Here is a 115,343-nt window from a genome sequence, read left to right as displayed (position 1 = left end):
ATCAGATCGAAGGGATCAAAGAGACGACCGATTTTTACCATATCAAGCGTCACTACTACTACAGCCACACTGGTATCAACCCGACTCAAGTGGTGCCTAAAGGGCCAGATCTGGATTTAGACTCACCTCACGGACGTGGTCTCTAAGCCGCGACAATTAAATTTCTTCCTGACTGTTTTGCTTTGTAGAGTGCTTTATCAGTTCTCTGCAAAGCATCATCAAGTTGTTCAGTCATTCCCAGGGATGAGAGTTCAATCAATCCACCGCTGATGGTGACCTTGATGTGGTGATTGCCTTTAGATATAGCCATTTCAGCAATCGACTCTTTTAGCTCATCAGCTTTCGTTGTCGCATCCTCAAAGTTCTCAGCTTCAAAGATGACACAAAACTCCTCACCGCCAATTCGATAAACCTTACCGCTTGGTAAGACTCGTTGTGTTTCAGACACCACTTCTTTTAGAACCTGGTCACCAATACTGTGTCCGTAGGTATCATTGACCGTTTTAAACCAATCTAAGTCGAAATGCAGTAAGTAGTCAGCTGGGCTGTGATGTAGTGTGTTCAAAGCATCTTGTTGTAGGGCCAGCCGATTGAACGCACTGGTTAGGGCATCAGTTCGCGCCAGTTGTTCAAGTCGTTCTTTCACACCAATACGCACTGACTCATGATTGAATGAGATGAGCCAAATCATCGAATATGGGATAACGAAGTTTACGAATGCAAAAGGGTAAACGCCTTCGCTGAATAGGTTAGGGAAGTAAAACAATGCGGTCGCCCCTAGCATCGCGAAAGTGAACAGCGAGCCAATGAATCGGTTAAACAGTAGTTGGTACAGTGGAGGCAGGACAAAGACCCACATGATGATAGCAGCTTGTGGTTTCGCGTTCGCAAATCCATAGATCAGACCTCCAGTAATCACAGTTGCTAACAACAGAGGTTGCCAAGAAAGTGAAAAGCCACGTTTAGTCTCGTAATAGACGTGGAAAAGGATCAGTGAGATAAGCACTTCCAGACTGCCGAGAGCATAATCTTTACTCAAAAAGAAATTTGAAGAAGCAACGACCAACACAAAAAGGGCGAGTGCGATACTCACACTTTTTAATACATGATCACGTATTGCTGACTCTTTGGTAAATTCAATCGACATGTGTCACTTTCACCTTCTAAACCTATTATTTGGTATGCTATACAATAATAAGACATAAAAAAAGCCCACGCAATTGCATGGGCTTTAACACTCTTAAAGTCCCTTAGGACATGAAAAGGTAATTAGTTAATTACTTTTTCTTCAGCTTGAGCTGCTTGGTCTGCTTGGATAGCCGTTAGAGCTACTGTGTAAACGATGTCGTCTACTAGAGCGCCACGAGACAAGTCATTTACTGGCTTGCGCATACCTTGAAGCATTGGACCGATAGATACTAGGTCCGCTGAACGCTGTACAGCTTTGTAAGTCGTGTTACCAGTGTTTAGGTCTGGGAATACGAATACAGTCGCTTTACCTGCTACTGGAGAGTTTGGTGCTTTAGAAGCAGCAACGTTTTCCATGATAGCCGCGTCGTACTGTAGAGGGCCGTCGATCACTAGATCTGGACGTTTCTCTTGAGCAATCTTAGTTGCTTCACGTACTTTATCTACGTCTGCACCCTTACCAGATTCACCAGTAGAGTAAGAGATCATAGCAACGCGTGGGTCGATACCGAATGCCGCAGCAGAATCTGCAGATTGAATAGCGATTTCAGCAAGCTGTTCAGCTGTTGGATCTGGGTTGATCGCACAGTCACCGTATACAAGAACTTGATCAGGCAGAAGCATGAAGAAGATTGAAGATACGATAGAAGCATCAGGAGCAGTCTTGATGATCTGGAACGGAGGAACGATAGTGTTCGCCGTTGTGTGAACAGCGCCAGAAACTAGGCCGTCAACTTCACCAGCTTCAAGCATCATAGTGCCTAGGAATACTGAATCTTCTAGCTTCTCACGAGCTACAACTTCAGTCATACCTTTAGCGCCACGAAGTTCAACTAGACGAGCTACGTAGTTTTCGCGAACTGATGCAGAATCGATGATCTCAACGCCAGCGCCAAGCTCAACACCTTGCTGTGCAGCAACACGACGGATTTCTTCTGGGTTACCTAGAAGTACACAAGTCGCGATACCGCGCTCAGCACAGATAGCCGCAGCTTTAACTGTACGTGGCTCATCACCTTCAGGAAGAACGATGCGCTTAGCCGCTTTACGAGCGAATTCAGTTAGCTGGTAACGGAATGCTGGTGGGCTTAGACGACGGATGCCTTGAGTGCCTTCAGATAGAGAGTCAATCCAAGGGCCATCGATGTGGCTTGCAACGTGATCGTTAACGAATTCAATACGCTCTTTATCGTCTGCAGGAACTTCTAGGTTGAAGCTCTGTAGGTTTAGAGACGTCTGCCAAGTGTTACCTTGCGCCTTGAAGATCGGTAGACCTGAAGCGAATGCTGGTGCACATAGGTTAGCAATGCTTTCTGGGATGTCGTAACCGCCAGTAAGCAGGATTGCGCCAATCTCAACGCCGTTTTTCGCAGCAAGAGCAGCAGCAACGATAACGTCAGGACGGTCTGCAGAAGTTACTAGCAGTGAACCTGGCTTAAAGTGCTCAATCATGTGCGGTAGAGAACGTGCACAGAAAGTGATGCTCTTAATACGACGAGTCGCGATTTCACCTTCGTTGATGATTTCAGCGTTAAGGTGCTTAGCCATATCAACCGCACGAGTTGCGATTAGGTCGATGCTCCATGGCACACAGCCAAGAACACGGATAGGGCTAGAGTTGAAGATTTGCATTACTTCAAGGTTCGCTTGCTGAGCTGTATCTGCATCGTCGAAGATTTCAGATAGGTCAGGGCGAGTACGGCCAGCTTCATCAACAGGAGCGTTAAGCTTGTTGATGATTACGCCTTTGATGTTCTTGTTCTTAGTACCTCCGAAGTTAGAACATGCTACTTCGATACGCTCTTTAAGTTGCGTAGGGTTGTCAGTACCAGGAGTCGCAACGAATACGATCTCCGCGCCAAGTGTTTTCGCGATTTCCGCGTTTACTTGGTTAGCAAATGGGTGCTTACGAGTAGGTACTAGACCTTCGATTAGCGTTACTTCTGCGTCTTTGTTGATCTTGTTGTATTGCTCAACAACAGACTCAAGAAGTACGTCCATTTTTTCGCTACCGATCAAAGCTTCAGCTTTAGTCATTGCGATTGGCTCACCAATCTTAATGTCGCTGTTTACGCTGATAATAGTAGACGTTAGATCTGGTTGATCACCACCGCTGCGAGGCTGAGCGATTGGCTTGTAGAAAGAAACACTTACGCCCTTACGCTCCATAGCGCGAAGAACACCCATGCTAACACTAGTAAGACCAACACCAGCGCTTGTAGGGATAAGCATAATAGTACGTGACATTGACGAACACCTTTGACTATTGGAAATAAAAAAAGCTCAACTGCTATTCCCACCGATATTTAAATTGGGGTAGGAATAGAAGTTGAGCCCCATTTTCTTGATATGAAAAACTGACTAGCTTCGAGTGAAGCTAGTCAGGAAAATCAATTAAAGACCTGCTAGTTTCGCAGTGTCTTCAGCAATTACTAGCTCTTCGTTAGTAGAGATAACCATTGCTGGGATACGGCTGTTAGCTGTAGTGATAGTACCTTCGCCGCCGAAACGAGCTTTAAGGTTAGCTTCACCGTCAACTTCGATGCCGAAGATGCCTAGGCGGTTAAGAACCATTTCACGGATTGGGCCAGAGTTCTCGCCGATGCCGCCAGTGAAAGTGATTGCGTCTAGACGACCTTCTAGAGTTGCAGTGTAACCAGCTACGTACTTAGCTAGACGGTGACAGAACACGTCCATTGCACGAGTTGCTTCTTCTTTCTCACCGTAGTTGTCTTCAACGAAACGACAGTCAGAAGTCACTTCAGTTAGACCAGCAAGACCAGACTCTTTAGTTAGCATGTTGTTGATTTCTTCAACAGAGTAACCAAGAGCGTCGTGTAGGTGGAAGATGATCGCAGGATCTAGGTCACCACAACGAGTACCCATTACAAGACCTTCAAGAGGAGTAAGACCCATAGAAGTATCTACAGATTGACCGTTCTTGATAGCACATACAGAAGCGCCGTTACCTAGGTGACAGTTGATGATGTTAACTTCTTCAACTGGCTTGTTTAGTAGGCCTGCAACTTCACGAGTGATGAATAGGTGAGAAGTACCGTGCATGCCGTAACGACGGATGCCGTGCTCTTTGTACAGGTTGTACGGTAGAGCGTATAGGTAAGACTCAGAAGGCATTGTTTGGTGGAACGCAGTGTCAAATACAGCAACGTTTTTAAGGCCTGGGAAGTTCTGTTGAGCCGCTTCGATACCGATAAGGTGAGCTGGGTTGTGAAGAGGTGCGAAAGTTGCAGCGTCTTGAATACCCTTAAGTACTTCATCAGTGATAAGTGCAGAAGAAGTGAACTGCTCGCCACCGTGTACGATACGGTGACCGATAGCGCCAAGGTTAGCTTTAAGCTCAGGCTTAGAAGCAAGAATAGTTTCTACCATGAAAGATAGTGCTTCTACGTGAGCTGCGCCCGCGCCTAGTTGTGCTTCGTGCTTGCCATCAAGTTTCCACTTCATACGAGCTTCTGGAAGACCCAGACACTCAGCAAGACCAGTTAGGTGCTCAGCACCTGTTTCTGCATCAACCACAGCGAATTTAAGAGAAGAACTACCACAGTTTAAAACTAAAACTAGCTTAGACATTAATGACTACCTGTTAATTTTTCTGATCGAAATCAGTTAAGGATGAAAATTAATCTCAAGAATAGACGAAGCACGGTAGCTTGCGTACTAACCTTGGTCAAAAAAACGTTAATTTCCGTATAAAGTGAAAGCGCACTTTTTCAAAAAAAGAGCCTTGTGCATTCCTTGCAGAAGTCTTCTCAAAGTTGCTTAAATTGTAAATAAGGGCAACAATGAGATTGAGGTCTGCAAATAATAGCGATATTGTGCAAATATAACAAAAAAATTTGAAAGAATATTATTTTTCGTCAAATTTTTGTGTTTTTAGTTGATGATTTCAACTTTTTTTTAATGGGAGACTCATATGAGCAATAGAGTTGGTTTAGCTAGCAGTTTAAAAGATGGCCAAAAGTACATGGATCTCTGGCCTGTTCGAAAAGAGTTAAACGCTATTTTCCCTGAGCAACGCATCATTAAAGCGACGCGCTTTGGTGTAAAGGTGATGCCCGCGATAGCTGCTATCAGCGTTCTTACGCAAATGGTCTTTAATAATTACCAAGCGATGCCACAAGCTGTGGTTATGGCTTTGTTTGCGATTAGTTTGCCACTTCAAGGCATGTGGTGGTTAGGTAACCGCTCAAATACACAACTTCCGCCTGCGTTAGTGTCGTGGTACCGCGAACTGCACGAGAAGATCACTGAAACGGGTTTTGCGTTAGAGCCAATGAAGCCACGCCCTCGTTATAAGGAGTTGGCGATCATTCTGAATCGTGCATTCCGTCAGTTAGACAAATCTTCAATGGAACGTTGGTTCTAAGAAAACCTCACTTCTCCCTATCGTCTGAGAACGGCTACACATAGCAGATAGCATGTTCTCAGATTCGTTCCTCGTGACACTTTTCGTTCATCTTACCCTTCGTTGTTTGTCTCACCTATCTCTTGTTATTCACTTCGTTTCTTACCTATGGATTCAACCCAACCAGCCTTTTGACGCATAATTCGAGCTTTGTTGTGTTTTTGTTAAATATCACTTCAAGTTATCAAAAGTTACTGGTAATAATATCAATAGTGAATTTAATGTTGTGTTCTCTCTAGATCGAGCAATAACAACGAGCGCTTGATGAAGGGAGTATTGATGGGGTCTGTAAGAAAAGTATTAACGGCAGCGTTGAGCAGTTGCCTGTTGTTATGGGCTAGTGGTGTGGCAGCAAATATTGCCAAGGTATCGGTGTCACAAGTTGTAGATCATCCAGATCTAAATGCAACACGCTTAGGGCTTCTTGAAGGATTGAGAGCTAAAGGCTATGAACCCGGAAAGAACTTAGAGTTTTCCTATGAAATGGCGGATGGGAATCCAGCGCAAGCTGCCAAAATTGCCAGAGAGCTCGTTAGTGAAAATCCCCATGTATTGGTAGGTATCGCAACACCGACCTCACAAGCCTTAGTGTCGGCGACTCGCTCGATTCCTATCGTGTTTACCGCGGTTACGGATCCTATCGGCGCTAGGCTCGTTAAACAATTAGAAAAGCCGGGGCGTAATGTCACGGGGCTTTCTGACTTATCTCCGATCACTCAGCATGTGTCATTAATCAAAGAACTGCTCCCTGAAGCTAATTCAATCGGTGTTGTTTACAACCCAGCAGAGGCAAATGCAGTTGCCTTGGTTGGACTGTTAAAGAAAGCGACGCGAGACTTTGGTTTTACTCTTTATACAGAAAGAGCACTCACCATTGATGATGTGGAATCAAAAGCAGAATCAGTGGCAAAGAAATCGGATGTTATCTACGCCTTAACGGACAATACTGTTGCAAGCGGCATGGAAGGTCTTATCAACGCGGCTAACCAAGCTGATACACCCGTCGTCGCAGGCGCTACATCTTATGTAGGAAAAGGCGCTATTGCAGGTTTGGGTTTAGATTATTATGACGTTGGGGTACAAACTGCGGATTATGTAGCGGCTATTCTCAATGGACAAAAGCCTGGAAAATTGAGCGTTAAAACCGCACAAAGCTCACAACTGGTGGTGAATTTGGAAGCTGCTCGTGAGTTAGGTGTGACATTGCCTCAATCAGTGATCGACCGCGCGGTAGTCAGTCGTTAATAGGTCGACTTCAAACGCGATCTAGGTTTGGTAACAGGCCTATTCATTTGATCATTTTGAGAGAAATCGTCTTACTGAAAACAAAGTGGGTCTACAAAGCGTGATCTACTTTGACTGACGATATTTTTCTGATTGTCGCCAACAAATAATTTCATATCTTAAGCAAATTAAACATTGCTCGAGAACCACTATGAAGCCATTTATCTTTCATGCGCAAACCCCCGACTACTTCCACGAAAAAGACGGCATTCTGACCGTTAAATTAATGACTGACCGCAGTGATTGGAATAGGGTTCTGTTGAGGCATGAACCGGATAACGAAGAGTATCTGCTTGATATGATCAAAGTTGGTACTGAAGGTCGTTTGATGGTGTGGCAAGTCTCTTTTCCAGTTAATTCAGACAGAGACATTACTCATTATGTATTCAAGTTAGTCGACTCATCAGGACAGCACTGGCTTGATGCTAGGGGGGTACATAGTCGCGTTCCAAGCCGTGAGTTTCATTTCAAGTTTAATGCCCATCATCGCCCACCATCATGGGTCTCGGAGCAGGTCTTCTATCAAATCTTCCCTGAACGTTTTTGCAATGGTAACCCGAGTATCAGTGTTAAAGCAGGGGAATATCGCTTAAAAGAAAACACATTAGATGTCGTTGTTAAAGAGTGGGGCGATTCTGTTGAAGGGCACAATGGAACCGGTGCTGCTGAGTTTTTTGGTGGCGACTTGGCGGGTATTCGTAACAAGCTAGACTACTTACAAGATCTAGGTATTACCGCTTTGTACCTAAACCCGATCTTTCAATCACCGAGCAATCACAAATACGACACGACCGATTACTACAAAGTCGACCCACACTTTGGCACGAATGAAGAGTTCGCGACGCTCTCTAGCAATATTCATGCTCGTGATATGAAAATTGTCTTAGATGCCGTGTTCAACCATACATCGGTCGAGCACCCATGGTTTGATAAGCTAAAAAACAACATTTCAAGTTCAAGTTCAAATCTGAACTCAGATAAAGGAGCTTATGGTCATTCTGATTCTCCTTATCATGACTACTATTTTTTCGAGCCAAGTGATTCGAAGAAATACGTAGGATGGAAAGGGATCTCATCGCTCCCTGTTTTAAATTTCTCTAACGAAGCAGTTCGAGATCATATCTACCAATCCGAAGAGTCAGTGATCAAACATTGGCTGAAAGCGCCTTACCATATAGATGGTTGGCGTTTCGATGTGATCCATATGCTAGGGGAAGGTGAGGGCGCCTATAACAATGCACATTATGTAAAGGCATTCCGTGACTCAGCTAAGGATGAGAACTCAGAGGCTTATATCTTGGGAGAGCATTTCTTTGAGGCCAGCCAATGGTTACAGGGAGAGCAAGAAGACGGGTCAATGAACTACTATGGTTTTGCCCATCCGGTCCGCGCGTTATTGGCAAAACAAGATATCGCTTATGAGCCAATCAATATTGATATGTTCGCTTTCTCCGATTGGTTAGCAGAAGCAAGAGCTATGGTGCCATGGCTGAATCAGTTATCGCAGTTGAATCAATTGGATAGTCACGATACAGCACGGTTCTTGACGCTTCTCAATGGCGACGAAGCGAAGCAAAAATTGGCTCTGACTCTATTATTCACTTACGTTGGGACGCCGTGTTTGTACTACGGAACCGAGGTGGGCTTAGAAGGTGGTCAAGACCCGGATAATCGCAGATGTTTCCCGTGGGGAGCAGAGCAAACCTCCGATTGGTTCTCATGTCATCAAGCGTTGATAAGTTTGCGAACAGAACGCAGAAGCTTACAAAGTGGTGCTTACTTAGAGTTGTATTGTGATGCTGAAACCTTAGTGTTTGCACGTTGTCTTGGAAGGGAAAAGACCTTAGTTGTACTAAACTTGTCTAACAAAGCAAAGTCGCTAGCTTTACCTGTATGGATGCTTGGACAAGAGCAAGGTGAGCTGGTCGCTTTGCTTGGTCGAATAGAACGTGTTTTGATCTGTAACGGTACCGCAGATATTGTTATTCCAGCGATGCAGTCGATGATTTTTGATGTAGCAATAAACTGGATTAAATCACTCAGGGCTAACCTTGCTTAGTCTGGGCTAGTTTTTAAAGCTTTAAGTGAATGGTAGAGATCGATTCATATCAATTTACACTCTTTTACCTCGTGGGATATGACAATTAATGTAATAATATTAATGGGGTAAATGAAAATAGCTGAGCACTAAGAGCACATTATATGAAAATAAACAGGCACTTTAGCCTTCGCTTTGTCTTTGGATTCCCTGCCGTGATCGCCATAATGTTGCTAGGTCTAATTGGTAAGAATCATTTTGATGCGGTAAAAAAAGATATCAACGTTGAGTTTCATCGCATCGAAGAGATGTTCACACGAACGACGAAGGTGGTTACTGCTTTAGATTACAGCTTCTCAAACTACTACAAATCCGGAAATCCACTTTTTCTCGACCATAATAAGCAGGTAGTTAATGGCCTATGTAACATTTGGCCTATCGACGTCCTGCTTCTCGCAGATGGTAAAACCGGTGATATCCCTTCAGTTGACATCGACTATATGCTGGTTGGTGAAGAGTCGTTGTGCTCTGAAAGCAGCGATAGCTATAAAGGTGCATCAGAGAAGATCGCTTTAGCTCCTATCCTTTCATTTCTATCTCAACTTGATGAATATCATGACGGCGTGCATTTTATTGATACGAGTGGCTATGTGATCTCTTCGCCGGAAGATTTTGCCAAAGGGCTGAGTAAAGAGCTGCTCTCGACTATAAAGAGTCGTCCTTATTGGCAGAAAACGGCCAACAATCCGGATCAACTCACCCTTTCTGGGCCTGGTTTTCGTTTTGATTCCCTTGACCGTATTATCAGCATGACGATTCCCGTGTTTCACAAAGGTGTTCACCAAGGGATGCTGTCGGTGGATATTAATGCTGACAGGTTGCTCGCGAACTCCAATGAGCATCTGGCTGGTCGGGTAGATATTATCGACACTACTTTGGTTAGCCCCATTGATTCGGCTTTTTTTTATCACGAGATACAGCTAGAAGGTGTCGCATCCCATCATGCAATGTACTACGAGTTGAGTATTGCCAAAGAGATTGAGCACTTTCTCGTGTATGAGAAAGACAGCCTTATCGTTGCTATCATTGTCTATCTTTTCTCTGTAACGATCTTTTTCTATGTAAATTCGACGATTGAACGAGGTTACTTCAAAGAGCTCGCTGCGAAAGACCCAATGACTGGGCTGTTAAACCGACGTGGTTTAGAAGCATTTTGGCGAAGAGTAGACCACGATCAATTGTTTGCCTTAACGGTATTTGATATCGATGATTTCAAGTCAATCAATGATACTTATGGCCATGACAAAGGTGATGATGTGATTCGTTATATGTCGCGGCAGATCAGTAACAGTGTTCGAAGCAGCGATGTGGCCGCAAGGTTTGGTGGGGAAGAGTTTGTCGTTTACATGAAAGGTGATGACCGTGAAACTCTGATGAGAACACTAGAGCGCGTGAAAAAAGCAATCAGTGCTAAATCAGTCGATATTGTTCCGAATGGGTTCACAGTGTCTGGCGGTGTCTGCATAGTAGAAAAAGAGCAAGGTAAGCTCAACTTTGAAGAGATATTTAAGTACGCCGATGAAAAGCTTTACGTGGCTAAGACGACGGGTAAAGACCGTCTCGAATTTTAACCAAGTTAATTAATCGGCGTATTGTTAGATGTAGGGAGCAGCCAGCTTGTTCGAAGATTCAAACAGGTTGGCAGTACTGCTCTTGATAACGTTTAATCTGCTCGACAATCGGAGCCGCTTTTTTATAGGTTCTGATCTCACGAAACAGTTCTTCAGCTTCCGGGTACTCTTTGCGTAGATACACAAACCACTGTTTTACGCGATTTGGATAATACAGACCTTTATCACCCTCAATTTCAAACTCAGAGTAACGTAGCAGCAGGGCAATCACTTGTTGCCAAGGCATTGGCTGGTGGTTGTGTTTAACGACGTTACCAAGGTTTGGAACATTGAATGCACCACGACAGACCATCAATGAATCGATACCTGTGGTTTTGATGCAATCTTGACCATCTTGGTAATTCCAGATCTCACCATTCGCAATCAACGGCAGAGAGGTTTTCTGACGGATCTGATTGATGTAATCCCACTTGATTTCACTGGCCTTGTAACCACCAGTTTTGGTTCTTGCATGCACGGTCAGTTCGTCGGCTTTTGCTTGTTCAATAGCATCGACAATCTCAAAGCACTCATCTGGGTGTTCCCAACCTAGGCGAATCTTCGCGGAAACAGGGATATGTGCAGGCACCGCTTCTCGAGTTGCTTTGACTACTTGGTAGATAAGTTCTGGCTCTTTCAATAGAGACGCACCACCGTTACTCTTGTTTACCGCTTTTGCTGGGCAACCAAAATTAAGGTCGATGCCTTTTGCGCCAAGGCTTGCTGCTTGGATAGCGTTTTCTGCCATCCATTTTGGGTGTTGTCCAAGCAGTTGAACGTGAACAGGAACACCGGCCATGGTTTGAGAGCCTTGGTGGAGTTCTGGACACAAGCGATGGAATACATGCGGTGGCAGTAATTGATCCGTAACGCGAACAAATTCAGTGACACAGAGGTCGTAATCATTGATCTCTGTAAGAATTTCACGCATGAGGTGGTCTAGAACGCCCTCCATCGGGCCAAGTATTACTCGCATTCTGATTTACCGAAACATCTCTGTCCTGAAATTAAGAGGCGTGATTGTACGGTGTGCTTACAGGATTGTCACTATGAGTGTGGAGTGCCACCTTAATGATGCTTTCGTCTCTTAATAGCGACATCTTAGCGGGGATAACGTTATAATATCGAAAATGCCCAAATATCCAGAGCTTTCATGACATATCAATTATTAAGCCTACCAGAATCTATTTCAGACATTACGCCGCAGTTTATCGAAGGTGCAATTCTTGCGTCTAACTTAGCGACAAAGCCACTCGATCCTGAAGAATGGGTTGCCATCGTAGCTCCTGAAGCGGGCAAAGAGCTTGTAACATTAGTGACGGAACAGATTAACCGACAGCACAACCTAATTCAGCGAAGTGAATACTTACTGACTGATGTGTTTGCAGAAGGTGACTTCAATGAGCAGTTCGCAGATTTTGCGGAAGGTTTTATGATGGTTTGGCCGACAGTGGAAGAGCAGTGGCAAAGCATTACGGTTGCGGATGGCACTCTGCGCATGCTGCAAGCTCTGCTGACTACATTAATGTTAGCGATTGATGAAGAGCAAACTCAACAACAAATGGTTGCGGCTGGGCTTCAAAACCCACCATCGCTTGCCGATTTAGTGGGTCAGGTCGATCTGATGATCTCAGAGGTGGCAATGGCAGCTGATGAGGCGATGCTAGGTAATAAATCGCAAAGCGTGAATCCATTTAAAGATATCGGCCGCAACGATGCTTGCCCATGTGAAAGTGGTAAAAAGTTCAAGCAATGCTGTGGTAAAAACAGCTAATCGCAGTTTGTTGATGAACATTATTTGAGTCAGTAGCAGACTCTCTTTATATGTTCAAAAGCTTAAGTAATAAAAAAGTCGACCTCGTGGTCGACTTTTTTGTTGTCCAAATTTGAACGGTTTACTATTAGTCGTTTTTCGACTTAACAAATTGAGAAATAACCACGATACCGAAGGCAACCAAGTTACCTGCAAAGATAATGACTAGCCACTGAGGCATAGAAAGGTCGAAGAACTGCCACACAACCTTGCTGCAGTCTCCGTAAGCTTCAAACATCCAAGGTGCCCATTGGTTTAAAGGCGCCCAGCTAGGGAAGGTTACGAATAAGTCGCAGGTTGCGAAAGGAGACGGATTGAACTGGTAATCGACGTGCTCTAAAGCAAGCATTAAACCTTTGTATGCGCCAAACCCCCACCCAGCAAGGCCTAACCAACGTGATATTGGGTTCTTCGGGGCAACAGAACCAATCATGGCGGCAACACCGATAGCGAGCATAGCAACGCGCTCATAGATACACATCACGCAAGGGCCAAGCATCATCACGTGTTGGAAGAAGAGAGCGCACGCTTCAAAAAAGACAATAAAAGCCAGCAGTAAAAGCCAAGATAAACGTCTCTTAGAGAAGTCTTTGATCATTGCTAAAAAGTTCACGAATTGAATCCTGTCTATAAAATAAAAAAGCCCTGATTACTCAGAGCTTTTTATCTTGGATAAGTTTCCTAATCAACTAATATTTTTGATTAGTGAGTTACACATTTTACGGTTTGCGACACAGTGTTTAGCTTAGTGACCGCCAGAGATAACCGGAGCAACAGCTTCACCAGTACGCTGAATGATCCACCCTGCATCATAGAACCATGCTGTCATCGGTTCTACGAAGAACACGATACCTGCAAGGCCAACCAGTGCTAACACGATGGTGTATGGCAGAGCCATGATAACCATGCGGCCGTAAGACAGTCGAATTAACGGAGCAAGAGCTGATGTTAATAGGAATAGGAATGCAGCTTGGCCGTTTGGCGTAGCAACAGAAGGTAGGTTAGTACCTGTGTTGATAGCAACAGCAAGTAGGTCGAATTGGTCACGAGTGATGATGCCTTCGACTAATGCAGTTTTCACTTCGTTGATGTAAACCGTACCGACGAATACGTTATCTGAAACCATCGATAGAATACCGTTGGCAACATAGAAGAGAGCGAGTTGTGCGCCTTTATCTTCAACGTGAAGTACAGAATCGATTACTGGCTTAAATAGAGCTTGGTCGATGATTACAGCAACAACGGCGAAGAAAACGGCAAGAAGTGCTGTAAATGGTAGCGCTTCTTCAAAGGCTTTACCCATAGAGTGCTCTTCAATAACACCCGTAAATGCTGTTGCTAAGATGATCACAGAAAGACCAATCAAACCTACTTCGGCAACGTGAAGTGCAAGGCCTACAATAAGCCAAACTGCGATTGCACTTTGAACCCATAGTTTTGCGACGTCTTGCTTGGTACGGTTTGCACGTTCTTTGTTGTCAAACTCAACTAAGATTTGGCGAACATTCGTTGGTAGTTCTGAACCGTAACCAAATACTTTGAATTTTTCTACTAGCGCACAAGTCACAATACCGCAGATGAAAACTGGTAGCGTTATTGGCAGCATACGGATGATAAATTCACCGAATTCCCAACCCGCTTGTTTAGCAATTACCAAGTTTTGTGGTTCACCTACCATGGTCATTACACCACCCAATGCTGTACCAACACCGGCATGCATAAGCAGTGAGCGTAGGAAAGCACGGTAGTTTTCTAGGTCATCACGAGTTAGCTCAGAGATCTCTTCATCATGTGTGTGATCGTGCGAAGACGTTGTGCCTTTACCCGATGCAACCTTGTGATAAATTGAGTAGAAGCCAACCGCAACACTAATAACTACGGCGATTACTGTTAGTGCATCTAGGAATGCTGATAAGAAAGCGGCAGCAACACAGAAGGCAACGGAAAGTAAAATTTTAGATTGGATGCCAAGCAAGATCTTCGTGAAAATGAACAAAAGCAGTTCTTTCATGAAGTAAATGCCGGCAACCATGAATACGAGCAAGAGTAATACAGGAAGGTTTGCTTGCAGCTCGTGATAAACCATTTCTGGTTTGGTCATGCCAATGGCGACTGCTTGAATAGCTAAGAGGCCACCCGGTTGAAGTGGGTAGCATTTGAGAGCCATAGCTAGAGTGAAAATAAACTCAACCACCAATAGCCAGCCCGCAACAAATGGGTCAACTAGGAAGAAAACAAACGGGTTGATGATTAAAAAGGAAATGATGGCAAGTTTATACCAATCAGGAGCTTTACCAAGGAAGTTCTTGATAAAAGCGTTTCCGAGAGACATCGGCATGTTAATACTCTTTTATGTTGATTATGAATAGACAAGCAATACAACATTTTGAGAATCGAGCTATAGAAATTGTTAAAAACTATAACTAACAGTGACTTAGAAAAACTACATTCCATGTAATGTTCTGTGGTCTTGCCAAGTCACTCCCTTAGAGACTCAAGCACTGCTTATTTTTGAGCGCAACTCTACTCTTAGATAACATTTAGTCAACAGGAAAAGCCCTGTAGCACTAAAAATACCTCTTTTTTGTTGAGAAACGCGATCAAAGTAGCGGAAGCATACCACTTAAAATGTGATAAAAACCGACTAGAATCAATATTTCAGCGAAATGATTGAAATTTACAGAATAAAGACGGTTTATATATGATTATTACAACTTAATATTGCAATTTAATGGCTTTAAAATTATGACCAATCTCATTGATTTTAAAGAAAATTTGTTGTGTTAATAATTTGTTGAAATAGAAATTTATAGTCGCTTGCTTTCTAAACCTAAGGTGCAAACGCGTGCTGAACTTTAGAGTTTTAACTCTATTGATGTTTTGAGTGAGTAAAATTTTTGAGGGTGTTTCCGCTAGGTGTTAACTAGTGGTATGATGAGTAAATTAGAACAGAATAATTAAATTGGATTGAAGTGTAGATGGTCATTAAGGCGAAGAGCCCGGCAGGATTTGCAGAAAAGTATATCATTGAAAGTATTTGGAATGGCCGTTTCCCTCCAGGTTCTATCTTGCCAGCAGAGCGTGAGCTTTCTGAGCTAATTGGTGTTACACGTACTACGCTTCGTGAAGTACTTCAACGTCTTGCTCGTGATGGTTGGTTGACAATCCAACACGGCAAGCCAACAAAAGTTAACCAGTTTATGGAGACATCAGGTCTTCATATCCTTGATACGCTAATGACGTTGGACGTTGATAACGCAAGCAAGATGGTAGAAGACTTACTTGCTGCTCGTACTAATATCAGCCCGATCTTTATGCGTTATGCATTCAAAGCAAACAAAGAAGCTTCAGAGCGTACTATTAGTAACGTGATTGAATCTTGTGAAGCGCTACTTGCGGCACCTACATGGGATGAGTTCTTAGAATCATCGCCATACGCTGACAAGATCAAGCAAGCAGTAAAAGAAGATTCAGAGAAAGACGAAGCGAAACGTCAGACGATCTTAATCGCGAAGACTTTCAACTTCTATGATTACATGCTTTTCCAACGTTTAGCATTCCATTCAGGTAACCAAATTTATGGCCTGATCTTCAACGGTGTACGTAAACTGTATGACCGTATTGGTAGCTACTACTTCTCTAACCCAGAAGCACGACGTTTAGCGATGGATTTCTATAAAGAGTTGTTTGTTATCTGTGAGAGCGGCCAACGTGAGAACTTGCCATTGGTGATCCGTAACTATGGTATCGCAAGCGCGCAGGTTTGGAACGAAATGAAAACAACGTTGCCAACGAACTTTACTGAAGACGATAGCTAATCTTTTGGGCTAACTAAATAGCGTTAAAGAAAGAACAAAAAAAGCGGCGAGATAATTCAATTATCTCGCCGCTTTTTATTTATTAAGAATCTGGCTAGTTTACCAGTAGGTTGTTTTTAACCTGCAAACTCTTCTGAGTCAGGGCGGTTAGTAAACTGAACGCCATTTAGGAAGTCGCAAAGCAATTGGTCTTCACACACTTTGTAGTTTTTGTTCTCTGGCTTACGGAAGTAGGCACCAATCTCGTATTTACTTAGACTTACGCCAACCACTTCTAATACATTGAGCACGTCTTCTGCTTTCATGTTCAACGCAATACGTAGCTTCATGAAAATCATGTTGTTGGTAAGTGCAACTTCAGGCTTTGGCTGAGCCCCTTCTTTTTTACCGCGCTTAAGGTTGATGAAACCATTTAGGAATACCGCTAACTCTTTGTCTTTCATTTTAGAGCATGACTTATCGTTATCCGCTTTTAGCCAGTTAATCACTTGGTCGTGGGCAACAGTCACATCCGCTTGCTCGATAGCTTTGATGATTTGTGCGTTCTTAAGGTTTAGTGCGTGTTGAATACGACGCAAAATTTCGTTGTTAGTCACAGAGGTGTCCTAAAAGGTTTAGAGAGTAAAGAGGCTTCAAACGGCGTATTGCTGCCGATAACCTTGTCATACTTTACTTAGCATAGTTGACGGCGACTCTAACAGAGAACGCCGATTTTCGGTAGATATAAAAAATCCCCGATGCTATTAACTCTTTCAAGTTAAGTTACATCAGGGATTTCGCAGTGAATGCTTTATCTGACAGACGCCAGAATTACATTACACGCATACCAGGTTGAGCACCTTCGTGTGGCTCAAGGATCCATAGGTCGCTGCCGCCAGGGCCCGCTGCTAGGATCATGCCTTCAGACATACCAAACTTCATCTTACGAGGTTTTAGGTTTGCAACCATAACAGTTAGCTTGCCTTCTAGCTCTTCAGGTTTGTATGCTGATTTGATGCCAGAGAATACTTGGCGAGTCTCACCACCGATGTCCAGTTGGAACTTCAGTAGCTTGTTCGCTTTTGGCACTTCTTCACAAGAGATGATACGAGCAATACGCATATCAACCGCTGCGAACGCGTCAAATTCAATCTCTTCAGCGATTGGTTCTTTGTCTAGCTCTGTTTGGCTTGCTTTTTCTTTCTCAGCTTCCGCTTTCTCTTTAGCTGCCATTTCTGCTGCTGCATCTTCTTTAGAAGACTCTATAATCGCTTCCACTTTCTTAGGATCAATGCGGCTAAATAGCGCTTTGAACTTAGTGATTTCGTGATCAGTTAGCGGAGTAGCAACACCTTCCCACGTTAGCTCTTCGTTTAGGAAAGCTTCAGTGCGAGCCGCAAGCTCAGGCATCACTGGTTTCAGATAAGTCATTAGTACGCGGAATAGGTTGATACCAACAGAAGATACTTCTTGAAGCTCTTTCTCTTTACCTTCTTCTTTTGCAAGAACCCAAGGTGCTTTCTCATCGATGTACTGGTTAGCTTTGTCTGCTAGTGCAGTAATTTCACGGATAGCACGGCTGAATTCACGAGTTTCGTATAGCTCACCGATACGCTCTGCAGCAGCAACGAATTCGTTGTATAGCTCTGGTTCTGCAAATTCAGCGGCTAGCTTGCCTTCGAAGCGCTTAGTGATGAAGCCAGCGTTACGAGAAGCTAGGTTAACAATCTTGTTTACTACGTCAGCATTTACACGTTGAGTGAAGTCTTCAAGGTTAAGGTCAAGGTCATCGATACGGCTGTTTAGTTTCGCAGCGTAGTAGTAACGTAGACATTCAGGGTCTAGGTGATTTAGGTACGTACTTGCTTTAATGAAAGTACCTTTAGACTTAGACATCTTCGCGCCGTTTACAGTCACGTAGCCGTGTACGAATACGTTGTTTGGCTTACGGAAACCAGAACCTTCTAGCATTGCAGGCCAGAATAGACTGTGGAAGTAAACGATGTCTTTACCGATGAAGTGGTAAAGCTCAGCGGTGCTGTCTTTCTTCCAGTACTCGTTAAAGTCTAGATCGTCGCGCTTGTCACATAGGTTCTTGAATGAGCCCATGTAGCCGATTGGTGCATCTAGCCATACGTAGAAGAACTTGTCTTTTTCGCCTGGGATCTCGAAGCCAAAGTATGGTGCATCACGAGAGATGTCCCACTGTTGTAGACCAGACTCGAACCACTCTTGCATTTTGTTTGCTGTTTCAGCTTGCAGTGAGCCAGAACGTGTCCACTCTTTTAGCATGCTTTCAAACTGAGGTAGGTCGAAGAAGAAGTGCTCAGAGTCTTTCATTACTGGAGTTGCGCCAGAAACTGCTGACTTAGGATCGATTAGCTCAGTTGGGCTGTATGTCTCACCACAGTTATCACAGTTATCACCGTACTGGTCTTCTGACTTACACTTAGGGCAAGTACCTTTTACGAAACGGTCTGGTAAGAACATCTCTTTCTCAGGGTCGAAAAGCTGAGAAATAGTACGGCTAGAAATGAAACCGTTCTTTTTAAGTTCTAGGTAGATGTGAGAAGCCAGTTCACGGTTCTCGTCGCTGTGTGTGCTGTGGTAGTTATCAAAGCTGATATCAAAGCCAGCGAAGTCTTTTTGGTGCTCTTCACTAACAGCAGCGATCATCTCTTCTGGCGTGATACCCATCTGTTGAGCTTTAAGCATAATTGGCGTGCCGTGAGCATCGTCAGCACAGATGAAGTTTACAGTGTTGCCACGCAGACGCTGGTATCGAACCCAGATATCAGCTTGGATATGCTCAAGCATATGGCCAAGGTGAATAGAGCCGTTAGCGTACGGAAGCGCACAAGTTACCAAAAGTTGTCTTGGATCAGTTGCCATACTTAATAATTCGCTTTTTTGATAGGTATAAATTTGATTGGTAATACTACTTTATAACGTGTGATACGCCAAGGTATCAGACAAAGGATTCCCCTAGTTTTTTAGGGGTTCAGTCTTCATCTCGTGGGTGATAGCATAAATAAAAAAAGGAGCCCCAATGCGTAACTTTACTTCGAAGCAAGATTTCTGTTCATGGTTGAATGAGTTTGAGTCACCAATCCTCATCCCAGAGTGGGCGCTACACCAAAACATTGTCTCAGTTGATCCTCGTGGATCGTTTGTTATTACTTTGCCTTTCGCAGCGAATCAGCTTGCTGTTGACCTAGAAAATTGGATTAACGCTCAGATTGAACAAAAGCTTGTGAGTGCTTTTCAATTTGAAGTGAAGGTCAAGCCATCGGCTCTTGAAACGACGGTATCAACGCCACTTAAAGGCGTGAAGAATATTATTGCTGTCACTTCTGCCAAGGGCGGGGTGGGCAAATCAACGACTTCAGTTAACCTTGCGCTGGCTTTATCTAAGTCAGGTTCAAAAGTCGGTTTATTGGATGCGGACATCTACGGCCCATCGGTTCCCATGATGCTAGGACAGTTAGATGCGAAGCCAGAAGTGCAAAACAATAAGTGGATGATGCCAATCGAAGCGCACGGCATTTTCACGCACTCTATTGGTTACCTTGTTTCGAAAGATGATGCTGCAATTTGGCGTGGCCCAATGGCGGCCAAGGCTTTAGGTCAGCTTGTTAACGAAACCGTATGGCCAGAGTTGGATTACCTAGTTATCGACATGCCACCGGGCACGGGTGATATTCAGTTAACTCTATCTCAGCAAATTCCAGTAACAGGCGCGGTAGTGGTGACTACACCTCAAGATTTAGCATTAGCAGACGCACGTAAAGGTGTCGCGATGTTTGATAAAGTGAGCGTGCCAGTTGCGGGCTTAGTTGAAAACATGAGCTACCATATCTGTAGTCACTGTGGTGAGAAAGAGCATATCTTTGGTGCGGGTGGTGCAGAAGCGATGTCAGAAGAGTTTTACCTCGATATCTTAGCGCAAATTCCACTACACATTGATGTTCGTGAAGACATCGATGCTGGTTGCCCGACAGTCGTTCGTCGACCAGATAGCGAACATACTCGTCACTATTTAGAGCTTGCAGAGAATGTGGCTGCGAAAATGTTCTGGACGGGTAAAGCAAGGCCGGAAGCGATTAACTTCTCAATGGTTGAATAGCGAACCTATAGTTGAATAACGCAAGTTAATCACAAAGTCGTTTAAATATTGTTTGGATTAGATAAACAGCGGTGGATTTAAATCAATATCCATTGGGCTTGTGCAAATAGTTGTAGGCAAGTTATTTGAAAGCAAACGATTGTCTTAAGTAAATGTATTGAGATCATCAATTTGACTGCAATTAGCTAAAATGGCGACTAGAATCTATGTGCTTTAGCCCCTATAATCAGGCGGTTTATCTATTCCCACCACCAAACCATATCGGGTGCAAAATAATGTCTGATAATAATCAATGTGTCATCGTAGGTATCGCTGGCGCTTCAGCTTCAGGAAAAAGTCTGATTGCTAGTACGATTTATAATGAGCTGCGCGAAAAAGTAGGCGACCATCAAATTGGTGTTATCACGGAAGATTGCTATTACAGCGACCAAAGCCACTTGAGTATGGAAGAGCGAGTTAAAACTAACTACGATCACCCAAATGCACTAGATCATGACCTTTTATGTGAACATCTACAGCAGCTAATGAGTGGCAATGCCGTAGAAGTTCCTGAATACAGCTACACAGAGCACACACGTACTTCTGAAACGACTACACTTACTCCTAAGAAAGTGATCATTTTAGAAGGTATTCTGCTTCTTACAGACCCGCGTCTTCGTAAACTAATGCACGCAAGTGTGTTTATGGATACACCGTTAGACATCTGTCTACTACGCCGTGTTAAGCGTGATGTGGAAGAGCGTGGTCGTACAATGGACACTGTACTTAAGCAATACCAAGAAACTGTACGTCCAATGTTCATGCAGTTTATCGAGCCTTCAAAACAACATGCAGACATCATCGTTCCTCGTGGTGGTAAAAACCGTATTGCGATTGATGTGCTAAAAGCGCACATTGCGAAGTTGTTGAAGTCTTAATCGAATAAAAATTTCCCTAAGTGACTCACTTAGCTTTATTTTTTACCGAATCAGTGGCACTTTTATAGTGCCACTTTCTTTTGGAATCTAAGCAAGGAATATGCGGATGAAGAAACTACTCATTTTCATAGCTGTACCAGTGTTTGTTGTTATTGCAGCAGTTCTGGCACTAGTGCTGTTAGTGAATCCCAACCAATTTAAGCCATTAATTGTCGAACAAGCCCAGAAACACACAGGCCTAGAGCTAGTGATTGAGGGCGATATCAGCTGGCAATTCTTCCCATCTATTGGCTTTGAACTTGGTCAAACTGAATTACGTAACCCAGAAGGGTTCACCCAACCGAACCTATTCAAGGTTGATACCGTTGGTGTTGATGTATCGGTTACTCCGCTATTTAGCAACCAACTAGAGATCGGCAACATCACTCTAGACGGTGCAGAGTTCTATTTAGAAACGCTTAAAGATGGCCGTAAGAACATCGATGCGTTAACACAAGCGTCAGCGCCTCAAGAGTCTGAGACTGCTGCTGCAGACACAAACCCTGAATCAGCTCCAGCACCTCAAGAACAAAGCGCGACGGAAGCATCTGGTTGGACGATTAACCTTGCAGGTGTCACTGTATCAAACGCACTGTTTGAAATGGACGACAAGCAAGCGGGTTCATTCACTAAGTTGTACGATGTGTCTTTGAACTTATCTGAGTTCGCTGTGGATACATGGACAACGGCAACCTTCGCTGCTTATGGTGAAAACAATCAACAGAAATTCTCTGCAAACGGCAGTGCTGAATTTAAACTCGCGGAAGGTTTCGCAAGTTACGCTCTACGCAATATTGACCTCAATGCGAAATTCAATGATCCAGCAACGTCGATTGACTCTGCGAAGATTGGCCTGGATACGTTTGAGTTCGATAAGGTAAACCAACTGACTTACGCAGTGGTAGGTAAAGCCGCGGGTCTTGACCTAGACCTGAAAGGTGGCGGTGAGTTAACTGTCGATAGCGCGATTTCAAAAGTGACACTGAACAAGCTAACGCTAGACTCAACATTCAAAGGTGACACGCTTCCGCAATCACCAATGAAAGTGGATATGTTGTCTGATTTGAGCTTTGACCTAACTAAGAGCCACTTGAGCTTCGTGTTAGAGAAGCTACAAGCAAACTCTATCGCGCTAGATGGTAAAGCCGATGTCACCCTGTCTGAAATTCCAAAGGTTCGTTTCTCTCTTCATAGCCCGAACATCGACCTTGATGAGTTCTTAGGTCTAGGTAACACAACAGAAACGGCGAGCACGTCTCCTTCTGAGTCTGCTGGTGGTTCAGCGTCAAACTCAGGTAGCTCTGCACCTGCGAAAGAAGTAGAACCTGATCTGTCGGCACTGAAAACGTTAGACGTTAAAGGTGATATCACGATTGATAAGTTCAAGGCGAGCAATGCGAAAATGCAGAATGTTAAAACAGCATTCTCGGTTAACCGCGGTATCGCAGAACTTACCTCATTCACATCGAACCTTTACCAAGGCTCTATTTCTGCGACAGCTAAGTTAGATGCACGTAAAACACCAGCAACTTACACAGCTAAGAAGAAAATCAAAGGTGTGAAAGTTCAGCCGTTACTGGTTGATGTTGCAGACAACGATATGCTGGAAGGCACCGGTAATATCGATGTTAACGTGAAAGGTAAGAGCCTGACTCCGACGGGTATTAAGAAGAACCTAGTTGGTACTATCGCGATTAACTTTGAAGATGGTGCGGTTAACGGTATCAACGTTGCGCAATTGATTCGTGAGAATTACGCGAAGATCAAAGGCGAGAAAGTTGAAAGCACAAATGAAGCTCAAAAAACAGACTTCAGTGCAATGAAAGCGACGCTGAAGGTCGACAAAGGTTGGGTTTCAACCAACGATTTGTCGGCACAGTCGCCACTATTGCGTGTTACTGGCCAAGGTAAAGCGAACTTCATTAATGAAACCGTAGATTTCCTAGTAAGAACGTCGATTGTTGGTTCGTTAGAAGGCCAGGGCGGTAAGAGCATTGATGACCTGAAAGACGTGACGATCCCAATTAAGATTACTGGTCAGTGGGCTGAACCAAAATTCGCGCTTGTCTTTGATGATGTGTTGAAACAGAAAGCACAGAAAGAAATTGATCGTGGTTTAGAAAAGCTAGACGAAAAGTACGGTGACAAGATCAAAGATGAGAAAACAAGAGACGCAGTAAACGGCTTACTAAAAGGTTTGTTTAACTAATCTTCATCTCATTTAAAAATGAATAAAGCGCCATTCCTGTTGTAGGAATGGCGCTTTTTATTTTGGCTTCGATAATACCTGGGAGATTCCCTATGACATTTGTATTTCGTTCTAGGGAATAACGATAGGCCGTCGTCGTTTGTTCAAGAGCGTAACGGCCTCATGGTCGTCACCCTCGAGAGGGAAGAATGACCGAGTCGGGGTCTCTGGTTAAATGCGATTACCAGTCAACGCCTTGTAGCGCTTTAACACCAGATTCAAAAGCGTGTTTCACGTTACGAACTTCAGATACGGTATCTGCCATCTCAGTAAGGGTACGGTGCGCGCCACGGCCTGTAATGATTACAGACTGCATCTTCGGACGGTTATTCAACGCCTCAACCACTTCATCGAGTTCGATGTAACCGTAGCTCACCATGTAAGTCAGTTCATCAAACAGAATCACGTCAATCGACTCGTCAGCCAGCATGCGTTGACACTCTTTCCATACACGTTGTGCAGCTTCAATATCTTGCGCTTTGTTCTGAGTTTCCCAAGTAAAGCCTGTGCCCATGACTTGGAACTCGACGTCGAGCTTTTGCAGAACGTTCTTTTCGCCGTTATCCCAAGTGCCTTTAACAAACTGAGCAACGGCACATTTCTTACCGTGACCCACAGCGCGAGTAATGGTGCCGAAACCTGATGTTGATTTACCTTTACCGTTCCCCGTGATCACCAATAGTAGGCCTTTAACTTCTTGTGCTGCGGCCACACGTGCATCGACTTGTTCTTTTACTTTCTGTTGTCTTGCTTTATGACGTTGTTCTTTGTTGTCTTCGGTCGACATAACAAATCCTTTTCAGTTGTGATTGCGCCTATCATAGCCTAACTTAACGATAGCAAAAACCATCGGAAGAACAGGTGATTACGGATGAAAAAGATACTCGTGGTTTGCATGGGGAATATTTGTCGCTCGCCAACAGGTGAGGCGGTACTCAGAAAGAAATCGCAACAGCTGGATATTGATGTTGTTGTCGACTCTGCAGGGACGATTGGCTTCCATCAAGGAAACCCACCGGATTCGCGCTCAAAGGCGGCAGGCGAGAAGCGAGGCTACAGTTTCAAGGGAATTACTTCTCGTAAAGTGGTCGCGAATGACTTCGAAGAGTTTGACCTGATACTCGCGGCAGATAAGGCGAATTTAGAAGACTTAATGAGTCAGTGCCCTGCGCACCTGCAATACAAGCTTGCGTTATTTTTGAGTTTCGGAGAATTGGACTATCAAGAGGTTCCGGATCCATATTATGGAGAGGGTGATGGATTTGAGCTGGTCTTGGACTTAATCGAAGAGTCAAGCGAAGCGATATTGAGGTCTATTTGACATCGAATCTATGTTTAGTGTTCAGTGCTTTGCTGGCTAGTGACTAAAGATGACGTATAAAAAAGGCCGACATTTAATGTAGGCCTTTTAAATCTAGCTTTAAGCTCTGACTAAGATTACTTAGACATTACTTTGTAGATTGGGTCTTCTGCTACGTTCGCTTCAACTAAGCTACCAGCTTTGTGCAGCATAGCAACACAGTCTTGGCTTAGGTGGCGAAGGTGAAGCGTTTTACCTAGTGCTGCGTAACGCTCTGCAATGGTATCAATCGCTTCAATAGCTGAGTGGTCAGTAACACGTGAGTTTGCGAAATCAACGATAACATCTTGTGGATCGTTGTATGCGTCAAACAACTCTAGGAAGTTAGCCGTTGAACCAAAGAAGATCGGGCCGTTAACTTTGTACTCTTTAGAGCCTTTTTCGTTTACTGATGTGTCTGCGTAGATATGCTTAGCATGTTGCCATGCAAACATCAGTGCAGATGCAATTACACCCACAAATACAGCAACCGCTAGGTCAGTCATTACAGTTACAACGGTAACAAGAACGATAACGAAGAAGTCTTGCTTAGGTACGCGACGTGCAAGCTTGAAGGTTGCCCATTCGAATGTACCAATTACAACCATGAACATTACACCCACTAGCGCTGCTAGAGGAATCATTTCGATAAGTGCAGAGCCGAATAGAATGAACATCAGTAGTGCAACGGCAGCAACGATACCAGAAAGACGACCACGACCACCTGAGTTTACGTTGATCATCGATTGACCGATCATCGCACAACCACCCATCGCACCAAATACTGAACACGTCACGTTCGCCATACCTTGACCAACACATTCACGGTTAGATTGACCACGAGTGTTTGTCATTTCGTCTAGTACGGTTAGCGTCAGTAGTGATTCGATTAGACCAATCGCTGCCAGAATCACTGCGTAAGGCAGGATGATGTATAGCGTTTCTAGGCTAAACGGTACTGCTGGAATAGAGAATGTTGGTAGAGAGCCCGCTAGTGTTGCTGCTTCGTCACCAGACATGGTGCGTAAGAAATCAACAACAGTACGAGTTTCTAGATCAAGGCCAACAACCAAAGCCGTTACCGTAACAATAGCAACCAATGACGATGGTACTGCTGTTGTTAGCTTAGGTAGGAAGTGGATGATAGCCATAGTCAATGCTACAAGACCTAACATCAGTGTCATTTGACCACTTGGTAACCAAGTTAGTGCACCTGTTACGTCTGGTGCCTTAAATTGTCCAAGCTGCGCTAAGAAGATAACGATTGCTAAACCGTTCACGAAACCAATCATTACTGGGTGCGGAACGATACGGATGAATTTACCTAGCTTAAATACACCCGCTGCAATTTGCAGAAGGCCGGCTAGCATAACTGCCGCAAATAGGTATTGAACGCCATGGGTTGCTACTAGGCTCACCATTACAACAGCCATTGCGCCAGTTGCACCAGAAATCATACCTGGACGACCGCCGAAGACAGAAGTAATTAAACCTACGATGAATGCTGCGTACAGACCAACCATTGGGTCAACGCCTGCAACAAAGGCGAATGCTACGGCTTCAGGTACCAGAGCTAGGGCTACTGTAAGACCTGAAAGCACATCATTCTTTACAGAGTGCTTTGAAAATTGTGGGAATTCGAACATGTTTGCTCAGCTATGCTTTAGATGGATTTACCCGACACGAGTGTATTGCGTAGCCAAACGGTGATTGAAAAGAGCGGCAATAGCTAAGTGTCGAAAAGACAAGTGCGCGAATGCTACCCAAAAATGTGATTAAGTTCAAGGTTGAACCTAACTTTGAGTAATATATCTATTAATTTTTATTCGATTAGCAGATATGAAAAAGGCTGCTTTAATAAGCAGCCTTTGATTCGATTTTCTAGTGATTACTTAGCAGTAAACGCTAGTAGTTTGGCTTAGTCATGCCTGCGCCAGCTTTGTTTGACGCTGCTTGACTGCCAGCACCTTTCGGTACAAAACGCTCAGTACGGAATGGAGCAGCAACAACTTCAATCTCTTTGATCTCTTGAGGACCAGGAGCTTTAGTCATTGGCGAACCCGCTTGTTTCTTAGCAACTGCCGCTTTTGGTGCTGCTTCTGAAGCTGGTGCTTCTACCACAGGAGCTTCTTCAACTTTCACACTTTCAGCTTTAGGCGCTTCAACTGCTTTTGTTGGTTCAACGACAGCAGTTTCAACAACTGGTGCTTCAACCACGGCTTCTTCTGCTTTCACAGCTTCAACCGGAGCTTGTTCAACTTCCACACTTTCAGCTTTAGGCGTTTCAACTTTTTGTGCTTCAACAACTGGAGCTTCTTCAACTACAGCAGGAGTCTCAGCTACTTGAGCTTCAACAGCAGCTTCTTCGCGACGGATAATCACTTTGCCCATAGCCAGTTCAGGACACGCAAAGCCGCCTGCCATTGCTACGTTGCTTTGTGGAGCCGTCTCTTGAGCTACGTTTTGCTCTTGTTCTTTAACAGAAACTTGAGCTTCAACTGCTACTTGAACTTCAGCCACTTCAGGTTTTGCCTGTTTGTGGTGGGGTTTCGGAATGAAGCGAGGCATCACTTTACCCATAGCCATCTCTGGAGAAGCTACACCACCTTTACGTAGGCGGAATGGGTTAGGGCGACGATCACGACCGCGACGACGACGTTGACCACTTGCACGTAGGTGACGTGGAGAACGACGGTTACGACGTTGCTTCGGCTCTTCCTGTTCAGTTTGCTCAGCATTTGCTTGAGTTGCTTCTACTTGTTCCGCAACTCTTTGCTCTTGAGCGAATGATTGTTCTTTTGCAACAGCCTGTTCTTTTGACGCGTTGTCTTCAGCTTGAGCTTGTTGGTCTTTAACACGAACTTGCTTGTTCAGTTTACGACGTTGACGGCGCTCTTTGATCTTAGCTGCTTTCGCTTCAGGCTTAGCCTTAGGCGCTTCTGGCTTATCAGCTTGAGCTTCTGCCGCTAGCTGTAGGCCTTCTTCTGCTAGTTTAGAAGGTGCTTGCTCTTCGCGTTGCTTCTGCTCATCACGTGGCTTGTTGCGACGATCTTGCTTAGGCTTGCGAGGTTGACGATTCTGCTGTGGAGCTGCTTCTTTCTGCTCTTCAGGTTTCTCGTCACGAGCTGGCTTACGACGGCGTTTGTTGTCACGGTTTTCGTTACGATTGTCACCACGCTCACCACGTTGGTTGCGACGACGGTTATCGTTACGATCACGGCGTTGACGGTTGCCGTTGTTGCGATTGTTCTTAGGTTTTTCTTCTTCTTTCTTCTCTTCTTCTTTCTTCTCTTCTTGAGTTGAAGAGCCGAATAAGAAGCTACCGATAGCTTTGAAGAAACGACCAATTAGACCTGGTTCTTGCGTTGCTGCAGCTGGTTCAACTTTCTTCTCTTCAACAGCTTTAGGGGCTGGAGCAGGAGTCGGTGCTGATTGAGCTGGAGCGGCGAAACCTTTCAGAGCTGGCTCTTCGATCTTCTTAGGACGAATAGTCTGTTCTGCTGGTTCTTTGCTTTCCGCTTCTTTTAGAGCTTCTAGCTTGTTAGGCAGTAGGTAAGACAGTAGATCGAACTCTTCACCTTCACGTACACGGATAACCTCAAAATGTGGCGTTTCCATGTCAGAGTTAGGAACAACAGTGATCTTAACTTCTTGGTTCTTCTCGATGTGGTTTACTGAGCGACGTTTCTCGTTCAATAGGTAAGAAGCGATAGGAACAGGGACTACAGCAAGAACTTGCGCAGTGTTGTCTTTTAGAGCTTCTTCTTCGATCAGACGTAGAACAGATAGTGCTAGAGATTCGTTATCACGAACAACACCAGTACCTGTACAACGAGGACAAATGTGGTGACTTGCTTCAGCTAGTGATGGGCTCAAACGTTGACGAGACATCTCTAGAAGACCAAAGCGAGAAATACGACCAATCTGAACACGTGCGCGATCTAAACGAACAGCATCACGTAGACGGCTTTCTACTTCGCGTTGGTGGCGAACCGGGGTCATATCGATAAAGTCGATAACAACAAGACCACCTAGATCACGTAGACGTAATTGACGTGCAATTTCATCGGCTGCTTCTAGGTTAGTGTTAAGTGCTGTTTCTTCGATATCGCCGCCCTTTGTTGCACGAGCAGAGTTGATATCGATAGAAGTCAGAGCTTCTGTTGGGTCGATTACGATAGAACCACCAGATGGAAGACGAACTTCACGTTGGAAAGCAGATTCGATCTGGCTTTCAATCTGGTAATGGCTGAATAGTGGCACTTCACCATCGTATTTCTTAACGCGATTCATGAAATCTGGGCGTATTAATTGAATGTGCGCTTGTGCACGTTCAAAAATAGTATTGCTGTCGATTAGAATCTCGCCGATGTCACGACGTAGGTAGTCACGAATCGCGCGAACGATAACGTTACTTTCTTGGTGAATAAGGAAAGGAGCTGCATTCGAATCAGAAGCTTGCTTGATAGCGCCCCAGTGATTCAATAGAACATTCAGGTCCCACTCTAACTCTTCTGCACTTTTGCCAACACCTGCTGTACGCACGATTAAGCCCATACCTTGAGGAAGCTCAAGAGTGCTTAATGCTGCTTTCAGTTGAGTGCGCTCATCACCTTCGATACGACGAGAAATACCGCCAGCACGAGGGTTATTAGGCATAAGAACTAAGTAGCTACCCGCCAAAGAGATGAAAGTTGTCAGTGCAGCACCTTTGCTACCACGTTCTTCTTTCTCTACTTGTACGATTACTTCTTGGCCTTCTTTTAGCACTTCTTTAATGCTAGGACGGCCTTGGTATGTATAACCTTCAGGGAAGTATTCGCGGGCAATTTCTTTAAGAGGGAGGAAACCGTGACGTTCTGCGCCGTAATCAACAAATGCCGCTTCTAGGCTTGGCTCAATACGGGTAATACGTCCTTTGTAGATATTCGCTTTTTTTGACTCGTGACCTGGACTTTCGATATCTAGATCGAACAGTCGCTGGCCATCAACCAAAGCGACACGCAACTCTTCTTTTTGAGTTGCGTTAATTAACATTCTTTTCATTTAGAAATTCTCATTGTCTTTTCTTATTTTCATCATTGTTCTTATCGCTTTATTTCGTTTCTCATGGTGCCAGATCCCATGGCTTTATCGGTGCAGCCTCCCGGCTGGAGAGGGATGCTCTGGGGCACGTCAGTCATCATAGGGAGTTAGCCTATGATCCGCGATGTGGCGGTGAATACTCAACATGAGCGTACGTGAGTAGAGCGATAAGGGACTCAGTTGATCGTGTCTTACGCCGATTGCAGCACTGTCTAATCTGAGTTATCTACTCATTTACTTGCTTATGAATGGTTAGCTGTTTAAATAATAGTCAAACCACTGATAGCAGCTGTGAACTATAGCAGCGGTCGGTAAACACAGCAATCTGCTTTGTCGGAATGCTGTAAAAAAAACAGTTTTTGTTTGGGTTTTGATAGCTCTAACTCACTGTCTATAAATAATTTATCAATTGATATTTTAATTTGCAGGAATCTTGGTGCTTTTTTGTTCGAAGAATCAAAGAAATATAGAATTTCAACGAGCATTTGAGGATAGAACGGTAGGGATTATGGATAAATAAGTTCGGAATCGAGCTAAGAAAATCTCAATTATCAAAAGTGACAGTGATACAATAGCCTAATGAGCGAAATTAGAACCCAAGTCCAATTTGTCGACATTGACGAAGATATGGCTGGTCAGCGTATTGATAACTTCTTACGCAACCAATTAAAAAATATCCCGAAAAGCATGATTTACCGAATCGTGCGTAAAGGCGAAGTCCGCGTAAATAAAAAACGCATCAAGGCAGAGTACAAACTAAAAGCTGGTGATTTAGTTCGTATCCCGCCAGTCACGATTGAAGAGAAAACCGAAGAGAACGTGCCAAGCACGAAACTCAACAAGGTTTCAGAATTAGAACAGTGCATCATTTACGAAGATGATCACATGCTGATTCTGAACAAACCTTCGGGCACTGCTGTTCATGGTGGCAGTGGGCTGAAGTTTGGCGCAATCGAAGCATTGCGTGCACTTCGTCCTGATGCTCGTTTTCTAGAGTTAGTGCATCGTATCGATAGAGATACATCTGGCATTCTGCTTGTTGCTAAGAAGCGCTCGGCGCTAAGACACCTTCAAGCACAGTTCCGTGAAAAAACGGTTCAAAAATATTACTTCGCTTTAGTCATGGGCGAATGGAAGAACAGCTGTAAGGTTGTTAACGCTCCATTGTTGAAAAATGAAGTGAACAGTATTGTTCGTGTGAACCCGAACGGTAAAGCCTCTGAGACGCGCTTTAGAGTTTTAGAAAAATTCAAAGATGCGACGTTAGTTCAAGCAAGTCCAATTACGGGTCGTACACACCAAATCCGTGTACATACTCAATATACTGGCCACCCAATTGCTTGGGATGATCGCTACGGTGATCGTCGTTTTGATGCTTACACGGGTAAGGTTGGTTTGGATCGTTTGTTCCTACACGCAGCAAACATTAAGTTCACGCACCCAGGTAGCGAAGAGAAGATGGATATCTCTGCCCCAATGGAAGCGAGACTTGAAAAAGCACTGACCGGATTGCGTAAGATCTAAGAAGATACGAGATACGAGATACGAGATACGAAAGGAAAAACCCTTTCAGGATTGAGTATCAGCTATCTGAAAATGATTAAGGTTGACGAATATCGTCAACCTTTTTTGTTTGTGCCTACTGTAGAAGATCCCCAACTCGTTCGTTCCTCGCTCTTGAGGATGACGACACATTGAATTACCAATGACCAAATAACGAGAAGCCCTCAGGACTGTAACTAGTTTCCGTCATTCCCTAGACTGACGAAGGAAGGAGTAGGGAATTTCTGTAAGTGTGATAAGCGCCAGTTAAAGCACACTCATTCCTTGGGCATCTAACATATCCACTAAATCGATAAGGGGTAGACCGATTAGGGTGTTCGGATCTTTGCCTTCCATCTGCTTAAATAACGCAATACCTAACCCTTCACACATAAAACTGCCCGCGCAGTAATAAGGCTGCTCTTTCTCAACGTAAGAGATGATCTGTTGCTTGGTTAAATCACGGAAATGCACGATGAAGGTGTCGAGACGCGTGTCAGCTTTGTTGGTCTCGCTGTTCCAAACCGAAAGACCAGTATAGAAAGTGATGCTTTTACCGCTTTGACGAGATAACTGCTCAATTGCTTTTTCACGAGTGTGTGGCTTACCAATGATCTCTCCATCGATCACACAGACCTGATCAGAACCAATCACTAAGCTTGGTTGTTCTACCACGCAGGACTTAGCTTTTGTCTCGGCAAGGCGCATAACTAACTGTTGAGGTGTCTCATTTGAAAGCGGCGTTTCATCGCAGTCTGGTTTAGCAGTAATGAAGCTTAACTGTAGTTTTTTGAGGATCTCTTGCCTAAATGGTGATGTAGAGGCTAAAACTAGTTGGTAATTTCTCATTTTAATTTACAATTCAAGGAAGCATTTATCTCAGGATAACGTAACTTGTCCTGCTATTCATAATGCTCTGAATAGGAAAGGCAGGAAAGTACATTTTTTTTGCCATTTCCTTTGACTAAACATGATTTGGAAGATAAGATTCGCGCCCTATGCAAAAGGAAAAAATACCGCGTACAGTTGATCCGGCAAGAACGGCTCAAAAACGACTGGATATGAATGGCATCATTCAAGTCAGTCTTTTAAAGCGTTTAACTGAAGCAACTGAAGGCGTAAAACGTGACGCGCAAGTCTCAATGTCATTTGGGCTTGATGAACAACGATTAGTCGTTATCTCTGGTAAAGCTAACGTCGAAGTCGATTTAGAGTGTCAACGTTGTAATGAGGTTTTCGCACATGAGTGCGATGTCCAATTTACTTATACTCCTGTTTACAGCGAGAAAAGTGAAGAGGAAGCACCGGAAGAGTACGATTTGGTAGATCTGAACGAGTACGGTGAGTTAGACCTGATTCAATTAGTTGAAGACGAGTTCATCCTTGGATTGCCACAAATAGCAATGCACGACGATGCGGACTGTAGCGTTAACTCAAATAATTTGGTGTTTGGCGAACTTCCTGAAGAAATTGAGGAAGATAAAAAGCCGAATCCATTTGATGTTTTAAAAAGCTTGAAGAAGTAACAGCTTCTTTAAGAATTTACATAGGAGTAGGGTCAATGGCCGTACAAAAGAGCAAGAAATCACGTTCAATGCGTGGCATGCGTCGTTCACACGATGCACTAACTACAGCTGCACTTTCTGTAGACGCAACTTCAGGTGAAACTCACCTACGTCACAACGTGACTGCCGAAGGTTTCTACCGCGGCAAAAAGGTTATCAACAAGTAAGGTTGACCTTTGCAAAATCTAACCGTTGCGCTTGATGCAATGGGCGGGGACTTCGGTCCTCGTGTAACAGTGCCTGCCGCCGTGCAGGCACTGTCGTATTTCCCAGAGCTAAAAGTCATTCTCATAGGTGATCGAAACGCGATCACATCTCAATTATCTTCATTAGGTCGAATGCCTGATTCTCGCTTGAGTATCCAGCATTGTGACCGAGTTATTTCCAATTCTGAAAAACCTTCACTAGCCTTACGTAATAGCCAGGGCAGTTCTATGCGTGCCGCTATCGATCTGGTTGCCGAATCACAGGCTGATGCTTGTGTGAGTGGTGGTAACACTGGCGCACTGATGGCTTTGTCCCGTTTCCGACTCAAACTCCTTCCTGGTATTGATAGGCCTGCATTGGTTTCAGCTTTGCCTACTGCATCAGGGGATCGCACATGGATGCTTGATTTAGGGGCGAACGTTTCTAGTGATGCCGATTCACTCTTTCAGTTTGCCGTGATGGGCAGTGCATTAGCGGAACAACATTTAGGTCGCGCTCCACGTGTCGCTATCTTGAATATCGGTGCAGAAGAAATCAAAGGCAATGACCTTGTAAAACGATGCGCTGAAATGTTGTCGAATACTCAGTCTGTGAACTTCATAGGCTATATTGAAGGTAATCAATTACTTCAAGATGCTGCTGATGTCGTCGTATGTGATGGTTTTGTGGGCAATGTCTGCTTAAAAACGTGCGAAGGTACAGCTCAGCTCTTTATTGATAAGCTAAAAACGCGCATGATGGCTTCAACAATAAAGGGTTGGATAGCCAGAATGTTGTTTTCTGAGCTATTTACTGAATTAAAAACCTTGAACCCCGACCAGTATAACGGCGCAAGTTTGTTAGGATTGCGCGGCATTGTCATTAAAAGTCATGGAAGTGCTGATGTGTCTGCAGTCGTCAACGCGATTGGTGAAGCAGTACACGAGGTCAAACGACAAGTCCCCAGCCGCATTAGCGATCGTTTGGAAGCGGTTTTACTCGAGAGGCATTATTAGTCTTCATGTATAGCAAAATTTTAGGTACTGGCAGCTACTTGCCATCTCAGGTGCGTACAAACGCAGACTTAGAGAAAATGGTAGAGACTAGCGATGAGTGGATTGTTGCTAGAACAGGTATTAAAGAGCGTCGTATTTCAGCGGAAAACGAAACCGTTGCTGATATGGCGTTTTACGCTGCTGAGAATGCCATTGAAATGGCAGGTATCGACAAAGAAGATATTGATTTAATCATCGTTGCGACAACCAGCAGTAGCCACACATTCCCGTCTTCGGCATGTCAGGTACAAGGTAAGCTTGGTATTAAAGGCTGCCCTGCGTTTGATTTGGCTGCAGCGTGTTCTGGTTTTGTTTACGCACTGTCTGTTGCTGATCAACACATCAAGACTGGCATGTGCAAGAACGTTTTGGTAATTGGTGCTGATGCACTGTCAAAAACCTGTGATCCGACTGACCGCTCTACTATCATCCTATTTGGTGATGCAGCAGGCGCGGTGGTTGTAGGCGCAAGCGAAGAGCCAGGTATTTTGTCTACTCACATTTACTCTGATGGTAAATATGGCGAGCTTCTAAGCTTAGAAGTACCAGAGCGCGGCGGTGATGCAGACAAATGGCTGCACATGGCGGGCAACGAAGTATTCAAAGTGGCGGTAACTCAGCTTTCTAAGCTGGTTAAAGATACATTAGCTGCGAACAATATGGATAAGTCAGAGCTTGATTGGTTAGTTCCACACCAAGCGAACTACCGTATTATTTCGGCAACGGCTAAAAAGCTGACGATGTCACTTGATCAAGTGGTAATTACCCTTGATAAGCACGGCAATACGTCGGCAGCTACCGTACCAACGGCCCTAGATGAGGCTGTTCGCGACGGGCGAATTAAACGTGGTCAAACGCTTCTACTTGAAGCATTTGGCGGCGGCTTCACTTGGGGTTCTGCGTTAGTTAAATTCTAACCCCAAGCGATAATCAACAAACAAGGCACATAACTTATGTGCCTTATTCAATTTTTTGCTTTGCTTAAAGGATAATTACAATGAGCAAGTTTGCTATCGTATTCCCAGGCCAAGGCTCTCAAGCTATCGGTATGCTTGCTGACCTAGGCGAACAGTATGATGTTGTTAAACAGACATTTGCTGAAGCTTCAGAAGCACTTGGTTACGATCTATGGGCATTGGTTCAAGATGGTCCAGTAGAAAATCTAAATGAAACTTTCCGCACTCAACCGGCTCTATTAACAGCGTCTGTTGCAATTTGGCGTGTATGGCAAGAGCTTGGTCTAGAGCAACCTGTAAACCTAGCAGGTCACAGCCTAGGCGAATACTCTGCACTAGTATGTGCGGGCGTTATCGACTTTAAAGAAGCGATTAAGCTGGTTGAACTACGTGGTCAACTGATGCAAGAAGCGGTTCCTGCGGGCGTGGGTGCAATGTACGCAATCATCGGTCTAGATGATGAAGCGATTGCTAAAGCGTGTGAAGAAGCTGCGCAAGACGAAGTTGTGTCTCCAGTTAACTTTAACTCTCCTGGCCAAGTTGTTATCGCGGGTAACAAAGCGGCAGTAGAGCGTGCTGGTGCACTTTGTAAAGAAGCAGGCGCTAAGCGTGCACTGCCGTTACCTGTTTCTGTGCCATCTCACTGTGCACTGATGAAGCCAGCAGCAGACAAGCTAGCAGTGGCTCTAGAAGCTCTAGAGTTCAACACGCCAGCACTGCCTGTTATCAATAACGTTGATGTTATTGCTGAAACAGACCCTGCAAAAATCAAAGACGCACTTGTTCGTCAGTTATACAGCCCAGTTCGTTGGACTGAAGGTGTACAAGCGATGAACGAGCAAGGTGTTGAGAAGCTACTTGAATTAGGCCCAGGTAAAGTTCTTACTGGTCTAACAAAACGAATCGTAAAAACTATGACAGCTGCTGCAGTTAATGACACTGCATCACTAGAAGCTGCTAAGTAATAACCACTTAATAGAGAAGTTATGATGAATTTAGAAGGCAAAGTTGCACTCGTTACAGGCGCAAGCCGTGGCATCGGTCGTGCAATCGCTGAACTTTTAGTTGAGCGTGGTGCTAAAGTTATCGGTACTGCGACATCTGAAGGCGGCGCAGCTGCAATCAGCGAGTACCTAGGTGAGAACGGTAAAGGCCTTGCTCTTAATGTAACGGATACTGACTCAATTGCTGCTACACTGAAAACCATCAACGATGAATTCGGTGCGATTGACATTCTAGTTAACAACGCAGGTATCACCCGTGATAACCTACTGATGCGTATGAAAGACGACGAATGGAATGACATCATCGATACTAACCTAACGCCTATCTTCCGCATGTCTAAAGCTGTATTGCGTGGCATGATGAAGAAGCGTCAAGGCCGTATCGTTAACGTTGGTTCTGTAGTAGGTACTATGGGTAACGCTGGTCAAGCTAACTACGCTGCTGCTAAAGCTGGTGTAATTGGTTTTACTAAATCAATGGCTCGTGAAGTTGCATCTCGTGGCGTTACAGTGAACACTGTTGCTCCAGGTTTCATCGAAACTGATATGACTAAAGCGCTAAATGATGACCAACGTGCAGCAACTTTGGCGAATGTACCAGCAGGTCGATTAGGTGACCCTCGCGAAATCGCTGAAGCTGTGGTATTTTTGGCGTCACCTGCGGCAGCTTATATCACAGGTGAAACACTTCACGTCAATGGCGGTATGTACATGGTGTAAATTATGTGCAACATTTGTGCATGATTTAAGTCAAGATCATACGTAATTTCGGTTAAAATCGTGAAAATTGTGGTTTGACCAGAAAAGTTGACCTTGCAACTTTCAATAGATTGAATAAACTACGGAAAACATCGCATAAAGCGAACTCTGTAAAGGAAAAGAAAAAATGAGCAACCTCGAAGAACGCGTAAAGAAAATCATTGTTGAACAGCTAGGTGTAGACGAAGCTGAAGTTAAAAACGAAGCTTCTTTCGTTGATGACCTAGGTGCAGATTCTCTAGACACAGTTGAGCTAGTAATGGCTCTAGAAGAAGAATTCGACACTGAAATCCCAGATGAAGAAGCTGAGAAAATTACTACTGTTCAAGCAGCTATCGATTACGTAACTAGCGCTCAGTAATAATCTCTCCCAGGCGGTCACCTCGACCGCCTGTGTTTTATCTAACTCATCTATCCTCATCTTAAATCACCTCAATCTCCGGAGTGTAAAATCGTGTCCAAGCGTCGTGTAGTTGTCACTGGCATGGGTATGTTGTCACCGGTAGGCAACACTGTAGAATCTTCTTGGAAAGCCCTGCTAGCTGGTCAAAGTGGTATCGTTAATATCGAGCACTTTGATGCAACCAATTTCTCAACTCGTTTTGCAGGTCTAGTTAAAGACTTTAACTGCGAAGAGTATATGTCTAAAAAAGATGCTCGTAAGATGGACTTGTTCATCCAGTACGGCGTCGCAGCAGGTATTCAAGCTTTAGATGATTCAGCCCTAACTATTACTGAAGAAAACGCTCCACGTGTGGGTGTTGCAATCGGTTCTGGTATTGGTGGTCTTGGTTTGATCGAAGCAGGTCACCAAGCTCTAACTGAAAAAGGCCCTCGTAAGATCAGCCCGTTCTTCGTACCGTCGACGATCGTGAATATGATTGCTGGTCACATGTCGATCATGCGCGGCCTACGCGGTCCAAACATCGCGATCTCTACTGCATGTACGACTGGCCTACATAACATTGGTCACGCGGCTCGTATGATTGCATACGGCGATGCTGACGCAATGCTAGCGGGTGGTGCTGAAAAAGCATCAACGCCACTAGGTATGGGCGGTTTTGGTGCGGCTAAAGCACTGTCTACTCGTAACGATGAGCCTCAAAAAGCTTCTCGTCCATGGGACAAAGGCCGTGACGGCTTCGTTCTTGGTGACGGTGCAGGCATGATGGTTCTTGAAGAGTACGAACATGCGAAAGCTCGTGGCGCTAAGATCTACTGTGAGCTAGTTGGCTTCGGTATGTCGGGTGATGCTTACCACATGACATCTCCAAGTGAAGATGGCTCTGGTGGTGCACTAGCGATGGAAGCGGCTATGCGTGATGCTGGCATTACTGGTGAACAAATCGGTTATGTTAACGCACACGGTACATCGACTCCTGCGGGTGACGTAGCGGAAGTTAAGGGAATTAAACGTGCTCTTGGCGAAGCAGGCAGCAAGCAAGTATTGGTTTCTTCTACGAAATCGATGACTGGTCACCTTCTAGGTGCTGCAGGTTCTGCTGAAGCTATCATCACGGCTATGTCTCTGGTTGACCAAATTGTTCCACCAACAATCAACCTAGATGATCCTGAAGAAGGCTTAGATATTGACTTAGTACCTCACACTGCGCGTGAAGTTAGCAACATGGAATATGCTGCATGTAACTCATTCGGTTTCGGTGGTACAAACGGCTGTTTGATCTTCAAAAAGATTTAATCATCTTATTAAAGACGTAAACACTCGTAGATAGTCACAATTAGACTTGTTTTTAAACGGCTTGATGCTTTAGCATTGAGCCGTTTCTTTTTATGGGGAAAAACATGTTTTGGGTTGATGGAGAAAGCCAACAAACTGTCGATATCTTGGACCGTTCGTTTCAGTACGGAGACGGGTGTTTTAGCACCATGCTTGTTCAAGGTGGTCAGATTCAACATTTTCACGATCATCAGCGCCGTGTCGATGAATGCCTGAAAGCGTTACGCATTTCTGAACTTGATTGGGATGTGGTTAATGTTTGGCTCGATAGTGCACTTCAACATATCCAAAACAATGCGCTTCATGAAATAGAGAACCGCCATGAGACAAACAAGCCTCATGGTGAAAAAGCAGGAATAAAGCTGCACGTTAGTCGCGGCTCTGGTGGCAGAGGTTATAGCACCAAGAATATCGCTAAACCTACAGTCACCATCAGTACGTTTGCTTTTCCAAGCCATTATTCAGCGTGGCAAGATTCTGGTGTTGAACTCGGTGTCTGCCAACAAGCTTTAGGCTTGAGCCCATTGCTTGCCGGGCATAAGCACAATAATCGCCTTGAGCAAATCTTGATGAAAGATGAAATGGATCAGGCCAATGAAGTCGATGGTGTGGTGCTTGATATCTTAGGTAATGTTATTGAAACCACCATGGCTAATCTGTTTTGGCGAAAAGGGGATACCATTTTCACACCTCAACTGACGCAGAGTGGCGTCGCAGGGGTTATGCGTAAGCAAGTGTTAACCGCGCTGAATCAAGCTGAACTTTCCGTTACTATTAGTGACTACTGCTTATCTGAACTCATGCAAGCTGATGAGGTTTTCATAACCAACTCCATTTTAGGGGTTGCCCCAGTTACCCGTATTAGTGAAACCCAATTTAACATTGGAACCGTTACTCGTAGCCTTCAAGGACAACTAAACTCGTGATCAAAAAGTTATTTATTTTTCTTATCTTGTGCCTAATCGCAGCGGGCGCTGCTGGGTTCTATGCTTATAACCAAGCGCAAGATAACCTGAAACAAGTCATCCAATTAGAAAAACCACAGGTCGTAACCGTTGCTTCAGGCAGCAGCTTTAATCGTGTTCTGGCACAGTTGATAAATGAAGGGCTATTTGAGGCTTCTCCTTACGAGAAATTAATCCGTAAGTTACATCCTGAGCTGGTTGACGTAAAAGCAGGTACATTCCTGTTAGAGCCGGGTTTGACTCTAGAGCAGGCACTACAAGTACTTGTTGAGGGTAAAGAGCATCAATTCACAATTACTTTCGTTGAAGGCAGTCGCTTTGATGAATGGCTAGTGCAGCTAAAAGACAACGAATTCATTCAACAAACGTTGGATGGTGTTTCTGAAAAAGAGATCGCTGAAAAGCTGGGCATCGAAAATGAGAAGCTAGAAGGTCTTTTCTTAGCGGAAACTTATCACTACACCTACGGTACAACCGATTTAGATTTGTTGAAACGTGCCCATCGTGACCTAATGAACGTGGTGAACGATGAATGGGAAAACAGAGCGGATAAACTGCCTCTTAAGTCACCTTATGAAGCTTTGATTCTTGCATCTATTATTGAAAAAGAGACGGCCGTTGCTTCAGAGCGCGAGCGTGTTTCTTCTGTATTCGTTAACCGTTTGAACAAGCGTATGCGTTTGCAAACAGACCCAACGGTTATCTATGGCATGGGTGACAGCTACAAAGGCAATATTCGTAAGAAAGATCTGCGCACGCCAACGCCTTACAACACATACACAATGAGCGGTTTGCCACCTACGCCGATTGCCATGGCAGGTCGAGCGTCAATTAATGCAGCTCTGAACCCAGAGAACAGCAACTACCTGTATTTTGTTGCGAGTGGAACAGGCGGTCACGTATTTTCAAAGAGTTTGGCTGAGCACAACCGTGCAGTACGAGCTTACTTAAAGCAATTAAGAAAAAACAAATAAAGAAAAAATTATGAATCAGTCGAAATTTATCGTGGTTGAAGGCCTTGAAGGCGCAGGCAAGAGCACTGCAATCAATGCCATCGTAGAAACATTGAAAGCATCTGGTGTAGAAGAACTCGTCAACACTCGTGAACCGGGTGGTACTGTGTTGGCAGAAAAGATGCGTTCTCTGGTAAAAGAAGAACACGAAGGCGAAAAGCTTCAAGACATGACTGAGTTACTGCTGATGTACGCTGCACGCGTTCAATTAGTCGAAAACGTGATCAAGCCTGCACTAGACAGTGGCAAGTGGGTATTGGGTGATCGCCATGATATGTCTTCTCAGGCTTATCAAGGTGGTGGTCGTCAAATCGCGCGCACGACGATGGAATCATTGAAAGCAACCACGCTAGGCGATTTTAAGCCTGATCTAACCCTATACTTGGACTTAGACCCTAGAGTAGGGCTTGAGCGCGCACGTGGTCGTGGTGAGCTAGATAGAATCGAAAAGATGGATATCTCATTTTTCGACCGTACGCGCGAACGTTACCTAGAGATTGCCGCACAAGACGACACGGTTCTTGTGATTAATGCGCAACAAGAGATAGATCAAGTGGCTGCGGATATTAAGCAAGCGCTTGGTGCTTGGCTCGACAAACAGTAGGTAGTCATGGCTGAAGTGTATTCTTGGCTCACACCGGTATGGAGTGAGTGGAAAAAAAGTCTCGATGCTGAGCGTTTTCCTAATTCGGTGATTGTTAATGCGCCGGAAGGGCTTGGCGTTGATGCGTTGATTGACCAGCTTACCGCAGCATTAATGTGCACCAACTACGAAAGTGAGTCGTGCGGGTTTTGCCATAGCTGTGAATTGATGAAATCAGGCAGTCATCCTGATTTTCATGTTATCTCGCCAGAGAAAGAAGGTAAGTCGATCACCGTTGATCAAGTACGTGCCAGTAACCGCTGGGCTCAAGAGTCATCTCAATTGGGTGGCTTACGCGTTATCTTGCTTAACCCGGCAGAGGCAATGAATGAGTCGGCCTCTAATGCGCTGTTGAAAACGCTGGAAGAGCCATCAAGCAAGTGTATCTTCATTCTTTCTACTCGTAACAGTAACCGCTTGATGCCGACTATCATTAGTCGTTGCCAACAATTTAATGTGGTAAGCCCACAGTTAGAGGCTGGGTCGGCTTGGTTAGATGGTGAAGTTGGTAAGGCTGTTCCAAAATATATTTTAGCGCTCAATGACAACGCGCCTTTAAAAGCAAAGGCGATGTTTGAGCAGGGTGGGGTAGAGGCTTCGACCAAAGCGCTTGATGGCTTTGTTAATGTCATCAAGGGTACTCAACCTGACATGCTAAAATTCTCGACAGAGCTTAGCAAAGACCCTTTGATTCAATTAGGTTGGCTATGGCACTTATTGTCTGACGTACAGAAGCTGCATTTTGGCTTGGCGAATCAAGCTATCACTCCTAGCGCGAAAGCACTGGTTGAGGTGATGTCTTATCAAAGTGCTTATGCAGCATCGAATAAGCTGCTGATATTGATTGAGCAGCTAAAGCAACACCCTGGGCTCAATACGGAGCTACTCATAATGAATTGGCTGATAGCCACTTGCGAGGAAACATGTTCGTAGATTCCCACTGTCATTTAGACAAATTGGATTACCAAGATTTACACACAAACGTAGAAGACGTTGTGAACAAGGCGAAGGCAGCAAACGTAGACCAACTGTTGTCTGTTGGTGTGACACTGGATTCGTTTGAAAATATGCTCGAGATGATCTCGCCGTTTGATAACGTTAAAGCATCTTGTGGCGTTCATCCTCTCGATGTAGAGAGTGATTTTTGCTTAGAGAGAATGCGTGAATATGCGAACAACCCAAAAGTCGTTGCGATTGGTGAGACTGGTCTAGATTACCACTACCAACCAGAGACTGCTGAATTGCAACAACTGCGATTCAAGCAACATGTCGCGTTGGCCGTAGAGCTGAACAAGCCTTTGATCATCCATACTCGTAACGCGCGTGAAGATACTCTCGCGATTCTACTTGATGGTGGTGCTGAGAAGTGTGGTGGTGTGATTCACTGTTTTACTGAAGATCAAGCGTTCGCTGAAGCGGCAATGGAATTAGGTTTCTATATCTCAATTTCAGGCATTGTGACCTTTAAGCAGGCAACAGAACTTAAAGAAGTTGTTAAGAACCTACCGCTAGATAGGTTACTGATCGAGACGGATTCTCCATACTTGGCACCAATCCCATACCGTGGGAAGCAGAATCAACCTGCATATGTCGTGGAAGTGGCGGCCTATATTGCTCAGTTGAAAGGTGTATCGATGAAAGAGGTTGCTGAACAAACGACCAAAAACTACCAAAAACTTTTTTTGCGATAAAAAACTAAGTAAACAAATAAAAGGGAGCGAAAGCTCCCTTTTTGTGTTTTTGATCACCAAAAATACGTTTTTTTTTAATGTTTACGAATTATGTTGAACTTGAGAGCGCTAATTATAACATTTGTAATTTTGTTACTAAAAATAACATTCGCTCCTATTTTATTTACCCAGTAAAATAATAGAGCTCATGAAAAATAACTATATATTTCAATTAATTAAACTCTTGTAAAGCATTGCATTTCTAGATTTGACATGTGATCCAAGACGTGTTTTGAAACTAAATTTCGTAAGTGACTAGAAAGTTAGTTCCCCATCAATATATATTTAGCGGCAGAAAATATAATGCAATACATGGTTACATTTTCGCAGGGTGCTAACATATAGGCTACGGGGGTGTGCCGTTAGTACCCATATAATTATTTTATCTTTATCAGGAGCATAAACATGTTTAAGAACCTTTTTGCTAGCCTGCAGAAAGTTGGTAAGTCTCTGATGCTTCCAGTATCAGTTTTACCAGTTGCAGGTATTTTGTTAGGTGTCGGTGCAGCAGATCTTCCTTTCATTCCAGAAATCGTTTCAAACTTAATGGAACAAGCTGGTGGTTCAGTATTCGGTCAAATGGCACTACTGTTCGCAGTAGGCGTAGCACTTGGCTTTACTAACAACGATGGTGTAGCTGGTCTAGCTGCAATCGTTGGTTACGGCATCATGACTGCTACACTAGGCGTAATGGCTGGTGTAATGGGCGTTGATAAAATCGATACTGGTGTACTAGGTGGTATCCTAGTCGGTGGTGTTGCTGCTTGGGCATTCAACCGTTTCTTCCGTATTCAACTACCAGAGTACCTTGGCTTCTTCGCTGGTAAGCGTGCTGTGCCAATCATCACAGGTTTCTCTGCGATTGGTCTAGCAATCCTACTATCTATTGTATGGCCACCAGTTGGCGGCGCAATCTCTGCGTTCTCTGATTGGGCTGCTCACCAAAATCCACAAGTGGCGTTTGGTATCTACGGTATCGTTGAGCGTTCTCTGATTCCATTCGGTCTTCACCACGTTTGGAACGTACCTTTCTTCTTTGAAGCTGGTACTTGTGTAAACGCTGCTGGCGAAACTCAAAACGGTGTTCTTACTTGTTACCTAGTTGCTGATGACGCATCTCGTGCAGCGGGCAATGGCTTCGGTCAGCTAGCTGGTGGTTACATGTTCAAGATGTTCGGTCTACCTGCTGCTGCAATCGCTATTGCACACTCAGCTAAGCCTGAAAACCGCGCTAAAGTAATGGGTATCATGGCTTCTGCTGCGTTAACTTCATTCCTAACGGGTATCACTGAACCAATCGAATTCTCATTCCTATTCGTTGCTCCTGTACTGTACGCAATCCACGCTCTACTAGCTGGTTCTGCTTACGTTCTTGCGAACACTCTAGGTTTTGTACACGGTACATCTTTCTCACACGGTCTAATCGACTTCCTAGTTCTATCTGGCAACGCGTCTAAGATGGGCCTAATGGTTGTATGTGGTATCGCTTACGCTGCAATTTACTACATCGTATTCCGCACTGTGATTAAAGCTCTAGACCTTAAAACTCCAGGCCGTGAAGACGAGTCAGAAGAAGAGTCAGTTGCGACTGGTTCTGAACTTGCTGGTGAGCTAGTTGCTGCATTCGGTGGCAAAGCGAACATCACAGGTCTTGACGCTTGTATTACTCGTCTACGTGTTGCAGTTGCTGATACAGCAGTTGTTGACCAAGACAAGCTGAAGAAACTAGGCGCTGCAGGTGTTGTAGTAGTTGCGGGTGGCGTTCAAGCTATCTTCGGTACTAAGTCTGACAACCTTAAGACAGACATGGATGAGTGGATCCGTAACAACGGTTAATTCACTGATTCAATAAATTGAAAGGAGGCCGAGAGGCCTCCTTTTTTGTTTTCTGCTTTACGAAAGCCCTTTCTACACTTATTTTTTTCCACTCAATCGGTTATCGAACAGCTCAATGTTTTGATGCTCAATTACCCGCTTTGGGTGCCCCTTATCTTTAACTTTATGATGACAACATCCGTTGTGGTTTAAGTAATCTACCGTTTTTAAACACATTCTGAGAATATTATGAAACATCGTTACTTGATTGGCCTTATGTGCGGCAGCCTTGCCTCGTTAGCTCACGCTTCTGAAGCTCCTGCGTTAGAAGTTGGTCTAGCTGTTGACCAAGATCTGAGTGCCGTTGTTGAGTTTGACCAGAAATACCGTGTCACCATTGGTAATGACGGCGCTGCATTTGATTACATCTGGAAGCGAGGTCAGTTCGAGACTGAAGTTCCGTTGAGCTGGTACGTCGGCGCGGGTGCTTGGGCTGAATGGAATGACGACTTTGGTTTGCGTTTACCGTTAGGTGTAAAAGTGAATTTCTACGAAGGTTGGAATGCTTACGCACAGCTTCACCCAGAACTCGACATGTACAAAGGCGTTGAGTTACAGCTAGGTGGTGCTCTGGGCGTAACTTATAAGTTCTAAGGTTGAACTTCAAACGAGCTACAGCAAAAAGCCAGTATCGCTGGCTTTTTCATTTTTAGCATTTATTGCTATCTAGAAAGTAAAACTTAATCCGACATTAGCTTGGAATTGATTCATCCAGTCGGTATCAAAACGAATAATACAGTCTTGCCCATTACTTGGAATGTTACACACGCCAGTTGTGTCGTTATCCACGACGGTACCTAGCCAACGGACTTGGGTATTAAGCGCTAAGCGATCGTTCAATTTATATTCTAAGCCGCCAAAGATTGATGTAGAGAAGCCGTATTTATCTTTCGCCCAATCCACATCGACATAAGAGGCGCCAAGGCCTAAGCCTAGGTATCCAGACAACACCGAGGAAGCCGGGTAGTAAATGCTACTTTGAAAATGCAGATATTGGATCGAGGAGCTCAGGTTTAGCGTTTCGAGCTCTGAGCTTTGGTTTGAGTAGAAGAAACCAACACGTCCTTTCTCAAGCGGCGTTTCAATGGCAAAGGTGTAATTTTCAGATCCTTTCATGTCATAGGTTTTGCCATCTTGATCTTCAACACTCCCCCCGGCGGTATAACCAACCATTGGAGTAATAATGATCTCCGGTGAGGCATAAACACTCGAAACCGAGAAAAGTGCAACCAACGTCATCATATTTGCTTTGTTGTTCATGAGTATATCCTTATCCATACACTTACTAATTGTGATGGTTACATCAATATCGTGCGACTAATTTCGACGATTCTTGAAGATACTTCACACACCTGATAGTACTTAAATAGTGACTCAACAAATTAATAACAAGCCAGAGGTGTCTATGGAACATAATCTGAAAAATGCCCTACAAATTACAGCGTTCATCTACGTAATCATTCTTTCATTTGGCTTTATTGCGATCGGTAGTTAATACCATTTATTGCGAGGCTGAGTTTTTATACTCAGGGAATAATGAATAGTGGGATTGTAACCAATATTGATACCGCAATAGACTTAGATTATTACGCTAAGTTTATTGCTGGTAAAACAGCCCTGGTCGCTCAAGGTGGCGGACAGAGAAGTATTTTTACCTCAGGCGTTCTCGATGCTTTTCTCCTTTCTAATTTTGACCCCTTCGATGAATTTTTCGGTACCTCAGCCGGTGCGCTTAACTTATGTGCCTACCTGTGCCGCGATAAAGGCCTTAGTCGCTCGTTTGTTCTCGACCTCACCACCTCACCAGAGTTCTTCAATCTCTTTTCCTATATACGACACAGGAAGAATTTGGGATTAGAGTGGGCCTTAGAACAAATCATGGCTTACCCATATAAGCTCGACCTTGATTTGGGGCGACGAACCCTAGGCGATCGCCATTTCTATGCGGCAGTGACAGACTCTAAAGATCTACGAGATCACTACTTCCCGTTATTGGGAGAAGATTGGTATAAAGTGATGATTGCAACGTGCGCCATCCCCCGTTTATACAATAATGAAATATTGATCGGTAATGGAACATACGTAGACGGCGGTGTTTCGGCTGCTATTCCTGTGCAAGAAGCTTGGCGTCGTCAGGCTCGATCTATTGTTGTTATTAGAACAGAACCTACCTTTGAGTCGAATGTTGACTTACTCATTCAGGAGCAAAATAAGCAGGAGCAAAATAAGCCAATTTTAGCGAAGAGCAACAGAGCCTCTTTGGAAGAGCTTAAGTGGTTTCGTGGCTCGTTGAATAATGTTCAAGGTCATTGGCAACAAAAAGTAGGTCAATGGAAAACCGATTGGACTTCTTTCTTCCAACAACAAATTCTTCGTTCTAAAGAGCAAAAGTGCGATCGTGGACATTTGGATCTGCTGAACGGTGGTCGCTGGCTATTTGGTGCAGATGATATTTATCGCTTAAGTCATTTAATCGGAGATAAGTTTGATTCAGGTTTGGCTGACATGCTGATGGTGCATTATCAGACCTACTCATTGACTCAGGATTTTTTGAATTCGCCACCGGATGATGCGTTTGTGGTACAGATAGCACCAAGTCAGCCGCTAAAATCGAGTTCATTAATGAGTGACAAGGAAGACTTGTTGCACGATTACGAATTGGGCATAGAAGCCGGTTATCGATTTGTCGAAACCTACACTTCAACGGAAAACGCTCGCAATTCACACATGCCACAGTTGGCCACCATTGCTGCTGACAAGTAGTACTCAATCTTGATGAGTTAGCATACCGCGAGTTAGCCGTGTCATTAACGAAGAATGTTCTGAAATGAAAAAGGGTTATTGAACTTGGTTCGATAACCCTTTTTGGCCTTTGAACTCAGGTAAATCGTTTTGCCTTAATGGTCAAACATTAGGTGACAGGCAAGATTCTCATACAGTTGGTTGACCCCGCCACATCCATAATATCGCCTTGAGTGACGATCACGAGATCGCCAAACTTAAGGTATCCTGCTTCTTTCAGGCAATCTAATGTTGATAGTGCAATATCAAAGCTGTCTTTGGCCTCAGTCTCAAAGTAAATAGGCGTCACACCTCGGTATAGAGTACAGCGATTTAGCGTTCCTTCGTTACGAGACAGCGCGTAGATAGGCATATCGGCACTGAGTCGTGACATCATCAAAGCTGTACGTCCGGACTCGGTAAGCGTAACCACGCCTTTGATGCCTTCCATGTGGTTCGCGGAATAGATGGTTGCCATCGAAACGGTTTCTTCAGCCGTCACAAAAGTGCGGTCAATTCGGTAGTTAGATTGGTTGTTAATCCCCGCCATCTTTTCAGCACCGATACACACTTCGGCCATGGATTTCACGGTCTCGACTGGGTAAGCACCCGCAGCGGTTTCACCTGAAAGCATCACTGCATCAGTACCATCTAATACCGCGTTGGCAACGTCCATCACTTCGGCACGAGTTGGCATTGGCGCGGAGATCATCGACTCCATCATTTGAGTCGCAGTGATCACTGTTCGGTTAAGCGCTCTAGCACGGCGTATAAGCTGTTTTTGTACCCCGACCAACTCTGGGTCACCTATTTCCACTCCGAGGTCACCACGGGCCACCATGACCACATCTGAGGCCATTATGATGTCATCCATGTTCTCTACGGTCGCAACAGTCTCTGCTCGTTCGACTTTAGCCACTAGGTGAGCTTCTAACCCTGCTTCTCGCGCCAATTGGCGAGCGTAGTGCATGTCTTCACCATTACGTGGGAAAGAGACAGCTAAGTAATCGACTTGAATTTGAGCGGCGGTGACGATGTCTCGCTTGTCTTTGTCGGTCAGTGCTTCAGCAGAAAGGCCTCCCCCTTTTTTGTTGATGCCTTTGTTGTTCGAGAGAGGGCCGCCAATGATGACTTCGGTATGAACGCGACAGCCTTCCACTTTGGTTACTTTGAGTTGAACACGACCATCGTCAAGCAACAGGATATCGCCGGCGGACACGTCGTTAGGCAGTTCTTTATAATCAAGACCAACAGCTTCTTGGTTGCCTTCGCCTAAACCTAGGCTGCTATCGAGAGTGAACAGGTCGCCCACCGCAAGTTGGATTTTGCCATCTTTGAATGTCGACACACGAATCTTGGGACCTTGTAAGTCTCCGAGAATAGCGATTTGAGTGCCGAGTTTTTTTGCTATCGCTCTGACTTTTTCTGCGCGTTGGATATGGTCGTCGCTGCTGCCGTGAGAAAAGTTCATACGGACGATATTGGCACCGGCTTTGATGATTTCTTCAAGCATGTTACCTTTATCGGTAGAAGGGCCTAGCGTTGTGACGATTTTCGTTTTTCTTAATTCGGCTGTCATGAATACTCCTAGAGTGAGACCAAGTAATCTTTTACAAGACTGAATTAAGTATATGCATTAATTGATAATTTATTGGGAGCTAGGAAGATATTTCTGTATTTACTGATATTTATTGCATTTAGGACTCAAGCGCGATGTTTTATTCTGAAAATTAAGTCGCAAATTATCGATGTGGGTGTTAATTTTCCTCGAACTATTTGACTCGATACACAAAGATTCATGTATATACGTGATACTGGTCACGGCGATATACCAAGTGACTTCACAATTACTTCGCAAAGTAAAAAAATTACCTCGTTGATGATTTCTGGAGCGTAAAATGTACATGGCTCAACCGGGCCATATTGATCATATCAAACAGGTCAATGCTGGTCGTGTATATAAACTAATTGACCTTAAAGGTCCTATTTCTCGTATCGATCTGTCCAAGCAAAGTGAGTTGGCTCCGGCGAGTATTACTAAAATTACCCGTGAACTCATTGAAGCTCACCTTATTCACGAAACCACGGTTCAAGAAGCCACGACTCGTGGGCGTCCTGCTGTCGGTCTGCAAACCAATAACGAAGGTTGGCAATTTTTATCGATGCGTCTTGGTCGTGGTTACCTCACGATCGCGCTCCATGAATTGGGCGGTGACGTACTTATCGATACCAAAATTGATATTCACGAACGTGACCAAGATGATGTGCTTGCACGCCTTCTCCATGAAATCGATGAGTTCTTCCAAACCTATGCCGAGCAACTCGACAGGGTAACGAGCATTGCTATCACGTTGCCAGGTCTTGTGAATTCAGAGCAAGGTATTGTGTTGCAAATGCCGCATTACAACGTTGAAAACTTAGCGTTGGGTCCGGAGATCTACAAAGAAACTGGTCTGCCAGTCTTTATTGCCAATGACACCCGAGCTTGGGCATTAGCAGAGAAGCTGTTTGGTAACTCACAAGACAACGACAACTCTGTTCTTATCTCGATTCACCATGGTTTAGGTGCCGGGATCATTCTTGATGGCCGCGTTCTTCAAGGGCGTCACGGTAACATCGGTGAACTGGGTCATATCCAGATCGATAAAGAGGGTAAGCTTTGTCATTGTGGTAACCGAGGCTGTTTAGAAACGGTCGCGAGTTCACAGGCGATCCGCGAGCAAGTCAAAGAGCGATTAGCCAATGGTGAAGAATCAACACTGACTGTGTTTGAGGATGTCACGATTGAGCAAATCTGTGCTGCTGCGGCTGATGGTGATCCACTGGCTGTTGAAGTGATTGAACAGTTAGGTCGTTACTTAGGCTCTGCGATTGCGATTGTGATTAACCTATTCAACCCAGAGAAAATCTTGGTTGGTGGTGTTATCAATCAGGCGAAAAGTGTTTTATACCCTGCGATTCAAAAGTGTATCGAAGAGCAGAGTTTATCGGTTTACCATCAAGACTTAGAGCTGGTGGAATCTCGATTCTATAAGCAGGCAACCATGCCAGGTGCTGCACTTATTAAGCAGGCCCTGTATGACGGCCAGCTGTTAATGAAAGTTATTGAAGGCTAACTATTTTTCTCTTCTTTTAGCCTTACCCCGAACCTTTCCATGTACTTAAGCTTTGTATAACATCATTTGTTGTACTTAGTTTAAGCATTCTGTGCATTAGCGCTTTGCTTTAACCCATTGAAGTAGGCTATTGTAGCCACAGTTATTATTTGTCACTAAGGTGTTGTATGTCTGGTGTTTTAAATTCGGTTGATCAGAGAACCAAGCTAGTCGGTGAAAACCGTTTGGAGCTCTTATTATTCAGCTTAAATAGTCGTCAACTATTTGCGATTAACGTATTTAAAGTAAAAGAAGTCCTAAAAGTGCCAGTACTTACTCGCTTACCGGGCTCTCACCACCATATTACGGGTGTAGCTTCGCTACGTGGTGAATCGGTGCCTGTGATTGATCTGCGTAGCGCGATTGGCTTTCCGCCGTCACGTGCAGAGTCTCAAGAGAGCAACCTGATCATCACGGAATACAACCGAACCGTACAAGGTTTCTTGGTTGGGCAAGTGCGTAATATCGTTAATACAACTTGGACTGAAATCCAGCCGCCGCCGAAGACCACGGGTCGTGCAAACTACCTAACAGCTATCACGCATATTCAAGAAGAAGAGCAGCACAAAATCGTTGAGATCATCGATGTTGAAAAAGTGCTAGCAGAGATCATCGATTACGATGTGTCGATCTCTGAAGGCGTATTAGATGAGCAGTTAGCCAATGAAATGATTGGCCGTAACGTACTTATCGTTGATGACTCTTCAACCGCACGTAACCAGATTAAAGGCACTTTGTCGCAGCTTGGTTTAAACATCATTGAGTGTTGTGATGGCTTAGAAGCATTGAACCTACTTAAGGGTTGGTGTGATGAAGGCAAAGACATCAATCAGGAAATTCTGTTGATGATCACCGATGCCGAAATGCCTGAAATGGACGGTTATAAACTGACTCACGAAGTACGTACTGACCCAAGAATGCATGACCTGTTTATTACGCTAAATACTTCATTAAGCGGAAGTTTTAATGAGGCTATGGTTGAGAAAGTAGGGTGTAACCGCTTTATTTCTAAGTTCCAACCGGACCTCTTAGTTGAAGTGACTCAAGAGCGAATGCGTCAGCTTTTATAATTAATACTGCTCTACGGTTTGTTTTGAGTGGCCTGATAGAAAACGTTTGCTAATATTGATGCAGCATATTAATCGACACGAAATATGCTCACTACTAACGTAACTTTTCATGCACAATCTAAGGTAGTTCCTCTTAATGATATGGTTAACGTCTAAAGTCGTTATGACTTTGAGCTTATTACTATATAGGGAATTTAAGAAAAGACGTACGGAAGCTGACGTTGAGGTATAACTCAACAATTTGAAATGAAGGGAAGCTGATGCTTCCCTTTTTCGTTTCTAGCGTTTCTAGCGTTTCTAGCGTTTCTAGCGTTTCTAGCGGGGAGGGCGATTGGAATCGCTAATGAAAATCTCGTGATTTGGTTTTCAAACCGACAATTTCATCGGTAATATCGATGAGCTTCCCGGCAATCACATGCACCACTTCACCTTCTTTTTCTAATATTCCTTGTACCTTTAACGCTTTGGCTGTGAGATAAGCTTGCTGTTGAGCACGCGCTGTGGCTCCCCATACCACCACGTTAATATTGCCAGTGCTGTCCTCTAGTGTGACAAAGGTGACACCTGCCGCAGTACCCGGTGATTGCTTACCTGTGACTAGTCCGACAACTGTGACCATGGATTTGTGCCTTTGTTGTATCAAGTCTTTCATATGAGTGAATCGACCTAATCGATTCGCTTCTTCTAGCAAAGTGATAGGGTGTTTGTTCAATGAAATCCCTACACTGGTGAAGTCCTCAAGTAAATCCTGCATCTCATTGGGTTTGTGCAGTGTGTGTTCGCCATGACCATTCTCAGTATCGTCAGAGACTTGGCTAAATAGAGGTAGGTCAGAAGCGGAATCCATTATCGCCCAGCGTGTCTGGAAACGGTCTCCCGAAACGTTGTGTAGCGCGTTGGCTGATGCGAGTAGCTCAATGTCCTTCTTATTCATCGATAGCTGTTTGACTTGGCTAGGATGGCGATAACCAGAATGCGGGCGATTGGCAAGTACACTTTGGATACCGTGCTCACTCAAACCTTTGATTTGTCGCAGCCCTAATCGAATCGCTAGACCATTCTGATGAGAGACAACCGTGTGGTCGTTTTGAGAAGCGTTCACACATACCGGAAGTATCGTTACATTGTGTCGCTGCGCATCTTGAACCAACTGCGATGGACTATAAAAGCCCATGGGTTGGCTATTCAACAAAGAAGCATAGAAGCACTCTGGGTAGTAGCATTTCAACCAAGCTGAACAATAGGCTAATACCGCAAATGAAGCCGAGTGGCTTTCAGGGAAACCGTATTCACCAAAGCCACATATCTGTTTAAAAATCTGTTCGGCAAACTCGGTTTCGTAGCCTCGCTTTTGCATGCCTTCGATGAGCTTGGTTTTGAACTTAAAGACATTGCCGTTCTTCTTCCAAGCGGCCATCGCACGTCTGAGCTGATCCGCCTCACCACCTGTAAACCCTGCAGCCACCATAGCGAGCTTTATCACTTGCTCTTGGAATATAGGCACACCCATAGTGCGCGATAGGACGGATTCCACCGCTTTCGAGGGATAGCTGATCGGCTCAATACCATCTCGACGCTTTAAGAATGGGTGCACCATATCACCTTGAATCGGGCCTGGGCTCACGATCGCGATTTGAATCACTAGGTCGTAATAAGTTCTCGGCTTAAGCCTTGGTAGCATGCTCATTTGTGCTCGTGACTCAATTTGGAATATCCCAACGGTGTCAGCTCGCTGAATCATGCCGTAAACCTTAGGATCATCCTTAAGGCGAGTGATCTCCGCGATCGTTAACGAGCGGCCATGAATACGCTTGATCAGGTCAAAGCATTTTCTAATCGCAGAGAGCATACCCAATGCGAGCACATCCACTTTTAGTAACCCTAAGGTTTCAAGATCATCCTTATCCCATTGAATAATAGTCCGATCGTGCATGGCCGCATTCTCGACAGGAACCAATTCATACAAAGGCCCAGAAGAGATCACAAAGCCGCCCACATGCTGAGAAAGATGACGTGGAAAGCCAATGATTTCATTCACTAAGTGGATAAACTGCTGACCTTTTAAGGAGTCCGGTTGTAGCCCCAATTGAGTGAGCTGAGCCTGCCAACCTAAGCTCTTGTCTCTGCGGTTGGTGTTCTTAATGAAATAATCAAGCTGGGTTTCTTGCAGCCCTAATGCTTTTCCGACATCCCTTACCGCGCTTTTAAAGCGATAAGAAATGACCGTAGCAGCAAGCGCAGCACGTTCTCGACCGTACTTCTTATAGATGTACTGGATGACTTCTTCACGGCGCTCGTGTTCAAAATCGACATCAATATCAGGCGGCTCATCACGCTCTTTACTGATGAAGCGCTCAAACAGCACTGAGATTTGTCTTGGGTCGACAGAGGTGATTTCTAAGCAGTAACAGACCACGGAATTAGCCGCTGATCCTCGACCTTGGTAAAGAATGCCTTGGCTTTTGGCAAACATCACGATGTCGTGGATCGTGAGAAAAAAGAAAGGGTAGTCGAGCTCGCCAATCAGCCCTAGCTCTTTATCTATGATCTGTTGGATGTCACTAGGCACACCTTGTGGAAAGCGAGCCTGTTTCCCTTTCTCGACCAACATGCGCAGATAACTCATGGGTGTCTCACCTTGAGGGATCAGCTCACTGGGGTATTCGTAACGTAGGCTACCTAAATCAAATTCGCACAGTTCAGAAATTCGGTTGCTCTCTTCCAGCCACTCAGCTTTGAATATATGGGAGAGCTTATTGATGCTTCGTAAACAGCGCTCGGCATTCGCCAGTAAGTGACTGCCAACTTCGGTCACTGATTTTTGATATTTAATCGCGGTGAGTGAGTGCTGTAAGGGCAAGCGATTAGCATTGTGCATTAACACGCCACCGCAAGCTGTAATCGGCAGTTGGTGATGTTGTGACAGCTCCACACAGTAATCGATGTACTGTTGATCGGTTTGTTTTAGGTGTCGTTGTAAGCCAATCCACAACCGACCGGAATGATGTTGAGAAAGCCACTGCCCCCAATGTGCGTCTTCATTTTTTTGTTGCGGTAGCCACAGGATGAAGCAGTGCTTAGCCGACATGATATCCCACTCAGAGAGTTGATAGTGGCCTTTGCTGCTACGGCGTCTCGCATTAGTGATAATACGGCATAGCTCGGCATAGGCTTGTCTGTTTGGGCATAACAAGACCACTTGGCACTCGTCATTTAGCCAAAACATGCTCCCTACAATCTGCTTGAGCGATAGTTTGTGTTGCTTGATTGCAGAGTGAACCTTAACGATGCCCGCGACTGAGCACTCATCAGTAACAGCGAGTGCTTTGTAACGTAAAAAGTCGGCTTGTAAAACCAACTCTTCCGCGTGTGAAGCCCCTTCAAGGAAGGAGTAATTACTTTGGCAGAAAAGCTCTGAGTATTGCTGAGACATAATGGAATCTCACTTAACCATTGCGAGTAAACATGATTGAAAGGGGCGTTAAAATGGAACAACTGGCAAGAACGACTTACCACACTGACTAGCTGAACAAACCGTGTAAGAACCACTGTTTATCGGGCGTTCTGAATACCCATAGCCATCGACCGTTTTCACTGTGAGCAATAAAGTAGTCTCGAATGATTTGTTCGCCATCCCACCACCCAGAAACGATACGCTCAGGGCCTTGAGATAAGGTGACGTTTTCGGTTAATGCTTCAGGTTCTGGCAGTAAAATACTGGGTCTGAGTCGCTGTTGGTTAATGTTGTTCGTTGTTGTGGCTTGTTGATTGAGTTCTTGTGGATCTCGCTCTTTTTTCGCAGTACGACTTAATGTTGGTAGCGAATATTGATTGGCTTTCTCTGGCCTAGGATCTTGCTGTATTTTTGGCGTTTGAATACAGGCCTGCCCAAGCTTCGCCTGTAACAGTGAAAGTAGGTCTAACGCAGCAAGTGTTCCTGTATTGCCATCAAAAAGATCATGGTAGGCCATTTGAGGTTCTCCATGGCGAACCAAGGTGAGGGTTAGTTCTTGAACGGGGGCTGTGATCTTGAGTGACTCTAAGGTCAGATGCGTTAGGTTCGCCCATTTACTAGCAAGGTAATCTCCCTGCGCCGAATAGAAAGAGACATGGTGATCGTCTTTATCCCTAAGATGCAGAGTCAGCGTTAACTCAAACGCCACTCTGTCACGTAGCTTCAAAAAGCATTCCAATTGATTCAATAATTTCAGTAGTGGCTTTTCGATAAATAGAATGTTTTCAATATCAAACAACAGCTCTAGATATTGCTGGAAGCTTTCTGGTGGATGATAGAAATCAATAGGGTGCTTGAACTGCCCATTAAGGCGACCAACATAATTGACCAAGTCGATATCAAAGCGACGTGCGACTTCTTGCAAAGGCAGTTTCAATAGCTCTTCAACGATATTAATGCCGACACGATTTAAGCGTTCAACTTGTTTAGGCGGTAGTTCGCTAGAACTTAGAGCTTGTTGGTTAACCCAACTCTTCATCTGTTGAACATTGTTTGTTGCTTGGTTGATCGCTTGTTTGCCCAAAAGGATCGCAGAAAGCGGTGAGTAACCCGTGGCAAAACTGAACTTAATGTTGAGAGCTTCAATATGGCTTTTGAGTTCATACCAGTAGTTATCCAGCCCATCGTAAAGCGATAGCATGTTAGAAGCTTTAATCAACAAACCATTCGGTGGCAATAACGCCATATCAGAAGTGACCAGATACGCCCATTGGGCAATCTCTTTCAGCTTATTTTTCTCTAGCTCAATACTGTAAGGGTGGACGTGTAAGTGATGGCAAAGCGCCGCCGCTGATCCTAACCCCATACCCAGTGTGATGCCTGATTCCAGTGCGGTTTGATTAGCTTGTAGCACACGATGATCTTTTTCATCCACGATGATAATAGGTTGCTCGTGTGATTCTTTGTTTGAGCCTGATTCACTTGAGTTAAACAAGGTATCCAATTGCAGAGATGGAAAGTGTAGATACAACCACAGCATACGCTAGCCTTGTTTCGCAATAGGAAAAGCCAGCACAATATTATCAGACAAGGCACGGTGTGAACTGTCGATGCTGATGACTTTCTCTGTCAGTAACGGCCAATGGTGAGTCATGTCGAGAATAAAGCTGCCATATGACCAACTGCCTTTTCTTTTTGTTACCTCAACCTTTAACCCCTGAGCATGAGAAGAGAGCTTCATGCTTAAAGAAACGGGTAGGGATAATTGGTTATGGCTGGTGGATTTAAAGTGAAACTGCAGGCATTTGCCCGTTTCACTTGCAGCTTGCAGGCGCTTTGTTTGGTGGATTTCGAGATTTGCTCCCCATAACAATACAGAATGACAAGCACCACTCTTGAGGCATTGCTCAGCAGCCCACAATGCATCGAGATCGTGCTGAGGCTCGATCACCAAGATGTTATCGAGTTCAATCCCTTGGCTACTAAAAAACTCGGCACAGATCTTCCCTGGCGGGTTAATGAATATGGCCAGTTTCTGTGAGTTTTGCTGAGCTAAATAGGGGGTCAGCAGGCGAAGTTCGCCGATCCCTTGTTGTGATTCAACTTCAATAACGCCGTGCGTCGGAAAGCCACCATCAAGCTGTTTATCCAATTGTGGATAGCCTGTCGAAGTGGTACTTCCTTGCGTTGTTGATTGTAGCCCTTTCCAGATTAGCTGGCGGTCTTGTAAGTTTTTTATGAGTTCATGCATAATCAAATACCTGTATATTTATACAGTATATTTAACAATGAAAAAGATGCAAAGCAAAATGATGAAAATTAGCGGAAGGAAGTATTAGATGGTTGATTTAGATACAAAAAAAGCCGCGATTAAAGCGGCTTCTTGTTATTGGTTATAATATCAACTACTTAGGTTGAGCGTCGATACATTGGCCATTAATGTCTGTCACACTTGGGTTCATTAAGTGTAGGTACAGTGGGATGATGTCGAGTGGCGTTTTCAGCTTGTTAGCATCTTCACCTGGGTACGCTTTTGCACGCATGCGTGTTTGAGTGCCGCCTGGGTTGATCGCATTAACACGGATGTTAGTGTCTTCAAGCTCATCCGCTAGGATTTGCATCATGCCTTCGGTAGCAAACTTAGAGATCGCGTAAGTCCCCCAGAATGCACGGCCAGAGTGGCCAACGGTAGAAGACGTAAATACGACACGACCTGCTTCCGCTTTCTTAAGAGCAGGCAGAAGTGCTTGAGTCATCAAGAACTCAGATTTCACATTGATCTGCATAACATCATCAAAAGTCTCTTCATCAATCTGTTCAAACGGGCTCAGAGTACCGAGAACGCCAGCGTTATGAAGTAGACCGTCTAAACGACCGAACTGTGACTCAATGGTTTCAGCCATATCAATGTAGTTCTGCTTTGTCGCGCCTTTTAGATCCAGTGGGATGATCGCAGGCTGCGGGTAACCAGCACTTTCGATTTCATCGTAAATAAATTCAAGGTTTTTAACATTGCGGCCTAGCAGAATAACTGTCGCGCCATGTTGAGCGAAGCTTAGTGCTGCTTGGCGTCCAATACCGGCACCAGCACCAGTAACCAAAATTACTTTATCTTTGAGGGCATCTGTAGAGATTGGGTAATCCACTGTGCTTATCCTTCTTTCTTTTATTATGTTCGCCATTCCATTGATGTTTAATCACACAGATAACCGCAGGAATGATGAGAAATTCTTGGTAATCGTGACAAGATGGTTACAATACACTAATTCATACAATAGGGGATATGACATTGGAATTTTTGTTGGACTACGGCTTGTTTTTAGCCAAGATTGCGACCGTTGTAATCGCCATCATTGCAATTTTAGTCATTGCTAAATCTGTGGGTGGAAAATCAAGCGCGATTAAAGGTGAGCTGGAAATCACGAACCTATCTGAGCACCATAAACAGACGATTGAACAATTAGAGCACCATCTACACGATGATGCTTTCATCAAAGCCCGTGATAAAGCAGAAAAGAAAGCGGAAAAAGAGAAAGTAAAATCACGCGGTAAAGAAGTGAAGAAAGCAGCGAAAGAGGGTGAGCTTGACAGCAAGCGTGAACCACATCTATTCGTTCTTGATTTTAACGGCAGTATTGATGCAAAAGAAGTGGCTTCATTACGTGAAGAGGTAACGGCAGTTCTGGCTGTGGCTCGTGAAGGCGATGAAGTATTGCTTAAGCTAGAATCTGGCGGTGGCATGGTTCACGGCTACGGTTTGGCGTCTTCTCAACTTGATCGTATCAAAGCGGCAGGTTTGCCTTTGACTATCTCGGTAGACAAAGTAGCAGCAAGTGGCGGTTATATGATGGCATGTATCGCAGACAAAATTGTGTCAGCACCTTTTGCTATCGTTGGTTCTATTGGCGTGATTGCTCAACTACCAAACTTCAATAAACTGCTTAAAAAGCACGACATTGAGTTTGAACAGCTAACTGCGGGTGAGTACAAGCGCACACTGACTATGTTTGGTGAGAACAGCGATAAAGCACGTGAGAAGTTTAAAGAAGAGCTAGAAGAGACACATGGTCTATTCAAAGACTTCATTCGTGACCATCGTCCAGCGCTAGACCTTGATAAGGTTGCAACGGGTGAGCACTGGTTTGGTACACAAGCTCATGAACTTGGGCTGGTGGATGAGATCCGTACTTCTGATGACCTAGTTGTCGAAGCATGCAAAGACAAGACGGTTCTAGCGATTCATTATGTACAGAAGAAAAAGCTGTCAGACAAGCTTGCAGGCGTTGCTGGTAAATCTGCAGACAGCGTGCTGATGAAGCTGATTGAACGCGGTCAAAAGCCGATTGTTTAAGCTTATTTAGTTTGAGCCTTGAAAAGAAAGCGCATAAGCCTGATGACTTATGCGCTTTTTTATTGCTCCACTTCCGAGCGGGTGACCACTATGTTGTAGGGGGAGCGGAGTTTTATACCAACCACTTACTTACAGTGATAGGTATTAAATCTTGGCTCCATAGTCATTGCGTTTCGGACAAGTGGTCAGGATTTCTCGATGACCTGTGTCTTTGAGCTCCTCAAGAATTACGTCAAAGCCCCACAAGCGATAGAGATGCTTCATTACTTCGTCGTAGCCTTTATCAAGCGGGATACGGTCATGAGGAACGTACTGCAGCGTCATTGAGCGGTCACCACGAACATCAACGTTAAACACCTGAATATTCGGCTCAAGATTACTGAGGTTGTATTGCGCTGCAAGCTTCTCTCGAATCAGGCGATAGCCCGGATCATCGTGAATCGCACTCACTTCAATGGTGTTTTTTCGGTCATCATCAAGCACAGAAAACAGCTTAAAGTCACGAATGATCTTTGGAGAAAGGTATTGGCTGATAAAGCTTTCATCTTTAAAGTTGTGCATTGCGAAGTGCACCGCTTCTAACCAATCACTTCCGGCTAGCTCAGGGAACCACTCTTTGTCTTCATCGGTTGGCTCTTCACAGATGCGTCGAATGTCTCTAAACATCGCAAACCCAAGTGCGTAAGGGTTTATCCCGCTGAAGTAAGGGCTGTTGTAAGCAGGTTGCGCTACCACACTGGTATGGCTGTGCAGGAACTCTAAGATGAACTTGTCACTCACCAAACCTTCGTCGTAAAGGTGATTCAGAATGGTGTAGTGCCAGAAGGTTGCCCAACCTTCATTCATCACTTGCGTTTGTTTCTGAGGATAGAAGTACTGGCTCACTTTACGAACAATACGAACACACTCACGTTGCCAAGGTTCAAGTAATGGGGCGTTCTTCTCAATAAAGTAGAGAATGTTTTCTTGAGGCTCGCTAGGGAAGCGGATTTTGGTCTCTTCTTCCTTACTCTTGTTTTGAGGCACCGTTCTCCAAAGCTCATTTACTTGAGATTGCAGATAAGCTTCACGCTCTTCTTGTCTTGCTGTTTCTTCTGCAATGGAAATCTTTTCAGGGCGTTTGTACCTGTCTACGCCGTAATTCATCAGTGCATGGCAAGAATCAAGCAGCTGCTCGACCTCAGCGACGCCATATTTCTCTTCACAGCCACTGATGTACTTCTTAGCGAACAGCAAGTAATCGATGATGGAACTAGCGTCTGTCCAGGTTTGGAACAGGTAGTTACCTTTAAAGAAAGAGTTGTGGCCGTAACAAGCGTGAGCCATTACCAGCGCCTGCATTGTTACTGTGTTCTCTTCCATCAGATATGCGATACAAGGATCAGAATTGATCACGATTTCGTACGCCAAGCCCATTTGCCCATGCTTGTAGTTTTGCTCGGTTTGAATGAACTTCTTACCAAATGACCAGTGATTGTAATTGATCGGCATACCAATACTGGAGTATGCATCCATCATCTGCTCTGAGGTAATCACTTCGATCTGGTTTGGGTAAGTGTCTAAACGGTAATGCTGCGCCACACGCTTAATTTCCACGTGATATTGCTCTAAGAGGTTGAACGTCCAATCTGGACCATCAGGCAGCATCTTGTCGTTTTTCTTTTGTGCAGCTTTGTCTTTCTCTGCAACGTTTGATTTCGCTGTCATGGCAAGCCCCCTTACGCTGTCTCTTTCTGGAACAGTTCTCTAAACACAGGAAAGATATCATCCACCGTTTTGATGTTTTTCATCGCGAAGTTGTCGAAGCTCGCTTCTAACTTCTCATACTCGTGCCAAAGCGTTTGGTGAGAGCGGCGTGTGATTTCGATATAAGAGTAATATTGGCAAGTTGGTAGAAGCGTATTGACCAACAGCTCTTTACAACGAGGTGAGTCATCAGCCCAGTTATCACCATCAGACGCTTGTGCCGCATAGATATTCCACTCGTTAGCTGGGTAACGGTCTGCGACAATTTCTTTCATTAATTTCAGTGCACTAGAAACGATGGTGCCGCCCGTTTCTTGTGAGTAGAAGAACTCATGCTCGTCGACTTCTTTTGCTTGAGTATGGTGACGAATAAACACCACATCGACGTTTTCGTAGGTACGATTGAGGAACAAATAAAGCAGTACGTAGAAACGTTTTGCGATGTCTTTGGTGGCTTGATCCATTGAGCCGGACACATCCATCAAACAGAACATTACCGCTTGGCTAGATGGAATAGGGCGCTTCTCATAGTTTTTAAAACGTAAGTCGAAGGTATCAATGAATGGCACGTTTTCAATTTTTTTACGTAGCTCGGCAATCTCTTCTTTCAAGCGACTTTCTTCGAAGGGTTGTGCCGGTTCCGTCATTTTAACTTGGTCAAGTTGCTCCATCAGTAAGTTAAGCTCGCGCTTTTTACCTGCTGTCATCGCGGTTCTACGAGCTAGCGATTGCTGCAGTGAACGAACAATAGCGATGTTGGATGGAATCCCCGCACTTTGATAACCAGAGCGGTGGGTTTTCCATTCGGTGATTTTGTTGACCTGATTCTTCTCTAGATTAGGCAGAGCTAAATCTTCAAAGAGAATATCAAGATACTCGTCTTTTGAAATTTGGAAGGTAAATTCATCTTGGCCTTCGCCATCAGGACTTGCATCACCTTGGCCTGAACCACCACCTTGGCCGCCACCTTTAGGGCGCTCAATTTTATCACCAGTGATGAACTGATCATTACCAGGGTGAACACGTTCTCTTACGCCACCTTGACCTTGGTGAAAGCTTGGCTCTTTGATGTCTTTATGAGGAATAGTGACGTCCTCACCAGTTTCTGTATTGGTGATTGAGCGTCGGTTGACTGCATCGGCCACAGATTCTTTGATTTGCTCTTTATGGCGTCGTAAGAATCGCTGTCTATTTACAGCACTCTTATTCTTGCCATTGAGCCTCCGATCGATAAATTGTGCCATAAGAACTCCCTCTCAGCTGATGTCACGATCCTACTTTTTATTAGGGTATAAGAGTTATTCGGATATAAGAGTTATTGCTTTGTACGAGCTGCTCACGTGAGCAGCTCAATACAGTTTGGTTTATGAGGATTTACGAACTCTTAGATACCACTCAGATAGCAGTCTAACTTGTTTCTCGGTGTAGCCTTTTTCCATCATACGAGCAACGAAGTCGTCGTGTTTTTTCTGATCATCCGTTGAGGTCTTAGCATTGAACGAAATAACAGGAAGCAGCTCTTCTGTGTTAGAGAACATTTTCTTCTCAATCACAGTGCGCAGTTTCTCGTAGCTCGTCCAAACTGGGTTTTGACCGTTATTGTTGGCTTTGGCACGAAGCACAAAGTTCACAATCTCATTTCGGAAGTCTTTAGGGTTACTGATACCGGCTGTTTTCTCGATTTTCTCTAGTTCACCATTTAGAGAAGCACGGTCAAATAGCTGGCCTGTTTCTGGATCGCGGTACTCTTGGTCTTGAATCCAGAAGTCAGCGTAGGTGACATAGCGGTCGAAGATATTCTGACCGTACTCAGAGTAAGACTCTAGGTATGCGGTTTGAATTTCTTTACCGATGAACTCTACGTAGCGTGGCACTAGGTATCCTTTCAAGAACTCTAGGTACTTCTCAGCGGTCTCTTGAGGGAATTGCTCACGTTCGATTTGCTGCTCAATCACGTAGAACAGATGCACTGGGTTCGCAGCCACTTCGGCTTGGTCGAAGTTAAATACACGAGACAGGATCTTAAAGGCGAAACGTGTTGATAGACCTGACATGCCTTCGTCAACGCCCGCATAGTCTCGGTACTCTTGGTAGCTCTTCGCTTTTGGATCGGTGTCTTTTAGGGTTTCACCATCGTAAACACGCATCTTAGAGAATAGAGAAGAGTTTTCAGGCTCTTTCAGTCTCGACAGGATGCTGAATTGCGATAGCAGATCGAGTGTGCTTGGTGAGCAAGGCGCTTGGGATAGCTCACTGTGCTCAAGCAGTTTCTTGTAGATCTTAACTTCTTCAGACACACGCAGACAGTAAGGGACTTTTACAATGTACACACGGTCGAGGAAGGCTTCATTGTTCTTGTTGTTGCGGAAGGTCTGCCACTCGGATTCGTTCGAGTGAGCCAGAATCATGCCGTCGAATGGCAGTGCAGAAAGTCCTTCGGTACCGTTGAAGTTACCTTCTTGCGTCGCTGTTAGTAGAGGGTGCAATACCTTAATTGGTGCCTTGAACATCTCCACGAATTCCATCAGACCTTGGTTTGCTTTACATAGCGCACCAGAGTAGCTGTAGGCATCAGGATCATCTTGAGAGAAATGCTCAAGCTTACGAATATCAACTTTACCTACCAGAGATGAGATATCTTGGTTGTTTTCATCACCTGGCTCTGTTTTCGCAATCGCGACTTGATCGAGAATAGAAGGGCGCAGTTTGATGACTTTGAACTTAGAAATATCGCCGCCGAAATCATGGAGGCGTTTCGCTGCCCACGGAGACATAATCGAGCGAAGGTAGCGTTTCTCAATGCCATATTCGTTCTTCAGTAAGTCGCCGTCTTCGTTGACATCGAACAGACAGAATGGGTGATCGTTTACTGGGCTTCGTTCTCCGTCAGCAGACAATACATAAATGGGTAGCTTTTGCATCAGGGCTTTTAGCTTTTCAGCAAGCGATGATTTACCGCCGCCCACAGGACCCAGCAAGTAAAGAATCTGTTTACGTTCTTCTAGGCCTTGCGCAGCATGTTTTAGATAAGAAACAATCTGTTCAATCGCGTCTTCCATGCCGTAAAAATCTTCGAATTCACGGTAACGAGATATAACTCGGTTGGAGAAAATGCGACTTAGTTGAGGGTCTTGCGCGGTGTCAATAACCTCAGGTTCGCCAATAGCCAGAAGTAAGCGCTCCGCGGCGTTGGCGTAAGCACTTTTGTCGTCTTTACACAGCGCCAAGAACTCTTGCAGTGTCAGCTCTTCTTCCTTGGCTGCTTCATAACGTGATTGATAGTGGTCAAATATACTCATAGTCACATTCCCCTTGTTAACCAGTCAAAACTGACGAGCGATTGAAAAATAGGCTCTCCCTACATTTTAAGATTAGACCTGCTTCCACAATTTTGCTTAACAATTATGTATTTATTTACAATTTTGCGTGTTGAATGGCTAACGAAAGCAATGGGCAACTTGAGCCAGAGGAATCGAATTATTTTACATTCATGGGGTATGGACGGTTTGTTTTGTGATTTTAGGAGGCTTTCCAATTCTTGCAGTGGATTTATGCGTATTGAATGCGTGAAGAAGCCTTATTGAATTTTTAGTATGAAATACTATAAAATAACTACAAACGTTGGTGTAAATTACGCTTTCTAGTGTGAGAGAATCAAATAAAAAGGGTTACTCGTGATGAGTAACCCTTTTTTGAAATTTTTTAAGCCAGCTGAGGCTTATCTTTTGATGCATTAAGCACTGAAGATTTGAGATAGCTCTGTCGCACATAGGTGGTACTGACGAGGGCAGTTGCGCCATGTTGTTAGCATGCGACGGTATTTGTCTAGCATTGGCATTTGGCTATTGAAGTGGTGATCAGCTTTGTCGAATTGAGGGTAAAGACCTTCAGAGTCAACAAGGAAACGCACGTAGTGTACGATCTGCGCTTCAGAAGCGATATCAAAACCTAAGAACTGTAGGCGGCGTTGATCAACTTCAGCGCGTTCTTGTTCTGCTAGCATTTTGTTTGACTCTTGCATTGCATGGTACATCTCCATGATGTCGATAATTTCACGACATTCTGCTTCAGTCAAACAACCAAATTCTTTGTTAAGCTCACGCATTTGGAGTTCGTAACCACGTTCTACAATCGTTTGTAGACGTTGGTATTTAGCTGAGTTCTCAGGATCCATTTGAGACATTAGGTAGTATTGATTTGATAGAATTAGACGCTGAGCATTGGTCATTTCCATGGGAGGAGCCTCACTAAAAAACTAAATGTTGTATTCTTTTGTTGCAGTAAGAGTAACAGCATTCCTACGAGTGGAAACATGATCTCAACACGGATTTAATATGATTTTTTGAATTGATAAACAAAAGTTGTAAAGAAAAGTGAAAGGATTGTTTGGCTCGAAAAAGAAAACGCCCCAATCGAAATTGAGGCGTTTGAAACAGGCTTTGAAAACCGTAGGTGTTAGTATTTTACGTTTGAATGGTACTGACTAAGAACAGCGACGATCTCATCCATTTTTTCTTTACTTGGCGGGTTAACACCATCAAGTGGGTAGTCATGACCCAGCGCTTCCCATTTGTGAGCACCAAGCTTGTGGTACGGAAGCAGTTCTACTTTCTCGATGTTGTCCATGTCTTTAATGAATTCACCAAGAAGATGTGCATCTTCAGCTGTATCTGTGTAGCCAGGAACAATCACATAGCGAATCCAAGTTTTCTTGCCGATTTTGTGCAGGTAGCGTGCAAAATCCAGAGTACGTCGGTTTGATACACCAATGAAATCGTGGTGAATCTCGTCTCGCATATGCTTAAGATCAAGCATCACTAGATCAGAGGCTTCTAGTACTTCATCAACCACTTCTGTGTGCTTACGAATGTAGCCATTAGTATCAAGACAAGTGTGAATGCCTTCAGCTTGAGCTGCGCGGAAAAAGTCACGAACAAACTCAGGTTGTAGCATCGCTTCGCCACCTGAACAAGTGATACCACCGCCAGAAGCTTTCATGAAATGACGGTATGATTTTGCTTCGTTGATGATCTCTTCAACCGTTACTTCCTTTCCGTCATGAAGATCCCATGTATCGCGATTGTGGCAGTACATACAGCGCATTAAGCAGCCTTGAAGAAACACAATAAAGCGGATACCAGGGCCATCGACAGTACCACAAGATTCGAATGAGTGAATGCGACCAGTTGTAGACATGAGCTATTCTCGTAGAGGAATTTATACTCTTTATTTTATTACAAAAACGGTACATAAAATAGGGTCAAATGGTAACGAGGTCTTTAAAAGTAAGGGCAATCACCTGTGAAGATGATTGCCCTTATTAAACTTGAACCGTGAAGGACGAAAGCCCTTGCTGGTGGCTAGAAGAACGCAAACATTGTGATGCCGCCAGTGGTGTACACCGACTCTTTTGCTTCTTTGTAATCAGGCGTTTTTGCCGTAAGTGCGAAGGATGCACCAACGTATTGGTTATACCAAGCCACACCTAGCACAGCGGTTGCTTGAACGTTCTCTAATGTCACATCATATTGTTCTGGGTTCGGCCAATTATCTTCGATCCCAGAGCGATCGCCTTCGATTGTTAAGTCGTTAAATCGGTAACGACCTTCAAGGCCTGCATAGGTAAACCAACCTGTGTTTGATGCGCCGATCATACCGGCTTTGAATGGGTTCTCTGTGCTGATGTTCGCCGCACCAAAGTTACCACCTAGGTCTGTACCCCAACGGAACATGAAGCCCGTTGAAATGTCACTTCGAAAGTTACCGACGTTGATTTCTGAAACGTTAGAGATCTCGAAGTCTGTATTTGCTAGTGCTTGATTACGCATTAAGTTGAAATGGCTTAGGTAGCCAACGCTTCCCGCCCACTCATCATCAACTTGATATCCCCAGCCCATAGGCTCATCTGATTTTGTGATTGAGTGAACCAATTTTTGAGCATCTTCAGACAGTGCACGTTCGCCTGTTGTACCAAACGTGATGTTAAAACGCTGAGCTTGTTGTGGGTTCAAGCTGATGTAGTTGAATTCTGTGTGTAGGTAACCTGCATACGGACGATCATTGGCAGAGGGTGTTTCCAACTCAATATCTGAAGGCGTATACATTTTGTGGCCAATGGTGATTTCCCACTTATCTAGAGAACTTGCGCCCCAGTAAGAAAGGCTCAGTGGTTTTACCCAGTTGTATGGCGTAATACTTGATGATGTGTAACCCAGAAATAGACCGTTGGTATAGTCTTGGTCGACACCAAAAATACCATCATTATCTAAAGCAAAAGTCAGCGTAGAACGCTCAGATGCTAAAGATGAGAAAGAGAGAAGAATCAGGGGTAAACAACGCAGGTATTTCATGGAGCAGTTACTCTTAAATTATGAACCGCGATATTACCGTAATTTGACAGAATTTGTGGAAAAAAAGTGAATGGCAGGGTGCTTTTTTGCTCAATCTAACATTTCGAGGGATAGGTTAAGTTTGTGCGATTTACAATAGATATAAAAAAGCCCCGCACATTGGCGAGGCTAATATTATTTACTGTCTATTAAGCGGTGAGCTTATAGAGACTCAGTAAATGTACGTGCGATTACGTCAGCTTGTTGCTCTGCAGTTAGAGAGTTAAAGCGAACAGCGTAACCAGATACACGGATTGTTAGCTGAGGGTATTTCTCAGGGTGCTTAACTGCGTCTTCTAGAGTGTCGCGGTTAAGAACGTTAACGTTAAGGTGTTGACCACCTTCAATGCCAGCTTCGTGGTGGAAGTAACCATCCATTAGGCCTGCAAGGTTAGCACGTTGGCTATCAAGTTCTTTACCTAGTGCGTTTGGCACGATAGAGAACGTGTAAGAGATACCATCTTGTGCGTCAGCAAACGGTAGTTTACCTACAGACGTTAGTGAAGCTACAGCACCTTTCTCATCGCGACCGTGCATTGGGTTTGCACCAGGAGCGAAAGGAGCGCCAGCACGACGACCGTCTGGAGTGTTACCAGTTTTCTTACCGTATACAACGTTAGACGTGATAGTAAGAACTGACTGTGTAGGGATAGAGTTACGGTAAGTCTTAAGCTTACGGATCTTGTTCATGAACGTAGAAACTAGTTCACAAGCAATATCATCTACACGAGAGTCGTTGTTACCGTATTTAGGGTAATCGCCTTCGATTTCGAAGTCAGTTGCGATACCGTCTTCGTCACGGATTGGCTTCACTTTAGCAAACTTAATTGCAGACAGTGAGTCAGCAGCAACAGAAAGACCAGCGATACCACAAGCCATAGTACGACGAACGTCACGGTCATGAAGAGCCATTAGAGACGCTTCGTAGCTGTACTTGTCGTGCATGTAGTGAATGCTGTTTAGTGCAGTCACGTATTGCTTAGCTAACCAGTCCATGAATGTGTCTAGGCGACCCATTACGTCATCGTAGTTAAGAACTTCGTCAGTGATCTTGTCTGAAACAGGACCAACTTGCATCTTAAGCTTCTCGTCCACACCGCCGTTGATTGCGTAAAGCATTGTTTTCGCAAGGTTAGCACGAGCACCGAAGAACTGCATTTGCTTACCAACGATCATTGGAGATACACAACAAGCGATAGCGTAATCATCAGACTCAAGGTCAGGACGCATTAGGTCATCATTTTCGTACTGGATAGAAGAAGTATCGATAGATACCTTCGCACAGAAACGTTTGAAGCCGTCAGGTAGTTGCTCAGACCAAAGAACAGTGATGTTTGGCTCTGGAGAAGGACCCATAGTGTATAGAGAGTTTAGGAAACGGAAGTTCGAACGCGTTACTAGCGTACGACCGTCGATACCCATACCACCCATAGATTCTGTTGCCCAGATTGGGTCACCAGAGAACAGCTCATCGTACTCAGGAGTACGTAGGAAACGAACCATACGCAGCTTCATTACGAAGTGGTCGATCATTTCTTGTGCTTGTTCTTCAGTGATCTTGCCAGCAGCGATATCACGCTCGATGTAGATGTCTAGGAAAGTCGAAGTACGACCTAGAGACATTGCAGCACCGTTTTGAGATTTAACAGCAGCTAGGTAGCCGAAGTAAGTCCACTGGATAGCTTCTTGAGCAGTTTGAGCAGGCTCAGAGATATCGAAACCGTATTTCTCAGCCATTTGCTTGATTTGACCTAGAGCACGATGTTGCTCAGAGATCTCTTCACGCAGTTGCATTGTTTCTGCTAGGTTTTCACCGTTTTCGAATTGCTCTTGAAGAGAAGCAAATTGAGCTTGCTTGTCTTTCATTAGGAAATCAATACCGTAAAGTGCAACACGACGGTAGTCACCGATGATACGACCACGGCCGTAAGCATCAGGAAGACCAGTCAGAACACCAGACTTACGACATTTTAGGATATCAGGAGTGTAGATATCGAAAACGCCAGCATTGTGTGTTTTACGGTATTCTGAGTAGATTTTTGAAACCATTGGGTCAAGAGTTTCGCCGTATGCTTTACAAGAACCTTCAACCATACGTACACCACCGTTAGGGATGATTGCACGTTTTAGTGGCTTCTCAGTTTGTAGACCAACGATAGTCTCAAGATCTTTCTCAATATAACCTGCATCGTGAGCAGTAATGGTAGAGATAACAGAAGTATCGAAATCTACAGGTGCTTTAGTTGCGTTTTCCTGTTTGATACCTTCCATTACCGAAGACCAAAGCTTGTTAGTTGCTTCAGTACCCTCAGAAACTAGGAAAGACTCGTCGCCTTCATACGGCGTGTAGTTCTTTTGAATGAAATCACGAACGTTTACTTCGCTTTGCCACTCACCTGCAGCAAAATCTTCCCAAGCTTTAGCAAATTGCTCTGCCATGACATACCTACCTTTTTAGTAGAAAAAATACGTACATTAACACTGTTGAGCCAGCGCCCCTCGTAAGGGTAGTACACTCTTATTAATAACAATATATATGAGCATATAAGCGTCATATGGTTATATATATTGTCACTACTTTTTATATGTTCTCTTTACTCTATGAATTCAAGACTACGCTAAAAAATTCCTGCAAACCTTAAACTAAATCAATAAATGCCAAAAAAAGTTGAAAAAATTTGAGTGACAGGGGTTGCCACCCAAACTTTTTTTTAATCCGAATACTACTTTTGTGTAGTAAGGACTATTATAGCCAAGCTTTTAGACCATATTGGCTTTCTAGCATACCAACTGCAAGCATTGCTACTAGACAGATAACTAAAACACCAACTGGGATAACAATCTTATCTACAAATGATAGACGCTTAGCACGCTCTTTGTCACCAATTAGACCGTTGTTATCTAGAAGCATAGTTAATGCCCATGCTAGAACTGGGTTAACAACCGCTGAACCGAAGATACAGATACCAGCTGCTTGAGAATCTTTAGAATCCTTAACCATTTGCATACCTGCTTCAAGTAGAGGTAGAGATACACCTACAAGTAGCGCAACACGCATCACTGGTGGCCATACTGCTACGTCCATTGGGAAACCAAGAATCGCAACAATAATACATAGAGAACCAAGCAAGATTGCGCCGCCAGGAATTGGACGTTTCGCGATAGCCGCTGGGATCATGTAAGTACCCCAAGAAGAAGTGATGTTACCACCACCAACTGCAGTACCAACCATTTGACGAACTGAACACATAGTCATTGTGTCATCTACATCCATAAGCACTTTTTCAGACTTTTTAGGGTAGTTAAGTTCTTGGAAGATACGGTGACCTAGGAAGTCTGGTGACCACATTGCTACAGCAAGGATTGCAAATGGTAGAGATGCAATGAAGTGTTCAACGTTTGGCAAGCCAAGCATCCAACCTTCAGAAGTAGAACCCCACCAGTAAACTGGGTTTAGGTTTGGAATGCCCATTTCAGTTTCGAATACGATGTCGAAGCCTGCGCCTAATACTAATGCAATAGCAAGGCCTGTGAATGCACACACTGGGATAGCTAACCAACGCTTGTTCACTTTTGCTAGGAAAGCGTAGATAGCAATAGTAATAGCAAGAACGATTAAACCAACGTAACCCATGCTGCCCGCTTCAACAGTAGAAGATTGAAGACCAACCGCCCATGATTGAATTGAGTTGATTTGGCTCATAGTACCGGTTAGGCCTAAGAAAATGAGCAAGCCACCAGCAGTACCTTCTGAAGTCAGGTTAACCAGCTTGGAGCCGCCTTTTAGGAAACTTAGGATTAGACCGAAGACACCGATAAGGATTGCCAATGCAAGAGGGTGAGCACCAGCTAGAGCGATGGTACCGATAAGAGGAATCATTGGGCCGTGGTTACCGGCAAGGTTTGCTTTAGGGTTAAAGAAACCAGAAGCTAGGATACAGAACAGCAGTGCAGGGATAAGCATTTCTACACGAGCGACTTCAATCGCAAACTCTTTACCTAGGTTTACGTGATCCCAAGCTTGAGTTAGGCCGTCAGCCCAAGACATCATTACTGCAGAGTACATCGCGATGATACCAATGGTACCAGCAAGTGCAGGAACAAGATCTTCAAGTTCAAAGCGGAAGTCACGACCCGGAAGGTTTAGACCGAAGCGGCGAGGCTTCATAATTTGAAGCTCATGATCTAGATAATCTGAGCGGCTCTCAAATTCAGAAGCAGGACGGTGTAGCTCTTTATAGCTTTTCTCTTCTACTTCAGAGTTCGCATTATTCACAACGTCTGACATAGATTCCTCATATTTTTATGTTAGTAATTCTAAAATTGAATTCTATAATTTCGCGTAATTGCGTTATTTCTTAGTTATAACTCATTAACATTATGTTGCACGGTTTTGATGTGCTTTATGCAGCTGAGTTAAAAGAAATGTTTGGCATTTTTAATGCCTTATTCTTTGCTGAGGAGTCTAGCAAGCTTACCCTTTAGGGTGATTGATCTTGATCACTTTATGAGTGTATGTGAAAGAAAGCTACAAAACGAAGCGATTCATTAACGTACCATTGATGAATCGTGTAATTAGTTTTCACAAATTGACGTTTACCTATCTTCTTCGAGCCTTTGTCGTCGTGGCTCGAGTTCAATACTCAATTCTTACTGAGTTATTTCACTATTACTTGCTTCCCAACTGTTCCCAGTGAAATGCTTACAATGTAATAACCTTAAAATAATTGTGCCTTATGGTGTGTATTTAGTGTTGAGCGTGCAGATTATATTTTGCAGGTCTCGGCTTATCTAAGTTCACAAAACTTGTTTTTCTTGTGAGACATCAAGCTACGGGAATCTCATTTTGGTTAACTTTATTTAAACAATGTAAGGGGTGTAATTACAGCTTATTGATAGAACTCATTCATTAAATTGAGGTGAAAACGCTACCTTTTGCATAATAAGTCAGAGTGAATCGCTATTTATTCCAATTTATTAGGTTAATAATTTGTTGCATGTTGTTTCGTGTGGTGCTAGTTTGTATCGCATGAAAAGGTCGGAGTACCTTGCATTTTCACAAACTTGGGAGAGAAAGCGCATGAAAGATGTACCAGCGCTGGACATAAAGGATCTACACAAAACGTTTGGTCAAAATGAAGTTTTAAAGGGAATTTCACTTTCTGCGCACAAAGGCGATGTTGTATCAATTATCGGATCTTCAGGGTCGGGTAAAAGTACTTTCCTTAGATGTATCAACCTTTTAGAAACACCAACCGCAGGCGAAATTTGGGTTAATGGCGAATTAATTCAAATGAAAAACAACCGCCAAGGTGTATCTGTTCCTGCTAATGAAAAACAAGTACAGCGAATCCGTTCTCGCTTAGCGATGGTTTTTCAAGGCTTCAATCTTTGGTCTCACCTGACAGTTCTCGAAAATGTTATCGAAGCCCCCGTTCACGTATTAGGTGTGCCTAAAGCTCAAGCGATTGAAAATGCAGAACTACTACTTAAAAAAGTAGGCTTGTATGAGCGCAAAGATTACTACCCAGGCCATTTGTCTGGCGGACAACAACAACGTGCGGCAATTGCTCGAGCGCTAGCGGTTGATCCTGAAGTGATGTTGTTTGATGAACCAACATCGGCACTTGACCCTGAGTTAGTAGGGGAAGTACTTGGTGTAATGCGCGATCTAGCAGAAGAAGGAAGAACCATGCTTGTGGTAACACATGAAATGGCTTTTGCTCGTGACGTATCAAACCATGTGATGTTCCTGCATCAAGGTTTAGTGGAAGAACAGGGCGATCCGGCTAAACTGTTTACGGAACCTGAATCTGAGCGTTTACAACAATTTATCTCATCGATCTACTAATCAGAATTGAAACGCCGTTGCCAAGGTAAACAGCGACGGTGTGAACAATAAAACACAACAAGTAAGTTAATAAGCAACAACAAACACAATATTAAAACTAGCAAAACATAAAAACCTAAATCACAGGAGTAGGGATATGAAAAAGTGGTTATTAGTCGCGGCACTTGCTGCAACTGCTGCAACGGGCGTAGCTCAAGCAAAAGAATGGAAAACAGTACGCTTTGGTATTGAAGGTGCTTACCCTCCATTTAGCTGGACAGAAGCTGACGGTTCACTGAAAGGCTTCGATGTCGATATGGCTAACGCGCTTTGTACTGAAATGCAGGTGCAGTGTAAGATCGTTGCACAAGACTGGGATGGTATCATTCCTTCTCTACTTGCTCGTAAATATGATGCGATCATCGCGGCAATGTCTATCACGGAAGAACGTAAGAAAAAAATCGATTTCACTGGTAAATATGCTCAAATCCCAAACAAGTTCATCGCTAAAAAAGGTGCAGGCCTTAACTTTGATGATCTAAGTGGTCAAAAAATTGCCGTTCAGCGTGCAACAACTCACGACAAATACCTAACAGATAACTACGGCGACACAGTAGAGATCGTTCGTTACGGTTCATTCGACGAAGCTTACCTTGATTTAGCAAACGGTCGTGTTGCTGCTGTACTGGGTGATGCATCTGCTCTAGAAGAAGGCGTGCTAAACAAAGCAGGTGGTGAAGCGTATGAGTTCGTAGGCCCAGCACTAACCGACCCTAAGTGGTTCGGTGAAGGTATGGGGATTGCTCTACGTAAGCAAGACAAAGATCTGACTAAGCAGTTAGATGCGGCAATCCTTTCACTACGTGAAAAAGGCATCTACCAAGATATCGCGGCTAAATACTTCAACTACGACGTATACGGTCAGTAATCTTTAGCGTCAATTCTTAAGGGAGAGGTTCTCCTCTCCCTGTCTTACCAACTTTTTCGCAGTTCTGTTGGAATCCATTATGTTTGATTTACAAGGATATGAAGCGTCGATCCTGAAAGGGGCGGTGCTCACAATCGAAGTTGCCTTGCTGTCGCTAATTTTAGCTATGGTTCTTGGTATGCTAGGTGCCTTAGCAAAACTCGCGCCTTATCGCTGGGCTCGTGCTATTGCAACCCTCTACACAACCGTCATTCGAGGCATTCCAGATCTCGTACTGATGATGCTGATTTTCTTTGGTGGACAAATCCTTTTAAACAACAGTTTGTATTCCATCAATGAGTGGCTCAACGAGTGGTTCGCATCCAGTGATCCTAACCACGAATGGACCTCTTACCTACCTGATTACATTGATGTCAGCCCGTTTGTTGCTGGTGTCTTAACCATAGGCTTCATCTTTGGTGCTTACATGGCGGAAACATTCCGCGGTGCCATCATGGCGGTTGATAGCGGTGAGATGGAAGCGGCAAAAGCTTATGGTATGAGCCCTGTAAAGGCGTTTCACCGCATACTGTTACCACAGATGATTCGTCACGCCTTACCGGGTTTTGGTAACAACTGGCTGGTACTACTTAAAACCACCGCGCTGGTTTCGATTATTGGCCTAGAAGACATGGTACGTGTTAGCGCACTGGCGGCAGGTTCAACCAAAATGCCATTTACCTTCTACATGACTGTGGCGATTATCTTCTTATTCTTCACCAGTGTTTCGACGGGCTTACTTAAGCTGGTTGAGCGTAAATTCAGTATCCACGCGAGGTAGTTATGGACTTTTCATTGATAATTGAAAGCCTGCCGATTTACCTTGGTGGTTTATGGACGACGGCTTGGATGGTTTGCGTTGCTTTGATCATTGGCTTATTCGTAGCCATACCATTAGCTATCGCTCGTAACAGTCCAAATATGCTGATTAATGCTCCGGCTTGGTCATTCATCTATTTCTTCCGTGGTACGCCATTACTGGTTCAGCTGTACCTGATTTACTACGGTATGGACCAATTTTTCCCAGTGAAAGACACATTATGGGAAAACGCATGGTTCTGTGCTTTGGTGGCATTCATTCTGAACACGTCAGCTTATACCGCTGAGATCATTCGTGGTGCGATTAATGGCTTACCGAAAGGTGAAGTGGAAGCAGCGAAAGCTTACGGTATGAGTACACCGAAGACTTACCGTCGTATCATTTTACCAAGTGCTCTACGTCGCGCGTTGCCAGCCTACAGTAACGAAGTTATCTTCATGCTTCACGGTTCTGCGGTAGCGGGTATCGTAACCATTATGGACCTAACTGGTGCCGCACGTTTGGTTAACTCTCGTTACTACGCTCCATTTGAGTCTTTCCTAACGGCAGGTCTGTTCTACATGGCGCTAACGTTCATCATCATCGCGATTTTCAAATTCGCAGAGAAACGTTTCCTTGCTTACTTAAGACCACTTAGCTAATCGCACGGTATCCATATAGTTAACAAAACGGCGCTCATTGAGCGCCGTTTTTTATGGATGAACTCGTCTGTTCTTAAGCTATTTGAACGTCGACCAAATTGGTGCGTGATCAGACGGTTTTTCGATACCGCGTAGCTCGTAGTCGATGCCTGCTTCAGTACATTTATCAGCAAGCTTTTGAGTCGCTAGGACTACATCAATACGCAGGCCGCGGTTATCCACGAAACCTTTTGAGCGGTAATCAAACCACGAGTATTGATCGTTTACTTCAGGGTGTAGCAAACGGAAACTGTCCACAAAACCCCAATCCATCAGAGTTTTTAGCCATTCACGTTCTTCTGGTTGGAAAGAACACTTACCGGTTTTCAACCAGCGTTTCGCATTAGGTTCACCAATACCGATGTCAGCATCAATTGGGCTGATATTAATGTCGCCCATTACGATCACTTGTTCATCTTTATTGTGGTAATCGTTTAGGTAAGTCATCAAGTCTTTGTAGAACTCACGCTTGTACGGGTATTTGGTTTCATGCTTGATGTTATCCCCTTGAGGGAAGTAACCATTTAGTACTGTAACCTTTTCACCGTTTTCATCTTCAAACGTCGCCATGATCATACGCTTTTGATGGTCTTCATTGTCGGTTGGGAAACCTTTCTGAACCGAGATTGGCTCTTGCTTACACAGCATAGCCACACCGTAGTGTGCTTTTTGGCCGTGAAAGTAAACCTTGTAGCCCATTGCTTCAACATCAGCAATAGGGAAGGCTTCATCGTGTACTTTTATCTCTTGCAGACCAATTACGTCCGGTTGGTGTTTGTCGATAACAGCTTGCAGTTGATGAAGGCGGGCTCTTAGGCCGTTGATGTTGAAGCTAATTACTTTCATTTGTTTTTATACCTCTCGTAAACCTTTGCACTGCGAGTTTTCAAAGGTTTTTTGATTTGGTGAATTTCATGGTTCATCGTATTTAACCATGCTTAATAATTTCTGTCGCCATTTTGTCGAGACTAAATGGCGACGTTAAATTGTGCGAATACCTACAGTTACGCTGAGTCTACTGAGTTTTTAGTAAGTCTAAAAAGAAGGCGTATTCAAGAGCATCTTCTTTCAATCGCTTAAATCGACCAGAAGCGCCACCGTGACCGGCTTCCATATCGGTTTTGAACACCAATACATTGTTGTCTGTTTTCATTTCACGCAGCTTCGCCACCCACTTCATGGGTTCAAAGTATTGCACTTGTGAATCATGTAGGCCTGTTGTCACCAACATGTTTGGGTAGTTTTGTACCTTAATGTTGTCGTACGGTGAGTAACTCAGCATGTAGTCATAGTAGGTTTTATTGTTAGGGTTGCCCCATTCATCGTACTCGTTAGTCGTAAGAGGAATCGACTCATCAAGCATGGTTGTTACTACGTCAACAAAAGGAACATGTGCTCCGATGCCTCTATATAGTTCAGGCGCTTGGTTGATGATTGCTCCCATTAATAGACCGCCAGCTGAACCGCCCACCGCAAATACTTTATCTTTAGCGCCGTAGCCTTCTTCAACTAGCCCTTTAGTTACATCGATAAAGTCGTTGAACGTGTTTTGCTTGGTTAGCTTTTTACCGTCTTCATACCAAGGTCGCCCCAGCATCTCTGAACCACGAATATGTGCAATAGCGTAAACGAAACCTCGATCAAGCAGGCTGATACGAGTCGAGCTAAAGGTCGGTTCAATGGTAGAACCGTAAGATCCGTAGCCGTACTGGTAGATTGGGTTAGTGCCGTCTTTCTTGAATAAATCTTTGCGATAAACCAAAGAGACAGGGACTTGCTTGCCATCGCGAGCCGTAACCATGATTCGCTCTGATTGGTAATTATCCGCTTCGAAATCACCTAATACTGGTGTTTGCTTCTTGATTTCAGACTCTCCTGTACTTAGGTCAAAATCATAGTAAGTTCCTGGCGTAGTCAAGCTGCTGTAATAGATTCGAACTTTTGAGTTATCTAATTCATAGTTACTTGTTAGGTAAGCAGCGAAAGCGGTGTCGTTAAATTCAAGTGGGAACTCTTTACCTGTTGAGAGCTGGCGAACCTTGACTGTCGATAAACCACCCGCACGTTGCTCGTAAACAAGATGGTCATCAAACAACTCGAAATCAACAAGCTGAGTGTTATCGTCTGCTGCAATGACATCGACCCATTTTGAGCGGTCATGCATGTCTTCAGCTGAGACTTTCATCAAACGGAAGTTGACTGCTTGGTAGTTGGTGTAGATGTAATACCAATCACCCAGTTTAGCAATACTGTACTCTATGCCTGTCTCTTTTGGGTAGAAAGCTTCGGCTTTAGCCTGTGGATTGTTGGCATCAATGACTGAAACACCACTGGTTTCTGTGCTCGAGTGCCAAATGTAGACCTCTTCACCATCTTTGCTTTTGCTCAATGAGGTGTAGTAAGCGCTGTCGGTTTCTTCGTAGATTAACTCATCGCTAGTTTGAGGTGTGCCTAATATATGGCGGTAGACTTGGTAACCCAGCAGCGTTTGTGGATCTTTCTTGATGTAGTAGAAGGCTTGGCTATCGTTTTGCCACGCGATAGCACTCGAAGCACCTTCAATTTCATCTTTTAGGTATTCACCAGTGGTGAGGTCTTTGATCTTGATGGTGTAAATGCGGCGGCTCAGCGTATCTTCGCCATAGGCCAACAAGTTTTCGTCTGGGCTGATCGTTAAGCCACCAATACTGAAGAATTCATGTTCTTTTGCTAGTTCGTTAACGTCTAAGATGACTTGCTTGTCTGTGCCTAAAAAGTCTTTTTCACGCAAGTGAACTGGATATTCGTTGTCACCTGTAACTTTATTCGAGTAGTAGTAGCTGCCTTTGCGCACCGGTACCGAATAGTCGTCTTTCGCGATTCGACCTTTTATCTCTTCAAATAACTGTTTTTGTGTTGATTCTGTATGCTTCAGCACGGTCTCTGCGTACTGGTTCTCTTGTTCAAGATGTTGCAAGATCTCTGGATCTTGGCGTTCATCATCACGCATCCAGTAGTAATTATCGATTCGAGTATCACCATGAATCGTCATTGCATGAGGGACTTTCTTAGCAACAGGAGCTTGTGTCTGCTGAGCGACGAGTTGCGATGGAGAGTAGTGTTTCATGGTTGTTATTCCTTGATTGCTGCATCCGGCGACAAACGCGGCCGATACGGCTAATGTGGTTAAAGCGAAACGCATCTGTAGATCCTTAGTGTGCACCTTACTCGTTTTAATGCCAGCATCCTTTAGTCAATGGTTAGTTTTCTTCCAGTGATGTTATTTATAATTGGATTCTGGATATGCACTTTCAACGTAAGTGTCTGTTATTGTTTTCAAAAAATCAAAGTAATGTTAAATGAAATTTAGGCAGGCGTGAGGTGAGGGAAAACGGGCAACAAAAAAGGGACACACTTATCAGTATGTTCCTTTTCTTCGTTTGGGCTGGATTCGAGCTTTACTTTAGATAGCCAATGGCATTTCGTTTGAGTGGTCAGGCTTGCGATTGACCCAACGTAAACCAAGCATCACGATAAATGACATAGCAATCATCAGGCAACCGAGCGGCAGTTGATCTTGAGCTGGGAAGAACGATGCCAATAATGTTGCGATACCAGCACCTAGGTTCTGCATACCCCCTAAGATCGCGCCTCCTGTACCTGCGTGGTATGGGAATGGCGAAAGTGCTCCCGTTGTTGCTGCTGGGAATAAGATACCAGCGCCCAAGAAGTAAATGGTTGCACCGCCAATCAAAGTTAATGCTGTTGTTTGACCAAACAGACCCGGTATCAGCACCACGGCTGAACCGACTAAGATCGACACTAGGCCAATATTCAGTGCGCGACGCTCAGAGCGACGTTGTGCGATGTAACTCGATAGACCAGCACCCACTAAGTAACCCGGAATAGGCAAAACAAACAACAAGCTGACTGTGGTTGCAGGTAAACCCAGTACGCCACCAAGTAATACACCAGCCGCGGCTTCAAATACTGCGACCCCCGCGAATGTTGCTACTAGAACTAGTAGGAAACCTTGGAAGCGTTTGTCAGACAGAACGAATTTGTAGCTGTTTACAACAGACTCATTTTTGCGTCGTTCTTTTGGCAGAGTTTCCATCATGCTCGTCATCATGGTGATCACAACCGCGATACCAAACAGCGCGAGGAACAAGTAGCTAGAACGCCAACCGAAAGCTTCTGTTAAGTAACCGCCCAAAACAGGAGCCATCAATGGTGAGAAAATCACACACATGCTGATTAAGCTATTTGCACGATGCAGTTCTGCGCCTTCAAAACAGTCACGAGTCAATGTTCGAGACATCGCACCGCCACAACCAATGCCTAAGCCTTGGATAAAGCTACCCGCTAGGAACCATTGATACTCATGAGCGAATAAGGCTACCAAAGTACCTATGATGTAGATGATCAAACCTACTACGATGATAGGTTTACGACCTAGGCGATCAGAAAGCGGGCCGTAGACAAATTGCGACAGACCATAAGGGATCAAGTAGCACGCCATCACAGCTTGAAGTGAAGACGCAGAAACCAAGAACTCACCCGCCATATGACCGATAGAAGGCACGTACATCGTTTGAGTCATTTGACCTACGGCTGTCAGAATAGCGATTAAAAAGGTAAGTTTCGCTAATGGAAACGAGGCAGACATTTGCGTACCTCTCCAAAAATTAAAGACGTAAAAAGCCTTAGCACTCCATTAAGGAGAGCCAAAAGAATAAAGTGTTCAGGGAATCTAGGCGCGAGATATTAGAGCTTGATTACCGACTTAGCAATCAAAAAATGTGAAGTTGATTAAGATAAAAATCTATAATTTGGATTAGAAAAAATAATCCGAAATCACTGTGTTTTAGGGATGAAGAGTGTGGGGGATTGGCATCCTTGAAATGTCTCTTTGATAAAGCAATATTCCCATGAATAGTGTTACTTTAAACATCTCTCTAAGTTGTTGCGAATACCGCTAGTTGGGCGTTCTAGCTTAATAGCTTAACTTGGCGTGACAAGCTGAAAGCTCTTGAAATCACAGTAACAAAAGACAAAAAACACGACTTATTAACATTTATGTAAACTTTCGTTTTATATGTGCGTAAATTGTGCTGTAATCATCCGCTAAGCTATTCGTCTAACTCATTAACATTGTGGACAGCAATCCGTTATCAATGTGAGAGTTATGGTTAAGGAAGTCTTTTGGCTTAAATAAGGATATTAAATGCGCTCTCTATCGGTACAGTGGAAAATAACCCTTTTAGCAGGTTGTTGCCTAATCATTACTTCACTGTCTCTTATTGGTTTCTCGATCTACAACGCGACGAGTAATCAACAAGTCATCAAATCTCAAAGCTCAGAATCAGTTATCAATAAAACTCAGCAGTTGTTGGCGTCTGTTTCTCAGCTTAATGCTCAAGAAACTCAACGTTACGTCGACGAAGCTATTTACCGCGCAGAGATGCTAGCGGCAAGTGCTCAGTTTCTAAAGAACAATGCCGATGAAAATTTTACGCCAAGTGAAGAGCTTCGTACTGCGCTGGACGAGATGGTGCGTCGTTCAGTTTTAAACTTTGATTCGATTCAAGGGGCGTATTTAGTCTTTAAGCCAGACTTGCTCGATAGTGAAGATGCGAACTACGTTGATGCCGATTATGTCGGCTCTAACGAAAAAGGCCGTTTTGCACCTTATTGGAAGGTGGCAGACAACGGTGAGAATGTTCTGCCGAATGTGCTTTCAGAATCGATATTGAGTGATGACAGCAACAGTGAGCGTTTCTACTGTCCTTTGTCATCAGTGCAAACCTGTATCAGTACACCAAGAGTTGTAAATAGCGGGGGTAAAACCTTACTGACTTCTTCAATCTCTGTGCCTATCTTAGTCGATGACATGGCGATTGGTTTCTTAGGGATTGATCTCAGACTAGATGGCTTAACCAATGTAGTGACTCAATCTGACCAAAGCTTGTTTGATGGCGCAGGTGCAGTTTACGTGGTGAGCCTAGACGGTTCTGTTATTGCTTCTGATGATTCAAGCATTGCAGTTGGCTCGAGCTTCCAAAGTAACAACACAAACAGCGACTTGATGACTGATTTTATCTTTGGTGGCGAAGTGACAACGCAATGGAGTGAGAACGGTGAGTGGTTACTCGCATTTGCTCCAGTTGTCGCTGCGAACCAAACTTGGGGCGTGTTGTTCGAGATCCCAAGAGAGAGCGTCGTCGCTGATGCAAATCAGTTGGACTCCATCATTAGTACTAAGTTAAGTGAAGGCATCAAAACAGAAGTGATCGCAGGTACTGTCTTTATTTTCTTTGGTTTAGCTATTATCGCATTTGCTTCGCTGTCTATAGTTAAGCCAATTCGTCAGGTTGTGGAAAGGTTGAATGATATTGCTTCTGGTGAAGGTGATTTAACGCAGCGTTTAGAAGTGAAATCTCAAGATGAAATCGGTCAGCTATCGAAAGGCTTTAATCTGTTCCTAGATAAACTTCAGCACACAATCAAAGAAGTGGTTCTAACGACGGAGCAGGTGGCGAGCACAACTAGCCAAGCGAAAGCGTCTGCATCAAGCACTCGTGAAAGCAGCGAATCTCAATTCAAAGAAGTCGATTTAGTTGCAACAGCGGCAGAAGAGATGACTCAAACCGCAGGCTTAGTGGTACAAAACGCAGAAGTTGCCGTTGATGCAGCGTGCGAAGCGAACCGTTCTGCTCAGCAAGGCCAAGAAGTTATCGAGCTTTCAGCTGGTGAAATGAGAAAGCTGGTAGAACGTATGTCGAGTGCTGTGCCTATTGTTGAAGAGCTAGCGAAGAATAATGGAAACATCACAGAGATCTTAAGTGTCATTGAAGGGATCTCTGAACAGACTAACTTACTCGCACTGAATGCTGCGATTGAAGCGGCAAGGGCGGGTGAGCAAGGTCGAGGCTTTGCAGTTGTTGCTGATGAAGTAAGAAACCTAGCAAGCCGTACACAATCATCAGTGGGTGAAATCAGAGCGGTTATCGATAAGGTTCATGCCGGTACTCAAGATGTGGTTGAGGCGATACAAGAAGGCAATATCCTCGCCAACGATACTGCGTTACATGTTCAAAAAGCGGTTGAGGATCTGGGGTCGATCTTTACTTCGATAGAAGCGATCAGTGATATGAACAACCAGATCGTAAGAGCGGCAGAAGAACAACAATCGGTGTCTGGTGAAGTGAATCAAAGCGTGGTTAACATTCGAGACTTGAGTGCGAAGATCTTGGAACAAGCCGCGGCTTCTGAACAAGTGGGCAACGAAATTGATCAGTTGTCTCAACAGCAGCAGAAATTGGTTAATCAGTTCAAGGTATAGTTTTTCAAGGTATAAGCATTAAGCCTTAACTAATTCTTGAATAGAAAAAGGGACAAATGAAGATTTCATTTGTCCCTTTTTTATTTGTTGCTTTAGAAGATGGTCAATAACCAGCGATTGACGCTGCTTACTCTTCGATAAACCAGTAGCCTTTGTTCACCAGTTCAGTCACGACCGTTACGCCCGAAGGAGATAGAGCAGCAGCTGAAGTAATCACGGTTTCATCGCAAAGTGTGTTGAGTAATGAAGAGTCCGCTTCATCAACCTTAACCACTTCGCCATTGATGTAAGCTGTGTTGCTTTCATGTTCGTGGTAGAGCGCTTTTAAGCCTGATACTCGGTGGATTTCACCTTCTGACTCCAAGTGTTGAGCGATCTCTTCTTGAGTCCATAGTGGCTCTGGGGCAACGATATCAAGTTGATGGCGTGATTGGCTCAGTAAACAACCCATGAAATCACTCACGGTTTCAGGCTGTTCTAATGCCGACTTCAACATATCAGTTAGGTTACTCAAATCTGACGAACGAATCTTGCCGTAGCCGTCTTGCGTTTTGAACTTTGGATCATGTAAATGAACATCACCCATATCATGAGCCAGTACAAAGTCGGCAAAGTTACTGATTAGCTCTTGCTCTTTAGGGGAACGGTAGCCAATAGAGTAGCTCATTGATGGTTCAAGCGTGTTGCCTTCGTGTGGGAAGCCTGGCGGGATATAAAGGATATCACCTGGCTCTAAGGTTTCATCAATGATTGGCTCAAAGCCTTCTATTTGGCGTAGAGCAGAAGCTTGTACGGTCTCTTTGTATTGACCAACATCTTTTGCGCCCACTTTCCATTGACGCTTACCTTGGCCTTGAATGATGAATACATCGTATTGATCAATATGAGGACCAACACCGCCTTCAGGTGCTGAGTAGCAAATCATGAGATCGTCGAACAACCAGTTTGGCAATTGTTGGAACGCTTCAGTCAGTTGATTTGCACCTTGATGCCAATGGTTGGCTGCTTGAACGATCAATTGCCAATGTGTTTCAGTGAGTTCACCAAACTTCTCTTCAGTGAATGGTCCGTGTTCGGCTGTCCATTTGTTGTCGAGGTTAGAAACAAAGCGAGAATCCACTTCTTCTTCCATCGATAAACCAGCAAGTTCTTCCGGCGAAATTGGGTCGACGAAGTTTTGGAAGCCACCTTTTAAGATGGTTGGTTTTTTATGCCAGTAGTTTTCAAGAAACTCGGGCATAGAAAAGCTAAGTTGGTACATGTGAATCCTGTATATTTTTGTGCTAGGTGCTAGGTGCTAGGTGCTAGGTGCTAGGTGCTAGGTGCTAGGTGCTAGGTGCTAGATTCTAGTTTGGCTTGTAAATCTTGCTGGACAATCTTAATCGCTTCTAAAGCAACTTTAGGGTCGATCTCGTTGCTTTCGAGTAAATAGATAAGGTCGACAGCTAACTTAACTTCTTCAGGTGCGTTATCTAGTGGTGATGATGTGTTATCAGTGCTCATTTCGCTTAGGGTTCTCTAAGTTAATCAATCTCTCAATGTTCTTCATTGAGTCCTCACAGCGTTCCAATCGTTCTTTTGCGAGTTGCCAAGCCTCTTCCGCTTTTTTCTTATGGTGACGTGGCGCAGAATCAAACGCTAATTTTCGTGTTTGAACTAAATCGACGAGCCGCTTTTGCCAATCTTGGTGTTGTGCGAGTTCGTTGTACAAGTCGTTTAAGCTTTTCCCTGATTTACTTTTCCTATCTAGGCGCAAATCGTGATTGGCTAACTCTCGCTGAATCGCTGCAATCTGGTTGGTTAGCCTTTCTGTCAGATAATTCGCTCGTGATGAAGTGAGCTGGTTGATGCTCTGTTCACGAATAATGGTGTTATAAGTCGCCTGAGTTTCAAGGGCATAAGGAAGAAGAATCGAGGCTCCACACTTAAACAAGGCTCGATCAAACAGCGCTTGATGATAAGCGCCACGAGACTTATCGACCTGAGAGCAATGGCCAATCAAGGTATCAATAACACTTTTGAGCTTTGAAAACTGATTCATTTTGCTTCCCGTTTGCTGGTGGCTATAAGTTTACAAACCACGCTTCGTAAGCCAGTTTAATTGCAAGCACGCTGACCACAGTCACAAATACAGGTCGTATAAACGTTGCCCCAAAACGAATTGCAGAGTGCGCACCTACAAATGCTCCAGCCATTAAGCAAACACCCATGGTTAAACCAAGAACCCAATCAATGTGACCAAGAATTGCAAAGGTCACTAAAGAAGTGAAGTTACTGGTAAAGTTCATTGCTTTGGATAGGCCTGAAGCAAGCAAGATGTTTAGGCGGTAAAGCGCCATAGAACTTACTGTCCAAAATGCGCCAGTTCCCGGGCCTGCAACCCCATCATAAAAGCCAAGAATGAAACCTTGGTACTTTTGCTTTTTCTTAAGCACAGGGCAAGGTTTCGGTGACACGTTGTGATTAGCATTCGGTGTCTTGTGAAAAATGGTATAAACCGCCGCAGCAAGAATAATTAATGGTAGTACTTTCTCTAACCACTCAGTGCTAATCGCATCAACAGTTAAAGTACCAATAGTCGCGCCTATCAAGGTGGCAATGAATGCGTTGATCCAACATTCGGGCTTAAATAGCTTTTTACGATAGTAAGTAAAGGCCGCGGTCGATGAGGCAAATGTTGCAGCTAGCTTGTTCGTCCCTAGCGCAATATGTGGCGGTAGACCAAGCGACAGCAAAGCAGGGACGGTTAACATCCCACCACCACCGGCGACAGCATCAATAAAGCCCGCTGCAAATGCAACCAGAGCGAGGATAACCAACATGGTTGGTTCAATCATTTCCATAAATAGCTAGTGTTCTCGTTATTGGCTGTTGAGACAGCCACACGAATAATCGATGGATTAATCATGTTGGGTTGTGAATGCAGGGCCTAGCGATAACTGGCCCATAACTACCTTTCGGGTAGGAAAATTAGTATTTTATTGTTCTTTTAAAAGGCGGTAGTGAGTCGAGTAGGGACTTCCCGTATCGCTTCGTAACTATGCGTCTATCAAGGATCGTGACTTTACCAGAATCTCGTTCTTTACGCAGTAGTCGACCGACAGATTGAATAAGCTTTTTACTCGCTTCAGGAACAGTAATCTGCATAAAAGGATTACCGCCACGTGATTCAATATATTCTGAATGTGCTTGTTCTACAGGTGACGTAGGAACGCCAAAAGGAATCTTGGTAATAACCAGGTTTTCAAGAAGCTCTCCTGGTAGATCAAGACCCTCTGAAAAGCTGCCAGTTCCAAAAAGAACGCTTGTTTTACTTTGGTCTATGAGCTTTTTATGTTTTTTTAGAATTTCAGCGCGTGAAGTATCACCTTGAACCTGCAAAGCCCATGACTTTTTAACGAAATCTGTTGCCAAAGCTTCTGCAACTTTATTCATTTGCCAGTAAGAAGAGAATAGAACGAGATTGGCTTTGTTGTCTTCTATTACCTTAGGCAAAATTTCAATAAGATATTCGGTAAACTGAGGCGCTTGCGGTTCGTATTTCATGGCTGGAACGATCAGCTCCGCTTGATTTTGATAATCAAACGGTGATGCTAAAGCCAGAAATTGCACGCCATCTTCTTCTTTTTGACTGATCCCCGCTTGGTGACAGAAAAAGCTGAACGAGTTGAGTGCTCTCATGGTCGCAGAAACAAGTACCGCGCCGACACAACGGCTCCAAATCTGTTGGTCAAGCTGCCAACCAACTTCGAGTGGAGAAACATTCACGACGAAATCGCCTTCACTTTCTTTATTGAGTTCCAGCCAGCGAGCTAAAGGCGCGCCTTTTTCACGTTTAGGCTCGGCCATTAAGCGCCAAACTTGCGCTAGGTTTTCTGTTCTCTGTATATAGAAGCCGATTTCTGCAAGTGCAGGCTCGGCCAATTTCGCTGAAAGCTCTCCATCTTTAACACGCTCAGCAATAAGGTCTGCAATCTTAGCGACAGCCTGACTCGCTTTTTGACTCAATTGTTTGAGGTCTTTAGATTCGTTCTCTAACCATTCTGGCAAGTCGCCATGCTCAAAGCGGTAAAGTCCATCTTCAAAATGAGTAGCATCGAACTGCTTACTGAGCTGAGTCAGAGTTGGAATCAGTTGTTGTACAGAATCCTGCAATTCATTTCTGAATCTACCAACTCGCTTCTCATCCGCCAAGCCTGAAAGCTTAGTAATGGATTGATTCAAACGCTCTAACCAAGATGCGGCACCTTTTAAGCTTGCCGCTGCAGAAGAGTGATCTCTTGCTACGTGTGGTAAGTGATGAGCCTCATCGAATATATAGATGCTGTTTTCTGGTTCTGGCAGTATCACGCCGCCACCTAAGTCAGCGTCTGCCATCACTAAGCTGTGATTGGCAATAATCACGTCTGCTTTATCTAGCTCTGAGCGTGCTTTTTGGAAAGGGCAGTCTCTATGAGTAGGCATACTGTTGTTACAACTATGCTTGTCACTGACAATCATTTGCCAAATCATGTTGTCGATTGGTTTCGGCCATGAATCACGGTCGCCATCCCATTTACTTTGAGTCAAACTGCGGTACATGGTCTGTAATTGTTCGATGTCTTTTTGCTTTGGTTTGGATTCGAACATAGCCATCTGACCGCCATCAACCCCACAAGCAGCGGCTAGCTTCTCGGCACAGCAATAACGCTGTCTACCTTTGGCGAGTATCAAAGAGAACTCTCTATCAGTTAGTCTTCTATATAGAGGGAGATCTTTATTTACGAGTTGTTCTTGAAGTGCAACTGTCGCTGTCGAAATGACGATTTTTCGATTGTTGAGTACCGCAACCGGGATCGTCGCCATTAAATAAGCAAGTGATTTACCAATCCCCGTTCCTGCTTCAGCAACAATCATACGATTGCTTTTGTGGTATTGACCACAAAGTGTCTTCGCAATCTCTGCGACAAGGTAATTTTGAGCACGCCTAGGTACAAAGTTATCCAACTGTTCTTGGAGGTTTTGATAACTGGTGCGAATAGAATTTTGAATTTTAGTAGTTAGCATACTGTGACCTACGTAACGGAGCGAGGATAGTAGCACATATCACTAGCCGGTACATTTACCGCAAAATAGCTTGCTTTTGAATCAAAGGTAGATCTCGTTCACAAAAAAAAACTGAACCATCAGGAACTTAACGATTTTATTTATCTTGCGAAATATAAATATTAAAAAAGACTGGCTTGTGGGTGTTAAATTCTGTTGTTGGGTTGTTTTGCGGGCTTTTTGTGGTTTTAAATTCTGTTTGTTACATTTTTGGGATTATTATATTTGCTGATAAAACTAAGGATAAGCTGCTCGTAAAATGATGAGAAAAAATGTAAGCGTTTGATTTTGAATGTTTTGTGTTTTTTTTAGGTTTGTTTTTAGTTTATTTGACACGCAGGATAATCTTTTGCAATCTAGACCTCGAAATTTGGTGACGGTGATTAACCAACAAAGAGTGGTAATGACTAGTCACAATAAATAAAAGGGAACCGGGCAAGGATCTCCCATTCTTAGAAAAGGCAGTGGATTTATTATGAAAAAGACTCTATTAGCACTTGCAGTTGTTGCAGCAGCAGGTTCAGTAAACGCAGCAGAAATTTACAAATCAGAAGATGGCGCAGTAGATTTCTACGGTCAACTACGTACAGAGCTTAAGTTCCTAGACGGGCAAGATGCTAAATTAGGTTCAGGTTCTTCACGTGCTGGTGTTGACGCTCAATATAATGTATCTGATGATGTTAAAGTTCTTGGTAAAGTAGAATTTGCATTGAAAGACAGTGGCGACATGTATGTACGCAACCACATTTTTGGCTTTGGCAGCGATCAAGCAGGAACAATCAAATTTGGTAAGCAATGGACCACATCAGATGATGTATACGGCGCAGATTACTCTTATTTCTTTGGCGGTTCTGCACTGCTTTACTCTACTTTGAACGCTGCTCTTCATGACTCACAAGTAAAGTACTCATTCGATTCTGATAACTTCTGGGTAAAAGCAGGGTACGGGTTAGCAGAGGATGATTCTAATCAAGAGCTAGCTGAACTTTACGTTGGTTTTTCTGTTGGTGACGTAAATATCCACTTTGGTGGTGGTCAAACAACTGATGATGTAACTGGATCTGGTTTTACAGGCCTTGAGAATACATACTATGAAGGTACTGTTGAGTACTCTAAAGATGTTCTAACAGTTGGTGCAACTATTGCGGCATCTTCTGTTGAATCTGCTATTGATAAAGCAGACCAAACAGGCTTCTCAGTAGCTGCAATGTATGGCGTTGCTGATAAAACAACAGTGTATGGTGGTTATGAGTTCGTATCTCAAGATCACGATTTATTAGAAGATAGTAACGTTGTCTACGTCGGTGTTGAATACAAGTACGCTAGCTGGGCACGTGTCTATGCTGAGTATGGATATGCAGACGGTAGTACACTAGGCTTCACCCCTCAAGGCAGTGATATGGTTGTAGCGCCTCAGACTGTTGAAGGCGAAAACAATTTCGGTATCGGTGCTCGTGTTTACTGGTAATTTGATATATTGTTAGAAAAAGCCCAACATGGAGTTGGGCTTTTTTTTTGCCTATTTTTTTATAAGGATGGATACAATAATGCAAAGTTTCAAATATTATTTTTTAGGGCTGTTAGTTGCTTCTACAGTAGTTGATGCCGAAGTAATATTGGATGTTCCTGAAAATGTAAATTTACTTTCAGTAAACATGAGTGCTCCTGACTTTGAACAAGGGTTGTTTTCCGCAGATAAAACGGTGCTTTTACCTGATGGTGTAAACCAAATTGTTTTTCAATATGAACCAGTATTTGATGAAAGAGATAATCAAAGGAAAGTCTACAGTTCTGTTATTATCGCTAAATTTGAGGCAAAAAACGAAGAACTTACCTTATCTATGCCTGAGTTTAAAAACTTTCGTTCTGCTCAGGAAAACATTGAAAACTTGAATTGGGAAATTAAAAACAAGCAAGGACAGCCCTTATTCAAAAATGAAGACATTTTAGCTAGTGACGGAGTTCAACTAAATAGAAGTTATTCTGAAGAAGCTACAGAATATAATAAAGTTGGTGGTGCTGCTGCTGTAACCATGAGTTATTTAGTTGTAGAAAACCAAGTTCGTCCTGCAGTTAAGGTTAATGCTACAAGTCTACAAAAAAACACGCTAGTAAACGCTGAAGGTTTAACGGCTAATACATCTGCTCAGGTTGTTGATAAATTGGAGTCTTTGAAACAACTTAAAGCTTTGTATCTGAGCACTTCAAAAGAAGACCGTAAAGAATTCCGTAAATGGATGATTGACCAAGAGTAATCAATCTTTATGTACAAAAAAGCGAGACATAATAAATATCTCGCTTTAATATATTGCTATGAGTTAAATCTCTTTCCACTCTCCTGGCTGAAGCTGACCTACGTTCATATTACCCATCGAATAGCGGATAAGACGCAGGGTAGGGAAGCCGATGTTTGCCGTCATGCGTCTTACCTGACGGTTGCGTCCTTCAATGATAGTAATTGCTAACCAGGTTGTTGGTATAGTGGCTCTAAACCTTACTGGAGGGGTTCTTTCCCAAACATCAGGCACGGACATTACTTCCACTTTAGCTGGCAGCGTCATGCCGTCTTTTAGCTCAACACCTTTTCTCAATTTATCTAAATCTTCCTCAGAAGGTGCGCCTTCAACCTGTACCCAGTAAGTCTTTGGTGATTTTGAGTTCGGTTGAGTCAGCTTAGCTTGAAATATGCCATCGTTGGTCAAGACCAATAACCCTTCGCTGTCACGATCAAGTCGGCCTGCGGCATAAACGTCTTTAACTGGAATAAAATCAGCCAGTGTCTTTCTGCCTTCTCCATCAGTGAATTGGCTTAAGGTATCGAATGGCTTGTTGAACAAAATAACCTTGCGATCTTCGAGTGCAATTTTAGGTTTTGCGTTCGCAGGTTTCGCTTTATATCTGTGTTTACTTGAGTGCGGTTTCTTATGCGAATTACCAGTGCTATTTTTATCACTGCCGCGGCTTGGTCTATTACCGTTTTGTTTTAATGTTGTACCAGAACGAGCGGGTTTGTCTGAACGAGATGCGCTGCGTGAGCGAGTAGACATGTTAACTACCTTGCAAAAATGTAAACGAAGTGTGCTGAAAAGTTTTCACTGAAACGAAATTGAGCTATCATTTGCGCGCCTAAAAGACACAAAATAGAACAAGTTTATGGACTCTTAAGCCTGATTTGTTTAATTATACCTACGTGTTTTATTATAACAACGCACTCACGGATTTGGTTCATGCTGTCATTAGATTGCATGAAAAATAAGATAGAGTACGACTATCGAGTAAGCAGTTTTCACTCATAGAGTGGCTTACTGGTCAATTTATAACATTCTCACTATTTTAAGTGAGCTTGTCAGAACTATAGGGAAATTTCATGCCTACTGAAAAACCAACTATCATCTATACCATTACAGACGAAGCTCCGGCACTAGCAACTTATTCTTTGCTGCCAATTATTCAATCTTTTACGGCTTCTTCTGGTATTGACGTTGATACTCGCGACATTTCACTTGCAGGGCGTATTATTGCCAACTTCCCTGACTACTTGAATGAAGAGCAACGTATTGGTGATGCATTAGCAGAACTAGGTGAATTGGCTAAGACACCAGAAGCAAACATCATTAAGCTTCCAAACATCTCTGCATCTGTACCTCAACTTCAAGCAACTATCAAAGAGCTACAGTCAAAAGGCTACGCACTTCCTAACTACCCAGAAGAAGCAAATACTGACGAAGAGAAAGCAGTAAAAGCGACTTACGACAAGATCAAAGGCAGTGCAGTAAACCCAGTACTGCGCGAAGGTAACTCTGACCGTCGTGCACCACTTTCAGTTAAAAACTACGCAAAGAAAAACCCACACTCAATGGGTGCTTGGTCTGCAGATTCTAAGTCTCACGTTTCAAGCATGGACGACAAAGACTTCTTTGGTAGCGAGAAATCGACAACGATTGAAGGTGCTACTGAAGTTAGCATCGAGTTTGTAGGTAAAGATGGCGCTAAGAAAACACTTAAGCCAGCTTTTGCACTACAAGATAAAGAGATCATCGACGCATCAGTAATGAACAAAGCTGCTTTGGTTGCGTTCTTTGAAAAAGAGATCGCATCGGCTAAAGAGCAAGGTGTACTGCTTTCTCTTCACATGAAAGCGACGATGATGAAAGTATCTGACCCTGTGATCTTCGGTCACGCGGTTAAGGTTTACTACAAAGACGTATTTGCTAAACATGGTCAATTGTTCGATGAGCTAGGTGTTGATGTTAACAACGGCATCGGCGACGTGTACGCTAAAATTGCGGAACTTCCTCAAGATCAAAAAGAAGCAATCGAAGCTGACCTACAAGCGGTATACGAGACACAGCCACCACTAGCGATGGTTGATTCGGACCGTGGTATCACCAACCTACACGTACCAAGCGATATCATTGTTGATGCATCTATGCCTGCAATGCTGCGTTCTTCAGGTCAAATGTGGGATCCAGAAGGTAAGCAAAAAGATACCAAAGCAATGATTCCAGATCGCAGCTACGCGAGCATCTACCAAGCGGTCATTGATTTCTGTAAAGAGAATGGTGCGTTCGATCCAACAACCATGGGTAGCGTACCAAACGTTGGTCTGATGGCTCAAAAAGCAGAAGAGTACGGTTCTCACGATAAGACTTTCATCCTAGAAGCTGCTGGTCAGGTTCAAGTGGTTGATGCTTCTGGGGCAGTACTTCTTGAGCAAGACGTAGAGGAAGGCGATATCTTCCGTATGTGTCAGGTTAAAGACGCACCGATTCAAGACTGGGTCAAGCTTGCGGTAACGCGCGCGCGCGCTACAGGTGTTCCAGCTGTATTCTGGCTAGATGCTTCTCGTGCACACGATGCAGAGCTTATTAAGAAAGTAGAAGCTTACCTTCCTGAACACGATACAGATGGTCTTGAACTTAAGATTCTTGCTCCGCTTGAAGCAACTCAATACTCACTAGTTCGCATCAAAGAAGGCCTCGATACTATTTCAGTTACTGGTAACGTACTGCGTGATTACCTAACTGACTTGTTCCCAATTCTAGAACTTGGTACATCAGCTAAGATGTTATCAATTGTTCCACTAATGAACGGTGGTGGTCTGTTTGAAACAGGTGCTGGCGGTTCTGCTCCTAAGCACGTGCAACAAGTAGAGAAAGAGAACCACCTTCGTTGGGATTCTCTGGGTGAGTTCTTAGCATTAGCTGCATCACTAGAGCACTTAAGCGTAGTAACTGGTAACGCTAAAGCACAAGTTCTCGCTGACGCACTTGATAAAGCAACGGGTGAATTCCTAGACAACAACAAGTCACCTTCACGTAAAGTGGGCGAGCTTGATAACCGTGGCAGCCACTACTACCTAGCAGCTTACTGGGCTAAAGCACTTGCAGAGCAAACGGTTGATGCTGACCTAGCTGCGGAGTTCGCGGGTGTTGCGAGCCAACTGGCTGAAAGTGAAGAAGCGATTGTTGCTGAGTTGAACAACGCGCAAGGTGTTGAGGGTGATTTAGGTGGTTACTACCTACTTGATGATGCACTTGTTTCAACACTAATGCGCCCAAGCTCAACATTAAACGCATTTATTGATGCATAGTGATAGGGCTCATCGTTAGCAAGTCATGAAAGTGATTTGTTAACGAATTACTTGGTCGGATGGCTAAGTAATAGATAAAGTCAAAACGAGAGACGCTTTAACGGTAACGTTAAAGCGTCTTTTTTGTTCTTTTGTCATCTCCTAGGCCAGGCTTGGTAGGAATACATCCTCGAACTCATTGTTTAGTGGGTAATCTTAGAGCTCCCAAAACGAAAAAACCGCTCACGTAATCCTGTATTACAGGTATTAAATGAGCGGTTTCAATATTCTGTTTACCTGTCAGCCGTTAGTTACGACTGATGAAGGTTAACATGAGTTGGCATTCGCCTATTTTGCGGCGCTACCTTCTACAGGAACAACAGAGCTAGCGTGCGAGCCTTTAGGTCCACTTTCAACTTCATAGTCGACCTGCTGACCAGCCTTTAAGGTTCGATAACCTTCCATTTGTATTGTGGAGTAGTGCGCGAAAATATCGCCGTCTTCACCTTCTGGACAAATAAAGCCAAACCCTTTGGCATTGTTAAACCATTTTACTGTACCTGTAGCCATGCTATACATCCCTCATGCATTTTGTTACTAACGTTGTTATATCAATTGTTGTAAGTGCGATTGATATCATTCCTATCACCTAAAGAACTTCAGCTGATAGCTTGAATCTCATACATTGCTTACGGAAATTAACGCTACCCTGCGTAATTATTCCTTGTTGTTAAGTTTTAAAGCGTGTTACTGGTTTTAAATCATGTTGCAAAAATGTATTAAAAAACCTTTTAGCTCCAATGTAGCTAATGATTGAGCACAGTCAATAGCAAATTGGTATAAAATTGATCAAATTTAATAACAAATCACATTCGAGATTAACTGCAAACTATTAACTAAATAGTAACTTAGCGGTGATCTTATCGTCAGTGTCAATAGTTGTGGCGTCTTTTTAATCAATCACATATGTTAATCCTGTTAATCGAGATCTTTTATTTGCAGCGATGGAAATGGTGGATTAGGCTCAGTATAGAGGAATATTTTTTGGTACTGTTTCTCGGTGCAGTTTCTTAGTACACCGTAAAGCGTGAATGTGGTAAATTTGGATTAGGCAAACACTCACGACTTCCGAAAAATAACCCTTAGCAAAGCGATATGAGCAGAAACTTTGAATGGGCATCTCCAGGCTCAGATTTACTGGAGAAAGAAGCAACAAAAGTAAAGCCACCGGCAATGTATAACGTTGTGTTAAATAACGATGACTACACGCCCATGGACTTTGTAATCGAGATCCTAGAGCGATTCTTCTCACTAGATATCGAAAAAGCAACGGAAGTGATGCTCAAGGTTCATTATGAAGGTAAAGCTATATGCGGCACATACAGTGCTGAAATAGCGGAAACAAAGGTAGCGCAAGTCACGATGTACTCAAAGGAAAATGAGCATCCGCTACTATGTACAATGGAGCAAGTATAAATTGCTCGAACAACACAGTTGTTCCCTTAGGAGGTACTTATGCTAAATAAAGAATTAGAGTCGAGTTTAAATGGCGCATTTGCTCGTGCGCGAGACAAGCGACATGAATTTATGACTGTCGAACACCTCCTACTAGCATTATTAGAAAATGATGCGGCCAAGGAAGCGCTCCAAGCTTGTCAGGCAGATCTCGATGCTCTTCGCAACGAGCTCGATATTTTTATTGATCAAACGACCCCACTTATCCCTGAAAGCGACGAAACTCGTGAGACTCAACCTACATTGAGTTTCCAACGAGTACTTCAACGTGCTGTTTTTCATGTCCAATCTTCAGGTCGCAGTGAAGTTACAGGTGCTAACGTACTTGTCGCTATTTTCAGTGAGCAAGAGTCTCACGCGGCATATCTTCTTAAGAAAAATGACATTAGCCGTTTAGATATCGTTAACTTCATCTCACACGGTATCACCAAAGCCAGTAACGAAGGAGATAGCGCGTCATCATCTGATTCATTTGGTGGAGCAGAGAATGCCGAAGAAGCAAATTCTGAAGATCGTTTAGAAAATTTCGCGACCAACCTTAACGAAGTTGCGAAACAGGGCAATATTGACCCTCTAATTGGTCGTGACAAAGAGCTTGAACGTACTATTCAAGTCCTATGTCGTCGTCGTAAGAATAACCCGCTACTAGTGGGTGAGGCGGGTGTGGGTAAAACTGCTATCGCTGAAGGTCTTGCATGGCGTATCGTTGAAGGTCAAGTGCCTGAAATTATTCAGAGCAGCGTGATTTACTCTCTAGATATTGGTTCACTGCTTGCGGGAACGAAATATCGCGGTGACTTTGAGAAACGTTTTAAAGCGATTCTTAAGCAACTCGAGAAAGAAGAAGACGCGATCCTATTTATCGATGAGATCCACACCATTATTGGTGCGGGTGCAGCATCGGGTGGTCAGGTTGATGCCGCAAACCTAATTAAGCCGCTATTAAGCAGCGGTAAATTACGTTGCATTGGCTCAACAACTTACCAAGAGTACAGCAGTATTTTTGAGAAGGAGCGTGCGCTATCTCGTCGTTTCCAGAAAATCGATATTGTTGAACCATCATTAGATGATACGACTAAGATTCTGATTGGTCTTAAGCCAAAATACGAAGCTCACCACGAAGTACGTTACACCAACAAAGCGTTGCGTGCAGCCGTGGAACTGTCTGCTAAATACATTAACGAACGCCACCTACCTGATAAGGCGATTGACGTAATTGATGAAGCAGGCGCTCGTAGTCGTCTAGCACCAGCAAGCCGTCGAAAGAAAACGGTAAGCGTGGCGGATATTGAGTCAATGGTTGCGAAAATGGCGCGTATTCCTGAGAAGTCAGTATCGTCTTCAGACAAAGATACGCTGCAGAAACTGGATGACCGCATGAAAATGTTGGTATTCGGACAAGATCCTGCTATCGATGTATTGAGCGAGGCGATCAAGCTAACTCGTGCAGGACTAGGTGCAGACAATAAACCGGTTGGTTCATTCCTATTTGCTGGTCCTACTGGTGTGGGTAAAACCGAGGTTACGGTTCAACTGTCTAAACTGATGGGTATTGAACTGCTGCGCTTTGATATGTCTGAGTACGGTGAACGTCACTCAGTGAGCCGTCTAATCGGTGCTCCTCCTGGCTATGTTGGTTATGACCAAGGTGGTCTACTGACTGACGCGGTAATCAAGAACCCACACTCTGTTGTGTTACTTGATGAGATCGAAAAAGCGCACCCAGATATCTTCAACCTCTTACTGCAGGTCATGGATAACGGCACACTAACTGATAACAACGGCCGTAAAGCGGATTTCCGTAATGTGATCTTAGTGATGACAACCAACGCGGGTGTTGCTGAAACTGAGAAGAAATCGATCGGCCTGATCCAACAAGATCATGCGCCAGACGCGATGGGCGAAATCAAGAAGGTGTTTACTCCTGAATTCCGAAATCGTCTTGATAACATAATTTGGTTCAACAGCTTGGATCCAAGCGTGATTAGCCAAGTAGTTGACAAGTTCATTGTTGAGCTTCAGGTTCAACTGGACGCACGTGGTGTATCTTTAGAAGTTTCTGAAGATGCTCGTCACTGGTTGGCAGACAAAGGCTACGATAAGACCATGGGCGCTCGTCCTATGGGGCGCGTGATTCAAGAGAAGCTTAAGAAGCCTCTTGCGAATGAATTACTATTCGGTAGCTTGGTTGATGGCGGTACGGTTAAAGTATCTCTGAAGAAAGACGAACTTGACTTCATCTATGTTGGTGCGAAAGAAGAGGTTATGCACTAAACAATTGATGAATAGCTCAAAAGCTTAACTATAAAACGCATGACTTAGGTTGTGCGTTTTTTTATGCTTGCGAGATGCGAGATGCGAGATGCGAGATGCGAGATGCGAGATGCGAGATGCGAGATGCGAGATGCGAGATGCGAGATGCGAGATGCTACGAGGTAGGTTTTGCTAAAGGGGCAATGTTCAGGCGATAAAAAACGGAGCCTTAAGCTCCGCTTCTTATTGTATTCGCTAATTAATAATTAACGAGCACGGAAGACGATGCGGCCTTTAGAAAGGTCGTATGGAGTCATCTCAACAGTTACTTTATCACCAGTAAGAATACGGATGTAGTTCTTACGCATTTTACCAGAGATGTGTGCTGTCACTACGTGACCGTTTTCAAGCTCAACACGGAACATTGTGTTTGGTAGAGTATCAAGGACAGTGCCTTGCATCTCGATTACGTCTTCTTTAGCCATCTAATCCTCTTTCGAAATTTGGCGGTTTTCAACGGCTTGATTGTGCCGTTAAAATCAAAATATGTAAAGTTGTCGCGTATTCTACCCTTGCCACCGCTGATTTACTAGCCTTTGATGACGTTGAAATCGTACTTTATAGTTCATCGCAGGGCATTCATCGATTTGATAACCCAAATATAACCACTGTTTTTGCTCTTTCTGGGCATGTTGGATCTGGAATAGAACGCCAAGTGTTCCCATGGATATATCGATATCAGGATCGAAGAAGGTATAAAACGCGCTGGTGCTATGAGCCATAACATCGGTCACCGCAATTCCGATTAACTTGTTCTCGTCATAGATATGCATGAACTTTGTTGTAAGCCACTCATTTTGTGAGAATTGTAGAAACTCTTCTTTCTTTGGTGGATACATGGTTCCCGAACGATGACGAGCGGTAATATAGCGGCTATATAAATCAAACCAGTTGTCATCCATCTTGTCTTTCAATTCCCAACGAAGTGATTTTGCCTTGTTGAGGACGCGTCGTTGGCTCTTAGAAAACTTAACTTCTGGAATAGAAAGACGAATGGCTTGGCACGCTGAGCAATTATCGCAATGTGGCTTATAGATCGTTGAACCGCTACGACGAAACCCGTTGGCAAGTAGAACTTCATAGTTATCTGAGGTGTGCATGTGTTCATCAAGCGTGACTGCCACTCTTTCTTCGAGGTGAGGCAAGTAGCTGCAAGCGTGATTGTCTGTTAATCCAATTCTGATTTGTTGTAAATCTGGATTCATTAAGGCGTTCCCTCTAGCCATTGGCTTTCAAAGCATGCATCGTCAACGGGCGTTTCTTTGAGTAACTGTAGAGAGCTCAGAAACTCATCTCTCTCGACCTCGATAGCGCCTAAGGATTCCAAGTGAGGATTCATAACTTGGCAATCGATGAGCTTGCCACCGAATCGGGTAAAGTGTTTACAAAAGTACCATAGTGCAATTTTAGAGGCATTGGTCTTCAAGCTAAACATCGATTCACCGCAAAAGACTTGGCCTCTTTGTAAGCCATAAAGCCCGCCGATCAGTTCATCGCCTTGCCACACTTCAACAGAATGACAGAATCCTAATGAAGCGAGTTCACAATAGGCCGACTGCATGTCATTGTTAAGCCACGTTTCTTCTTCGGGCCTTAGTGATGAGCAGTAGCCAATCACTTTGTCAGTCGCTTGGTTTATGCTGACACGATAATTGTGTTTTCTTTGAAACTTTTTAAGACTTTTTGACGGTTCGAATGTCTTAGGATTAAATACCGCTCGCGGTGCTGGGCTCCACCAAAGTATAGGCTCGCCTGGGCCATACCATGGAAATATACCTTGGCTATAAGCATTTAAAATTCGCATTGGTGACAAGTCACCACCAAAGGCGAGCAGACCGTTGGGTTCATCAAGCGCGTCGAAGGGCGAAGGAAACTCTATACTAGTAGTATCAAGTTCGGTTAGGTATATAGTCATAAGTACCGCGTTACAGATTAATCACTGACCAAGAGGTCTTTAGGAGTTTTACCATGAAGAAGTTGCTTTGGATTTTACTTGTTTTGCCCATGTTGGCAAATGCAGCTTACAACAGAAACGAAGCTCGACCAGTGAACGAAGTTGTTTATGGTGAGATCGATACGGTTAGATACATCACTCAACAAGAGATCGTTGAATCGAAAGCGAATGGTTGGGAAACCTTATTGGGTGCTGCGATCGGCGGCTTGATCGGTAACCAGTTTGGTGGTGGTACCGGCAAAGAAGTAGCGACGGCTGTTGGTGCCGTCGCTGGTGCAGGGATTGCTCGAAATCGAGGCAATACACAATATAAAATCGAGTACAAACTTGTCGAGTTATTGGTCAAAACCAAAGACAACAAGCTGGTTAACATCATCCAAGATGTCGATAATTCGATGTTGTTTAACCGAGGTGACGATGTGCGAATTCTGTATTTCTCCGATGGTGTACGTGTCGATCTAGTGTACTAGTATATAAATACGATCGATTAGCTAATTAATCACCTTTATAAGGGGGATTAGCTCTGGAGTTCGTCGGAAAAGTTCGTTAGTCTGCAAGTACGAAGAATTATTCATCACCCGAAAATAAATACGCGCCAGTGACTTCGGGTGGTACAAGGACTATAAGATTTAATGGAAAGCCTTACGTTACAACCAATTCAAAAAGTGAGTGGGGAAGTTAATCTACCTGGCTCAAAAAGTGTTTCTAACCGTGCACTTCTTTTGGCTGCACTTTCAACTGGAACGACTCGCCTAACAAACTTGCTAGACAGTGATGACATTCGCCATATGCTCAACGCTTTGACTCAGCTAGGTGTTAACTATCAGCTGTCTGCTGACAAAACTGTTTGTGAAGTAACGGGTGTTGGTGGTGCATTCTCAAGCGATAAAGCTCTTGAACTTTTCTTAGGTAACGCAGGTACGGCGATGCGTCCGCTTGCTGCAGCATTGTGTTTAGGTCGTGGTGAATACGTTCTGACAGGCGAGCCTCGTATGAAAGAGCGCCCGATTGGCCACTTAGTAACGGCACTACGAGAAGCCGGCGCTGAAGTCGAATATCTAGAAAACGAAAACTACCCACCACTGAAGATCACAGGCACTGGTCTTAAGAGTGGAACGGTTTCAATCGACGGTTCTATCTCTAGCCAGTTTTTGACGGCATTTTTGATGGCCGCACCGTTAGCTGAAGGCGAAGTGACGATCAAAATTGAAGGTGAATTGGTTTCTAAACCTTACATCGATATCACGCTACACATTATGAAACAATTTGGTGTGGACGTGATCAACAACGACTACCAAGAGTTCGTGATTCCGACGGGTCAATCTTACACAGCTCCGGGTGACTTCTTAGTTGAAGGCGATGCATCTTCTGCTTCTTATTTCCTTGCGGCAGCAGCGATTAAAGGCGGCGAGATCAAGGTGACGGGTATTGGTAAAAACAGTATCCAAGGTGATATCCAATTCGCTGATGCACTTGAAAAAATGGGTGCTGAAATCGAATGGGGTGATGACTACGTTATCTCTCGTTGTGGTGAGCTAAAAGGCATTGATATGGACTATAACCATATCCCTGATGCTGCGATGACTATCGCAACAACCGCACTGTTTGCGAAAGGCACAACGGCTATCCGTAACGTCTACAACTGGCGTGTGAAAGAGACTGACCGTTTGGCTGCGATGGCAACCGAATTACGTAAAGTCGGTGCTGAGGTTGAAGAGGGTGAAGATTACATCATCGTAAACCCGGTTGCTGAGCTGACACACGCGGCGATTGATACGTATGATGATCACCGTATGGCAATGTGCTTCTCACTAGTTGCTTTGAGCGATACGCCTGTGACCATCAATGATCCTGGTTGTACGTCAAAGACATTCCCTGATTACTTCGACAAGCTGAAAATGCTGAGTCAATAAAATACGAAGTACTTAAAGGTTCAGGAAGTAAAAAGCTTGCCTAAATGGCAAGCTTTTTAATTATTGCTGAAGCGTAAACTCTTTCGAAAGATGGTGCGCTAAGTATTTAAACATGTTAAACACTGCAGTTGTATTTTCTGTCGGCATTCCATTGCTATCTAGGAAGTATTCACCTTTGAAGATGAGTACATCGTCTTTCTCTACTACGCTGTTTGTGCGCATGCCTTCAATGTAGTCATCATGTGATTGGATAATTTGGTTTGCGATAAGCAGTAAATCAAATTCTGCTATTACTTTCTTTGTCATGAGTTTATCTCTGATAACTGAATATAACGTTGAGTTTATGGTGTCGAACTAGAAATTCAATGATTTCACAACCGATTAAGAGAGTCTTTTCGGATATCCACAATTTATTTTGTGATTTACGGCAAAAATAATTGAATGGAGCTCGCGTTAGATTCGCGGACAAGCTTAGTATGAGCCCGTTTAGACGTAATGCCTGATGAATAGGCTCTTGCAAGTATTCTTTATGAGTACTTTATAGCTTCTTTATATTGTGCCCCTTTTATCTATGAGTCGTCGAATTGTCGAGCGATCAGATCCAATTTTGAAAAAAGCGGTTGATCTTCTAGTAATCTCGCACAATAGTAAAAAAAGAAGCAATGAATTTAGAATATCATGCGTAAAAGCCCACAAGTTAAATTGTTGGTGCTGAAGCATCGTGATTAAGGACGTTAGAGTCAATATGGGTAAATCGCTCGTTATAGTGGAGTCGCCGGCCAAGGCTAAAACTATCAATAAATACCTTGGCAAAGACTTTGTCGTTAAGTCGAGTGTAGGTCACGTACGTGATTTACCAACGGCTGGTCAAAGTACTGGTAAAAAGGCTGCTGCAGTTTCAACAAAGGGTATGAGCCCAGAAGAAAAAGCTCGTATCAAGAAAGAAAAAGATCGCAAAGCTCTTATCAAAAAAATGGGTATCAACCCGTATAAAGAGTGGGAAGCGAACTACCAAATACTACCTGGTAAAGAAAAAGTCGTTGCTGAATTGCAAAAACTGGCTGAGAACGCAGACCATGTTTATCTCGCAACCGATTTGGACCGCGAAGGAGAAGCTATCGCATGGCACCTTCGTGAGATCATCGGTGGCGATGAAACGCGATACAAGCGAGTGGTTTTTAACGAAATCACCAAGAATGCTATTCAACAAGCTTTCGAAACTCCAGGTGAGCTGAATATTGATGGCGTAAACGCACAGCAAGCACGACGTTTTATGGACCGTGTTGTTGGCTTTATGGTGTCACCTCTGCTTTGGAAGAAAGTAGCACGTGGCCTATCCGCTGGCCGCGTTCAATCAGTAGCTGTAAAACTATTGGTAGAGCGTGAGCGCGAGATCAATGCCTTTATCCCTGAAGAGTTCTGGGATGTGCACGCTGATACCAAAACAGCAGAAAAAACCGACTTCAGACTGCAAGTTGCACAGAAAGACGGTGTTGCGTTTAAACCTGAAAATGAAGCGCAAACCCAAGCTGCAGTTAGTGTTTTAGAAAAAGCGCAATACGAAGTATGTAAACGTGAAGACCGCCCAACGAAGAGTAAGCCGTCTGCACCTTACATTACATCGACGCTGCAACAAGCGGCGAGTACGCGTCTTGGTTACGGCGTAAAGAAAACCATGATGCTGGCTCAACGTCTGTATGAAGCGGGTTACATTACTTATATGCGTACTGACTCGACCAACTTGAGTTCAGAAGCGGTAGAAGCCGCTCGTGAATATATTGGTTCTGAGTTTGGTGCTCAATATCTTCCACCGAAAGCACTGGCATACGGCAGCAAAGAGGGCGCTCAAGAGGCCCACGAAGCGATTCGTCCTTCAAGTGTAGATGTTAAGTCGGAAGATCTAAACGGCGTAGACGCAGACGCACACAAGCTTTACTCGCTGATTTGGAATCAATTTGTTGCGTGTCAAATGACACCTGCACAATACGACTCAACAACGGTAAGCGTTAAAGCTGACGAGTACACGCTAAAAGCGAAAGGTCGTATTCTTAAGTTCGATGGTTGGACTCGCGTTCAACGCCCAATGGGTAAAAACGAAGATACAATTCTTCCAGCAGTTCAAATTGGCGATAAGCTTGACCTGATTGCTCTAGACCCTAAACAGCACTTCACTAAGCCACCGGCACGTTTCACTGAAGCGGCACTTGTTAAAGAGCTTGAGAAGCGTGGTATTGGTCGCCCTTCAACGTATGCATCGATCATCTCGACGATTCAAGATCGTGGTTACGTGAAAGTTGAACAACGCCGTTTCTATGCTGAGAAAATGGGTGAGATTGTTACTGACCGTCTAGATGGCAGTTTCAATGACCTAATGAACTATGACTTTACAGCTCGTATGGAGCAAAAGTTAGACCAAATTGCTGAAGGCGAAGCTAGCTGGAAAGGCGTGCTGGATAACTTCTTTGAAGATTTCACTGGCGATTTGGAAAAAGCGGATCTTGATGAAGATGCGGGCGGCATGAAGCCAAACCACATCGTAGAAACCGACATTGAGTGTCCGACTTGTGGTCGTAAGATGGGTATCCGTACTGCTTCGACAGGCGTATTCCTAGGCTGTTCTGGCTATGCACTTCCACCAAAAGAGCGTTGTAAGACAACAATCAACCTTGGTGACGAAGAAGGCATTATCAACGTGCTTGAAGAAGACGTTGAAACAGCAGCACTTCGAGCTAAGAAACGTTGCCCTATCTGTGAAACGGCAATGGATGCTTATCTGATTGATGATAAGCGTAAGATGCACGTATGTGGTAACAACCCTAACTGTGAAGGTTATGTGGTTGAGCACGGCGAGTTCAAAGTGAAAGGCTATGATGGTCCGCTTGTTGAGTGTGACAAGTGTGGCTCTGACATGGTTCTAAAGAACGGTCGTTTCGGTAAGTACATGGATTGTACCAATGACGATTGTAAGAACACTCGTAAGATTCTAAAGAATGGCGAAGTTGCGCCACCAAAAGAAGACCCAGTGCACTTCCCTGAGCTTCCATGTGAAAACTCAGACGCGTACTTCGTGCTTCGTGACGGTGCTTCTGGTCTGTTTATGGCGGCGAGCAATTTCCCTAAATCACGTGAAACACGTGCGCCATTAGTGGAAGAGCTGGTTCGTTTTAAAGACCGTATTTCACCTAAGTTCCAGTACCTGACGTCAGCACCAGTCGCTGATCCTGATGGTAAGCCAGCAGTGGTTCGTTTTAGTCGTAAGACAAAAGAAAACTACGTTCGTACTGAAGTAGATGGAAAACCATCTGGTTGGACCGCACTGTATATCGACGGTAAATGGGAAGTTACGGATAAACGTAAAAAGCCCAAAGAAAAGTAACTGAAGATTATCGATTGAAAAAGCAGCCACTGGCTGCTTTTTTTTGATCTAAATATGACTAATTATGCAACCTGTTGAGTTGGTGTTTCGTCTGCGAAAATTTATTAAATTCACAACGTAAAATAAATGATGGCAATTAATCAAATCTTCTTATGCAACTTTAACGAGAATGTAACTTAATTAAAATATTGTAAGTCACAGTTCAGTGTTTAGTTGTATACCTGATGTGTGTCGGGTGTTAATGTAATGTTTCGCTCAGACGGTGTAATGTGAGCTGCTTTAAGTCTTAGGAAAGCAATCAGCTTACGTAGCACAGAATGGCGTATTAAAAATTGAAATCGGCAGGAAAGTCGATAACGTATATAAAACCAAGTGCAAAGAATAGTGCACGGACAACAACGTTTGGCTTAGGATACTGTCACTGTATGTGAATGGATATTCGCTAAGTACCGAAATAAGTGTTGGTGCTCATCCCCCAGAGGAAGATACCTCTACGAGTACTGACATCGACAAGCTATAAATATATGGAGAATAAAATGGCTGGTGTATTGGGAATGATTCTTGCTGGTGGTGAAGGCTCTCGCTTAAGACCTTTAACTGAATCTCGCAGCAAACCCTCGGTTCCTTTCGGTGGTAGTTACCGCTTAATTGATTTCGCTTTGAACAACTTCGTTAATGCTGATCTTATGAAGATCTATGTATTAACACAATTCAAGTCACAATCCCTGTTCCACCATATGAAAAAAGGCTGGAATATCAGTGGTATAACAGACCGTTTTATCGACCCGATTCCTGCACAGATGCGTAAAGGAAAGCGTTGGTATGAAGGCACAGCAGATGCTATCTACCAAAACATGGGCTTTATGGAGTTGGAAGAACCTGATCAAGTATGTATTTTTGGTTCAGACCATATCTATAAGATGGACATCAAACAGATGCTTGATTTCCATAAAGAGAAGAAAGCGGCTCTAACAGTATCAGCATTGCGCATGCCGCTTGCTGAAGCATCAGAATTCGGTGTTATTGAGGTTGATGCTGATGGCCGTATGATTGGCTTTGAAGAGAAACCTGCAAATCCGAAGTCGATTCCGGGCGATCCAGAATCAGCGCTCGTTTCTATGGGCAACTACGTGTTCGAAGCGAAAGAACTTTTTGCTGAACTAACGGAAGATGCTGATAGAGAAGGTTCGACACACGATTTCGGCAAAGACATTATTCCAAACATGTTCCCACGTGGTGATGTGTTTGTTTATGATTTTAGCACCAACCGTATTACTGGTGAGAAAGAAGAAGTTTACTGGCGCGATGTAGGTACTATTGATGCGTACTGGCAAGCGCACATGGACCTTCTTAAGAAAGATGCACCATTCTCGCTATACAACCGTAAATGGCCTCTACACACTTACTACCCGCCACTACCACCAGCTACGTTTACTGATTCGGCAAATGGTCGAATTCAGATCATTGATAGCCTTGTGTGTAGCGGTAGTTATGTACGTGGTTCGCGTATTGAAAAGAGTGTATTGGGCTTCCGCAGCAATATCGCATCAGCGTGTGACATTAGCGAAAGTATCTTACTCGGTGATGTAAAAGTGGGTGAGGGTTGTATCTTGCGTCGCGTTATCATTGATAAAGATGCAGACATCGCTCCGGGTACACAGATTGGTGTAAATCTGACAGAAGATAAAAAGCATTACCACGTCTCTGACGATGGTGTCGTAGTGATTTCTAAAGGAGCACGAGTTGGTTACTAAGACTCTCTCGGTACTTTTTGTAGCGTCTGAGGTTGAAGGCTTGATTAAAAGTGGTGGCTTGGCTGATGTAGCTAAGGCACTGCCGAAAGCGTTGCAAACACTCGAACAGGACGTTCGAGTGACTATCCCTGCATATAGAAACATTCCAAACATTGATTCAGCAGAAGTTATTTTATCGACTGAACTCGATCATTGGCCTCATACGGCTTACCAAGTTCAAAAACTGAGTGTAGAAGGCGTTTCAGTTTTTGGTATTGAATGTGCCAAGTATTTTGACCGCCCGGAAATGTACGCAGAAAATAACGAAGCTTACGCTGATAACGGAGAGCGCTTCTCGTTCTTCAGTGCAGCATGTCTTGATATGCTTCCAAAGCTTGGCTTCCAACCTGATATCATTCACGCGAACGATTGGCATACTGGTTTTGTGCCTTTCTTGCTTAAATCGCGTTATCAACAGCACGACTTTTTTGAAAATACGCGCAGTGTGATCTCAATTCATAATGCGGTTTTCAAAGGTGTGTTCTCTTACGATGAGTTGCAGTCTCTTCCTGAGATGCACAGCTACAACGTTCCAGAAGCTTCGGTAAGTGATACTCATGTCACCATGCTAAAAGCCGGTGTGATGTGTGCCGACAAAGTGAATGCAGTAAGCCCAACCTATGCAGAAGAGCTCAAAACTGAGCTTGGTAGCCATGGTATGGCAGCAGAGTTCCAACACAGAGCTTCTGACTTAGTCGGTATCCTGAATGGCTGTGATTATGGCGCTTGGAATCCTGAAACGGATGCTTTTTTGCCTCGTAAATACAAAGCAACTAAACATAGCATGGTTCGCGGAAAATCAGCTTGTAAGCAAAAACTGCAACAAGATGTAGGTTTGCCAGTCATCGACTGCGCTTTGTATGGCATGGTTTGTCGTCTGACGAATCAAAAAGGCGTGCATTACTTATTGCCTATAATCGAGCAGTTTTTAAAGAACGATCTTCAGATCGTGATTGTAGGAACAGGCGATCCAGTGCTGGCGAGTCAATTGAAAGAGCTATCGGCACGTCACTCAGACAAGTTCTCGTTCGTAGAAGCATACAACAACGAGCTAGCGCACTTGGTTGAAGCGGGCTCCGATTTCTTCTTGATGCCTTCTGAATTTGAACCTTGTGGTTTAAACCAGATCTACAGCATGGCTTACGGTACCTTACCGATTGTTCGTTCTGTGGGTGGTTTAAAAGACAGTGTGAATGATTACGATCAGGATCCTGAAGTAGCGACTGGATTTGCTTTTGAAGAGCCGACGCCGCAAGCGTTATTGGCTGTACTGCATCGTTCATTACTGCTTTATGCACAAAACCCATCTGAAATTAAGCGTGTTCAGCTTTATGCTATGCAGAAAGATTTTAGTTGGGAAGATGCCGCAAAAGAGTATCTTGCGATGTATCACTCTGCATTTTAGCGCTCTGTTTTAGCTTCTAAAATTAGCGGATGTACGGCAATTTTCTTTAATGAAAGAGGCGCTCTAATCATAGGGTGCCTTTTTGTTTTCTGGTCAGATCACATCACGTTTACAAAGACAAAGCTTGCAAACTCATTTCAGTCAGGTAGAAAAGGTGAGGTTGGTATTCACATGACTAATGACAGGTTTGACACTATTATCACTTAAAGTTCTTAATTGCGTGATATCCTTAGTCATCGCCTCGTGATGAGGCATAGCTCCATTTTAATAATTAAAGCGATAGGTATGTCTGAGAGTTTATTATTTCATAAAACATTTACTCACCCTACTAGCGATGAGTGGGTTGTATTTGTGCATGGCGCTGGAGGCAGCTCCTCTATCTGGTTTAAGCAGATCAAAGCGTATAAGCAGCACTTCAACTTGCTTCTCATTGACCTGAGAGGGCATGGTAAATCAGATAACATACTTAAAGAGCTGATTTCGAATCGTTATACGTTCAAATCGGTCACGCTCGATATCCTTAAAGTGTTAGATCATCTTAAAATTCGTTCTGCACACTTCGTGGGTATGTCTCTTGGGACTATTATTGTTCGTAACGTTGCAGAGCTAGCAGCAGGCCGTGTTCGCTCAATGGTTCTTGGTGGGGCGGTAACCAAACTCAACACTCGTTCGCAAGTATTGGTCAAACTCGGTAACCTGAGTAAGCACATCATTCCTTACATGTGGCTGTACAGCCTATTTGCTTACATTGTAATGCCGCAAAAAAGCCAGAAAGAATCGCGTCACTTGTTTATCCGCGAAGCTAAAAAGCTTTGTCAAAAAGAGTTTAAACGTTGGTTCATCCTGACGGCTGATGTAAACCCTCTGATGAAGTATTTCAAAGATAGAGAGCTACCAATCCCGACTCTCTACTTGATGGGAGAGCGTGACTACATGTTCATCAAGCCCGTTAAAGAAATGGTTGAGGCACATGAGTCGAGTGAACTGGTCGAAATCGCAAACTGCGGTCACGTGTGTAATGTTGAAAACCCTGAAGAATTCAATCAACATTCTATCGAGTTTATCCAAAAGCAAATCCAGTGATCTTCTAGGTTCATTCTCTAAGCCGAGAGTTAAATCGAATTGAAATAAAAACGGGAAGCTAACTAAGTTAGCTTCCCGTTTTTTATTTGGAGGAGGTATCTGACCGAATCTCAGAGTGTTGTCGTAAGGTATTATTCAGGAGAGGCTGCGCCACACTGCCAACAAGAACCGAATTGTGCTTCATTGACTTCATGACACTCGCCACAACGCCACTCTTCATAGATGATCGAATCTTGTTGTTTTTGGTAGTCATTGACAATAGTACGGGCTTTACTGGCTAATTCTGGCTCATATAACCATACGTAAGGGTCAGTTTCTTCGGTAAACGGGATTTCCCCTTTTAAACCAAACAAACCTTCACCACGGACTTCACACGCAATATTCTCACTTTCTAACAATCCACAGATGATATGGGCTTCTGTTGGATTCGATGCACTGTAGATTTTCATTGAGATAGAACCTTATTTGGCTTTAGGTGTTCGTCAGCTATATACGTTATTCAGCGACAGGTGTTGAGCGAAACTTGCTCATCAACCGTTTGGCAATAATTGGGAATACACCCAATAATGCAAACGATAGTAGTACTGAAGGTGAAACGATACCTGAAAGTGAATCAATTTCTGCGAGTTGAGTACCAGCATTCAAGAAAACAGCCGTACCAGGTAGCATGCCTATTTGGCTCGTAATGTAGTAACGAGAAACTGACATTGGGGTTAAACCCATCAGTAGATTGATAAGGAAAAACGGGAAGACAGGAATTAGGCGAAGCGAGAATAAGTAAAATGCCCCGTCTTTTTCTACGCCCTTGTTAATCGTTGCTAATTTGTCACCAAATTTGGTTTGGATCCAATCACGTAACAGGTAACGGCTACTCAGAAAGGCGAGGGTAGCACCAATAGCGCTCGCGAAAGATACCAGCAGTAAACTGTTCCAGAAGCCAAATAGTGCGGCCCCTAAAAGCGTGACAACTGCAGCACCAGGAATAGAGAAAGCAGTGATCATTACGTACGCAACAAAATAGATAGCAGTGGCGGCAATAAAGTTGCTGTCAATGTAGTCATTTAAAACGGCTTGTTGGGCCTTGGCGTTTTCAAGCGTTAGGTACTGGCCAAAATTGACGCCTAACAAGATGATGGTTACGACCAACACAATACCCAATATCATTTTCTTACTCATTGATACTTCCTCTAATTTTCAATGCATACCATTAGTATAGATAGACAGGCAAAGCGTAGATTAACTTTCAGCAGATATAAAAAAAGCCGCAAAAAATGCGGCTTAGTTATATAAGTAGTTTGAACTGACAAAGTTAATTGACGCGATTGATAAGCTCTTCGCGACGCTGCTGCGGTATAACAGACCAATGTGTACCATTGATCGCACCTTCTAACGCCCACAGCAGTTCAATACTGACAGAAGACGCATGCGATTCTTTGATGGCGTTAAATGCGTTTACAGAGCCAGATTCATATAAACGTTCTACAGAATCGATCCCCGCCTTTTTCAACATACGCTCGGTAGCGAGTCGAAGATTCGGTAGATCTTTGAGTCGAGTTGGCTTAGCAGAAGACTGTTCAGCTTTTTCTTCTTTAGCGAAACCCAGAGACGTCGTTGCAAGTTCCAAGATTTTCTCTTGGTCTTGCCACAGGCCTTTAGGTAAAGCGAAATATTTAGTAACGACAGGGAAACCACGTTTTTTGTAGACGTACGGTTGAAACCCTTGTTGTTCGAATTGCTTCGTTGTGCATTTGTCTGCCCGTATATGCAGCTGGTCATTAACAACCAGAGCAAACATAGTGTCATCAGCAAAAAGACCGAATCCACCAAACATTGAGCGTGACTTAATTTTTCCTAGGGGCTCAAATAACTTCATTGAGTCCTTTAGTATCGGTTTATCCATGTTATTTATCTCGGTGTATTTGAACTACGCCACCAAATAAGCAGGTCCGAGAGATTAGCAAAATGTTGCAATTAAATTGTCAATAGGCTGTAAATTACTAAATTGTCAGTAGTTACTGCATTTTGCCATCGGTAACCCCGCTACCATACCAACGAGTGGTTTAGGCCGGAAGCTTTGCGTCCCACTTTTTCAAGTGGTTTGCCCTGTGCGTGACTGATTGAATAGAATAAAGTTTTTGTTGAATGAGGCTCACACTTGTTATTTCAAAGTGTGATATTGCTTCAATTAATGATCTTTCTATTGTGCATATAGGTTCATTGTAGTTGTTGATAAAAAAAGCGCACCCAAAGGTGCGCTTAATGAAATAAAACTCGTTTTATCAATTAATTTAACGTTTTAACTGTACTTCGCTCAACAATCTCAGGGTGCATTTCGAAGACACGCTTCTCGTGATCTTTGTCTTTTATACGTTCTAATAAAATCTCAAATGCATTTTTACCAACACGACGTTTAGGTTGGTGAACCGTTGTTAACGGTGGAGAGAAGTACTCAGCCAGTTCGATGTTGTCGTAACCGATCACTGAAATATCTTCAGGGATACGGATGCCTTTTTCTTGCAGTCGGCTCATTAAGCCCAGAGCCATTGTATCGTTGAAACAGAATACCGCTGTTGGGCGATCTTTCATTTCGACGATTTGCTCTGCAGCAAGAACAGCAGTATCACACTCGAAGTTACCTTCAATGATCATGTTGTCATCGGCAGTAATCTTAGCTTCATTGAGTGCGCGTTTGTAACCTGCGATACGTTCTACACAGGCCGCTTTGTCTAAGTGGCCACTTAAACAAGCAATCTTAGAGTGACCGCGCTCAATAAGGTATTTGGTTGCTAGGTAGCCACCTTCTTCAGAGTTATCGATGATCTTGTCAGCTTGAGAACTCTCTGGGCCCCAGTCCATAATCACTTTAGGGATGTCAGCGTGACGATCTAACATCTCTCTTAGTTCTTCAGTTAGGTCTGAACACATAACTAAGATGCCATCTACACGTTTCTCTGCAAGCATTCGAATGTAGTCACGTTGCTTCTCATAGATACCACCCGTGTTACACAGGATCAAAGTGTAACCTTGACGGTAGCAGTAGCTCTCAACACCATCGATAACTTCAGAGAAGAATAGGTTGGTTGATTGAGTAACAAGCATGCCGATAGTGCGTGTTGTATTGCACTTCAAACTACGAGCAACCGCGCTTGGTGCATAGTTCAGTTCATCTACGGCTTTGTTTACTTTTTCTTGAGTCGCTTCTGCAACAAAACGTGTTTTGTTGATTACGTGAGAAACGGTTGTTGTTGATACGCCGGCTAAGCGAGCGACATCTTTTATAGTGGCCATGGTTTTATCCTATTAGAAGCTACTTTCCCAAAGTACGGAATGAAGTAGCCGTTAAGCTACCTAACTAAGAGCTTAAATTTGTAGGGCTCTTTGGGTACTAAAGTGCTAAAAAACAAAAAACCGCTATGAGCGGCTTGTCTTAACACCGAAATGCTCTGAACTTTAATAAGCATAGCATTTCGTGAATGTTTCATATTTTATCGTTTGCGGTCACAATTTTAGACTGACTAGAAATTACTCGCAATAAAATTCACCCAGAAATCCGGGTGAATTGTCACATTCTACTGAATTTATTTACTTAGTCGCCCAATAAGCTATTCACCGGCTAAATATTGAGTGTCCAATTGACAGAATGCGAGTAGCAGAGATGAGACTGAAGCGTAGAAACCGAATTCATCAACGTCATGACATTTAACGTTGAATTTTGGTACCCAAGTTAGGAGTTGTTGCTCGATAAACTGTTGTTGAACAGCAAATGATTTCTCTAGCTCTTCTTCAAGCTCTGTTTCGTTAGAACGGATGATCAAGTTACCAAGGAAATCGAGTTCGATAGCAATGTGGTCTGCTGGCTCTTTCAGGTCTTGGTTAACCACTAAATTGTGTTTAGCCATGATCTCTTCCATCTCTTTTGCAGGCTTATCGTTTAATAGGCCAGTCTCACCGATGTACATAGAAGCGTATGGAAGGGCACCATGTTTATCTGTCTTTAAGAAAAGGTCACAAAAGTCAGCAGACAGTTCTAGCTGAGCGTCTTCACGTGTTTGCAGACGATTTAGCGCATCAACTAAGCTATCAATCGCAGGCTTTAGTGTTTCATTTTCACCTAAACCAGTTAGGAAAGAACGAATCTCAACAGAGTGGTAGTGATCGAGTTCTTCTTGAGTGAGCTCTTTGGCGAATAAGCTTGATAGCCACCAGTAGATTTCTGCTCTTTGCTCGTTGAACGCTTTCGTATCTTTCATTTCTTGGATCCTGATTTAGTCTTGCGGCGTTTGTATACTCAATATCGTCAAGTGATTTGGGATATAAACACCAAGGCTGAATAACAAGGTTATTTGCGAAACGCAAAGTTACTCGTTAGTAGTAATGCCTATATTGAATTGCGATGGGCGATAAATAGCAAGGTTTAAGATTGTCTTGTATCAAAAAAGATTCATCTTTCTGGCTTTTATCTTCTGTAACACTAGAATTGTTACTAGTTATGAATAGAATAGTTACTGAAACTATTAAATAAGAAAAGTGGTGTAGATGAGCTATCACGTATTAGTCGTAGAAGATGATGTGGTAACCCGCAGTAAACTGGTTGGATACTTCCAGAACGAAGGTTACACAGTGAGCGAAGCAGAAAGCGGCGCTCAAATGAGAAACGTGTTAGATGAAAACAACGTTGACCTCATTATGCTGGACATCAACTTACCAGGCGAAGATGGATTGATGCTAACTCGCGAATTACGCAGTCAATCAGACATTGGAATTATTTTAGTTACTGGACGCACGGATAGCATCGACAAAATCGTTGGCCTTGAAATGGGCGCGGACGATTACGTTACTAAACCTTTCGAACTTCGCGAGTTATTGGTTCGAGTTAAAAACCTACTTTGGCGTATTTCTGCCGCTCGTAAAACGGCAGCAGGCGCAGTAGAAGAAACATCAGACGAGTCTGTGGTTCGTTTCGGTGAGTGGACATTTGATATCCCTCGTCGTGCGCTAAGCAAAAACGGCGAGCCAGTGAAGCTGACTAAAGCTGAATATGAACTGTTGGTGGCTTTGTCTTCTTACCCTAACCAAGTATTAAGCCGCGAGCGTATTCTGAATATGATCAGCCACCGAGTGGATGCACCTAACGATCGTACAATCGACGTACTGATTCGTCGTATGCGTGCAAAAATGGAATTCGACCCTAAGAACCCACAAATCTTTGTGACGGTTCACGGTGAAGGTTACATGTTCGCTGGTGACTAATGTTCTTCGTGAATTTCTAGTCAGCAACGACATATGAACGAAAAAGCCGAGACATCATTGATGTCTCGGCTTTTTTATGGTTCATCGCGGATTAGCGGGAACTAAAAACAAAAACGGTAGTAAGTGATATGGTTTAGTCGCCAAACAAAAATCATACACAAACTACCGTTTTCATGCCGAATCATACTTTCCTATCGTCATTCTGGGAAGGCTTTAAAATAGTAAAGTCTCACCAGACAGCATCACTTATTACACTAACTCTTAAACCGAACTCTGAGGCTAAATGCTTTTGCGGTCTTGAAGCCGAGGCTATCCATGAGTATCAATGGCGTCATGTGAAAGAGGCCATGTTGCTCGGTGTTCCTGTCGAACTTTCCGTTCAAACTCGAAGGATTAAGTGTCGTGACTGCGGCATAAAAACAGAGTCTCTATCTTGGTTGGAGCCTTATGCTCGTATAACGAAGCGCCTAAAAAGCTATATAGAACAACTACTGCCTCTTCTTCCCATTAAGCATA

At 43.9% G+C, this 115,343-nt stretch carries 94 protein-coding genes, 1 pseudogene and 1 riboswitch (1 of these 96 running past the window's edge); of the genes and pseudogenes, 50 read left to right on the top strand and 45 right to left on the bottom strand.

The window, feature by feature from the left end; genetic code table 11:
• Positions 1-146, top strand: the 3' portion of a protein-coding gene (locus tag L1D22_RS14145) for a glutathione S-transferase family protein (RefSeq protein WP_239830260.1). It extends 796 nt beyond the left edge of the window; 146 of the gene's 942 nt are visible here — the last part of the coding sequence; its start codon lies off the left edge, out of view; the stop codon is at positions 144-146.
• On the opposite strand, the gene L1D22_RS14140 is transcribed toward L1D22_RS14145, so the two are convergent.
• The 3 genes from L1D22_RS14140 to L1D22_RS14130 all read right to left on the bottom strand — a co-directional run bounded on the left by L1D22_RS14140 (position 143) and on the right by L1D22_RS14130 (position 4,779).
• Positions 143-1,147: a GGDEF domain-containing protein gene (locus L1D22_RS14140; protein ID WP_239830259.1), complete on the bottom strand. Its 1,005-nt coding sequence runs from the start codon at positions 1,145-1,147 to the stop codon at positions 143-145. The two genes, L1D22_RS14145 and L1D22_RS14140, sit on opposite strands and share 4 nt — an antisense overlap.
• Before the next feature lie 122 nt (positions 1,148-1,269).
• Positions 1,270-3,435 (bottom strand): phosphate acetyltransferase, encoded by a 2,166-nt coding sequence (gene pta / locus L1D22_RS14135; protein WP_017632510.1) that lies wholly within the window; start codon positions 3,433-3,435, stop codon positions 1,270-1,272.
• 147 nt (positions 3,436-3,582) lie between these two features.
• Positions 3,583-4,779 (bottom strand): acetate kinase, encoded by a 1,197-nt coding sequence (locus L1D22_RS14130; RefSeq protein WP_010437209.1) that lies wholly within the window; start codon positions 4,777-4,779, stop codon positions 3,583-3,585.
• Positions 4,780-5,122: 343 nt separating this feature from the next.
• Between L1D22_RS14130 and yfbV the strand changes: the two genes are divergently transcribed.
• From yfbV to L1D22_RS14110, 4 genes are all read left to right on the top strand, one after another.
• Positions 5,123-5,575, top strand: a complete 453-nt coding sequence (yfbV, locus tag L1D22_RS14125) for a terminus macrodomain insulation protein YfbV (protein ID WP_017062168.1) — start codon at positions 5,123-5,125, stop codon at positions 5,573-5,575.
• Between the two features lie 318 nt (positions 5,576-5,893).
• A complete protein-coding gene (locus L1D22_RS14120; RefSeq protein ID WP_239830258.1) occupies positions 5,894-6,859 on the top strand; it encodes an ABC transporter substrate-binding protein in 966 nt (321 codons plus the stop codon).
• 190 nt (positions 6,860-7,049) lie between these two features.
• Positions 7,050-8,957: a maltodextrin glucosidase gene (malZ, locus tag L1D22_RS14115; protein ID WP_239830257.1), complete on the top strand. Its 1,908-nt coding sequence runs from the start codon at positions 7,050-7,052 to the stop codon at positions 8,955-8,957.
• A gap of 143 nt (positions 8,958-9,100) precedes the next feature.
• Positions 9,101-10,567, top strand: a complete 1,467-nt coding sequence (locus L1D22_RS14110; RefSeq protein ID WP_239830256.1) for a diguanylate cyclase — start codon at positions 9,101-9,103, stop codon at positions 10,565-10,567.
• A 58-nt stretch (positions 10,568-10,625) separates the two neighbouring features.
• Here L1D22_RS14110 and dusC read toward each other — a convergent pair whose 3' ends face one another.
• On the bottom strand, positions 10,626-11,582 hold the full coding sequence (gene dusC, locus L1D22_RS14105; RefSeq protein WP_076656953.1) for a tRNA dihydrouridine(16) synthase DusC: 957 nt from the start codon (positions 11,580-11,582) through the stop codon (positions 10,626-10,628).
• 177 nt (positions 11,583-11,759) lie between these two features.
• Between dusC and L1D22_RS14100 the strand changes: the two genes are divergently transcribed.
• A complete protein-coding gene (locus tag L1D22_RS14100; protein WP_239830255.1) occupies positions 11,760-12,380 on the top strand; it encodes a YecA family protein in 621 nt (206 codons plus the stop codon).
• Between the two features lie 127 nt (positions 12,381-12,507).
• On the opposite strand, the gene dsbB is transcribed toward L1D22_RS14100, so the two are convergent.
• Positions 12,508-13,017 (bottom strand): disulfide bond formation protein DsbB, encoded by a 510-nt coding sequence (gene dsbB / locus L1D22_RS14095; RefSeq protein ID WP_239830288.1) that lies wholly within the window; start codon positions 13,015-13,017, stop codon positions 12,508-12,510.
• A 147-nt stretch (positions 13,018-13,164) separates the two neighbouring features.
• Positions 13,165-14,757, bottom strand: a complete 1,593-nt coding sequence (gene nhaB, locus L1D22_RS14090) for a Na(+)/H(+) antiporter NhaB (protein WP_239830254.1) — start codon at positions 14,755-14,757, stop codon at positions 13,165-13,167.
• Between the two features lie 640 nt (positions 14,758-15,397).
• Here nhaB and fadR point away from each other — a divergent pair.
• The gene (gene fadR / locus L1D22_RS14085; RefSeq protein ID WP_019823572.1) at positions 15,398-16,237 is read left to right on the top strand and encodes a fatty acid metabolism transcriptional regulator FadR; all 840 of its coding nucleotides are present in this window, start codon (positions 15,398-15,400) and stop codon (positions 16,235-16,237) included.
• 116 nt (positions 16,238-16,353) lie between these two features.
• Here fadR and L1D22_RS14080 read toward each other — a convergent pair whose 3' ends face one another.
• A complete protein-coding gene (locus tag L1D22_RS14080) occupies positions 16,354-16,833 on the bottom strand; it encodes a DUF1456 family protein (RefSeq protein ID WP_239830253.1) in 480 nt (159 codons plus the stop codon).
• A 214-nt stretch (positions 16,834-17,047) separates the two neighbouring features.
• Complete coding sequence (gene metG / locus L1D22_RS14075; protein ID WP_239830252.1) at positions 17,048-19,108, bottom strand: methionine--tRNA ligase; 2,061 nt, start codon at positions 19,106-19,108, stop codon at positions 17,048-17,050.
• Positions 19,109-19,265: 157 nt separating this feature from the next.
• Between metG and apbC the strand changes: the two genes are divergently transcribed.
• The 3 genes from apbC (at position 19,266) to L1D22_RS14060 (ending at position 23,507) form a co-directional block, all read left to right on the top strand.
• Complete coding sequence (apbC, locus tag L1D22_RS14070) at positions 19,266-20,342, top strand: iron-sulfur cluster carrier protein ApbC (protein WP_105057408.1); 1,077 nt, start codon at positions 19,266-19,268, stop codon at positions 20,340-20,342.
• 275 nt (positions 20,343-20,617) lie between these two features.
• Positions 20,618-21,259 (top strand): uridine kinase, encoded by a 642-nt coding sequence (udk, locus tag L1D22_RS14065; RefSeq protein WP_004734002.1) that lies wholly within the window; start codon positions 20,618-20,620, stop codon positions 21,257-21,259.
• A gap of 106 nt (positions 21,260-21,365) precedes the next feature.
• Complete coding sequence (locus tag L1D22_RS14060; RefSeq protein WP_239830251.1) at positions 21,366-23,507, top strand: AsmA family protein; 2,142 nt, start codon at positions 21,366-21,368, stop codon at positions 23,505-23,507.
• Between the two features lie 220 nt (positions 23,508-23,727).
• Here the strand turns inward: L1D22_RS14060 and cobO are convergent, their stop codons facing one another.
• Complete coding sequence (gene cobO, locus L1D22_RS14055; RefSeq protein WP_017054977.1) at positions 23,728-24,333, bottom strand: cob(I)yrinic acid a,c-diamide adenosyltransferase; 606 nt, start codon at positions 24,331-24,333, stop codon at positions 23,728-23,730.
• Positions 24,334-24,417: 84 nt separating this feature from the next.
• Here cobO and L1D22_RS14050 point away from each other — a divergent pair, with 84 nt between their 5' ends.
• Positions 24,418-24,867 carry a low molecular weight protein-tyrosine-phosphatase gene (locus tag L1D22_RS14050; protein ID WP_239830250.1) on the top strand — a complete coding sequence of 150 codons (450 nt, stop codon included), beginning with the start codon at positions 24,418-24,420 and terminating at the stop codon, positions 24,865-24,867.
• Between the two features lie 116 nt (positions 24,868-24,983).
• Here the strand turns inward: L1D22_RS14050 and L1D22_RS14045 are convergent, their stop codons facing one another.
• Positions 24,984-26,531 (bottom strand): SulP family inorganic anion transporter, encoded by a 1,548-nt coding sequence (locus tag L1D22_RS14045; protein ID WP_239830249.1) that lies wholly within the window; start codon positions 26,529-26,531, stop codon positions 24,984-24,986.
• 259 nt (positions 26,532-26,790) lie between these two features.
• Positions 26,791-29,931 carry a ribonuclease E gene (gene rne, locus L1D22_RS14040; RefSeq protein ID WP_239830248.1) on the bottom strand — a complete coding sequence of 1,047 codons (3,141 nt, stop codon included), beginning with the start codon at positions 29,929-29,931 and terminating at the stop codon, positions 26,791-26,793.
• Positions 29,932-30,549: 618 nt separating this feature from the next.
• Between rne and rluC the strand changes: the two genes are divergently transcribed.
• Positions 30,550-31,494, top strand: coding sequence for a 23S rRNA pseudouridine(955/2504/2580) synthase RluC (rluC, locus tag L1D22_RS14035; protein ID WP_048659718.1), 945 nt, complete (start codon positions 30,550-30,552; stop codon positions 31,492-31,494).
• Between the two features lie 285 nt (positions 31,495-31,779).
• Here the strand turns inward: rluC and L1D22_RS14030 are convergent, their stop codons facing one another.
• Positions 31,780-32,361: a nucleoside triphosphate pyrophosphatase gene (locus L1D22_RS14030; protein ID WP_239830247.1), complete on the bottom strand. Its 582-nt coding sequence runs from the start codon at positions 32,359-32,361 to the stop codon at positions 31,780-31,782.
• A gap of 149 nt (positions 32,362-32,510) precedes the next feature.
• Between L1D22_RS14030 and yceD the strand changes: the two genes are divergently transcribed.
• The 15 genes from yceD (at position 32,511) to L1D22_RS13955 (ending at position 45,595) form a co-directional block, all read left to right on the top strand.
• On the top strand, positions 32,511-33,038 hold the full coding sequence (gene yceD / locus L1D22_RS14025; RefSeq protein WP_017630536.1) for a 23S rRNA accumulation protein YceD: 528 nt from the start codon (positions 32,511-32,513) through the stop codon (positions 33,036-33,038).
• Between the two features lie 35 nt (positions 33,039-33,073).
• Complete coding sequence (gene rpmF, locus L1D22_RS14020) at positions 33,074-33,244, top strand: 50S ribosomal protein L32 (RefSeq protein ID WP_004737376.1); 171 nt, start codon at positions 33,074-33,076, stop codon at positions 33,242-33,244.
• Positions 33,245-33,253: 9 nt separating this feature from the next.
• Positions 33,254-34,279, top strand: coding sequence for a phosphate acyltransferase PlsX (gene plsX / locus L1D22_RS14015; RefSeq protein WP_239830246.1), 1,026 nt, complete (start codon positions 33,254-33,256; stop codon positions 34,277-34,279).
• Positions 34,280-34,284: 5 nt separating this feature from the next.
• Positions 34,285-35,235, top strand: a complete 951-nt coding sequence (locus L1D22_RS14010; protein WP_010437276.1) for a beta-ketoacyl-ACP synthase III — start codon at positions 34,285-34,287, stop codon at positions 35,233-35,235.
• A gap of 80 nt (positions 35,236-35,315) precedes the next feature.
• Positions 35,316-36,239: an ACP S-malonyltransferase gene (gene fabD / locus L1D22_RS14005; protein WP_017630537.1), complete on the top strand. Its 924-nt coding sequence runs from the start codon at positions 35,316-35,318 to the stop codon at positions 36,237-36,239.
• 24 nt (positions 36,240-36,263) lie between these two features.
• Positions 36,264-36,998 carry a 3-oxoacyl-ACP reductase FabG gene (fabG, locus tag L1D22_RS14000; RefSeq protein ID WP_029235138.1) on the top strand — a complete coding sequence of 245 codons (735 nt, stop codon included), beginning with the start codon at positions 36,264-36,266 and terminating at the stop codon, positions 36,996-36,998.
• Positions 36,999-37,164: 166 nt separating this feature from the next.
• Positions 37,165-37,398, top strand: a complete 234-nt coding sequence (gene acpP, locus L1D22_RS13995) for an acyl carrier protein (RefSeq protein WP_004737381.1) — start codon at positions 37,165-37,167, stop codon at positions 37,396-37,398.
• Between the two features lie 93 nt (positions 37,399-37,491).
• The gene (gene fabF / locus L1D22_RS13990) at positions 37,492-38,736 is read left to right on the top strand and encodes a beta-ketoacyl-ACP synthase II (protein ID WP_017630538.1); all 1,245 of its coding nucleotides are present in this window, start codon (positions 37,492-37,494) and stop codon (positions 38,734-38,736) included.
• 104 nt (positions 38,737-38,840) lie between these two features.
• Positions 38,841-39,701 carry an aminodeoxychorismate lyase gene (gene pabC, locus L1D22_RS13985; RefSeq protein WP_239830245.1) on the top strand — a complete coding sequence of 287 codons (861 nt, stop codon included), beginning with the start codon at positions 38,841-38,843 and terminating at the stop codon, positions 39,699-39,701.
• A complete protein-coding gene (gene mltG, locus L1D22_RS13980) occupies positions 39,698-40,714 on the top strand; it encodes an endolytic transglycosylase MltG (RefSeq protein ID WP_239830244.1) in 1,017 nt (338 codons plus the stop codon). Before pabC ends, mltG begins: the two co-directional genes overlap by 4 nt.
• 10 nt (positions 40,715-40,724) lie before the next feature.
• Positions 40,725-41,357, top strand: coding sequence for a dTMP kinase (tmk, locus tag L1D22_RS13975; protein WP_239830243.1), 633 nt, complete (start codon positions 40,725-40,727; stop codon positions 41,355-41,357).
• A gap of 6 nt (positions 41,358-41,363) precedes the next feature.
• Entirely contained in the window at positions 41,364-42,329 is a 966-nt protein-coding gene (locus L1D22_RS13970; protein WP_239830242.1) for a DNA polymerase III subunit delta', read from the top strand.
• Positions 42,320-43,087: a YchF/TatD family DNA exonuclease gene (locus L1D22_RS13965; RefSeq protein ID WP_239830241.1), complete on the top strand. Its 768-nt coding sequence runs from the start codon at positions 42,320-42,322 to the stop codon at positions 43,085-43,087. The genes L1D22_RS13970 and L1D22_RS13965 overlap by 10 nt, the downstream gene beginning before the upstream one ends.
• Before the next feature lie 444 nt (positions 43,088-43,531).
• On the top strand, positions 43,532-44,962 hold the full coding sequence (gene ptsG / locus L1D22_RS13960) for a PTS glucose transporter subunit IIBC (protein ID WP_239830240.1): 1,431 nt from the start codon (positions 43,532-43,534) through the stop codon (positions 44,960-44,962).
• A 228-nt stretch (positions 44,963-45,190) separates the two neighbouring features.
• Entirely contained in the window at positions 45,191-45,595 is a 405-nt protein-coding gene (locus tag L1D22_RS13955) for a hypothetical protein (protein ID WP_239830239.1), read from the top strand.
• Positions 45,596-45,667: 72 nt separating this feature from the next.
• Here L1D22_RS13955 and L1D22_RS13950 read toward each other — a convergent pair whose 3' ends face one another.
• Positions 45,668-46,261, bottom strand: a complete 594-nt coding sequence (locus L1D22_RS13950; protein WP_239830238.1) for a porin family protein — start codon at positions 46,259-46,261, stop codon at positions 45,668-45,670.
• Positions 46,262-46,406: 145 nt separating this feature from the next.
• Here L1D22_RS13950 and L1D22_RS13945 point away from each other — a divergent pair, with 145 nt between their 5' ends.
• The gene (locus tag L1D22_RS13945) at positions 46,407-46,496 is read left to right on the top strand and encodes a YnhF family membrane protein (RefSeq protein WP_105057857.1); all 90 of its coding nucleotides are present in this window, start codon (positions 46,407-46,409) and stop codon (positions 46,494-46,496) included.
• Positions 46,497-46,537: 41 nt separating this feature from the next.
• Complete coding sequence (locus L1D22_RS13940) at positions 46,538-47,764, top strand: DUF6363 domain-containing protein (protein WP_239830237.1); 1,227 nt, start codon at positions 46,538-46,540, stop codon at positions 47,762-47,764.
• Between the two features lie 148 nt (positions 47,765-47,912).
• Here the strand turns inward: L1D22_RS13940 and pyk are convergent, their stop codons facing one another.
• A complete protein-coding gene (pyk, locus tag L1D22_RS13935) occupies positions 47,913-49,361 on the bottom strand; it encodes a pyruvate kinase (protein WP_239830236.1) in 1,449 nt (482 codons plus the stop codon).
• 319 nt (positions 49,362-49,680) lie between these two features.
• On the opposite strand from pyk, the gene L1D22_RS13930 reads away from it, so the two are divergent.
• Entirely contained in the window at positions 49,681-50,898 is a 1,218-nt protein-coding gene (locus L1D22_RS13930; protein ID WP_017632359.1) for an ROK family protein, read from the top strand.
• Positions 50,899-51,065: 167 nt separating this feature from the next.
• Positions 51,066-52,007, top strand: coding sequence for a chemotaxis protein CheV (locus tag L1D22_RS13925; RefSeq protein ID WP_132761974.1), 942 nt, complete (start codon positions 51,066-51,068; stop codon positions 52,005-52,007).
• 340 nt (positions 52,008-52,347) lie between these two features.
• Here L1D22_RS13925 and L1D22_RS13920 read toward each other — a convergent pair whose 3' ends face one another.
• The 4 genes from L1D22_RS13920 to L1D22_RS13905 form a co-directional block, all read right to left on the bottom strand.
• Positions 52,348-55,440: an error-prone DNA polymerase gene (locus tag L1D22_RS13920; protein ID WP_239830235.1), complete on the bottom strand. Its 3,093-nt coding sequence runs from the start codon at positions 55,438-55,440 to the stop codon at positions 52,348-52,350.
• Between the two features lie 88 nt (positions 55,441-55,528).
• Positions 55,529-57,001: a DNA polymerase Y family protein gene (locus L1D22_RS13915; protein WP_239830234.1), complete on the bottom strand. Its 1,473-nt coding sequence runs from the start codon at positions 56,999-57,001 to the stop codon at positions 55,529-55,531.
• A gap of 3 nt (positions 57,002-57,004) precedes the next feature.
• Positions 57,005-57,712 (bottom strand): translesion DNA synthesis-associated protein ImuA, encoded by a 708-nt coding sequence (imuA, locus tag L1D22_RS13910; RefSeq protein WP_239830233.1) that lies wholly within the window; start codon positions 57,710-57,712, stop codon positions 57,005-57,007.
• A 154-nt stretch (positions 57,713-57,866) separates the two neighbouring features.
• Positions 57,867-58,607: a YciK family oxidoreductase gene (locus L1D22_RS13905; RefSeq protein WP_239830232.1), complete on the bottom strand. Its 741-nt coding sequence runs from the start codon at positions 58,605-58,607 to the stop codon at positions 57,867-57,869.
• 137 nt (positions 58,608-58,744) lie between these two features.
• On the opposite strand from L1D22_RS13905, the gene sohB reads away from it, so the two are divergent.
• Entirely contained in the window at positions 58,745-59,812 is a 1,068-nt protein-coding gene (sohB, locus tag L1D22_RS13900) for a protease SohB (protein WP_019820882.1), read from the top strand.
• 144 nt (positions 59,813-59,956) lie between these two features.
• On the opposite strand, the gene L1D22_RS13895 is transcribed toward sohB, so the two are convergent.
• The 8 genes from L1D22_RS13895 to L1D22_RS13860 form a co-directional block, all read right to left on the bottom strand.
• Positions 59,957-61,519, bottom strand: a complete 1,563-nt coding sequence (locus L1D22_RS13895; protein WP_123283423.1) for a SpoVR family protein — start codon at positions 61,517-61,519, stop codon at positions 59,957-59,959.
• 11 nt (positions 61,520-61,530) lie between these two features.
• Entirely contained in the window at positions 61,531-62,802 is a 1,272-nt protein-coding gene (locus L1D22_RS13890) for a YeaH/YhbH family protein (RefSeq protein WP_048659698.1), read from the bottom strand.
• 120 nt (positions 62,803-62,922) lie between these two features.
• The gene (locus tag L1D22_RS13885) at positions 62,923-64,857 is read right to left on the bottom strand and encodes a PrkA family serine protein kinase (protein WP_239830231.1); all 1,935 of its coding nucleotides are present in this window, start codon (positions 64,855-64,857) and stop codon (positions 62,923-62,925) included.
• 434 nt (positions 64,858-65,291) lie between these two features.
• Positions 65,292-65,792: a YfbU family protein gene (locus L1D22_RS13880; RefSeq protein WP_017631241.1), complete on the bottom strand. Its 501-nt coding sequence runs from the start codon at positions 65,790-65,792 to the stop codon at positions 65,292-65,294.
• 221 nt (positions 65,793-66,013) lie between these two features.
• Positions 66,014-66,754 (bottom strand): pyruvate formate lyase 1-activating protein, encoded by a 741-nt coding sequence (gene pflA / locus L1D22_RS13875; RefSeq protein ID WP_017631242.1) that lies wholly within the window; start codon positions 66,752-66,754, stop codon positions 66,014-66,016.
• Between the two features lie 164 nt (positions 66,755-66,918).
• On the bottom strand, positions 66,919-67,908 hold the full coding sequence (locus tag L1D22_RS13870; RefSeq protein WP_239830230.1) for a lipid A deacylase LpxR family protein: 990 nt from the start codon (positions 67,906-67,908) through the stop codon (positions 66,919-66,921).
• Between the two features lie 201 nt (positions 67,909-68,109).
• Positions 68,110-70,386 carry a formate C-acetyltransferase gene (gene pflB, locus L1D22_RS13865; RefSeq protein ID WP_239830229.1) on the bottom strand — a complete coding sequence of 759 codons (2,277 nt, stop codon included), beginning with the start codon at positions 70,384-70,386 and terminating at the stop codon, positions 68,110-68,112.
• Between the two features lie 307 nt (positions 70,387-70,693).
• Positions 70,694-72,235, bottom strand: coding sequence for a DUF3360 family protein (locus L1D22_RS13860; protein WP_239830228.1), 1,542 nt, complete (start codon positions 72,233-72,235; stop codon positions 70,694-70,696).
• Positions 72,236-73,027: 792 nt separating this feature from the next.
• On the opposite strand from L1D22_RS13860, the gene L1D22_RS13855 reads away from it, so the two are divergent.
• The 4 genes from L1D22_RS13855 to L1D22_RS13840 all read left to right on the top strand — a co-directional run bounded on the left by L1D22_RS13855 (position 73,028) and on the right by L1D22_RS13840 (position 76,205).
• The gene (locus tag L1D22_RS13855) at positions 73,028-73,798 is read left to right on the top strand and encodes an ABC transporter ATP-binding protein (RefSeq protein ID WP_004736532.1); all 771 of its coding nucleotides are present in this window, start codon (positions 73,028-73,030) and stop codon (positions 73,796-73,798) included.
• A gap of 136 nt (positions 73,799-73,934) precedes the next feature.
• On the top strand, positions 73,935-74,705 hold the full coding sequence (locus L1D22_RS13850) for an ABC transporter substrate-binding protein (RefSeq protein WP_239830227.1): 771 nt from the start codon (positions 73,935-73,937) through the stop codon (positions 74,703-74,705).
• Positions 74,706-74,784: 79 nt separating this feature from the next.
• Positions 74,785-75,525, top strand: a complete 741-nt coding sequence (locus L1D22_RS13845; RefSeq protein ID WP_017063493.1) for an ABC transporter permease — start codon at positions 74,785-74,787, stop codon at positions 75,523-75,525.
• Positions 75,526-75,527: 2 nt separating this feature from the next.
• On the top strand, positions 75,528-76,205 hold the full coding sequence (locus L1D22_RS13840) for an ABC transporter permease (RefSeq protein ID WP_017062123.1): 678 nt from the start codon (positions 75,528-75,530) through the stop codon (positions 76,203-76,205).
• Between the two features lie 78 nt (positions 76,206-76,283).
• Here the strand turns inward: L1D22_RS13840 and xthA are convergent, their stop codons facing one another.
• The 3 genes from xthA to emrD all read right to left on the bottom strand — a co-directional run bounded on the left by xthA (position 76,284) and on the right by emrD (position 80,892).
• The gene (gene xthA, locus L1D22_RS13835) at positions 76,284-77,090 is read right to left on the bottom strand and encodes an exodeoxyribonuclease III (RefSeq protein WP_057621890.1); all 807 of its coding nucleotides are present in this window, start codon (positions 77,088-77,090) and stop codon (positions 76,284-76,286) included.
• Positions 77,091-77,259: 169 nt separating this feature from the next.
• Positions 77,260-79,350, bottom strand: coding sequence for a S9 family peptidase (locus tag L1D22_RS13830; protein ID WP_239830287.1), 2,091 nt, complete (start codon positions 79,348-79,350; stop codon positions 77,260-77,262).
• 336 nt (positions 79,351-79,686) lie between these two features.
• Positions 79,687-80,892: a multidrug efflux MFS transporter EmrD gene (gene emrD, locus L1D22_RS13825; RefSeq protein WP_239830226.1), complete on the bottom strand. Its 1,206-nt coding sequence runs from the start codon at positions 80,890-80,892 to the stop codon at positions 79,687-79,689.
• Between the two features lie 558 nt (positions 80,893-81,450).
• Between emrD and L1D22_RS13820 the strand changes: the two genes are divergently transcribed.
• A complete protein-coding gene (locus L1D22_RS13820; protein ID WP_239830225.1) occupies positions 81,451-83,568 on the top strand; it encodes a methyl-accepting chemotaxis protein in 2,118 nt (705 codons plus the stop codon).
• Positions 83,569-83,695: 127 nt separating this feature from the next.
• Here the strand turns inward: L1D22_RS13820 and L1D22_RS13815 are convergent, their stop codons facing one another.
• The 5 genes from L1D22_RS13815 to dinG all read right to left on the bottom strand — a co-directional run bounded on the left by L1D22_RS13815 (position 83,696) and on the right by dinG (position 88,614).
• Positions 83,696-84,829: a cupin domain-containing protein gene (locus tag L1D22_RS13815; protein WP_239830224.1), complete on the bottom strand. Its 1,134-nt coding sequence runs from the start codon at positions 84,827-84,829 to the stop codon at positions 83,696-83,698.
• A 71-nt stretch (positions 84,830-84,900) separates the two neighbouring features.
• Positions 84,901-85,071, bottom strand: coding sequence for a pleiotropic regulatory protein RsmS (rsmS, locus tag L1D22_RS13810; protein WP_239830223.1), 171 nt, complete (start codon positions 85,069-85,071; stop codon positions 84,901-84,903).
• Positions 85,061-85,609, bottom strand: coding sequence for a primosomal replication protein (locus L1D22_RS13805; protein WP_239830222.1), 549 nt, complete (start codon positions 85,607-85,609; stop codon positions 85,061-85,063). Before L1D22_RS13805 ends, rsmS begins: the two co-directional genes overlap by 11 nt.
• 22 nt (positions 85,610-85,631) lie before the next feature.
• A complete protein-coding gene (locus L1D22_RS13800; protein ID WP_239830221.1) occupies positions 85,632-86,411 on the bottom strand; it encodes a TSUP family transporter in 780 nt (259 codons plus the stop codon).
• Positions 86,412-86,538: 127 nt separating this feature from the next.
• Positions 86,539-88,614, bottom strand: a complete 2,076-nt coding sequence (gene dinG / locus L1D22_RS13795) for an ATP-dependent DNA helicase DinG (RefSeq protein ID WP_239830220.1) — start codon at positions 88,612-88,614, stop codon at positions 86,539-86,541.
• A 514-nt stretch (positions 88,615-89,128) separates the two neighbouring features.
• Here dinG and L1D22_RS13790 point away from each other — a divergent pair.
• Positions 89,129-90,121: a porin gene (locus L1D22_RS13790; protein ID WP_239830219.1), complete on the top strand. Its 993-nt coding sequence runs from the start codon at positions 89,129-89,131 to the stop codon at positions 90,119-90,121.
• A gap of 79 nt (positions 90,122-90,200) precedes the next feature.
• The gene (locus tag L1D22_RS13785; protein WP_239830218.1) at positions 90,201-90,908 is read left to right on the top strand and encodes a DUF2057 family protein; all 708 of its coding nucleotides are present in this window, start codon (positions 90,201-90,203) and stop codon (positions 90,906-90,908) included.
• Positions 90,909-90,971: 63 nt separating this feature from the next.
• Here L1D22_RS13785 and L1D22_RS13780 read toward each other — a convergent pair whose 3' ends face one another.
• Complete coding sequence (locus L1D22_RS13780) at positions 90,972-91,700, bottom strand: pseudouridine synthase (RefSeq protein WP_239830217.1); 729 nt, start codon at positions 91,698-91,700, stop codon at positions 90,972-90,974.
• Between the two features lie 320 nt (positions 91,701-92,020).
• On the opposite strand from L1D22_RS13780, the gene L1D22_RS13775 reads away from it, so the two are divergent.
• Positions 92,021-94,246: an NADP-dependent isocitrate dehydrogenase gene (locus L1D22_RS13775; RefSeq protein ID WP_239830216.1), complete on the top strand. Its 2,226-nt coding sequence runs from the start codon at positions 92,021-92,023 to the stop codon at positions 94,244-94,246.
• 327 nt (positions 94,247-94,573) lie between these two features.
• Here the strand turns inward: L1D22_RS13775 and cspD are convergent, their stop codons facing one another.
• Positions 94,574-94,795, bottom strand: coding sequence for a cold shock domain-containing protein CspD (gene cspD / locus L1D22_RS13770; RefSeq protein WP_004736548.1), 222 nt, complete (start codon positions 94,793-94,795; stop codon positions 94,574-94,576).
• A 585-nt stretch (positions 94,796-95,380) separates the two neighbouring features.
• On the opposite strand from cspD, the gene clpS reads away from it, so the two are divergent.
• Together clpS and clpA are read left to right on the top strand one after the other, a co-directional pair.
• On the top strand, positions 95,381-95,701 hold the full coding sequence (gene clpS, locus L1D22_RS13765; RefSeq protein ID WP_004737430.1) for an ATP-dependent Clp protease adapter ClpS: 321 nt from the start codon (positions 95,381-95,383) through the stop codon (positions 95,699-95,701).
• A 39-nt stretch (positions 95,702-95,740) separates the two neighbouring features.
• Positions 95,741-98,014: an ATP-dependent Clp protease ATP-binding subunit ClpA gene (gene clpA, locus L1D22_RS13760; RefSeq protein ID WP_176680149.1), complete on the top strand. Its 2,274-nt coding sequence runs from the start codon at positions 95,741-95,743 to the stop codon at positions 98,012-98,014.
• A gap of 245 nt (positions 98,015-98,259) precedes the next feature.
• Here the strand turns inward: clpA and infA are convergent, their stop codons facing one another.
• The 3 genes from infA to aat all read right to left on the bottom strand — a co-directional run bounded on the left by infA (position 98,260) and on the right by aat (position 99,968).
• Complete coding sequence (gene infA, locus L1D22_RS13755) at positions 98,260-98,478, bottom strand: translation initiation factor IF-1 (RefSeq protein ID WP_001040192.1); 219 nt, start codon at positions 98,476-98,478, stop codon at positions 98,260-98,262.
• An 81-nt stretch (positions 98,479-98,559) separates the two neighbouring features.
• Positions 98,560-99,258: an arginyltransferase gene (locus tag L1D22_RS13750; protein WP_239830215.1), complete on the bottom strand. Its 699-nt coding sequence runs from the start codon at positions 99,256-99,258 to the stop codon at positions 98,560-98,562.
• On the bottom strand, positions 99,258-99,968 hold the full coding sequence (gene aat, locus L1D22_RS13745) for a leucyl/phenylalanyl-tRNA--protein transferase (RefSeq protein WP_239830214.1): 711 nt from the start codon (positions 99,966-99,968) through the stop codon (positions 99,258-99,260). The genes L1D22_RS13750 and aat overlap by 1 nt, the downstream gene beginning before the upstream one ends.
• Positions 99,969-100,021: 53 nt before the next feature.
• Here aat and L1D22_RS13740 point away from each other — a divergent pair, with 53 nt between their 5' ends.
• Positions 100,022-100,477 carry a glycine zipper 2TM domain-containing protein gene (locus L1D22_RS13740; RefSeq protein ID WP_132762763.1) on the top strand — a complete coding sequence of 152 codons (456 nt, stop codon included), beginning with the start codon at positions 100,022-100,024 and terminating at the stop codon, positions 100,475-100,477.
• Positions 100,478-100,639: 162 nt separating this feature from the next.
• The gene (gene aroA, locus L1D22_RS13735; protein WP_239830213.1) at positions 100,640-101,920 is read left to right on the top strand and encodes a 3-phosphoshikimate 1-carboxyvinyltransferase; all 1,281 of its coding nucleotides are present in this window, start codon (positions 100,640-100,642) and stop codon (positions 101,918-101,920) included.
• 60 nt (positions 101,921-101,980) lie between these two features.
• Here aroA and L1D22_RS13730 read toward each other — a convergent pair whose 3' ends face one another.
• The gene (locus tag L1D22_RS13730; protein ID WP_017630857.1) at positions 101,981-102,226 is read right to left on the bottom strand and encodes a YciN family protein; all 246 of its coding nucleotides are present in this window, start codon (positions 102,224-102,226) and stop codon (positions 101,981-101,983) included.
• Positions 102,227-102,665: 439 nt separating this feature from the next.
• On the opposite strand from L1D22_RS13730, the gene topA reads away from it, so the two are divergent.
• The 4 genes from topA to L1D22_RS13710 all read left to right on the top strand — a co-directional run bounded on the left by topA (position 102,666) and on the right by L1D22_RS13710 (position 109,577).
• Positions 102,666-105,296, top strand: a complete 2,631-nt coding sequence (topA, locus tag L1D22_RS13725; RefSeq protein WP_239830212.1) for a type I DNA topoisomerase — start codon at positions 102,666-102,668, stop codon at positions 105,294-105,296.
• Positions 105,297-105,820: 524 nt separating this feature from the next.
• On the top strand, positions 105,821-107,050 hold the full coding sequence (glgC, locus tag L1D22_RS13720; RefSeq protein ID WP_080582251.1) for a glucose-1-phosphate adenylyltransferase: 1,230 nt from the start codon (positions 105,821-105,823) through the stop codon (positions 107,048-107,050).
• Positions 107,040-108,494, top strand: a complete 1,455-nt coding sequence (gene glgA, locus L1D22_RS13715; RefSeq protein WP_239830211.1) for a glycogen synthase GlgA — start codon at positions 107,040-107,042, stop codon at positions 108,492-108,494. Before glgC ends, glgA begins: the two co-directional genes overlap by 11 nt.
• A 285-nt stretch (positions 108,495-108,779) precedes the next feature.
• Positions 108,780-109,577 carry an alpha/beta fold hydrolase gene (locus L1D22_RS13710; protein WP_017630854.1) on the top strand — a complete coding sequence of 266 codons (798 nt, stop codon included), beginning with the start codon at positions 108,780-108,782 and terminating at the stop codon, positions 109,575-109,577.
• 131 nt (positions 109,578-109,708) lie between these two features.
• Here L1D22_RS13710 and L1D22_RS13705 read toward each other — a convergent pair whose 3' ends face one another.
• The 5 genes from L1D22_RS13705 to torD form a co-directional block, all read right to left on the bottom strand.
• Positions 109,709-110,026 carry a DUF2007 domain-containing protein gene (locus L1D22_RS13705; protein ID WP_239830210.1) on the bottom strand — a complete coding sequence of 106 codons (318 nt, stop codon included), beginning with the start codon at positions 110,024-110,026 and terminating at the stop codon, positions 109,709-109,711.
• Positions 110,027-110,072: 46 nt separating this feature from the next.
• On the bottom strand, positions 110,073-110,753 hold the full coding sequence (locus L1D22_RS13700; RefSeq protein WP_239830209.1) for a TVP38/TMEM64 family protein: 681 nt from the start codon (positions 110,751-110,753) through the stop codon (positions 110,073-110,075).
• Positions 110,754-110,886: 133 nt separating this feature from the next.
• A complete protein-coding gene (locus L1D22_RS13695; protein ID WP_239830208.1) occupies positions 110,887-111,477 on the bottom strand; it encodes a TfoX/Sxy family DNA transformation protein in 591 nt (196 codons plus the stop codon).
• A gap of 127 nt (positions 111,478-111,604) precedes the next feature.
• A riboswitch (cyclic di-GMP riboswitch) is annotated at positions 111,605-111,690 on the bottom strand.
• Between the two features lie 170 nt (positions 111,691-111,860).
• Positions 111,861-112,865: an HTH-type transcriptional repressor PurR gene (gene purR, locus L1D22_RS13690; protein WP_176680140.1), complete on the bottom strand. Its 1,005-nt coding sequence runs from the start codon at positions 112,863-112,865 to the stop codon at positions 111,861-111,863.
• 314 nt (positions 112,866-113,179) lie between these two features.
• A complete protein-coding gene (gene torD, locus L1D22_RS13685; RefSeq protein ID WP_239830207.1) occupies positions 113,180-113,827 on the bottom strand; it encodes a molecular chaperone TorD in 648 nt (215 codons plus the stop codon).
• Between the two features lie 286 nt (positions 113,828-114,113).
• Between torD and torR the strand changes: the two genes are divergently transcribed.
• On the top strand, positions 114,114-114,827 hold the full coding sequence (torR, locus tag L1D22_RS13680) for a two-component system response regulator TorR (RefSeq protein ID WP_017631175.1): 714 nt from the start codon (positions 114,114-114,116) through the stop codon (positions 114,825-114,827).
• Between the two features lie 173 nt (positions 114,828-115,000).
• Positions 115,001-115,343, top strand: a pseudogene (locus tag L1D22_RS13675) (ISL3 family transposase); the annotation flags it as partial.

This window comes from Vibrio sp. Isolate34 (assembly GCF_022397915.1).
Taxonomy (GTDB): Bacteria; Pseudomonadota; Gammaproteobacteria; order Enterobacterales; family Vibrionaceae; genus Vibrio.
Note: the sequence above shows the minus strand (reverse complement) of the source record. Positions and strands in the feature narration are given on the sequence as shown.

What these genes read in the sequence shown, in the direction of transcription:
- ptsG (WP_239830240.1), top strand. Translation starts at nt 43,532, where the DNA reads ATGTTTAAGAACCTTTTTGCTAGCCTGCAGAAAGTTGGTAAGTCTCTG.
- cspD (WP_004736548.1), bottom strand. Translation starts at nt 94,795, where the DNA reads ATGGCTACAGGTACAGTAAAATGGTTTAACAATGCCAAAGGGTTTGGC.
- L1D22_RS13815 (WP_239830224.1), bottom strand. Translation starts at nt 84,829, where the DNA reads ATGTACCAACTTAGCTTTTCTATGCCCGAGTTTCTTGAAAACTACTGG.
- pta (WP_017632510.1), bottom strand. Translation starts at nt 3,435, where the DNA reads ATGTCACGTACTATTATGCTTATCCCTACAAGCGCTGGTGTTGGTCTT.
- L1D22_RS13870 (WP_239830230.1), bottom strand. Translation starts at nt 67,908, where the DNA reads ATGAAATACCTGCGTTGTTTACCCCTGATTCTTCTCTCTTTCTCATCT.
- L1D22_RS13950 (WP_239830238.1), bottom strand. Translation starts at nt 46,261, where the DNA reads ATGAACAACAAAGCAAATATGATGACGTTGGTTGCACTTTTCTCGGTT.
- L1D22_RS13970 (WP_239830242.1), top strand. Translation starts at nt 41,364, where the DNA reads ATGGCTGAAGTGTATTCTTGGCTCACACCGGTATGGAGTGAGTGGAAA.
- fabG (WP_029235138.1), top strand. Translation starts at nt 36,264, where the DNA reads ATGAATTTAGAAGGCAAAGTTGCACTCGTTACAGGCGCAAGCCGTGGC.
- metG (WP_239830252.1), bottom strand. Translation starts at nt 19,108, where the DNA reads ATGGCAACTGATCCAAGACAACTTTTGGTAACTTGTGCGCTTCCGTAC.
- imuA (WP_239830233.1), bottom strand. Translation starts at nt 57,712, where the DNA reads ATGCATGAACTCATAAAAAACTTACAAGACCGCCAGCTAATCTGGAAA.
- fabD (WP_017630537.1), top strand. Translation starts at nt 35,316, where the DNA reads ATGAGCAAGTTTGCTATCGTATTCCCAGGCCAAGGCTCTCAAGCTATC.
- L1D22_RS13740 (WP_132762763.1), top strand. Translation starts at nt 100,022, where the DNA reads ATGAAGAAGTTGCTTTGGATTTTACTTGTTTTGCCCATGTTGGCAAAT.
- L1D22_RS13945 (WP_105057857.1), top strand. Translation starts at nt 46,407, where the DNA reads ATGGAACATAATCTGAAAAATGCCCTACAAATTACAGCGTTCATCTAC.
- nhaB (WP_239830254.1), bottom strand. Translation starts at nt 14,757, where the DNA reads ATGCCGATGTCTCTCGGAAACGCTTTTATCAAGAACTTCCTTGGTAAA.
- tmk (WP_239830243.1), top strand. Translation starts at nt 40,725, where the DNA reads ATGAATCAGTCGAAATTTATCGTGGTTGAAGGCCTTGAAGGCGCAGGC.
- fadR (WP_019823572.1), top strand. Translation starts at nt 15,398, where the DNA reads ATGGTCATTAAGGCGAAGAGCCCGGCAGGATTTGCAGAAAAGTATATC.
- L1D22_RS14110 (WP_239830256.1), top strand. Translation starts at nt 9,101, where the DNA reads ATGAAAATAAACAGGCACTTTAGCCTTCGCTTTGTCTTTGGATTCCCT.
- L1D22_RS13895 (WP_123283423.1), bottom strand. Translation starts at nt 61,519, where the DNA reads ATGACAGCGAAATCAAACGTTGCAGAGAAAGACAAAGCTGCACAAAAG.
- L1D22_RS13845 (WP_017063493.1), top strand. Translation starts at nt 74,785, where the DNA reads ATGTTTGATTTACAAGGATATGAAGCGTCGATCCTGAAAGGGGCGGTG.
- L1D22_RS14100 (WP_239830255.1), top strand. Translation starts at nt 11,760, where the DNA reads ATGACATATCAATTATTAAGCCTACCAGAATCTATTTCAGACATTACG.
- dsbB (WP_239830288.1), bottom strand. Translation starts at nt 13,017, where the DNA reads ATGATCAAAGACTTCTCTAAGAGACGTTTATCTTGGCTTTTACTGCTG.
- L1D22_RS13955 (WP_239830239.1), top strand. Translation starts at nt 45,191, where the DNA reads ATGAAACATCGTTACTTGATTGGCCTTATGTGCGGCAGCCTTGCCTCG.
- L1D22_RS14045 (WP_239830249.1), bottom strand. Translation starts at nt 26,531, where the DNA reads ATGTTCGAATTCCCACAATTTTCAAAGCACTCTGTAAAGAATGATGTG.
- rne (WP_239830248.1), bottom strand. Translation starts at nt 29,931, where the DNA reads ATGAAAAGAATGTTAATTAACGCAACTCAAAAAGAAGAGTTGCGTGTC.
- L1D22_RS13855 (WP_004736532.1), top strand. Translation starts at nt 73,028, where the DNA reads ATGAAAGATGTACCAGCGCTGGACATAAAGGATCTACACAAAACGTTT.
- rpmF (WP_004737376.1), top strand. Translation starts at nt 33,074, where the DNA reads ATGGCCGTACAAAAGAGCAAGAAATCACGTTCAATGCGTGGCATGCGT.
- L1D22_RS13705 (WP_239830210.1), bottom strand. Translation starts at nt 110,026, where the DNA reads ATGAAAATCTACAGTGCATCGAATCCAACAGAAGCCCATATCATCTGT.
- malZ (WP_239830257.1), top strand. Translation starts at nt 7,050, where the DNA reads ATGAAGCCATTTATCTTTCATGCGCAAACCCCCGACTACTTCCACGAA.
- L1D22_RS13805 (WP_239830222.1), bottom strand. Translation starts at nt 85,609, where the DNA reads ATGAATCAGTTTTCAAAGCTCAAAAGTGTTATTGATACCTTGATTGGC.
- topA (WP_239830212.1), top strand. Translation starts at nt 102,666, where the DNA reads ATGGGTAAATCGCTCGTTATAGTGGAGTCGCCGGCCAAGGCTAAAACT.
- glgC (WP_080582251.1), top strand. Translation starts at nt 105,821, where the DNA reads ATGGAGAATAAAATGGCTGGTGTATTGGGAATGATTCTTGCTGGTGGT.
- L1D22_RS14010 (WP_010437276.1), top strand. Translation starts at nt 34,285, where the DNA reads ATGTATAGCAAAATTTTAGGTACTGGCAGCTACTTGCCATCTCAGGTG.
- rsmS (WP_239830223.1), bottom strand. Translation starts at nt 85,071, where the DNA reads ATGAGCACTGATAACACATCATCACCACTAGATAACGCACCTGAAGAA.
- apbC (WP_105057408.1), top strand. Translation starts at nt 19,266, where the DNA reads ATGCGTAACTTTACTTCGAAGCAAGATTTCTGTTCATGGTTGAATGAG.
- L1D22_RS13800 (WP_239830221.1), bottom strand. Translation starts at nt 86,411, where the DNA reads ATGGAAATGATTGAACCAACCATGTTGGTTATCCTCGCTCTGGTTGCA.
- L1D22_RS13860 (WP_239830228.1), bottom strand. Translation starts at nt 72,235, where the DNA reads ATGTCAGACGTTGTGAATAATGCGAACTCTGAAGTAGAAGAGAAAAGC.
- sohB (WP_019820882.1), top strand. Translation starts at nt 58,745, where the DNA reads ATGACATTGGAATTTTTGTTGGACTACGGCTTGTTTTTAGCCAAGATT.
- clpS (WP_004737430.1), top strand. Translation starts at nt 95,381, where the DNA reads ATGAGCAGAAACTTTGAATGGGCATCTCCAGGCTCAGATTTACTGGAG.
- L1D22_RS13890 (WP_048659698.1), bottom strand. Translation starts at nt 62,802, where the DNA reads ATGGCACAATTTATCGATCGGAGGCTCAATGGCAAGAATAAGAGTGCT.
- dinG (WP_239830220.1), bottom strand. Translation starts at nt 88,614, where the DNA reads ATGCTAACTACTAAAATTCAAAATTCTATTCGCACCAGTTATCAAAAC.
- cobO (WP_017054977.1), bottom strand. Translation starts at nt 24,333, where the DNA reads ATGTCGACCGAAGACAACAAAGAACAACGTCATAAAGCAAGACAACAG.
- emrD (WP_239830226.1), bottom strand. Translation starts at nt 80,892, where the DNA reads ATGTCTGCCTCGTTTCCATTAGCGAAACTTACCTTTTTAATCGCTATT.
- L1D22_RS14030 (WP_239830247.1), bottom strand. Translation starts at nt 32,361, where the DNA reads ATGAGAAATTACCAACTAGTTTTAGCCTCTACATCACCATTTAGGCAA.
- L1D22_RS14060 (WP_239830251.1), top strand. Translation starts at nt 21,366, where the DNA reads ATGAAGAAACTACTCATTTTCATAGCTGTACCAGTGTTTGTTGTTATT.
- yceD (WP_017630536.1), top strand. Translation starts at nt 32,511, where the DNA reads ATGCAAAAGGAAAAAATACCGCGTACAGTTGATCCGGCAAGAACGGCT.
- dusC (WP_076656953.1), bottom strand. Translation starts at nt 11,582, where the DNA reads ATGCGAGTAATACTTGGCCCGATGGAGGGCGTTCTAGACCACCTCATG.
- L1D22_RS13840 (WP_017062123.1), top strand. Translation starts at nt 75,528, where the DNA reads ATGGACTTTTCATTGATAATTGAAAGCCTGCCGATTTACCTTGGTGGT.
- rluC (WP_048659718.1), top strand. Translation starts at nt 30,550, where the DNA reads ATGAGCGAAATTAGAACCCAAGTCCAATTTGTCGACATTGACGAAGAT.
- L1D22_RS13790 (WP_239830219.1), top strand. Translation starts at nt 89,129, where the DNA reads ATGAAAAAGACTCTATTAGCACTTGCAGTTGTTGCAGCAGCAGGTTCA.
- L1D22_RS13850 (WP_239830227.1), top strand. Translation starts at nt 73,935, where the DNA reads ATGAAAAAGTGGTTATTAGTCGCGGCACTTGCTGCAACTGCTGCAACG.
- xthA (WP_057621890.1), bottom strand. Translation starts at nt 77,090, where the DNA reads ATGAAAGTAATTAGCTTCAACATCAACGGCCTAAGAGCCCGCCTTCAT.
- L1D22_RS14120 (WP_239830258.1), top strand. Translation starts at nt 5,894, where the DNA reads ATGGGGTCTGTAAGAAAAGTATTAACGGCAGCGTTGAGCAGTTGCCTG.
- udk (WP_004734002.1), top strand. Translation starts at nt 20,618, where the DNA reads ATGTCTGATAATAATCAATGTGTCATCGTAGGTATCGCTGGCGCTTCA.
- L1D22_RS13880 (WP_017631241.1), bottom strand. Translation starts at nt 65,792, where the DNA reads ATGGAAATGACCAATGCTCAGCGTCTAATTCTATCAAATCAATACTAC.
- aat (WP_239830214.1), bottom strand. Translation starts at nt 99,968, where the DNA reads ATGACTATATACCTAACCGAACTTGATACTACTAGTATAGAGTTTCCT.
- L1D22_RS13915 (WP_239830234.1), bottom strand. Translation starts at nt 57,001, where the DNA reads ATGCTGTGGTTGTATCTACACTTTCCATCTCTGCAATTGGATACCTTG.
- L1D22_RS13830 (WP_239830287.1), bottom strand. Translation starts at nt 79,350, where the DNA reads ATGAAACACTACTCTCCATCGCAACTCGTCGCTCAGCAGACACAAGCT.
- acpP (WP_004737381.1), top strand. Translation starts at nt 37,165, where the DNA reads ATGAGCAACCTCGAAGAACGCGTAAAGAAAATCATTGTTGAACAGCTA.
- L1D22_RS13695 (WP_239830208.1), bottom strand. Translation starts at nt 111,477, where the DNA reads ATGGATAAACCGATACTAAAGGACTCAATGAAGTTATTTGAGCCCCTA.
- L1D22_RS13940 (WP_239830237.1), top strand. Translation starts at nt 46,538, where the DNA reads ATGAATAGTGGGATTGTAACCAATATTGATACCGCAATAGACTTAGAT.
- L1D22_RS13885 (WP_239830231.1), bottom strand. Translation starts at nt 64,857, where the DNA reads ATGAGTATATTTGACCACTATCAATCACGTTATGAAGCAGCCAAGGAA.
- L1D22_RS13700 (WP_239830209.1), bottom strand. Translation starts at nt 110,753, where the DNA reads ATGAGTAAGAAAATGATATTGGGTATTGTGTTGGTCGTAACCATCATC.
- pflB (WP_239830229.1), bottom strand. Translation starts at nt 70,386, where the DNA reads ATGGCAGAGCAATTTGCTAAAGCTTGGGAAGATTTTGCTGCAGGTGAG.
- L1D22_RS14140 (WP_239830259.1), bottom strand. Translation starts at nt 1,147, where the DNA reads ATGTCGATTGAATTTACCAAAGAGTCAGCAATACGTGATCATGTATTA.
- purR (WP_176680140.1), bottom strand. Translation starts at nt 112,865, where the DNA reads ATGGCCACTATAAAAGATGTCGCTCGCTTAGCCGGCGTATCAACAACA.
- pyk (WP_239830236.1), bottom strand. Translation starts at nt 49,361, where the DNA reads ATGACAGCCGAATTAAGAAAAACGAAAATCGTCACAACGCTAGGCCCT.
- L1D22_RS13930 (WP_017632359.1), top strand. Translation starts at nt 49,681, where the DNA reads ATGTACATGGCTCAACCGGGCCATATTGATCATATCAAACAGGTCAAT.
- L1D22_RS13710 (WP_017630854.1), top strand. Translation starts at nt 108,780, where the DNA reads ATGTCTGAGAGTTTATTATTTCATAAAACATTTACTCACCCTACTAGC.
- L1D22_RS14130 (WP_010437209.1), bottom strand. Translation starts at nt 4,779, where the DNA reads ATGTCTAAGCTAGTTTTAGTTTTAAACTGTGGTAGTTCTTCTCTTAAA.
- L1D22_RS13785 (WP_239830218.1), top strand. Translation starts at nt 90,201, where the DNA reads ATGCAAAGTTTCAAATATTATTTTTTAGGGCTGTTAGTTGCTTCTACA.
- L1D22_RS13920 (WP_239830235.1), bottom strand. Translation starts at nt 55,440, where the DNA reads ATGTCTCAGCAATACTCAGAGCTTTTCTGCCAAAGTAATTACTCCTTC.
- infA (WP_001040192.1), bottom strand. Translation starts at nt 98,478, where the DNA reads ATGGCTAAAGAAGACGTAATCGAGATGCAAGGCACTGTCCTTGATACT.
- L1D22_RS14050 (WP_239830250.1), top strand. Translation starts at nt 24,418, where the DNA reads ATGAAAAAGATACTCGTGGTTTGCATGGGGAATATTTGTCGCTCGCCA.
- L1D22_RS13965 (WP_239830241.1), top strand. Translation starts at nt 42,320, where the DNA reads ATGTTCGTAGATTCCCACTGTCATTTAGACAAATTGGATTACCAAGAT.
- L1D22_RS13775 (WP_239830216.1), top strand. Translation starts at nt 92,021, where the DNA reads ATGCCTACTGAAAAACCAACTATCATCTATACCATTACAGACGAAGCT.
- L1D22_RS13780 (WP_239830217.1), bottom strand. Translation starts at nt 91,700, where the DNA reads ATGTCTACTCGCTCACGCAGCGCATCTCGTTCAGACAAACCCGCTCGT.
- torD (WP_239830207.1), bottom strand. Translation starts at nt 113,827, where the DNA reads ATGAAAGATACGAAAGCGTTCAACGAGCAAAGAGCAGAAATCTACTGG.
- L1D22_RS13925 (WP_132761974.1), top strand. Translation starts at nt 51,066, where the DNA reads ATGTCTGGTGTTTTAAATTCGGTTGATCAGAGAACCAAGCTAGTCGGT.
- aroA (WP_239830213.1), top strand. Translation starts at nt 100,640, where the DNA reads ATGGAAAGCCTTACGTTACAACCAATTCAAAAAGTGAGTGGGGAAGTT.
- L1D22_RS13820 (WP_239830225.1), top strand. Translation starts at nt 81,451, where the DNA reads ATGCGCTCTCTATCGGTACAGTGGAAAATAACCCTTTTAGCAGGTTGT.
- L1D22_RS13750 (WP_239830215.1), bottom strand. Translation starts at nt 99,258, where the DNA reads ATGAATCCAGATTTACAACAAATCAGAATTGGATTAACAGACAATCAC.
- pflA (WP_017631242.1), bottom strand. Translation starts at nt 66,754, where the DNA reads ATGTCTACAACTGGTCGCATTCACTCATTCGAATCTTGTGGTACTGTC.
- yfbV (WP_017062168.1), top strand. Translation starts at nt 5,123, where the DNA reads ATGAGCAATAGAGTTGGTTTAGCTAGCAGTTTAAAAGATGGCCAAAAG.
- pabC (WP_239830245.1), top strand. Translation starts at nt 38,841, where the DNA reads ATGTTTTGGGTTGATGGAGAAAGCCAACAAACTGTCGATATCTTGGAC.
- clpA (WP_176680149.1), top strand. Translation starts at nt 95,741, where the DNA reads ATGCTAAATAAAGAATTAGAGTCGAGTTTAAATGGCGCATTTGCTCGT.
- torR (WP_017631175.1), top strand. Translation starts at nt 114,114, where the DNA reads ATGAGCTATCACGTATTAGTCGTAGAAGATGATGTGGTAACCCGCAGT.
- L1D22_RS13730 (WP_017630857.1), bottom strand. Translation starts at nt 102,226, where the DNA reads ATGACAAAGAAAGTAATAGCAGAATTTGATTTACTGCTTATCGCAAAC.